At 61.6% G+C, this 114,293-nt stretch carries 100 protein-coding genes (2 of these 100 running past the window's edge); 48 read left to right on the forward strand and 52 right to left on the reverse strand.

Going from position 1 to position 114,293, the window contains the following annotated elements; genetic code table 11:
- The 13 genes in view from tagF to tssA are tightly spaced (at most 48 nt apart) and all read right to left on the reverse strand, a layout consistent with a single transcriptional unit that may run on beyond the window.
- Positions 1 to 542, reverse strand: partial view of a type VI secretion system-associated protein TagF gene (gene tagF, locus AC3CB8_RS11775; RefSeq protein ID WP_023783686.1) — the 5' portion only. Its footprint begins 1 nt before the window's first position; the window shows 542 of its 543 coding nt (coding positions 1-542); its start codon is at positions 540 to 542; only part of the stop codon is in view: it crosses the left edge, with 2 bases visible at positions 1 to 2.
- Positions 524 to 4,060, reverse strand: coding sequence for a type VI secretion system membrane subunit TssM (gene tssM / locus AC3CB8_RS11780; protein ID WP_352565874.1), 3,537 nt, complete (start codon positions 4,058 to 4,060; stop codon positions 524 to 526). The genes tagF and tssM overlap by 19 nt, the downstream gene beginning before the upstream one ends.
- Before the next feature lies 1 nt (position 4,061).
- Positions 4,062 to 5,384 carry a type IVB secretion system protein IcmH/DotU gene (icmH, locus tag AC3CB8_RS11785; protein WP_023783685.1) on the reverse strand — a complete coding sequence of 441 codons (1,323 nt, stop codon included), beginning with the start codon at positions 5,382 to 5,384 and terminating at the stop codon, positions 4,062 to 4,064.
- 4 nt (positions 5,385 to 5,388) lie between these two features.
- Positions 5,389 to 6,723 carry a type VI secretion system baseplate subunit TssK gene (tssK, locus tag AC3CB8_RS11790; RefSeq protein ID WP_023772867.1) on the reverse strand — a complete coding sequence of 445 codons (1,335 nt, stop codon included), beginning with the start codon at positions 6,721 to 6,723 and terminating at the stop codon, positions 5,389 to 5,391.
- Between the two features lie 40 nt (positions 6,724 to 6,763).
- On the reverse strand, positions 6,764 to 7,216 hold the full coding sequence (gene tssJ / locus AC3CB8_RS11795; protein WP_023772868.1) for a type VI secretion system lipoprotein TssJ: 453 nt from the start codon (positions 7,214 to 7,216) through the stop codon (positions 6,764 to 6,766).
- Between the two features lie 3 nt (positions 7,217 to 7,219).
- Positions 7,220 to 8,689 (reverse strand): type VI secretion system-associated FHA domain protein TagH, encoded by a 1,470-nt coding sequence (tagH, locus tag AC3CB8_RS11800; protein ID WP_023772869.1) that lies wholly within the window; start codon positions 8,687 to 8,689, stop codon positions 7,220 to 7,222.
- Complete coding sequence (gene tssG / locus AC3CB8_RS11805) at positions 8,686 to 9,789, reverse strand: type VI secretion system baseplate subunit TssG (RefSeq protein WP_023772870.1); 1,104 nt, start codon at positions 9,787 to 9,789, stop codon at positions 8,686 to 8,688. The genes tagH and tssG overlap by 4 nt, the downstream gene beginning before the upstream one ends.
- Positions 9,753 to 11,627: a type VI secretion system baseplate subunit TssF gene (gene tssF / locus AC3CB8_RS11810; RefSeq protein WP_352727035.1), complete on the reverse strand. Its 1,875-nt coding sequence runs from the start codon at positions 11,625 to 11,627 to the stop codon at positions 9,753 to 9,755. Before tssF ends, tssG begins: the two co-directional genes overlap by 37 nt.
- A gap of 1 nt (position 11,628) precedes the next feature.
- Complete coding sequence (tssE, locus tag AC3CB8_RS11815) at positions 11,629 to 12,384, reverse strand: type VI secretion system baseplate subunit TssE (protein WP_023772872.1); 756 nt, start codon at positions 12,382 to 12,384, stop codon at positions 11,629 to 11,631.
- Positions 12,371 to 12,826 carry an Hcp family type VI secretion system effector gene (locus AC3CB8_RS11820; RefSeq protein WP_023767750.1) on the reverse strand — a complete coding sequence of 152 codons (456 nt, stop codon included), beginning with the start codon at positions 12,824 to 12,826 and terminating at the stop codon, positions 12,371 to 12,373. The genes tssE and AC3CB8_RS11820 overlap by 14 nt, the downstream gene beginning before the upstream one ends.
- A gap of 48 nt (positions 12,827 to 12,874) precedes the next feature.
- Positions 12,875 to 14,380: a type VI secretion system contractile sheath large subunit gene (gene tssC, locus AC3CB8_RS11825; RefSeq protein WP_023772873.1), complete on the reverse strand. Its 1,506-nt coding sequence runs from the start codon at positions 14,378 to 14,380 to the stop codon at positions 12,875 to 12,877.
- A gap of 3 nt (positions 14,381 to 14,383) precedes the next feature.
- A complete protein-coding gene (gene tssB, locus AC3CB8_RS11830; protein WP_023772874.1) occupies positions 14,384 to 14,923 on the reverse strand; it encodes a type VI secretion system contractile sheath small subunit in 540 nt (179 codons plus the stop codon).
- A gap of 6 nt (positions 14,924 to 14,929) precedes the next feature.
- Entirely contained in the window at positions 14,930 to 16,102 is a 1,173-nt protein-coding gene (gene tssA / locus AC3CB8_RS11835; RefSeq protein ID WP_352565869.1) for a type VI secretion system protein TssA, read from the reverse strand.
- A 332-nt stretch (positions 16,103 to 16,434) separates the two neighbouring features.
- Between tssA and tssH the strand changes: the two genes are divergently transcribed.
- Positions 16,435 to 19,275 (forward strand): type VI secretion system ATPase TssH, encoded by a 2,841-nt coding sequence (gene tssH / locus AC3CB8_RS11840; protein WP_352565867.1) that lies wholly within the window; start codon positions 16,435 to 16,437, stop codon positions 19,273 to 19,275.
- Positions 19,276 to 19,489: 214 nt separating this feature from the next.
- On the opposite strand, the gene AC3CB8_RS11845 is transcribed toward tssH, so the two are convergent.
- The 3 genes from AC3CB8_RS11845 to AC3CB8_RS11855 all read right to left on the reverse strand — a co-directional run bounded on the left by AC3CB8_RS11845 (position 19,490) and on the right by AC3CB8_RS11855 (position 23,755).
- Positions 19,490 to 20,509, reverse strand: coding sequence for an NAD-dependent epimerase (locus AC3CB8_RS11845; RefSeq protein ID WP_352594987.1), 1,020 nt, complete (start codon positions 20,507 to 20,509; stop codon positions 19,490 to 19,492).
- 107 nt (positions 20,510 to 20,616) lie between these two features.
- A complete protein-coding gene (locus AC3CB8_RS11850; RefSeq protein ID WP_031240605.1) occupies positions 20,617 to 22,008 on the reverse strand; it encodes an HlyD family type I secretion periplasmic adaptor subunit in 1,392 nt (463 codons plus the stop codon).
- Positions 22,001 to 23,755 (reverse strand): type I secretion system permease/ATPase, encoded by a 1,755-nt coding sequence (locus tag AC3CB8_RS11855; protein ID WP_352562820.1) that lies wholly within the window; start codon positions 23,753 to 23,755, stop codon positions 22,001 to 22,003. Before AC3CB8_RS11855 ends, AC3CB8_RS11850 begins: the two co-directional genes overlap by 8 nt.
- Before the next feature lie 405 nt (positions 23,756 to 24,160).
- Between AC3CB8_RS11855 and AC3CB8_RS11860 the strand changes: the two genes are divergently transcribed.
- The 7 genes from AC3CB8_RS11860 to AC3CB8_RS11890 all read left to right on the forward strand — a co-directional run bounded on the left by AC3CB8_RS11860 (position 24,161) and on the right by AC3CB8_RS11890 (position 35,698).
- A complete protein-coding gene (locus tag AC3CB8_RS11860; protein ID WP_352562821.1) occupies positions 24,161 to 25,870 on the forward strand; it encodes a calcium-binding protein in 1,710 nt (569 codons plus the stop codon).
- A gap of 725 nt (positions 25,871 to 26,595) precedes the next feature.
- Complete coding sequence (locus tag AC3CB8_RS11865; RefSeq protein ID WP_023782498.1) at positions 26,596 to 27,807, forward strand: glycosyltransferase; 1,212 nt, start codon at positions 26,596 to 26,598, stop codon at positions 27,805 to 27,807.
- Positions 27,804 to 29,066 (forward strand): O-antigen ligase family protein, encoded by a 1,263-nt coding sequence (locus AC3CB8_RS11870; protein WP_352562822.1) that lies wholly within the window; start codon positions 27,804 to 27,806, stop codon positions 29,064 to 29,066. The genes AC3CB8_RS11865 and AC3CB8_RS11870 overlap by 4 nt, the downstream gene beginning before the upstream one ends.
- Positions 29,066 to 31,057, forward strand: a complete 1,992-nt coding sequence (gene asnB, locus AC3CB8_RS11875) for an asparagine synthase (glutamine-hydrolyzing) (RefSeq protein WP_023794773.1) — start codon at positions 29,066 to 29,068, stop codon at positions 31,055 to 31,057. The genes AC3CB8_RS11870 and asnB (AC3CB8_RS11875) overlap by 1 nt, the downstream gene beginning before the upstream one ends.
- Positions 31,058 to 31,193: 136 nt before the next feature.
- Complete coding sequence (locus AC3CB8_RS11880) at positions 31,194 to 33,293, forward strand: GumC family protein (protein WP_352615758.1); 2,100 nt, start codon at positions 31,194 to 31,196, stop codon at positions 33,291 to 33,293.
- Positions 33,294 to 33,327: 34 nt separating this feature from the next.
- Positions 33,328 to 34,635: a lipopolysaccharide biosynthesis protein gene (locus AC3CB8_RS11885; protein WP_023794771.1), complete on the forward strand. Its 1,308-nt coding sequence runs from the start codon at positions 33,328 to 33,330 to the stop codon at positions 34,633 to 34,635.
- Between the two features lies 1 nt (position 34,636).
- A complete protein-coding gene (locus AC3CB8_RS11890; RefSeq protein ID WP_023771457.1) occupies positions 34,637 to 35,698 on the forward strand; it encodes a glycosyltransferase family 2 protein in 1,062 nt (353 codons plus the stop codon).
- Between the two features lie 153 nt (positions 35,699 to 35,851).
- On the opposite strand, the gene AC3CB8_RS11895 is transcribed toward AC3CB8_RS11890, so the two are convergent.
- Entirely contained in the window at positions 35,852 to 36,553 is a 702-nt protein-coding gene (locus tag AC3CB8_RS11895) for a helix-turn-helix transcriptional regulator (RefSeq protein WP_352594989.1), read from the reverse strand.
- 183 nt (positions 36,554 to 36,736) lie between these two features.
- Between AC3CB8_RS11895 and AC3CB8_RS11900 the strand changes: the two genes are divergently transcribed.
- Positions 36,737 to 38,476: a PAS domain S-box protein gene (locus AC3CB8_RS11900; protein ID WP_023771455.1), complete on the forward strand. Its 1,740-nt coding sequence runs from the start codon at positions 36,737 to 36,739 to the stop codon at positions 38,474 to 38,476.
- Between the two features lies 1 nt (position 38,477).
- Here the strand turns inward: AC3CB8_RS11900 and AC3CB8_RS11905 are convergent, their stop codons facing one another.
- Positions 38,478 to 39,149: a LuxR C-terminal-related transcriptional regulator gene (locus AC3CB8_RS11905; RefSeq protein WP_023771454.1), complete on the reverse strand. Its 672-nt coding sequence runs from the start codon at positions 39,147 to 39,149 to the stop codon at positions 38,478 to 38,480.
- A gap of 420 nt (positions 39,150 to 39,569) precedes the next feature.
- On the opposite strand from AC3CB8_RS11905, the gene AC3CB8_RS11910 reads away from it, so the two are divergent.
- From AC3CB8_RS11910 to AC3CB8_RS11940, 7 genes are all read left to right on the forward strand, one after another.
- The gene (locus AC3CB8_RS11910) at positions 39,570 to 40,292 is read left to right on the forward strand and encodes a nucleotidyltransferase family protein (protein ID WP_023771453.1); all 723 of its coding nucleotides are present in this window, start codon (positions 39,570 to 39,572) and stop codon (positions 40,290 to 40,292) included.
- A 33-nt stretch (positions 40,293 to 40,325) separates the two neighbouring features.
- Positions 40,326 to 41,462 (forward strand): DegT/DnrJ/EryC1/StrS family aminotransferase, encoded by a 1,137-nt coding sequence (locus AC3CB8_RS11915; RefSeq protein ID WP_023782492.1) that lies wholly within the window; start codon positions 40,326 to 40,328, stop codon positions 41,460 to 41,462.
- Complete coding sequence (locus AC3CB8_RS11920; protein WP_023771451.1) at positions 41,459 to 42,133, forward strand: sugar transferase; 675 nt, start codon at positions 41,459 to 41,461, stop codon at positions 42,131 to 42,133. The genes AC3CB8_RS11915 and AC3CB8_RS11920 overlap by 4 nt, the downstream gene beginning before the upstream one ends.
- A 64-nt stretch (positions 42,134 to 42,197) precedes the next feature.
- The gene (locus tag AC3CB8_RS11925; protein WP_488377310.1) at positions 42,198 to 43,202 is read left to right on the forward strand and encodes an SDR family NAD(P)-dependent oxidoreductase; all 1,005 of its coding nucleotides are present in this window, start codon (positions 42,198 to 42,200) and stop codon (positions 43,200 to 43,202) included.
- The gene (locus AC3CB8_RS11930; RefSeq protein WP_023794769.1) at positions 43,199 to 44,461 is read left to right on the forward strand and encodes a hypothetical protein; all 1,263 of its coding nucleotides are present in this window, start codon (positions 43,199 to 43,201) and stop codon (positions 44,459 to 44,461) included. Before AC3CB8_RS11925 ends, AC3CB8_RS11930 begins: the two co-directional genes overlap by 4 nt.
- Entirely contained in the window at positions 44,448 to 45,707 is a 1,260-nt protein-coding gene (locus tag AC3CB8_RS11935) for a polysaccharide biosynthesis/export family protein (protein ID WP_023782489.1), read from the forward strand. Before AC3CB8_RS11930 ends, AC3CB8_RS11935 begins: the two co-directional genes overlap by 14 nt.
- A 60-nt stretch (positions 45,708 to 45,767) precedes the next feature.
- Positions 45,768 to 46,460 carry a N5-glutamine methyltransferase family protein gene (locus AC3CB8_RS11940; RefSeq protein ID WP_023771447.1) on the forward strand — a complete coding sequence of 231 codons (693 nt, stop codon included), beginning with the start codon at positions 45,768 to 45,770 and terminating at the stop codon, positions 46,458 to 46,460.
- Positions 46,461 to 46,534: 74 nt separating this feature from the next.
- On the opposite strand, the gene AC3CB8_RS11945 is transcribed toward AC3CB8_RS11940, so the two are convergent.
- From AC3CB8_RS11945 to AC3CB8_RS11975, 7 genes are all read right to left on the reverse strand, one after another.
- Positions 46,535 to 46,810: an acyl carrier protein gene (locus AC3CB8_RS11945; protein WP_015316399.1), complete on the reverse strand. Its 276-nt coding sequence runs from the start codon at positions 46,808 to 46,810 to the stop codon at positions 46,535 to 46,537.
- A gap of 52 nt (positions 46,811 to 46,862) precedes the next feature.
- Positions 46,863 to 48,416 (reverse strand): class I adenylate-forming enzyme family protein, encoded by a 1,554-nt coding sequence (locus AC3CB8_RS11950; RefSeq protein WP_023782488.1) that lies wholly within the window; start codon positions 48,414 to 48,416, stop codon positions 46,863 to 46,865.
- Positions 48,413 to 50,434, reverse strand: a complete 2,022-nt coding sequence (gene asnB, locus AC3CB8_RS11955; RefSeq protein ID WP_352562829.1) for an asparagine synthase (glutamine-hydrolyzing) — start codon at positions 50,432 to 50,434, stop codon at positions 48,413 to 48,415. The genes AC3CB8_RS11950 and asnB (AC3CB8_RS11955) overlap by 4 nt, the downstream gene beginning before the upstream one ends.
- A gap of 3 nt (positions 50,435 to 50,437) precedes the next feature.
- Positions 50,438 to 51,421 (reverse strand): NAD(+) synthase, encoded by a 984-nt coding sequence (nadE, locus tag AC3CB8_RS11960; protein WP_023771444.1) that lies wholly within the window; start codon positions 51,419 to 51,421, stop codon positions 50,438 to 50,440.
- The gene (locus AC3CB8_RS11965; protein WP_352562830.1) at positions 51,418 to 54,147 is read right to left on the reverse strand and encodes an AMP-binding protein; all 2,730 of its coding nucleotides are present in this window, start codon (positions 54,145 to 54,147) and stop codon (positions 51,418 to 51,420) included. The genes nadE and AC3CB8_RS11965 overlap by 4 nt, the downstream gene beginning before the upstream one ends.
- Positions 54,148 to 54,519: 372 nt before the next feature.
- The gene (locus AC3CB8_RS11970; RefSeq protein ID WP_023771442.1) at positions 54,520 to 54,663 is read right to left on the reverse strand and encodes a hypothetical protein; all 144 of its coding nucleotides are present in this window, start codon (positions 54,661 to 54,663) and stop codon (positions 54,520 to 54,522) included.
- 246 nt (positions 54,664 to 54,909) lie between these two features.
- Positions 54,910 to 58,116 (reverse strand): GAF domain-containing protein, encoded by a 3,207-nt coding sequence (locus AC3CB8_RS11975; RefSeq protein ID WP_435053095.1) that lies wholly within the window; start codon positions 58,114 to 58,116, stop codon positions 54,910 to 54,912.
- A 369-nt stretch (positions 58,117 to 58,485) separates the two neighbouring features.
- Between AC3CB8_RS11975 and AC3CB8_RS11980 the strand changes: the two genes are divergently transcribed.
- Together AC3CB8_RS11980 and AC3CB8_RS11985 are read left to right on the forward strand one after the other, a co-directional pair.
- Positions 58,486 to 58,728 carry a hypothetical protein gene (locus AC3CB8_RS11980; RefSeq protein ID WP_023771440.1) on the forward strand — a complete coding sequence of 81 codons (243 nt, stop codon included), beginning with the start codon at positions 58,486 to 58,488 and terminating at the stop codon, positions 58,726 to 58,728.
- Positions 58,729 to 58,833: 105 nt separating this feature from the next.
- Complete coding sequence (locus AC3CB8_RS11985; RefSeq protein ID WP_023771439.1) at positions 58,834 to 59,118, forward strand: DUF6894 family protein; 285 nt, start codon at positions 58,834 to 58,836, stop codon at positions 59,116 to 59,118.
- 16 nt (positions 59,119 to 59,134) lie between these two features.
- Here AC3CB8_RS11985 and xth read toward each other — a convergent pair whose 3' ends face one another.
- On the reverse strand, positions 59,135 to 59,920 hold the full coding sequence (gene xth, locus AC3CB8_RS11990) for an exodeoxyribonuclease III (protein WP_031247779.1): 786 nt from the start codon (positions 59,918 to 59,920) through the stop codon (positions 59,135 to 59,137).
- A gap of 333 nt (positions 59,921 to 60,253) precedes the next feature.
- Here xth and AC3CB8_RS11995 point away from each other — a divergent pair, with 333 nt between their 5' ends.
- The 4 genes from AC3CB8_RS11995 to AC3CB8_RS12010 all read left to right on the forward strand — a co-directional run bounded on the left by AC3CB8_RS11995 (position 60,254) and on the right by AC3CB8_RS12010 (position 63,740).
- The gene (locus AC3CB8_RS11995) at positions 60,254 to 61,180 is read left to right on the forward strand and encodes an NAD(P)/FAD-dependent oxidoreductase (protein ID WP_023771437.1); all 927 of its coding nucleotides are present in this window, start codon (positions 60,254 to 60,256) and stop codon (positions 61,178 to 61,180) included.
- Positions 61,181 to 61,325: 145 nt separating this feature from the next.
- On the forward strand, positions 61,326 to 62,315 hold the full coding sequence (locus tag AC3CB8_RS12000) for an alpha/beta fold hydrolase (protein WP_245273855.1): 990 nt from the start codon (positions 61,326 to 61,328) through the stop codon (positions 62,313 to 62,315).
- 41 nt (positions 62,316 to 62,356) lie between these two features.
- Positions 62,357 to 62,878: a DUF1003 domain-containing protein gene (locus AC3CB8_RS12005; RefSeq protein WP_023782483.1), complete on the forward strand. Its 522-nt coding sequence runs from the start codon at positions 62,357 to 62,359 to the stop codon at positions 62,876 to 62,878.
- Positions 62,879 to 63,188: 310 nt separating this feature from the next.
- The gene (locus tag AC3CB8_RS12010; protein WP_352562831.1) at positions 63,189 to 63,740 is read left to right on the forward strand and encodes a response regulator; all 552 of its coding nucleotides are present in this window, start codon (positions 63,189 to 63,191) and stop codon (positions 63,738 to 63,740) included.
- Between the two features lie 260 nt (positions 63,741 to 64,000).
- Here the strand turns inward: AC3CB8_RS12010 and AC3CB8_RS12015 are convergent, their stop codons facing one another.
- From AC3CB8_RS12015 to AC3CB8_RS12030, 4 genes are all read right to left on the reverse strand, one after another.
- The gene (locus AC3CB8_RS12015; protein ID WP_488377311.1) at positions 64,001 to 64,225 is read right to left on the reverse strand and encodes a hypothetical protein; all 225 of its coding nucleotides are present in this window, start codon (positions 64,223 to 64,225) and stop codon (positions 64,001 to 64,003) included.
- Between the two features lie 117 nt (positions 64,226 to 64,342).
- A complete protein-coding gene (locus tag AC3CB8_RS12020; protein ID WP_023771431.1) occupies positions 64,343 to 64,936 on the reverse strand; it encodes a sigma factor-like helix-turn-helix DNA-binding protein in 594 nt (197 codons plus the stop codon).
- A gap of 377 nt (positions 64,937 to 65,313) precedes the next feature.
- A complete protein-coding gene (locus AC3CB8_RS12025) occupies positions 65,314 to 65,550 on the reverse strand; it encodes a DUF6894 family protein (protein ID WP_023771430.1) in 237 nt (78 codons plus the stop codon).
- Positions 65,551 to 65,569: 19 nt separating this feature from the next.
- The gene (locus AC3CB8_RS12030; protein WP_023771429.1) at positions 65,570 to 66,304 is read right to left on the reverse strand and encodes a Crp/Fnr family transcriptional regulator; all 735 of its coding nucleotides are present in this window, start codon (positions 66,302 to 66,304) and stop codon (positions 65,570 to 65,572) included.
- Between the two features lie 225 nt (positions 66,305 to 66,529).
- Here AC3CB8_RS12030 and AC3CB8_RS12035 point away from each other — a divergent pair, with 225 nt between their 5' ends.
- Both AC3CB8_RS12035 and AC3CB8_RS12040 read left to right on the forward strand, forming a co-directional pair.
- On the forward strand, positions 66,530 to 66,793 hold the full coding sequence (locus AC3CB8_RS12035; RefSeq protein ID WP_023771428.1) for a hypothetical protein: 264 nt from the start codon (positions 66,530 to 66,532) through the stop codon (positions 66,791 to 66,793).
- 245 nt (positions 66,794 to 67,038) lie between these two features.
- A complete protein-coding gene (locus AC3CB8_RS12040) occupies positions 67,039 to 70,374 on the forward strand; it encodes a DEAD/DEAH box helicase (protein WP_352562833.1) in 3,336 nt (1,111 codons plus the stop codon).
- A 279-nt stretch (positions 70,375 to 70,653) separates the two neighbouring features.
- Here the strand turns inward: AC3CB8_RS12040 and cyoD are convergent, their stop codons facing one another.
- The 5 genes from cyoD to AC3CB8_RS12065 all read right to left on the reverse strand — a co-directional run bounded on the left by cyoD (position 70,654) and on the right by AC3CB8_RS12065 (position 75,823).
- Entirely contained in the window at positions 70,654 to 71,070 is a 417-nt protein-coding gene (cyoD, locus tag AC3CB8_RS12045; RefSeq protein WP_023771425.1) for a cytochrome o ubiquinol oxidase subunit IV, read from the reverse strand.
- A complete protein-coding gene (locus tag AC3CB8_RS12050; RefSeq protein ID WP_023771424.1) occupies positions 71,067 to 71,753 on the reverse strand; it encodes a cytochrome (ubi)quinol oxidase subunit III in 687 nt (228 codons plus the stop codon). Before AC3CB8_RS12050 ends, cyoD begins: the two co-directional genes overlap by 4 nt.
- Positions 71,750 to 73,753: a cytochrome o ubiquinol oxidase subunit I gene (gene cyoB / locus AC3CB8_RS12055; protein WP_352563022.1), complete on the reverse strand. Its 2,004-nt coding sequence runs from the start codon at positions 73,751 to 73,753 to the stop codon at positions 71,750 to 71,752. Before cyoB ends, AC3CB8_RS12050 begins: the two co-directional genes overlap by 4 nt.
- 2 nt (positions 73,754 to 73,755) lie before the next feature.
- Positions 73,756 to 74,703, reverse strand: coding sequence for a ubiquinol oxidase subunit II (cyoA, locus tag AC3CB8_RS12060; protein WP_352615736.1), 948 nt, complete (start codon positions 74,701 to 74,703; stop codon positions 73,756 to 73,758).
- A 250-nt stretch (positions 74,704 to 74,953) separates the two neighbouring features.
- The gene (locus tag AC3CB8_RS12065; protein WP_023782478.1) at positions 74,954 to 75,823 is read right to left on the reverse strand and encodes an MBL fold metallo-hydrolase; all 870 of its coding nucleotides are present in this window, start codon (positions 75,821 to 75,823) and stop codon (positions 74,954 to 74,956) included.
- Positions 75,824 to 76,132: 309 nt separating this feature from the next.
- Here AC3CB8_RS12065 and AC3CB8_RS12070 point away from each other — a divergent pair, with 309 nt between their 5' ends.
- Positions 76,133 to 77,302 (forward strand): glycoside hydrolase family 26 protein, encoded by a 1,170-nt coding sequence (locus AC3CB8_RS12070; RefSeq protein WP_023771420.1) that lies wholly within the window; start codon positions 76,133 to 76,135, stop codon positions 77,300 to 77,302.
- Positions 77,303 to 77,357: 55 nt separating this feature from the next.
- Here the strand turns inward: AC3CB8_RS12070 and AC3CB8_RS12075 are convergent, their stop codons facing one another.
- Genes AC3CB8_RS12075 through AC3CB8_RS12085 form a run of 3 tightly spaced genes read right to left on the reverse strand, consistent with a single transcriptional unit; the run spans position 77,358 to position 80,250 of the window.
- Positions 77,358 to 77,879, reverse strand: coding sequence for a ferritin-like domain-containing protein (locus tag AC3CB8_RS12075; RefSeq protein WP_352562835.1), 522 nt, complete (start codon positions 77,877 to 77,879; stop codon positions 77,358 to 77,360).
- Positions 77,880 to 77,911: 32 nt separating this feature from the next.
- Positions 77,912 to 79,075, reverse strand: a complete 1,164-nt coding sequence (glf, locus tag AC3CB8_RS12080; protein ID WP_023771418.1) for a UDP-galactopyranose mutase — start codon at positions 79,073 to 79,075, stop codon at positions 77,912 to 77,914.
- A 2-nt stretch (positions 79,076 to 79,077) separates the two neighbouring features.
- Positions 79,078 to 80,250 carry a glycosyltransferase gene (locus tag AC3CB8_RS12085; RefSeq protein ID WP_023782475.1) on the reverse strand — a complete coding sequence of 391 codons (1,173 nt, stop codon included), beginning with the start codon at positions 80,248 to 80,250 and terminating at the stop codon, positions 79,078 to 79,080.
- Positions 80,251 to 80,609: 359 nt separating this feature from the next.
- Here AC3CB8_RS12085 and AC3CB8_RS12090 point away from each other — a divergent pair, with 359 nt between their 5' ends.
- Both AC3CB8_RS12090 and AC3CB8_RS12095 read left to right on the forward strand, forming a co-directional pair.
- Complete coding sequence (locus AC3CB8_RS12090; RefSeq protein ID WP_023771416.1) at positions 80,610 to 81,527, forward strand: glycoside hydrolase family protein; 918 nt, start codon at positions 80,610 to 80,612, stop codon at positions 81,525 to 81,527.
- 171 nt (positions 81,528 to 81,698) lie between these two features.
- On the forward strand, positions 81,699 to 82,544 hold the full coding sequence (locus AC3CB8_RS12095; protein ID WP_023771415.1) for a manganese catalase family protein: 846 nt from the start codon (positions 81,699 to 81,701) through the stop codon (positions 82,542 to 82,544).
- 64 nt (positions 82,545 to 82,608) lie between these two features.
- On the opposite strand, the gene AC3CB8_RS12100 is transcribed toward AC3CB8_RS12095, so the two are convergent.
- Positions 82,609 to 84,246 (reverse strand): M20/M25/M40 family metallo-hydrolase, encoded by a 1,638-nt coding sequence (locus AC3CB8_RS12100; RefSeq protein ID WP_352562836.1) that lies wholly within the window; start codon positions 84,244 to 84,246, stop codon positions 82,609 to 82,611.
- A gap of 331 nt (positions 84,247 to 84,577) precedes the next feature.
- Between AC3CB8_RS12100 and AC3CB8_RS12105 the strand changes: the two genes are divergently transcribed.
- Genes AC3CB8_RS12105 through AC3CB8_RS12115 form a run of 3 tightly spaced genes read left to right on the forward strand, consistent with a single transcriptional unit; the run spans position 84,578 to position 86,414 of the window.
- Positions 84,578 to 85,189: a hypothetical protein gene (locus AC3CB8_RS12105; RefSeq protein ID WP_352595000.1), complete on the forward strand. Its 612-nt coding sequence runs from the start codon at positions 84,578 to 84,580 to the stop codon at positions 85,187 to 85,189.
- A complete protein-coding gene (locus AC3CB8_RS12110; RefSeq protein ID WP_015316434.1) occupies positions 85,186 to 85,578 on the forward strand; it encodes a phage holin family protein in 393 nt (130 codons plus the stop codon). The genes AC3CB8_RS12105 and AC3CB8_RS12110 overlap by 4 nt, the downstream gene beginning before the upstream one ends.
- The gene (locus tag AC3CB8_RS12115; protein WP_352562838.1) at positions 85,575 to 86,414 is read left to right on the forward strand and encodes a hypothetical protein; all 840 of its coding nucleotides are present in this window, start codon (positions 85,575 to 85,577) and stop codon (positions 86,412 to 86,414) included. Before AC3CB8_RS12110 ends, AC3CB8_RS12115 begins: the two co-directional genes overlap by 4 nt.
- Positions 86,415 to 86,495: 81 nt before the next feature.
- On the opposite strand, the gene AC3CB8_RS12120 is transcribed toward AC3CB8_RS12115, so the two are convergent.
- The 4 genes from AC3CB8_RS12120 to AC3CB8_RS12135 all read right to left on the reverse strand — a co-directional run bounded on the left by AC3CB8_RS12120 (position 86,496) and on the right by AC3CB8_RS12135 (position 89,930).
- On the reverse strand, positions 86,496 to 86,972 hold the full coding sequence (locus AC3CB8_RS12120) for a GNAT family N-acetyltransferase (RefSeq protein WP_352562839.1): 477 nt from the start codon (positions 86,970 to 86,972) through the stop codon (positions 86,496 to 86,498).
- Positions 86,973 to 87,000: 28 nt separating this feature from the next.
- Positions 87,001 to 87,555, reverse strand: coding sequence for a LysE family translocator (locus AC3CB8_RS12125; protein ID WP_245273854.1), 555 nt, complete (start codon positions 87,553 to 87,555; stop codon positions 87,001 to 87,003).
- A 429-nt stretch (positions 87,556 to 87,984) separates the two neighbouring features.
- Positions 87,985 to 88,839 (reverse strand): alpha/beta fold hydrolase, encoded by an 855-nt coding sequence (locus AC3CB8_RS12130; RefSeq protein ID WP_023771408.1) that lies wholly within the window; start codon positions 88,837 to 88,839, stop codon positions 87,985 to 87,987.
- Complete coding sequence (locus tag AC3CB8_RS12135; RefSeq protein ID WP_023782469.1) at positions 88,839 to 89,930, reverse strand: flavodoxin family protein; 1,092 nt, start codon at positions 89,928 to 89,930, stop codon at positions 88,839 to 88,841. The genes AC3CB8_RS12130 and AC3CB8_RS12135 overlap by 1 nt, the downstream gene beginning before the upstream one ends.
- A gap of 264 nt (positions 89,931 to 90,194) precedes the next feature.
- Between AC3CB8_RS12135 and AC3CB8_RS12140 the strand changes: the two genes are divergently transcribed.
- From AC3CB8_RS12140 to AC3CB8_RS12160, 5 genes are all read left to right on the forward strand, one after another.
- Positions 90,195 to 90,359, forward strand: a complete 165-nt coding sequence (locus AC3CB8_RS12140; protein WP_023771406.1) for a hypothetical protein — start codon at positions 90,195 to 90,197, stop codon at positions 90,357 to 90,359.
- Between the two features lie 171 nt (positions 90,360 to 90,530).
- Complete coding sequence (locus AC3CB8_RS12145) at positions 90,531 to 91,280, forward strand: Crp/Fnr family transcriptional regulator (protein WP_023771405.1); 750 nt, start codon at positions 90,531 to 90,533, stop codon at positions 91,278 to 91,280.
- Between the two features lie 362 nt (positions 91,281 to 91,642).
- Positions 91,643 to 92,074 (forward strand): DUF2231 domain-containing protein, encoded by a 432-nt coding sequence (locus AC3CB8_RS12150; RefSeq protein WP_023771404.1) that lies wholly within the window; start codon positions 91,643 to 91,645, stop codon positions 92,072 to 92,074.
- Complete coding sequence (locus AC3CB8_RS12155; protein WP_352562840.1) at positions 92,071 to 93,417, forward strand: PQQ-dependent sugar dehydrogenase; 1,347 nt, start codon at positions 92,071 to 92,073, stop codon at positions 93,415 to 93,417. Before AC3CB8_RS12150 ends, AC3CB8_RS12155 begins: the two co-directional genes overlap by 4 nt.
- 169 nt (positions 93,418 to 93,586) lie before the next feature.
- The gene (locus AC3CB8_RS12160; protein WP_023782466.1) at positions 93,587 to 93,850 is read left to right on the forward strand and encodes a DUF6894 family protein; all 264 of its coding nucleotides are present in this window, start codon (positions 93,587 to 93,589) and stop codon (positions 93,848 to 93,850) included.
- 236 nt (positions 93,851 to 94,086) lie between these two features.
- On the opposite strand, the gene AC3CB8_RS12165 is transcribed toward AC3CB8_RS12160, so the two are convergent.
- Positions 94,087 to 94,806, reverse strand: coding sequence for a Crp/Fnr family transcriptional regulator (locus AC3CB8_RS12165; RefSeq protein WP_023771400.1), 720 nt, complete (start codon positions 94,804 to 94,806; stop codon positions 94,087 to 94,089).
- 200 nt (positions 94,807 to 95,006) lie between these two features.
- Here AC3CB8_RS12165 and AC3CB8_RS12170 point away from each other — a divergent pair, with 200 nt between their 5' ends.
- A complete protein-coding gene (locus AC3CB8_RS12170) occupies positions 95,007 to 95,222 on the forward strand; it encodes a DUF6894 family protein (protein WP_435052983.1) in 216 nt (71 codons plus the stop codon).
- A gap of 31 nt (positions 95,223 to 95,253) precedes the next feature.
- On the opposite strand, the gene AC3CB8_RS12175 is transcribed toward AC3CB8_RS12170, so the two are convergent.
- From AC3CB8_RS12175 to AC3CB8_RS12185, 3 genes are all read right to left on the reverse strand, one after another.
- The gene (locus tag AC3CB8_RS12175) at positions 95,254 to 95,511 is read right to left on the reverse strand and encodes a hypothetical protein (RefSeq protein WP_023771399.1); all 258 of its coding nucleotides are present in this window, start codon (positions 95,509 to 95,511) and stop codon (positions 95,254 to 95,256) included.
- 244 nt (positions 95,512 to 95,755) lie between these two features.
- Positions 95,756 to 96,172: an HD domain-containing protein gene (locus AC3CB8_RS12180; protein WP_023771398.1), complete on the reverse strand. Its 417-nt coding sequence runs from the start codon at positions 96,170 to 96,172 to the stop codon at positions 95,756 to 95,758.
- Between the two features lie 48 nt (positions 96,173 to 96,220).
- Complete coding sequence (locus tag AC3CB8_RS12185) at positions 96,221 to 96,745, reverse strand: GFA family protein (protein WP_352562841.1); 525 nt, start codon at positions 96,743 to 96,745, stop codon at positions 96,221 to 96,223.
- A gap of 306 nt (positions 96,746 to 97,051) precedes the next feature.
- On the opposite strand from AC3CB8_RS12185, the gene AC3CB8_RS12190 reads away from it, so the two are divergent.
- The 3 genes from AC3CB8_RS12190 (at position 97,052) to AC3CB8_RS12200 (ending at position 99,814) form a co-directional block, all read left to right on the forward strand.
- Positions 97,052 to 98,035 (forward strand): ABC transporter substrate-binding protein, encoded by a 984-nt coding sequence (locus tag AC3CB8_RS12190; protein ID WP_352562842.1) that lies wholly within the window; start codon positions 97,052 to 97,054, stop codon positions 98,033 to 98,035.
- Between the two features lie 94 nt (positions 98,036 to 98,129).
- Positions 98,130 to 98,933, forward strand: a complete 804-nt coding sequence (locus tag AC3CB8_RS12195) for an ABC transporter permease (protein WP_023771395.1) — start codon at positions 98,130 to 98,132, stop codon at positions 98,931 to 98,933.
- Between the two features lie 122 nt (positions 98,934 to 99,055).
- Positions 99,056 to 99,814, forward strand: coding sequence for an ABC transporter ATP-binding protein (locus AC3CB8_RS12200; RefSeq protein WP_023771394.1), 759 nt, complete (start codon positions 99,056 to 99,058; stop codon positions 99,812 to 99,814).
- An 89-nt stretch (positions 99,815 to 99,903) separates the two neighbouring features.
- Here AC3CB8_RS12200 and AC3CB8_RS12205 read toward each other — a convergent pair whose 3' ends face one another.
- Entirely contained in the window at positions 99,904 to 101,523 is a 1,620-nt protein-coding gene (locus tag AC3CB8_RS12205; protein ID WP_352726338.1) for a GMC family oxidoreductase, read from the reverse strand.
- Between the two features lie 382 nt (positions 101,524 to 101,905).
- On the opposite strand from AC3CB8_RS12205, the gene AC3CB8_RS12210 reads away from it, so the two are divergent.
- From AC3CB8_RS12210 to AC3CB8_RS12230, 5 genes are read left to right on the forward strand one after another with little or no spacing between them, the layout of a single operon-like run.
- Positions 101,906 to 103,180 carry a flavin-containing monooxygenase gene (locus AC3CB8_RS12210; protein ID WP_352563023.1) on the forward strand — a complete coding sequence of 425 codons (1,275 nt, stop codon included), beginning with the start codon at positions 101,906 to 101,908 and terminating at the stop codon, positions 103,178 to 103,180.
- Between the two features lie 44 nt (positions 103,181 to 103,224).
- Positions 103,225 to 103,641 carry a RidA family protein gene (locus tag AC3CB8_RS12215; protein ID WP_023782460.1) on the forward strand — a complete coding sequence of 139 codons (417 nt, stop codon included), beginning with the start codon at positions 103,225 to 103,227 and terminating at the stop codon, positions 103,639 to 103,641.
- A 5-nt stretch (positions 103,642 to 103,646) separates the two neighbouring features.
- A complete protein-coding gene (locus AC3CB8_RS12220; RefSeq protein ID WP_023771390.1) occupies positions 103,647 to 104,321 on the forward strand; it encodes a DUF1028 domain-containing protein in 675 nt (224 codons plus the stop codon).
- Positions 104,322 to 104,341: 20 nt separating this feature from the next.
- Entirely contained in the window at positions 104,342 to 105,832 is a 1,491-nt protein-coding gene (locus tag AC3CB8_RS12225) for an aldehyde dehydrogenase (protein WP_352562845.1), read from the forward strand.
- Positions 105,833 to 105,881: 49 nt separating this feature from the next.
- Complete coding sequence (locus AC3CB8_RS12230) at positions 105,882 to 106,817, forward strand: LysR family transcriptional regulator (protein WP_015316459.1); 936 nt, start codon at positions 105,882 to 105,884, stop codon at positions 106,815 to 106,817.
- A 15-nt stretch (positions 106,818 to 106,832) separates the two neighbouring features.
- Here the strand turns inward: AC3CB8_RS12230 and argE are convergent, their stop codons facing one another.
- A complete protein-coding gene (gene argE / locus AC3CB8_RS12235) occupies positions 106,833 to 107,990 on the reverse strand; it encodes an acetylornithine deacetylase (RefSeq protein WP_352563024.1) in 1,158 nt (385 codons plus the stop codon).
- Between the two features lie 224 nt (positions 107,991 to 108,214).
- Between argE and AC3CB8_RS12240 the strand changes: the two genes are divergently transcribed.
- From AC3CB8_RS12240 to AC3CB8_RS12250, 3 genes are all read left to right on the forward strand, one after another.
- Positions 108,215 to 110,284 (forward strand): oxidoreductase, encoded by a 2,070-nt coding sequence (locus AC3CB8_RS12240; RefSeq protein WP_352562846.1) that lies wholly within the window; start codon positions 108,215 to 108,217, stop codon positions 110,282 to 110,284.
- 234 nt (positions 110,285 to 110,518) lie between these two features.
- Complete coding sequence (locus AC3CB8_RS12245; protein WP_352547412.1) at positions 110,519 to 111,127, forward strand: cysteine hydrolase family protein; 609 nt, start codon at positions 110,519 to 110,521, stop codon at positions 111,125 to 111,127.
- An 80-nt stretch (positions 111,128 to 111,207) separates the two neighbouring features.
- Complete coding sequence (locus AC3CB8_RS12250) at positions 111,208 to 112,470, forward strand: DUF763 domain-containing protein (protein WP_352562847.1); 1,263 nt, start codon at positions 111,208 to 111,210, stop codon at positions 112,468 to 112,470.
- A gap of 11 nt (positions 112,471 to 112,481) precedes the next feature.
- Here AC3CB8_RS12250 and AC3CB8_RS12255 read toward each other — a convergent pair whose 3' ends face one another.
- Positions 112,482 to 112,682 (reverse strand): KTSC domain-containing protein, encoded by a 201-nt coding sequence (locus AC3CB8_RS12255; protein WP_023771384.1) that lies wholly within the window; start codon positions 112,680 to 112,682, stop codon positions 112,482 to 112,484.
- A 71-nt stretch (positions 112,683 to 112,753) separates the two neighbouring features.
- Positions 112,754 to 113,191, reverse strand: coding sequence for a GFA family protein (locus AC3CB8_RS12260; RefSeq protein WP_352562848.1), 438 nt, complete (start codon positions 113,189 to 113,191; stop codon positions 112,754 to 112,756).
- Between the two features lie 162 nt (positions 113,192 to 113,353).
- On the opposite strand from AC3CB8_RS12260, the gene AC3CB8_RS12265 reads away from it, so the two are divergent.
- Positions 113,354 to 113,965: an alpha-ketoglutarate-dependent dioxygenase AlkB gene (locus tag AC3CB8_RS12265; protein ID WP_352562849.1), complete on the forward strand. Its 612-nt coding sequence runs from the start codon at positions 113,354 to 113,356 to the stop codon at positions 113,963 to 113,965.
- 161 nt (positions 113,966 to 114,126) lie between these two features.
- Here the strand turns inward: AC3CB8_RS12265 and AC3CB8_RS12270 are convergent, their stop codons facing one another.
- Positions 114,127 to 114,293: the final stretch of a DUF1236 domain-containing protein gene (locus AC3CB8_RS12270; protein WP_435302934.1), read on the reverse strand. Its footprint extends 808 nt past the window's final position; 167 of the gene's 975 nt are visible here — the last part of the coding sequence; its start codon lies off the right edge, out of view — the gene reads right to left on this strand; its stop codon occupies positions 114,127 to 114,129.

Below are 114,293 nucleotides of genomic sequence, written 5' to 3' on the forward strand. Positions count from 1 at the left end.
CAGCTGGTCTCCCAACTGGCAGCGAGGATCTGCTCCAGAGTCATTTGCGGCGACTGCGGATCGATGTCGAAAATGTCCGAACGGGCCGTCCAAATCACCATGCCGCTGATGACCTCTTCACCCGGCTCGACAGGCGGCGCCGGCAGTCCGGCCAGCGCGACATCCAGCTCGTCGGGCGTCAGCTCGCCGTTTTGAGCTGCGATGGCCGCTTCTTCGATCTGGGAAAACCACGCCTCGGCGTCAGCGAGCTGAATTGGAGCTTCGACCAGCTGCGCGACGACGCTCAAAGGGAATTTCCTGCCGACCCTGTCGGCGCTTTTCACAATGATGCCCGCCGATGAGCCGAAGGAGGCCGGGCCAGCCAGAAAGCGCAGCGCGGTTGTGCTTGGCCAAATTTCCGAGCCAAACAGCGGGACGAGATGCTGCGCCAGCCAGCGGTCCCAGACGCGAACAAAGTCGCCCGACAGCCGCCGCGTCACGAAATCGCCGGTGGCGGGCATTTTGCCGTAGAAGCCGGGCAAGGTCATATCTGCGGCGGACATGAGAATTTCTTGAACATCTGCAAATTGTAGGGGTTCTCGACGCTGGCGGCCTTGAGTTCGAAATCGGCCCACATTCCCTTCGTGCCTAGGCGCAGGCTGTAGACATCGGAGAGCGACGTGCCGGCGAAACGGCCGTTGCGCAGCATTCTCAGCCACGCCCAGCTGCCGGTCTCGTTGAGCATTATTTCGGGCGAACCGTCGATCGGCTGGAAGGCGAGCGAAATGACCCCGGTGCCGTCCTTGCCCGGCCACGTCATCGGTTGCGGCCGCGTCGCGTTGTTGAAATAGACGAGGCTCTGGCCATCGAGATTGAGCGTCACGCGCGTGACGTTGGGCGACAGGTCCTTCGGTTCGAGCGTGAAGCTCATCACCGGTCCGGTGCCACCAGGAAAGAGATCGTCGCGGATATGCCTGGCCTGCTCGAACGCCGCCAGCGCCGAAGGATCGAGGCCGAAATCGGCGCGCCATTTCCACGGCTGGCTGGTGGTGTCGACATAGTTGATCAGGTGGTCGTTGATGAAACCGTCGATCAGTCCGGCCGGTCCGAACAAACGGGCGAAATCACGCACATTGACGTCCACCGCGCTGTCGGGGCTGAACGGATAGCGGTCGTTCAGCGCCGCCTGGCAGAAAGGCAATATGTCCGCCCGCCAGATGGCGTTGAGTTCCGAAGTGACCGCCTTTTGCGTCAAATTGCTGGTATCCCCGGCAATGCCGCCGAGCCAGGCGTTGATCGGGTCGGGCAGGATCTGTGCTTGCCTGGCGACCGCACCCGTCAGCTCGGCAAGGCCGCCCTGCTTCTTGATGGCATCCTGCGGATTGGGGTTGGCGGTGACCGTCTGCAGCACATTCGACAGCGCGGTCAGCGCGACAACGGCGGCATCCAGCGCCGGTGGCTGGCCGTCGACCTCGGCAATGGTGCTCTTCAGCGGTTTGAAATGTTCGGCCACCAGATTGCCGGTCAGGTCCACCTCGCCGGCTGACCCGGCCCGGGGCAGCAGTTTCGCACCTGATGTCGCCAGCTTGCCGAGCTTGCCAAGCTTGCCGAGCAGTTTCGAGGCGCCCTTGGCCGCAGCCTTGTTGTCGGCGGGGGCGTCGTCGGAGCGCGTCAGTTCGGTCTCCTGGACGACCGCGGTCAGCAGCCGCTTCAGCGCTGAATCGGCGCTCGAGAGATCCTTCAGATTTTCACTGGCGACATTGAGGTCGGTCAATGGCGCGAGCCGCATGTCGCGCAGGAAGCTGTCCCATTGCGCGATGTAGTCGTCATAGTAGAGCTTCAGGATATCCTCGGACAGCGCCGAGACCGAGGTCTCGGAATTCTCCGAGCAGCCGCCGGCGAAAACCGCACGATCGAGCGCCGCCTGGGCGGCGACATCGTCGATTCGGTCGAGAATGGCGTCGTGGAAGCCGGCATAGGTGAAGGCTCCGGCAATCCCGACGCGAAGCGTTTTGTCGGAACGCCGCGCAAACACCTTGCCCCCATTGGGGCCGGCGAAATTGGCCGGGATCCACTCCTTGAGCCCGGACACAGCCGGATCGGCCAGCAACTGCTTGTAGGCACGCGCCGGCAACGAGATCGTGCACACCGTTTTCAGCGCTTCGGCGACCAGCGCCTGGTCGGGTGCGACATAGCTTTCGTCGACCGCCATGCGGCGGATGGCGGCAAGCTGATGCTCTTCGGCATCGGCGGTTGGAAATGGTGCCGCGGCCGCGAATTCCGGCAGGCTGTTCACCCACCAATTCTCAGCGAAATCGGGGTCCATCTGCGATAGCCCCGTCATCATGCGGTAGGTCTTCAACGCGCCGAGCATGAAATCCGGATCGCGGATCTGCCGCCACATGGTCGCCTCGAGCAGCGCGACCATGCGTGGCTCGAGCACGTTGCGCAGGGCGTGGTCGTAAGTGTCGGTCTGAGCCCGCACCAGTTCCGCCGAGGCCGATGGCCCCAGCAGATCCTGGGGTGCGCCCGGCGGTGCCGTCCGGGCGCTTGCGACCGCGTCCATCGCTTCGAGCGCTCCGTCGATGGCGGGCTGCTGCACCGATGCCGGGCTTGCTGCAGTTGCGGTCAGCGGCGTTTGCAGTGCCTCGAACTGGCTTGCCTGGGCCGTGATCGCGTTGCGGTTGTCGAAATAGGACCAGGTGAACAGCCCTCCGGCCAGCAAGGCCGCCGCGGCACATGCGGCCGCCGCCCCGCGCCACATCCAGGCGCGACGGCGTTGCGCCAGCGGGTCGAACGTGCCGAGGCCGGCTTCCCTGAATATGACGTCGGTGAGCAGGTTCTTCAGGAAGAAGCTGCGTTTCTCGACCCTCGGCGCGGGGAGGGCCCGCCGTGGCGGCAGGCCGAAGGACGATGACAGCGCCGCGGTCAGCCGATCGATGGGCGCGCCTTCCTGCGTTGCCGATGTGAAATAGAGGCCGCGCAGCCAGGCGGCCTCTTCATACCGGCTTTCGCCGAACATCGTCTCGACCAGCACCTGGATCGGTTCGGACAGGCTGGAGAGCTGAGCGGGAAACCGGAAGATCTCGGCGCGGGCGGCCAGCTTGTCTTCGTCTTCCAGGCGCGGCACCAGCCGCCGCTCGAGTTCCGTCGCCAGCGTTGAAATTTCGCGTTCGATGGTCTTGGCATCGATACGCGCATCCAGCGCGAAGGTCGTTCCCCAGACCTGTTCGCGCGAGGCGGTGGACAGGCCGCCGAAGAAAGCCTCGAAACCCCTGATCAGGTCGGCCTTGGTCAGCATCAAATAGACCGGAAGGCGGATTTCGAGCCGGTCGTTGAGTTCGGCCAGCCGGCGGCGGATCTTGCGGCCGTGTGCCTTGATGGCTTCGTCGCCCTCCGAAAGTACGTCGATCGAAAGCGCGACGATCACGCCGTTGAGCGCGCGGCGGCCGCGATGCTTCTTCAGAAGGTCGAGGAAGCCCAGCCATTCCGCCGCGTCGACATCGGGCTGGCTCTCCTGCTGGACATAGCGGCCGGCGGTGTCGATCAGAACCGCGTTCTCGGAAAAGAACCAGTCGCAGTTGCGCGTGCCGCCGACCCCTTGCAGATCGTCGGTGAGGTCGATCGGAAAATTCAGTCCGGACTGCCGCAAGGCCGTGGTCTTGCCGGTGGCCGGCGGCCCGACGATCACGTACCACGGCATCTCGCGCAGGAACTTGCGTCCGCCGAGCTTGCGCCGCTTCAGTTCGGCCATCACCTCGGCGAATTTGGCACCCACGGCGGCGACGTTCTCTTCGCCGGGGCTGAGCGCCTTTTCCGCCACGGGTGCTGCGATCTCGGCGACGAACATGCGGTTGGCGCGGATCGCCCGGCGCTGGGCGACGATCAGCCAGACCAGCCAGAAGATGACCAGCAGCGCGATGATGACGATGCGCACATTTTCGGAAGCGAAGGGTTCGTATGGACCGACCCTGACGATCGGACCGAACACCCAGATGACCAGGGAAAGCAGCGTGATGCCGATCAGCGTCCACAGCCAGCGCGACGTCAGGACCGCCCAGAGGAAGCGCAGGATGAACATCTCACAGCCTCTTTTCGACGAGCACCTCGACGCGGCGGTTCAAGGCTCGCCCCTCGCGCGTGCTGTCGCTGGCAACCGGGTCCGTGGCGGCGCGGCCCTCGGAATGAACGCGGTCCTGCGGCACCCCGTTTTGGACCAGCATGTCGGCGATCGTCTGGGCACGCGCCTCCGACAGGCGCTGGTTGGTCGACAGCGGATTGGTCTTTTGCAAGGGTACGCCGTCCGTATGACCGATCACCGTGATGTTTCCGATCAACTCCTGATTGGTGAGGATCACCTTGGCGATCGAACCGATCAGCGGCTCGAAGCCCTCGCTCAGTTGCGGCCGCGACGACTGGAACAGTTCGGGGTTGGAGGCCTGGATGATCAGCTTGGCCAGCGAAACGCTCTCGGTGCCGCTGAGGGCGGATTTGAGGTCGGCAGGCGCTCCGGCCTGGAATTCCGGCAACAGGGCAAAATCCACTTTCTCCGGCGGCGGGGCGTCGATCTTGGGCGAGGTCCGGGTGATGCTCCCCCGTTCAGGCGGCGGCAATGCGCGCACAAGGGCTGATAGTTCGACCGCCTGGCTGCTCAGTCCCATCGACAGCCCGATATGGATGGCCGTGGCGACGACCGCCGCGCCGACCGCCATGACCCAGATCGGTACGATGAAGCGTTGCGGCTCGTCGGATGCGATCACGCCCTTCCAGTTTGGCGACAGCGGCGCGCCTTCGGCGTCGGCGTCGCGCAGAAAGCGTGCCGCCGCCACGCGAACCGCATTGAGCGAGCGGTCGCCTGAGCGGCCGGGCACGCGATATTTGCCGCGAAAGCCGAGCGCCATGCAATTATACTGCAGCTCCAGCAATTCGCGGTCACGGTTGGGGTGGCGCTCGAGTTCGTCGAGACGCGTGAAGAACTGCGTGCCGGCATCGACGTCGCCGCGCAGCATGACCACGAGCGGCTGCCTCGGCCAGGCGCTGGCGCCGCCCCATGGCGTGTTCAAAGCGAGATCGTCGAGCAACGCCGCCACCACCCAGGCCGCCTGGTCGGCCCGCTCCAGCGAGGACCCCGCCGCCATTGCCATGTCGCGTGCCCGAACCAGTTCTTCGAGCAATCGGGTGCGCAACGCCTCCGGGTTCTCCGGCGCCAGCGCACTTTCAAGCTCGGGCGCGAATTCGAGCAAGGGCGCGAATGCGTTGACGAGCGCGTTCGGGTGGGTTCGAGACCGCTTGACCGCCGCGCCCGGCAATAGCGGCGCCATCGGCCGCGGCATCGGCGCGCCGGTCAGCCTTATGCGGGTGCGTTCGCGATCCTCCGACAGTCCGAAAGGATCATCGCGGCTCATCATCTCACCTGTTCACCGAATAGCAGTCCACCTGCGGTTCGCTCGGCAACACGCCCGAAACGCCGATGACGAAGCCGGGGGCATCGAGCAGCGACGCCCAGTGCTCGCTTTTCTGGTCCAGCTCAAGGCATAGCCGATCGCCGTCGTAAGGGATCTCGCGCGGCTGGGAATGAAGCGGTTTCAGCGGAATGCCGGGCAAACGCGATTTCCACAGCCCCTCGAACTGGTCGGCCGAGCCGACAGTCGCCTGGTTGACGAATATCTTTCGCAGCGCGTCTTCCGACAGCTCCGAACCAACCCGGATGACGATGCGGCTGGCGACCAGCAGCTTCGGGTTGTCGATGCGAATTTTCCAGACATTGGTCGAATGCCGCATGACCGGCAGCGCCCGTGATTTCGGCTCGATGTAGCGCAGGCTGAGGATGAGCGAGCGCAGCGCATCCGCCAGCGCCATGTAGGCTGGGCCTGGGGCCATGTGATCATACGCGGGCAACTCACCCAGCCGCCGCGCGCTTGAGCCATAGGTCGCCATCGAACCGGCTAGCCCGGCAAGTTCCAGGTAGAGCTCGGCCGGATGGAAGACGTCCTGCGCCAGCATGTGGACTAGCCGCGGCCGTGCGGCATTGGCGAGGTTGAGCATCAGCAGGTCTTCGACGCTGCGCCCCGGTCCGCCCATCACCATCTTGCCATGCGCCTCGGCGATCTGGTCTAGTCCCGTGACGACTTCCTGCAGCAATTGCCGATACCAGGCGACCGCGCCTGTCACCAGCGTCGGCGGCAGGAAGGTCTCGTCCAGCGAGACGCCGCCATCGGCTCGAACCCCCTTCAGGTCGGCGATCGGCAAGGCGGTGTAGCCGCCAACCGATTTGCCGGGTGCCAGCAGCAGCGCCTGCGGACGGGCGATTTCGATTTCTTCAGGATCCGAACCGCCCTGGACGGCGTCGCGCACCGAAACGATCCGCCCATGGTAGCGCGCGCCCGAGGCGGCGGCGTGTGCGGGATCGAAACCGATACCGCCGGGCGGCTCGAGCGGCAAAGCGACCAGCACCGATCCGGCGCCTGTGTCCGGAGTGACCGGCAACGGTCGCGGTGCGTCCATCATCTCTGGAATGGCGAAGGGTGTCCCATCCGGGAAGATGCCGCGAGCCGACAGGATGGCGACCTGGCCGGCATCGAGCAACGCCTGGTCCAGCGTCAGTTGTTGAAAGCCGAACGTATGCAACTGTCCGGCTTGCAACGCGCCGCGCACCGTCGCCTCGAAAAAGCGATCCTGCTGCTGGAAATGCTGGGTCCGCAGGAAAAGCCCTTCGGACCACAGCACCCTATTTGCATCGCTCATGCCGCTACTCTCCGCATCGAGCTTCCCCTTGCCCTGGCCGCTAGGCGGAAATACCGCCGCTGCCAAGTGTGACATTGATCGTGAATTTTGATCCCGACGACACCGACTTGGTCGTGCGCCAGTTTCTGCCGGTCGGCTCACGGATCAGCGCAACGAAGCCCAGCGCCGCCGCGTCCGGTTCGACGGTGATGGTCTTGGACGCCGATTTCCCCGGCCCGACGGCGATCTGGTCGGATCCGATGAGATCGCCTGCCAGCGCCGAGCCGGCATCGCCCTGCAGGGCAAAGTAGTCGGCGGAATTGAATTTGCCGGTGCTGCGGAGCCGCATGACGAGAACTGTCACCGGCCGGTCGCCGCCGCCTGGTCCCGGGTTCATGCCGGCCCCGCCGGACACGTTGACGGTGATCACCGAAGGTTTCGGCGGACCGCTCTGGCAAGCCGCAAGCAGTCCAGTCGCGCCAAGGGTAACAACGAATTGACGTCGATCGATCATGTCTCACTCCTCCTCATATGCATCCCGAAAATCAGCGCCGATTTCGCCAAGGAAGCTTTTCTCGGCGCTCTCGGCGATTTCACGATGGCGTTTCTGGTAAAGCTCCCACAGCTTGGCGCTGCGCCCGCCCGCAAGCAGGTTGCCGAGCGCCGAATTCGACTTCAGCTCCTGCTCGATCGCCGCCGGCTCAAAACGGTCGACCATACGTCGCAAAGCGGCCTGCACGCCGCGCCAGGCGCGCACGTGGTGTTGCGCGAGATCGCGAACCGCGTCGGCGATTGCCGCTTCGCCGGCGAGAAATCCGGGGCTGCGCTCGGCGATAAGCGTGACGATGGCGTCGTCGACTGTCGGCAGGAACTTGAGCGGATTGACTTCGGATGCCCCGACCATGGTCTGGGCGACGCGGGCGTTGCCCTTTTCCTCGGCCCGCTTGCGAAGAAGCTGCATCAGGCCTTCCATCATCAGCCGGTATTCGCGGCCGAACTTCTCCATTTCCGTCACGCTGTCGCGTCCGGGGAAATCGGCTTCCTCGACACCCATGCCGCGCAGAAATGCGGAGCGAAGCGCCGTGTCCCCCAGTTGCGCCGCTGCCGGCAGGCGGGCAGGTTTTGCGGCAGCGCCCGTCCGCGCTGGGGCGTCTGCTGCCTGCACAGGCAGATCCCAGGGATTGGCGGATTGCGGCCGTGAGGCGATGCGCTCACGCTGTCCGTTCGAGCCGACGCCGTTTGCCGAACTTGGAGCGGCCGCTGGTCCGAAACCAAAGTCATCATTGAATTCGAACGGCTTTCCGGCGGCGGCTTCAGTTGGGCGGTTAAGAGAAGGCACCGGATCGATGCTGAACGGATCCGCGAAGCTTGCCGCACTGCCGGTTTCGGGATGAGGATCAACGCCCGTCGACCCAGGCGTCGAAACCGGATCGAGGCTGAACGGGTCATCGAAAGCAGGCGAGCTGCGCTGACTGGAAGCGGCACGCTCGAATGCGCCAGCAACCGGCTGCTCGAACGGGTTGGGCAGATCGGCCGGTCGTGGCCGTCGCGGCTCTTCCTCGACCTTGGCGGAAAAGAAGTCGTCACCGCCGATGCTTATGGGCCCCCGCGATGCCTGCGGCAGGCGTTCGGGAACCGGCTGGCTGGCTGCTGCCGGTGCCTGGGCGGTTGGCGTCTGCAGGTCGACATGGACGACATAGTCGCCAAGCCTCAACCGCATGCCGCTTTGAAGGCGCGTCGACTGACCGGCACCGAGCGGGCTGTCGGAGTCGTTTATGTACAGTCCGCTGCTCGACGTGTCGGTGACGAAATAGCCGTCTCGCCCGCCCGTGATCCTGCAATGGGCGCGGGAAACGAACATGTCGGGATCGTTGATCTGCCAGCCTGCGTCGGCGCTGCGGCCGATCACCAGTTCGCCTTCGTCCAGCCGGGTCTGCCGTACCGCCTGGGTGCGTGGCCCTTGCTCCAGCGTCAGCAGCAGGCTCATGCCGCGACCCCCGCCATTTCCGGCCGCCATCCGACAATTGTCCGCAGCCGCAGATCGTCAGCATCGCCCCTTTCGGCGGGGCGCGCAAGCCAGGCGGTCCGGCCGAGCTGGACCGCGCCGATACGCGGCGGCGGCACGGCTTCGCGCGCCAGCACGATGCGCAGGTCGACATCGAGCGTCTCCCCGACCATGTCGCGAACGGCCTGCTTGAACAGTTTGTGGCGCGAGCCTCCCGGCAGGAACGCCTTGAACTCGTCGAAGCCGAGAGGGCCGACGCGCAGTTCGATCCTGCTTTGGCGGTTGAAAACGCGCGGGCCGATCGTCGCTCCCCGGCCAAGCCCCGCATAGGCTTTCGCGAGGCGCGTCTGCAGCCCGGTCGGAATGGTTATCCAGGCGGCGATGAATTCCTTGATTTGAACCGGCACCCTGAAGGCTTCCGCCAGGAACAACGTCAGCCGTTCCGGACCATCGATCTGACTGGCGAGCGAAGCGGCTTGCCGAAGCTTGACGGTGTCGAGATCAGGGTTCTGGGTTCCGGGAAGCCCGATCCCCGCCATCGCTTCAAGCATGGCGCGAACGCGGCCGCCGACCGCGCGCTCGACCTGGACCGCCGGATGCGCATCCGCCCAGGCGCGGTAGTAGAGGGCGATCATGCGGTGCTGAAGGATGTTGACGAAGTCCACGAAGGTCGTGTCGCTGGTCTGCTGTGAATCGGCGCCGCCGAACCAGCGCTGCGACAGGCGGTCGAGCACCCAGCGCGTCAGATGCAGCGGCATTGGGCCCTCAGGTCCCAACAGACCGAGATTTGCAACCGTGACCCGGGCCGGTGCCTTGTCGCTGGCCTCGCGAAATTGCACCAGGTCCCGCGCGGAAAAGGCCAACCGCACATGCTGGCCGAGCCTTGCCGGCTCGCGGTCGGGGCGTCCGGAATGGCCGAACAGGCCGCTCCGCTGCTCGAGACGGCGCAGCAGTTCAAAAAAGTCGAATCCTTCAGACAGACCTTCGGCCCGGTCCGGGCCGGCCTTGTCTAGATCAGGCGTCTTGTCTAGATCAGGCGTCTTGTCTAGATCAGGTAGCGATTGCCGGGCGTCATCGGCCATGGCACATCCTCCTGCTTCTGCAGCAGCCGCGTGCGGGTTCGCACGAAGCCGTTTATTCCGGCATGACGGGCAAACAGCCGCGCCAGCAAGGCCGACAGCAGCAAGGTGCTTTGCCCGGCCAGCACCGACTGATCGACATGCAGCGTCACTTCAGTGCCACGTCCGAAGCACATCGGCCCGTCGATCTGCAGTCGCTCGATGACCGACCGCGAGTCGATGCGCACGATCGAATGCACGTTGCGGGCAAGGCTTGGATCGCCCCGATCGGCATAAAGATCGAGCAGCGCATGCAGCGGATCAACGCCCCGGCCATCCTTGGCAAGGCTCAAGAAATTGAGCGCCAGCTGCGCCACCAGTCGCCAGGCAAGATCGTCGGCTCGGGATTCACCATCGGCTCCGGCGGGCAGTGCCGCGGGGATGGCCGGCTGCGGTGGACGCAACGCGCCGAGCAGTCGGACGGATTCGACCGGATCACCGGCCTCCAGCGTCAAGGTCGGATTGTCGTCGAGGATCGGCAGGTCGCGGTTGGTGCAAAGCGCCATGATGTCGAGACGCTTCAACGGCCGGTTCGCGGGGTTTCCAAGCGGCCGCGATACGGCCAGGAAAACGTCGTCCCCGGTGTATGATGTGCGGGTCAGGCCGTCACGCCGTTCATCCTCCGTTGCCCGGCGTGGGCGCCGCTCCGTCGAATATACCCAGCCACTGCCGCGGTTCTGCCCGAGGCTGAACAGCTCCGGTATCTCGGCGTCGCTGCCTTCATTGTCGGCATCCTCGACGCGCAGGACCCGATAGATCTCAAAGTCGCGCGCCCGCGTGCGGTCGGCGTGCAGCACCTGCCGCGTCTTGCGCTGATCGAGCTCGACGACGTTGCACTCACGCTCGAACAGATTGATGATCGGCGTCGCGAAAAGCTCGAAATCCGCCGGCGTCAGGTCGGCGAGTTCAGGCACCCGGCGGCGGAACAGGAAGATGATCTCCAGTCCGGCCTCGCATTTGCGCACCACCTGTTGCAGTCCCATGACCCGCGCATAGTGAAAGCGCTCCGGCATGATGAAGTATTCGCGCAGCAGGCGGTAACCTTCGAATGTCGGGCGGGTGCGCGGCATCAAGGCCTCCTCGTCGCTAATGCCGACCATTTCGGGTGCCGGCAAGGGCGACAGCCGGTTGGTCTTGCCTTCCGGTCGTGCGCCAATGGCCACGCAAGAGCCGAAAATGGCGTCGAACAGAAGTGGCGCCTTGGTGCGTCCAGCAAAATAGAGGTCGAGCCGGTCGAGCGCCAATTCGTCGAGTTTGCCTTTTCCGGTCCGCGTCAGCGCGAGGCGCAGCGCCGCCTCGCCGGCGATGCCGTCGATCGGTCCGATGCCGGCCGCCGCCAGCGCGCTGCGATCCTGAAAATAGCTGACCGAAGTGATCGCTATCGGCCATAAGGTCATGTCCTGTGCGGTCGAGAACGTGCAGCGCGTTGACAGGCCGGGTTGCAGGCTGGAGACCAGCCGCGTGTTGCGCTTGACGACGTGGCCGGTCGGCATGGTCTGCACCTGCTGTCCGGGTTTCAGCACCGCCATTGCCGTTGCCGGCGCCGGCGTGACGAGATCGGGATAGAGGACATCGAGCACGCTGCGCGAAAATCGCGAGCGCTCGGCGTCGACCTTTAGTCGGGTACGCGCGGCGAGGAAGGCGACACCGTCCAGCAGCCGTTCGACATAAGGATCCGGGCAGGGCACCGTATCGAGGGAGAGGTTGCGCGCCACCGCCGGATGCATGTCGGCGAATTCCGCCGCAAGGCCGCGGATATGGGTCAGTTCCTCCTCGTAATATTCGACGAAGACCCGGTCCATCTCAGGCGTCCCTAATTTCGGTCCGCGCCAAGCCGTTGTCGAGATTGATCGTGGTGCGCAGGCGCATGCGTTCCGGTGTGGGCGTCATGATCAGCACGGCGTCTATCTCGATCTTCAGGCCCACGGTCTTGTCGCCCAGGGTGACGCTAACTTTCGTCGCGCTTTCCTTGAGCCGGGGCTCGAAGGTGGCGAGCACCGAGCGGATTTCGCGCGCCAGCACGTCACGGTCGAAGTCGCGGGACGACCTACCCGAGAAGGAAGGCACGCCGTAATTGACCACGCTTCGACGCACCTCCGGAAAATCGGCGAGCGACGGCGGATTGTCCGCCATCTGCTCGTTTTCCAGGTCGGAAAGCAGCGGCGTGGCCTCGAAGCGCTCGGTGTTGAACAGCGCCTCGATGTCGCGCCGCACTGCTTCCCGGAGCACGCGGGCCGACACCACCACGCCACGGCTTTCGATCTCGACGCGGTGCTGGGTCTGGAAGGCCAGGCGATGCAGACGCCGTTTCTGATCGGGCGTCAGCTCCGCATCGGCATCGATGGTCCGCGCATTGCCGGCGACGAGGGTTTCGAGACGGTCCGCGCCAAGTTCGTCCAGCAGGACATGGCGCAGCCCCTCTATCTCCGAGGTCAGGCCCGGCAGGTCATTGACGAGACGATCCCAAAGCGACGGCTGGACGGCCTCGCTTTTCGCCCGCAAGCCACCGGCGATCTGTTGCTTGCCCGCGCCGGGCCGCCCAATCTCACTTGCCGACATAGACATCCATTTCGGCTTCATCATTGCCGTCATAGACGAATTTTATCTTTTTGTAGGCGAAGCTGACCTCTTCCTGGATCAGATCGGCCTCGTCCTCGGCCTGCGACATGTCATATTCCATGATCGAGGCGTCGGTGAGCGTGACGACCAGGTAATCCTTGGTCTCGCCATCGATGGTCCGGCGAGCCGAGAACACCACTTCATCCAAGGCCTTGTTCTCGAACAAAGCCTTTTTCAGGTAGGGCGAGGATTTGTCGTAGTGTTTGATGAACTTGATCATGCCCATGGAGACGCGGCCACGGCGTGACAGCGAATTCGGATCATAAGGTGCGACCATCTTGTAGTCGACGCCATGGATTTCGATCTCGTCATCGTGGCCGTCGCGGGTGCTGGGCCCTTTGATGTCGGGAACCTTCAGAAAACCATCAATCTTGACTGGCATTGTCTTTCTCCACCGCTTTCAAACAAAACAAGGTCTGGTTGCTGCAAATCAGGTCTTCACGGACGGCAGTTCCGAGACCAGCCGCAGCGAGGCGTTGATCCCTTCCAATTGGTAATGCGGGCGCAGGTAGAAGCGGGCGTTGTAGTAGCCCGGCCGGCCTTCCACGCTGTCGACCTGGACTTCGGCCGCGGCAAGCGGGCGCTTGGCGCGCGCCTTGTCGTCGGCGAAGGCCGGGTTGGCCAGCACATAGCGGTTGATCCACTCGGTCAGCCAGATCTGCATGTCGGAGCGCTCCTTGAACGAGCCGACCTTGTCGCGCGCAATGGCCTTGAGGTAGTGCGCAAAGCGCGACACCGGGAAGAGATAGGGCAGGTTGGCACTCAGCCTTTCGTTCGACTGCGCGTCGGGGTCGACCAGCCGGCCTGCGCGCGTTTCGTCGTCCTGCAGCGAATGGGCGCCGATGAAGGCCGCCAGATCGGTGTTCTTCCGGTGCAGGATCGGCATCAGGCCGAGCTTAGCCAGTTCGGCCTCGCGGCGATCGTCGATGGCGACTTCGGTCGGGCATTTCATCGCGATCGAGCCATCATCGGTCGGGAAGCTGTGGACCGGCAAATTGAGCACGGTGCCACCATTCTCGACGCCGCGGATCTGCGTGCCCCAGCCGAACAGCTTGTGGCTGCGGTTGATGTTGACGCCCATCGGAAAGGCGGCATTCATCCAGACATATTTGTTGTGATCGCCCTCCACCTCTTCCTCGAAAGTGAAGCCCTTCACCGGAACGGTGTCGGTGCCATAGGGCAGCCGCGCCAGGACGCGCGGCATGGTCAGACCGATATAGCGGGCGTCCTCGCTCTCGCGCAGCGACTGCCACGAGGCATAGGCCGGGTTGGAGACGATCTGCTGCAGGTCTTGCGGGTTGGGCAATTCCTGCCAGCTGTCCATGCGGAACAGGCGCGGCGAGGCCGCTGCGATAAACGGCGTGTGCGCTGAGGCGCAGATGCCGGAGATGTTGCGCAGCAGACCGACATCGCGCGGGTGGTTGGAGAATTCGTAGGCGCCGATCACACAGCCGATCGGCTCGCCGCCCAGCATCGAATACTCATCCGTATAGACTTTCTTGAAGATCGGGCTCTGGTCCCACATCTGGCCTTCATAGTCTTCGAGCGTGTCGGCCAGCTGCTCCTTGGAGATGTTCATCACCCGGATCTTCAGCTTCTGATCCGTCTCGGTGTTGTTGACGAGGTACCAGAGGCCGCGCCATGTGCCTTCCATCTCACGCACTTCCGGCGCGTGCAGGATCTCGTTGACCTGCGTCGTCAGCATCTTGTCGATGCCCGCGATCAGCGACTTGATTGACTTGATCGCATTGGATGAGATGCTCGTGGTATCGGAACGCGATTGCGCCGCGAGCGCGAGATTTCGCACGAGTTGCTGCAGCTTCTCGCTGTCGTCCTTCTTGACCTTGAAGTCCTTCTCGAGGAGCCCGCTGAATTCGTCGAGGTTAATGGCTTCGGCCTCGGCGGCGACGGCGGCGGTCTTTTGCTGTTCGGCCATGGTTTACTCCCCTGCCTTGTCGTCGTCGGCCAGTGCCTGGCTGGCGATTTTGCCAAGCAGCGGCTCGTTGTTCAGAAGCTGCGCGATGCGTTTTTCGGCGTCGACGCGGCCGTCCATGAAGCCAAGCAGTTCCTCGAGCTGGCGGCGCATCTTGAGGATCTCGGCCAGTTGCGGCACCTGCTCGGCAACCCTGTCGGGCGCGAAATCGCCCATCTTGGTGAAGGTCAGATCGAGCGCCAGTTCCTCGTCGCGCTCCTGGCCTTCGGCTTGCGGCAGCGTGTTCTTCACCCGGGCTTTGACCCGCGGCCCGAGCGCCTCCATGAATTTGGGGAAGCGGTTGGCGTCGGTCTCGACGAAGGATCGGTCCAGCACCGATTTTGACGCTTCCTTGGTTTGCGAAGCGCCGGAAAGGTCGGCCATCACGGCCATGACAAACGGCAATTCGATCGTCGTCGGGCTACCGTAGGTTTCCACGTCGTAGGCGATCTGCACCCGCGGCGCGCGATTTCGTTCGATGACCTTCGCTTTGCTTTCGGCTGGCATGTGCTGTTACCTTTCATCTTTCTGAGCCGCCTTCTTGACATCGGGAACGCCGGCAAGGAGCCGGAATTCCTTCAGCCCAGACGGGGCGAGATCTTCCATCAGTTCAACGAAATCCATATGCACCATGCGGCGCACGCGCCGCGCCAGATGCGGTATAGGGCTCGACGGTTCGGTGCGGTCATAGAAGGCGACGACCAGGTCGAGGCACTTCACCACGTCGTCGCGCGAGGAGATCCGGTCGGGAAGCCCTGTGCTCGAGTCCGTGTAGCTTGCCGCACTTGCCATAGTCTCGGCTCCATGACCGTTTCGAGCAGGCGTTGCTGGTTCTGCCGGAATGGGCGGCTTGGCCGCGCCATTCGCCACCGCACCCGCTGCCGAATTCCGTTCGAGGGTCGTCAGCAGACGCTGCAGAAACCGCTTTAAGTCCGGAACCGGAGCGCCGCCGCCTTCGAGGCGGGCGTTGAGGGCGGTTTCGACCGCGTCAAGGGCCGCGATCGCCGCCCGGGCGTCGGCGACGAGCGAGATCATCTCCTCACCGGCCTGGTCAATCTGTGCAGCACATCCGGCGCGTACCCGGTTCAACAATTGTCCGTGCGCACTGACCAGCGCGGCCTTTTCCGCCGTGTTTAAGCCCGAGGCGGCTTCCTGGAGCATGACACGGTCGTCGAGCGCGCTTTGTTCCAGGTCGCGTCCGCTGATCGACCCGATCGAGCGTGGCGTAAAGAAAATCATCTGGCGCAGGTTCGCTAACAACCCGTCCTGGCCATTCTGCAGGTCGAGCAGCGCGTTGATGCGGCGCAAGGCGGCATCGCGGGGCGAAGCGTTTGGCCGCAGTGCCGGATGCATGGTTTCCCAATGCTGATCGAAGGTCTGGGCGATGAGCGTCAGACCCTGCGCGAGTCCGGCCAGGCCGCCTTCATTGGCTAGCGCACGTGTGACGATGACGAGCAGTCGCAGGTCCCGGCCATGCGCGCGTAAGTCCGCCGCCTTAGCCAGCACCGCGGACCAGTCGACCGGAATCGTGCTTTGCGACGTGGGCTTGTTGTTGCCGTCGTGGACGACCTTGACCTCGGGCTCGGTCAGGCGCTCTAGCTCATGAAAAGCCGGGTCGTTGCGCAAATCCTCCCCTGACGGATTTTCACCGTCGATAGGATTCAGCCAGAGTGCGAGATCAATCACCCTTACCCCCAGCAAGCGGCCCTGAGATCGCCATGTGACGCTACGTTATCACACGGTCTCACTCTATCACAATTGAGCACCTGGCTCAAAACTAACGGAAGGTGAACCCGAACGTTCTTCTCCGCCTGCACCCATGGCGCGGTTGCCGGACCCGCAATGTGAAATGCGTCGCATAGCCCGGGTGGCAATCCGGGGTTTGTTGCACCGGTATGCAAGACTTTTGTAACCGGGAGGTGCCGCCGGCACATATCCAAGCGCCTTATCCGTCACACGCTTTGTCAAGTGGCGCCTTATATGGCAGGGTATGGCCGCAGATCTTGAGAGCAGGTTCGATGGAACAGCGCCGGTCATCGCAGAGCTTCAAGCGCAAGGAACTGGTCGGCAAGCTGGATTCTCTCTGTCAGCGAGCCTTCAAGGCGGCAGCCGATGCGGCCAAGCTGCGCGGCAATCCCTATGTTGAGCTCGTTCATTTCATCGAACAGCTGGTGCTGTCCGAACGCTCGGACGTGCAGATGATAATCGCCGACGCCGGGGTGGATGCCAGCCGCATAACGGCCGACCTGACCCGCGCAGTCGACAAGCTGCCCTATGGCGCGACATCGATCGAGGAATTCTCAGACCATATCTTTCATGCCATTCAGGAAGGTTGGAACCTCGCGACGCTGGAATTCAGCGTCGAGGAGGTGCGCAGCGCTCATGTCCTGCTTGCCTGCCTGAAGACGCCAGTGCTGGAAGGCCTGGTGTCCAAGATCAGCGCCGAGTTTGACAAGATCGATGCCGATGGCGTGATTTCCCGCTTCGCCGACGTCACCGAAGGTTCGCTTGAATCCGGTGCCCCGCCGGCCGCTCCCGCCACTGAGACGCCGATGAAGCGCGGTCCGGGCCGGGATTCCGCGCTGGCCAAATACGCCACCGACCTGACCCAACGCGCCCGCGACGGCAAGATCGATCCGGTCGTCGGCCGCGATCCGGAGATCCGGCAAATCGTCGATATCCTGATGCGACGCCGGCAGAACAACCCGATCCTGACCGGTGAGGCCGGGGTTGGCAAGACCGCGGTCGTCGAGGGCTTTGCCTTGCGTATTGCAGCGGACGACGTGCCGCCCACACTGCAAGGCGTCAGTGTGCGCATGCTCGATGTCGGATTGATGCAGGCGGGTGCAAGCGTGAAGGGCGAGTTCGAAAAGCGGCTGAAGGCCGTCATCGATGAGGTACAGTCTTCCGAAACCCCGGTCATCCTGTTCATCGATGAGGCCCACACCTTGATCGGCGCAGGCGGCGCTGCTGGAACCGGCGACGCGGCCAATCTCTTGAAGCCTGCGCTGGCGCGCGGCGAACTGCGTACGATCGCCGCAACGACCTGGGCCGAATACAAGCAGCACATCGAGAAAGACCCAGCCCTGACCCGCCGTTTCCAGGTGGTCAAGATCGACGAGCCTTCGGAGGCGGTGGCCGTTCTCATGTTGCGCGGCGTCGCCGGCGTTCTGGAGCAGCACCACAAGGTGCAGATACTGGATGAGGCGGTCGAGGCGGCGGTCGGCTTGTCGCATCGCTACATCCCGGCGCGCCAACTGCCCGACAAGGCGGTGAGCCTTCTCGACACCGCTTGCGCCCGTGTCGCCATTTCGCAGCACGCCACGCCGGCCGAGGTCGAGGACATCATGCGCCGCCGTCAGGCGCTGGAGGTCGAGCGCGGCATCATCGGCCGCGAGGCCGCGATCGGCATTGAGGTGACCGATCGGCAGGCGCGCGTCGAGACCGGGCTTGCCGAAAGCGCGGTCACTCTGGCCGCGGCGCAGCAACGTTGGGATCGTGAAAAGGCACTGGTTGCCGAGATCCTCGAATTGCGCGACAGGCTGCGCGGCGAGGGCGTGCCGCTCGATGCGGCGACGGCCGCGGAGGCCGATACCGAAACGGCAGCGGCGGACGCAGAAAAGACCAAGGTACCCAAGGCCGAGCCACCCAAGGCCGAGCCACCCAAGACTGAGCCACCCAAGACTGAGCCCAAGCCCGAAACCACGAAGACCAAGGCGGCCAAAGCCAAGGTCGAGGTGCCAGTGGTTGCCGGTCCTGCGCCGTCGGATCCGGCGGCCGACCTGGCGCGTCTGCGCGAACTCATGCCTGAGCTTGCCGCCGCTCAGGGCGAGACACCGCTGATCCTGCCGTCCGTCGATCGTAATGCGGTGGCGGCCGTGGTCCAGGACTGGACTGGTATCCCGACGGGACGGATGCTGTCCAGCCAGACCGAAAAGGCGCTCAAGCTCGCCACCACGCTTTCGGAGCGGGTCGTCGGCCAGGATCACGCCATGGAGATGATCGCCAAACGCGTGCAGACCAGCCGCGCCGGGCTCGGCGCGCCGGAAAAGCCGGTCGGCGTCTTCCTGCTCTGCGGCCCCTCGGGCGTCGGCAAGACCGAGACCGCGCTGGCACTGGCCGAGACGCTCTATGGCGGCGAGCAGAACCTGATCTCGATCAACATGTCCGAGTTCCAGGAGGCGCATACCGTCTCGACGCTCAAAGGCGCGCCGCCCGGCTATGTCGGTTACGGCAAGGGCGGCATCCTGACCGAGGCCGTGCGCAGAAAACCCTATTCGGTGATCCTTCTCGACGAGGTCGAGAAGGCGCATCCCGACGTGCACGAAATCTTCTTCCAGGTTTTCGACAAGGGGATGATGGATGACAGCGAGGGCCGGCGGATCGATTTCAAGAACACGCTGATCCTGCTCACCTCGAATGTCGGCTCCGAAGTCATCATGGATCGGACAAGGAATGGCACACTACGGGCCGGGCTTGACGACCTCGACATCGCCTTGCGCGGTCCGCTGTTGAAAGTCTTCCCTGCAGCCTTCCTCGGCCGGGTGGTGACCATTCCTTATTACCCGCTCTCGGATTCGATGATCGAATCGATCACCCGTCACCAGTTCGCCAAGATCGCTCGCCGGCTGCGGGCAACCAACGATGCGGAATTGGTGATCGGCGATGGTGTCATGGATTTGGTCAAGGCCCGTTGCACCGAGATCGAATCCGGCGGGCGGATGATCGATGCCATCCTGACAAACACGCTGCTGCCGGAATTGAGCCGCAACGTGCTGAACCGCTCGCTCGATGGCGAAAAAATGACAAAGGTAACCGTCGGCGCCTCCAAGGAGGGCTTCACCTATTCCTTCGAGTAAGGAATGTTGATGACGATTTGTTTCGGCTTCTTCGTGCGTAGGCAAGCTGAGCCGACTAGCCCGTGAGCGGCCGGTGGCGGTGAATTCGTATGACGCAATCGGTTAGAAGAATGACGGTATCCTTACCTGCCACGACACCTGATCCGCGCGTGGCTTTGGTTACGCTCCGCTCTCAAATCGTCGGCCGCGGCCCGGACCGAGCAGCCCCGACTCGTCAGCTGTAGAAATCCTGGTACCACTCGACGAACCGCCCTACCCCCTCGGTGACGGAGGTGCGGGGGCGATAGCCGACGGCCGCCTGCAGCGCCGAAGTGTCGGCGAAGGTGTCGGGCACGTCGCCGGCCTGCAGCGGCAGCAGCTCGATCACGGCCTTGCGACCGAGCGCGTTTTCCAGTGCCTCGACATAGGCGGTCAGCTTCACCGGATTGTTGTTGCCGATGTTGAAGATGCGCCAGGGCGCGCTGCTGGTCGCCGGATCCGGACGGCCGGAATCCCAGGCCGGGTTGGCCGCAGCGGGGCTGTCGCTGGCACGGATCACGCCCTCGGCGATGTCCTCGACATAGGTGAAGTCGCGCGTGTGGTTGCCGTTGTTGAACAGCTTGATCGGCTCACCGGCCAGGATGCTCCTGGTGAACAGGAACAGCGCCATGTCAGGGCGTCCCCAGGGGCCGTACACGGTGAAGAAGCGCAGCCCCGTGGTCGGCAGGCCGAACAGGTGGCTGTAGCTGTGCGCCATCAGTTCGTTGGCGCGCTTGGTGGCGGCGTAGAACTGCAGCGGATGGTCGGCCGGCCGATGCTCGGAAAACGGCATGTCGGTGTTGGCGCCGTAGACGCTCGAGGTGCTGGCATAGGTCAGGTGCCCGACACGGCTGCCGCGGCAGGCCTCGAGCATGTTGGTATAGGCGATAATGTTGCTCTCGACATAGGCGCGCGGGTTTTCCAGGCTGTAGCGCACACCGGCCTGGGCGGCGAGATGGATCACCCGGTCGAAGGCATGGTCGGTAAAGCAGCCGTCGACCACGCCCCTGTCGGCGAGATCGCCGTGGATGAAATGATAGCCGGCATTGGTCTTGCGGCTCGCCTCGTCCAGGAGCCGCAGCCGCGCCCGCTTGATTTGCGGGTCGTAGTAATCGTTGATGCTGTCGATGCCGACAACCTCGTCACCGCGCTCCAGGAGCCGCCTGGCGACATGATAGCCTATGAAGCCGGCAGCGCCGGTGACCAATACCTTCATCAGAAGGCATTATAGGTTGCGCTGTGAAGCCGGCATCCTGCGGACGCATGATATGTCCAGCCCATGGCTCTCGGGCTGGACCGCCGGCATGCGAATTCCAGGCCTGCTTAGCGGAAAGCCCTGGAAATCTGGTCCGTGAGAGGTTTCAGCATGTACGACCAGACATTGCGTTCATCCGTGCGGATGTGGACTTCCGCGGGCATGCCCGGTCTGAGTTGCCTGGCTTCCTTCAAGCACTCCGACTGACTGTCGACCTTGATACGGGCCGAAAAGTACGAAAGCTGGCGTTGCGGATCTTTGATCAGGTCCGCCGAGATGTACTTGACGGAGCCGTTGCAAACAGGGGTAGTCCCAGCATCGAAAGCTGGAAACCGGATAGAAACGCTCTGTCCCGGGTTGACGTCGTCTATGCGGGAAGGAGGGATCAACGCGTCCACGACAAGGTTGTCGGCCTCGGGAATGATCGTCATCAGCAGTTCGCCCGGGGCGACCACGCCGCCGACAGTGTGAACGGAGGACTGCTGAACTGTGCCGGATTGCGGAGCGCGGATCTCGGTTTTGGTCAGTTCGTCTCGCGCTACGATCCTGCGTTCGTTGAGTTCGGTGCGCTTGGCTTCAGTCTCGCGCAGTTCACCGGTCACATCGCTTCGGCGTTGCTCGTCGAGCTGCAGGATCTGCAACTCGATCTCGCTGATCTTGGCCTGTGCCTCTGCTACCGCGGCTGCCAGTCGCCCCGACTCGCCCTTGGCTCGCGTCGCATCCAGCCTGACGTTGCTAATCCTCTCTTTGGACACCAGTTTCTTCGAATAGAGGGCATCGACATCCGTAAGGTCAGTGCTCAGCAGCGCCACTGATTCATCGGCTGCGACCTGCTGGGCCTTCAGGCCATCGATCTGACGCTCGAGTTGCTTTGTTTGGCTCGACAGGAGCGCCTTCTGCCCGGCCAATGCCGAGGCACGGGTTTCGAACAGCGCGCGCTCGCCGCTGACAAGGGCAGCCAGCTCCGGCTTTCGCATCCCGGCCTCAAGGCCGGCTGGAAGCTGCATTTCACGCAAACCGCCGCGTTCGGCCTCCAGTCGCGCAAGCCGCACCGTGGTGCGGTCAAGATCTTCGCTGATGATCTGCAGATTGGCCCGTGGAAGCGTGCCGTCCAACCGGACCAATATGTCACCGGCCCGAACGTGGTCGCCGTCTTGCGCAAAGATGCCCCCGATCGTGCCGCCGGTCTGGTGTTGGACCTTCTTGATGTTGCTTTCGACCACCACCGTGGCGGGCGCGATCACGGCGCCAGCTATCTTGGTCAAGCCAAGCCATGCTCCGCCGCCGACCACCAGCAGGCCGGTCACAACGAGCCCCAGCGTCATGCTTGGCCAAAGGGTCCCTGGCGCGGGGATGCTGCCTGGCGCCTTGGGCAAGTCGGTTTCGACAGGCTGGTCTCGAGTTCCGAACCGGGCAAGTGTCGGCATGAACGCAAGTACGCGGGGCAAGACGTCACGCATGTCCGGTCACTCCCGAGTGGATCGGCGCGATCGAAGATGGACGTTGCGCGGCAGGCGAGGGCGGCCGCCGCATGCCGGCAAGCACTTCCTCGCGCGAGCCGAAGGTGCGCAGCCTGCCATCCGCCAGGACCATGACCTGATCGATGTTGGTGAGGGCAGACGGCCTATGTGCAACAACGATCACGATACCCCCACGCTTCCGGACAGCCATGATGGCTCCGGCCAGGGCGGCGTCACCTTCAACGTCGAGATTTGAGTTTGGCTCGTCCAGCACGACCAGGAACGGGTTGCCGTAGAGCGCCCGGGCAAGGCCGATAAGCTGCCTCTGCCCTGCCGACAGCGCTCTTCCTCCCTCGCCGATGCGCGTCTGGAAGCCTGCCGGCAGATGCATGATCATCGAGTGGACGCCCGCGGCTTTCGCCGCGGCCAGCACGCCCTGGGGGTCGCTCTTGCCGCCAAATCTCGAAATATTGTCCGCCACCGTCCCGTCGAACAGTTCAACATCCTGCGGCAGATAGCCAATGTGGGCGCCGAGCCGTTGCGCGTCCCATTGGTCGAGAGAGGCCCCGTCCAGCCGTACCGTGCCGTGCAGAGGGCTCCAAACTCCCACCAGCGCGCGCACCAATGTGGTCTTTCCCGAGCCGCTTGGGCCGATAACCGCCATTCCCGCGCCGCTCGAAAGCTGGAAGCTTACATCGATGAGCGTCGGTCTTGGTATACCCGGAGGCGCTACCGCCAAATTATCGACCGCCAGGCGCGCCTCTGGCGGCGGCAACTTCATGGATTCGATCGGACTCTCGAACGCACGGAGCGCCGCTTTCAACTGGGAGTAGCTCTGCCGGGTGGAAAGGAAACCCCGCCAGTTCGCGATCGCCGCATCGACCGGAGCTAGCGCGCGACCCAGCAATATCGACGACGCGATGATCACGCCAGGAGATGCTTCGCCTCCGATGACGAGATACGCGCCGAGCCCTAGCACCGAAGATTGCAGCACCATCCTAAGCGCCTTCGACAGCGAGCTGATTCCGCCCACGATGTCGGAGAGCCGCTCCTGATAGGAGAGATAAGCATGAGTGACTTCCCCCCAGCGCCCCGCCAGCCGTTCTGAGAGGCCCATCGCGTGGACCACCTCGGCGTTCCGACGGCCGGAATCAGCAAGCGCGCGCTGTGTCAGGATTGCTTCAGACGCCAGCGCCGCAGGGCGGCGGCTGATGATCTCAGCCACGATGGTCAGCACGACGACGGCAACGGAACCGAGGGTCGCAAGCACGCCGAGCGACGGATGCAACATGTAGATAATGAGCAGATAAAACGGGATCCACGGCGCGTCGAAAAGAACGGTCGGCCCCGTTCCTGAAAGGAATCCGCGCAACTGATCGAGGTCCCGCAACGGAAGTACCCGGTCCGCATCTCGACCGGCCCTGAGCGGAAGAAGCAACGAAATCGCGAACGCTCTCTGCTGCAAACCGCAGTAGAATCGACTGGCGATTCGGACCAGCAGACGAAGCCGCACGAAATCGAGCAGACCGTAGGCCGCGTAGAGGCCTAGCATTCCGATGGTAAACCCGACCAAGGTCGGAACGCTTTGCGACGGCAGGACGCGATCATAGACCTGTAGCATGTAAACGGATCCGGTCAACGCAAGGATGTTTATCATTGCGGAAAAGAGTCCGATGCCAGCTATTCCAGGCAGACAGTCCAGTATTGCGGGGCGTAGCGGTGAGGCGCTTTGTGCTTCTTTATTCATAGCTTATTGCTATGACGCGACGTTGTCGCGTGTCTTGCTTTGTTCATCCGATGGGGTAACCTTCTCTGATTCCACCATATCACATGCGCCCCCCGACATGATGGCTAGCTAACATAGGGCGAACTTTATGCAAAATGAAGCGAAATCGTGGCCGGGAGTCGCGGTGGGGAGAGGGGTGCCTGTGAAAACAGTGGAGAACTGTGCAGGCGGCCGCCAGTGGAAAACGCACAAATCTTGCTGCAAGTCACTGACTTTACAGTGAATTGCATCTACCCGCCAATGTGGCCATCTCCACAGCGATCAACAACTTCGTTCAAAGATGTTGGTATGTGATTTTCATCTAACGTAGCTTTCGGTCTAACCCCCCATCCAGGGCGGGGTGTTGCCAAACAAGAAGGAAAACGCATGGCGACTCTCCATTATGCATCAGGCGGTTCAGCTGCCGAAGTTGCGGGCGCCGGATTTAACCTGGCGGACGTTCAGTATCTTTCCCAAGTCAATGAGCTGCCCAGCGGAATGAAGGGGCTTGTCTATCTAAGCGCTCATGACGGGGTGACCTCTTCGTTCATCGAAAAAGTCACGCCCTTCCTCAACAATTCAAAAGTGTTTGGATTTTTCCTGATGGACGAGCCGGACCCTACCGGCAGATGGGGCACCTACGCCAGTGCGGCAAATCTGAAGGCTGAATCCGACTGGATCCACTCCCATTTTCCGGGCGCCAAGACCTTCATCACCATGATGAATATGGGGTCGTCCACCAATCCCGACTTTTCCAACACCTATAACCCCGCCAACACCGGGATCGATTATTATGGACTGGACCCATACCCGGTTCGTACGGGGATAAGCAGCGTCGACTACAACATGATCGACAGAGCCGTGGCCGCGGCCGTGAAATCAGGCATTCCGGCTGACAAGATCGTTCCTGTATATCAGACATTTGGCGGCGGCGGTTGGCAGACGGACACCGGCGGCAAGCACGTCATGCCGACGTCGACTCAAATGCAAACGATGATCGATCACTGGGCAAAGCTGGTTCCGTCCCCAGCCTTCGACTATGCGTATGCCTGGGGTTCGCAGAATGGCGACACCGCCCTGGAGAACTCCCCTGAGTTGCAGGCCGTTTTTCGTCAGCACAACGTCGCCAGCCCTAGTCCTTCGACACCGCCTCCGAGTTCCGAGCCGACAACGCCTACGCCCACCACGCCCAGTGTCCCGGATCCCACGCAGTCGACCCATCACATCTTCCATGGCGGCCCTGGCGCGGATGTATTTCATTCGACCAGCGGGAACGACGTTTACTATGTCAACAATGCACATGATAAGGTGATGGAGGCATCAGGCGGCGGCTTCGACAAAGTGGTTGCCTCGGTCAGCTACGCATTGTCAGCTGGTTCGCATGCCGAGCAACTCTCGACCGACAAGACGGGCGGCACACATGCGATCAACTTGACGGGCAACGAGTTCGACCAGGCGATCAATGGCAATTACGGCGCCAACAAGATCGATGGTCGAGGCGGCGCCGATACAATGAAAGGCTATGGCGGCAACGACACCTATTTTGTCGATAACGTGCATGACAAGGTGGTGGAGCAGCTAGGCAACGGCAAGGACGCGGTGTTCGCTTCGGTGAGTTATGCTCTCTCGGCGGGCTCATCCGTCGAGAAACTTGCGACCACGCAGGCTTCGGGAACGGGGCAAATCAACCTGACTGGCAACGAGTTTGGCCAAACGATCCAAGGAAATGCCGGCGCCAACAAGATCAATGGCGGGGGTGGTTCCGATACGCTGACGGGCTTTGGCGGTAAGGACGTCTTCGTGTTCAACACCGCGCTTGGCTCTGGAAATGTCGACAAGATAACCGACTTCAAGGTTTCCCAGGACAAAATCCAACTTGATCACAGCGTATTCACCGGACTTCAGCAGGGCGCCCTTTCGGCCGCGAACTTCCACATCGGCAAAGGTGCGCATGATGGAAGCGACCACGTCATCTATAACAGTTCGACCGGGGCGCTCTCTTTCGACAGTGACGGAATCGGCGGCCATGCTCAGACGCAGTTTGCGACGGTTGCTCCGCATCTCTCCCTTGGCGCGAGCTCCTTTTTCGTGGTTTGACGCACGCAATTGTGGTTCCGGCAGGAGCTGAGCGCTCCTGCCGGTTCGGCTTCTCCGTCCGGCGTCTATTCAGCACAGGTCGCATCTGTTTTCCGCCGAGGTGAGCGCGCACGCCGCTTTTTGGCTGGATTTTGGCTGGAAACGGCCGCCGTCCGAGACATCGGCGGGAACATTCTGCCTTGATCGTGGTTTGGTGCCATCGCGCAGGGGATGGATGACGTGCCAAGCTACGAAGTCGAGGAGATTTTTGCCGGCCAAGTCGTGGTGACCCACAAGGTAGTCGCACCAACTCCGTTTCGAGCAGCCAAGCTCGCGACAAACCGGGAAATCACGCTTCGTGCTTCCGAGGTCCGCTGGATCCGGGTATTCGAGCAAGACGGCCGCCGCCGAGCCTATGAATATACGTTCTCGGATCGACCTCAACCCGCCCCAATGAGCAGTCTTGATAGTCCGATCACCCGTTCGCGATGAATGCGCATTCGCGCGGCTAATCCCATAGCGCACGGCGTCTCGATCCAAACAGTACAGCCCGCGGTCTGATCCTTGCGCCGTTAGCGCGCAAGCGCGATCCTAGTTGCGTCATTCGAACGGACGAGGACAACGGCCAGCCCTGCCCGTAGCCTGAATTGCTGGTGTAAATCGCAACGAAATCGGGCCATGGGAAACGATCCAAGTTCGAGCCGTTTATGGGAGCCGAAGGCCCGCTGGGTTTCGGGAGCGGCAGTATGAACCCGCACCTGGTTTGCATCGGCGGCGAGGATCACGCCCTGAGGATCTCGTTTCTGATGGAACTCCGCGAGCGGGGTTTTCGGGTCACCGCGGTCTCGACGGGCGATGAAGCTCTGTTTTTACGGCATGGCATTCCGCACCGCCGCTACGAGTTCAATCGCTTTGCCAATGGCAGCGGCAAAGCCGGGACCATCAGAACATTGCGAAGGTTGGTGCGGGAACTTCGCCCCGACATCGTTCAAAGCTTCGATACGAAACCCAATTTGCTGACCCCGCTGGCGGTGCGGGGAGAAGTCCCGGTCGTGCGCACGATCAACGGCTTGGGCTGGACCTTCTCATCGCTGGAGGCGCGAGCCTTGGCTATGCGGCCCGCCTTCTGCGGTCTGCAATGGATTGCTTCCTTCTGGACCGCTGCCACGGTCTTCCAAAACCGCGACGATCAAGCCTTTTTCGAGCGGTATCGGCTGATCCCACGCGGCAGCGGACGCCTAATTCAGGGGTCTGGCATCGACGTCAATGCATTCGCGGTGGCAAGACGTCTTGCCTCGCCACCAGCGACAATGCGGCGAGAATTCGGACTGGAATCGGCCGAGATCGTCATTTTTGTCGGCCGGCTCACCCGCCTTAAGGGCGTTCCGACCCTTCTTGAGGCGATTCCGCACATTCTCTCCAAAAGACCTCATGCGCGTTTCGTGCTCGTTGGCCCACGGGAATCGGAAGGACCATTCGCCGTCGCAAAATCCGAAATCCAACGATTTGCCTCTCATGTGACCGTGCTGGGCAAACGGCATGATGTCCCCAGTCTGCTTGGCATGGCTGATCTGTTCGCCTTCCCAACGCAATATCGCGAGGGCGTTCCGCGCGTCTTGCTGGAAGCCGGACTGGCTGGATTGCCGATAGTTGCATCGCGAATGCCCGGTTGCAGCGACGTCGTCGAAGATGGATGGAACGGTTATCTGGTCGCGCCGCGCGATGCTCGCGCGCTTGCGGACCGGATAGTCGACATACTGTCGGACCGCACCTTGGGAGCGGCCATGGGGCAGCGCTCCGCCTCGCTTATCAGGGAGCGTTTTGCCCTGCCGGGCATCGTCGACCAGTACTGCGATGTCTATAAGAGCAATCTCAGGGCCAAATCTCGCGGCTTGCTTGCTCCATCGCCTCTGGAGAGCGGCATTGCGAACCGCCGGTTGGACGGGGCGCGGCAATGATGCGCGACGCGTTGCTTGCCGGCGGTGTCATCCTGTCAGCCGCGTCGCAGCTCTCCGTCCCCGGCATGCCATTCGGCTATGGCGAACTGCTCCTGGCGCTTTGGATCATGCTGTCGGCCGGACGAATATTGGTCGGCGGACGCGTCGAAGCGACACCGGCCTTTGCGCAACTCGCGACTTTTTGGCTGCTCCTTTCTCTCGCATTGGGGATCGGCACGATCATCGGCTACTTGACCACCCTGCTCTACCCGACAGGGTTGCTGCACGACACATTGGCCTACGTGCTGTTGGCCAGCATCACTTGCCTGGCCAGTGTTGAGCCCGACGCGGGGCGTCGTCTTCGACGCAGTGGTTGGTGGGCAATCGCATTGGCCGACGCAATATTTGCTATCCAACTCGCCATCGCGTGGGGCTGGCTCCATCAGCCCGGCGTCGATCCCTGGTATTGGGACCGCTTCCGCGGCTGGTCTGAAAACCCGAACCAGCTCGCGCTCTATTGCGCGCTTCTTGGTCCGCTGGCGCTGCACCTTGCAACCACGACTCACAATCGATGGGGTCAGGTCCTTGCGCTCTCAAGCCTTGTGTTCATCTTTTTTGTCGGCCGCCTGACGAGGAGCGACGCTTATCTCTACACCACGATTGTAAGTGGCGTCGCCTTCCTCGGATTGCGGTTGAAGGCGTGGTTGGCATCCGATGGCAATCGAACCAGCCTGCCCAGGCAGATCGCACTTCTGCTGATGGTCGGCGCTGTCCCCCTGGTGATAGCGATGACCCCCTATCTTCTCAGCGAGGAAAGCTTTGCGGCCAATTTTGCCAAGAGCCTCACCAAGGACGGAGGCGGCGAGGCCACGGCTGAGACATTCGAACTTCGGGTTTATCTGTGGGATGAGGCGCTCCAGAAGGGGCTGCAATCGGCATCGCTCGGCCTCGGTCCTGGCCCTCACCTAGAGCGCCCGCCGACCGCCGACATGCAGTTTCTGGAGCGGCCATTCGAAGCGCACAATACAATTCTCGATCTCTATCTACAGGGCGGGCTGGTCGCGGTCATCGCCTTGCTGTGGATCGTTGGATCGGCGGCCATGTCCGCCTGGCGTGCCCGCTACGACGCGCTTTTGGTGCTCGTGGCGTCCGCGGCCGTGTTCAGCATACCGCACCTCATCATCCGTCATCCGATCGTGTGGTTTGCATTGACTTTCTGCCTCGTCGCGGGAACGCCAAGCGTTTTCCGGCGCGAGCTTGAGCCTTCAGAGGTGATGTGATGTGCGGGATAGCCGGGATACTTCTCGCGTCCAATGCTGCCGATCCCAATTCGCTCGATCAGATAGGGCAAATGATGATGGCGCTTCGTCACCGCGGTCCGGATGGCGAAGGACTCTGGACGGACCGCGAAGCAGGCATCGCCTTGGGCCACAGGCGGCTGGCCATCGTCGATCTGTCGGAAACGGGGCAACAGCCCATGCTGTCCACAAGCGGTCGGTATGCGATCACCTTCAACGGCGAGATATATAATTTCCGTGACCTGCGCCTCGAGCTCGAAGGCGCCGGGCACCATTTCCGCGGCACCAGCGACACCGAAGTCATGTTGTGTGCGATCGAGAGCTGGGGCCTCGAGGCCGCACTCCAGCGCTTTGCTGGCATGTTCGCATTCGCCTTGTGGGACCTGAAGACGAGGACCCTCCATCTCGCGCGGGATCGGTTGGGCAAGAAGCCCCTCTACATCGCTTCAGCCAGGCATGCGCTGGTCTTTGCTTCCGAACTGAAAGCAATCAGCCGCTTTTCAGGCTACTCCCCGGAGATTGACCTGGATGCCGCCACCGCAATGCTTTCCAAGGGGTGGGTCCCGGATCAGAGTTGCATCTGGCGAGGTGTCTTCAAGCTGCCACCCGGCTCGGTCCTGACCCTCACGGCCGCGACTGTGGCGGAGGGGCGCGGGTCCGCTTCCCTTTCGCAGGACGCAAGTCGCTGGTGGTCGCTGGCCGAAGTCGCCAAGAACGGGCGAGAACAACAGATCGCCGGCAGTGACGACGATCTGACCAATCAACTGGATGATCTGCTCCGGCTTGCCGTCCGCGAGCGCATGATCGCCGACGTTCCGTTGGGTGGTTTCCTGTCGGGAGGCGTCGACAGCTCTACCGTTGCAGCCTTGATGCAGGCTCAATCTCCAAATCCCGTGCGCACTTTCACCATCGCCTTCGCGGAGAGCGGCTTTGACGAGGCCCCTTACGCCGCCGAGGTAGCGCGTCATCTGGGCACCGACCACACGGAGCTACACCTTTCGCCCGCCGCCGCGCGTGACGCGATCCCCGAACTGCCAAAGGTGTGGGACGAGCCATTTGCCGACGAATCGCAGATACCAACTCTGCTGGTGGCGCGGCTGGCCCGCCAGCACGTGACCGTGGCACTGTCGGGGGACGGCGGAGACGAGTGCTTTGCAGGCTATGGCCGCCACTTCATGGCGGACCGGCTGAAACGGTACCAAGGACTACCCGCAACCGCACGGAGGTCCCTGGCGGCCGGCGCAGGGATGCTGTCCAGGGCGGCTCGTCACGATTTCATTGGCAACCTGCCACTTCCGTCGCATGTGCGGCATGCGTTGCGCAGCGATCGGCTCACTCGCTTCGCCTGGCTTCTCGCCGCCAAGGATGAAGACGAACTGCACTGGCGGCTGACGGGATCATCGGCCGAAAACCTCACCCGACACGGAACTCCTGCATCCATAGTCTCCGCACCGCGGCTCGACGGGCTGCTGTCTCGCCTTTTGTACGACGACATGTCCGGCTACCTCGCTGGTGACATTCTCGTCAAACTGGATCGAGCCAGCATGGCCAACAGCCTCGAGGCGCGTTGTCCCCTGTTGGACCACCGCGTCGTCGAATTTGCTTGGCGCCTTCGGGCTGACATGAAGGTTCGCAACGGCGGAGGCAAGTGGATCCTTCGAAATGTGCTGCGTCGTTATCTTCCGCAACGGCTGATCGACCGGCCGAAGCAGGGCTTCGACGTGCCGATCGCGGCTTGGCTGCGGGGCCCGTTGCGCAGCTGGGCCACCGATATTCTGTCCGATGTTCGCAACCAGCGCGAAGGCTTGCTGGACAGCACAAGGGTGGACGCCTGCTGGCGCGATCACGTTGCAGGACAGGACCGCTCCCGTGAACTGTGGTCGGTGCTGATGTTTCAGGCCTGGTGCAACGAGGCCAAGCGGCAGGCGTCGGCGTCGAACTCATCCCGTGAACTCGATCTGGCAGGAGTATGAAATGGCGGGTTCCGCAATCAGCCGAATTGAAGTGCCACGAGCCACCCCGGTGGCTGCCCCGGTTCCTGAAAGCAGGGCCCGCGTACGGCCTCCCAGAAGCGCCCCGAATTCAGCAACCCCGTCTCGCCAACTGCTGGTGACATTGGCGAGCAGCAAATGGATCATTCTGCTCTTCGCGGTTGTCGGCGGCATCTTGGCGGCGTTGGCGGGAATAACCCGCCCTATCATGTACGAAGCCAGCAGTCAGCTGATCATAGACGCTCCTGCCAGGGCGGCCCTTCCCGCCAGCCCGGGCTCGGCGCAGGACATGATCGATTCAAGCATTGACGATCACATCACGATGCTGTCGTCGGAGAGCCACCTTCGTCGGGTCGCTGCAGCGCTGCGTCAACCGAGCCCGGCCAGCGCGACCGCACAAACGCAAGCCGGGAAGGGAAGCTCCAGCCATGGGCCTGCGCTCGCCGATCCGCCGACATTGCACTCCTTCGCTGGCGATTTGCTGAAGCGGCTTTGGCCCCGGGATGTTGTATCAACGAATGCGCCGCAAGCGGCAGAGGCCGCCGAAGTGAAAGCGCTGCGCAAAGGGGTAAGGGTTGGACAAGAGCTCCGGTCCCGGGTCATTTCCGTTGGCTTCTCAGACGACGACCCGGCGCGCGCGGCGCTGGTGGCCAATACATTCACCAAGTCCTATGTCGACGACCTCGCGCAGAAAAGTCAGGCGTCGGACATGCAGGAGCTCGACGCCGTCGTCGCCAGTTTGCCCAAACTGCAGAATGAACTGGTGGATGCATCCAATCGGCTCGAGGAGTATCGGCTGAGCCATGGCGCGGTCGATCAAGGCTCGGCTGACAAGGTGGCCGGGGAGAGGGCGGATCTCAGCCAGCAGATATCGATGTCCAAAGCGGATCTGGCGGCGCTGGAGTCCCGGCTCCAGCGTATCCAGGAGCTTCGAAAGCAGGGCGCGGCGGCCGCGACCCTGGCCGAGGCCGCCGGCACGCAGGAGTTGGCCGACCTTTCGGCTCGCGTGGCCGGGGCGCCAGCGGACAAGGATCTGGCCAATGCCTTTTCCGTCGCGGTCGAAAAGGCAATCGCTGATATCGTCGCTGAAGCGGATATCTATCGTGCCCAGGTCGAGGCTCTGGGAAATCGAATGCGTGTGCTCGATGCGGTCGCGGCCGACACGGCCAGCCGGCTCGCAGGTTTGCGGGCACTCGAGCCTCAAGTCAGCCTCCTGACACAACGCTACAACGAACTTCTCGGCCGCCAGCAGGACCTGAAGCGGCGCATCGGAGCTCCGTCCGCCGGAGTCTCGGTTCTTTCCGTTGCATGGCCGCCGACGATTCCGCAGACATTGCCACCGGTTTTTTTGGTTCCACCGGGAATGATTGCGTTTGGCCTCCTTGGCGCCGTTTTGGTCCTCATGCGAAATCGCTTCGATCGCACCTTGCGCGGTGAAACGGAGGCGGAAGCCGTGCTCAGGATACCGTGCGTGGGACTTGTGCCCGAACCGGGCAGGATGCACGCCAAACAGCTGCGCGACCTGGTTCTGGGCCAGCCCAGGTCGGCCTACAGCCGTGCGGTGACGTCGCTGCTGGTCGCGGCCGCGCCAAATCAGGCAAGAGGTCGTGGTCCGCACACGATCCTGCTCACGCCAAGCGTCCGGGCTGACGGAGCGACCGAGCTTGCATGGGGCTTGGCCTTGGCGGCCACCCGTCTGGGCAATCGTGTTCTTCTGGTCGACCTCCAGCGGGCGGGCTCCCAACTTACGGCCGAGTTTCTGCGCCAGTTCAACGGACCCAAGGCTCGTCATTCCTTCGCGGATTACGTCAGCAGTCGTTGTGCCTTGGATGACGCGGTCGCCAGCATTCCCGAAATTGGTATCGATTTGACGACCATGGCACCTGCGGAAGATCTTCTGGCTCTCTTGGCGCGTGTCGACACCGCCAAGTGCAGGGAAGATCTGCACTCGGCGTACAACCTCGTCATCATAAATGGGCCATCGGGGCTGGCTGGGCCAGAAGCCATGTTCCTCAAGAGCTGGGCGGACGCGGTTCTCGTTACGGTTCGCTGGGCAAGAACCTCGCGGCATGTCGCGCGCGGGGTGGTGGAGCAGCTCCTGAGCGACGGAACGCTGTCGGTGCCGGTGGCGAGCGTCCTCACCCGTGTGAACCTCACCCGGTACGGCAGGTATCGGTTTGGCGACAGTGCCGATCTTTTGCGCGAGAGGATCTCATGAATTCGACCGGCATCCGCCGTGAGCAAGGCTCGCCATGATCCGACTTCCTCAAAGCCCGATCGGCAAGGTCCTTCGAGCGGCCGGTGGTGTGTCGGCCATGGCGATTGCCGGTCAGCTCATTCTTGTCGCGACCATTCCGGTGTTGGCCAGGCTCTATTCTCCTGCCGATTTCGGCTTGTTCACGATCTATCTTTCGACCGTGAACATACTGGGAGCGGTCGCGGCACTGCGCTTTGAGGCCTCGCTGTATGGCGTCAAGAGCAATGCGCAGGCATACGTCACGGTTAAGCTCATTCTTTTGGCCGTGTCGGCAACCGGCGTTATTGCCTTGACGGCGGGGATGGTGTTGTCGAGCACCGTTCCGGTCCGAGCTGTTGACCTTGTGTGGCTGGTTCCGATCGGCATGGCAGGCGCAGGTCTTGTGGAGACCATGAATTGCTGGAGTCTGCGTGCCGGCCTGCTACGCGACTTCGCGCTCGGCCGCTTGATCTTGCCTGCGACGATGGCGTTGTTGCAGCTGATGTTCGGCATTGTCCATCTCGGAGGAGAGGCGATGGTGCACGCTCACATTCTTAGCCAGTTCATCTTCATTGGGTTCCTTGGCGTTAGGATTTTCAGTTGGGAGGACGTGTGCGGTGTCGCCCGCGCGCCGTGGCAAACGGTCTTTGAAAAGGCTAGGCGCGAATACAAATTTCCACTGTTCGATATCCCGGCAACCGTCGCAAGTTTCGCCATCAACAACCTTCCGGCGATACTCGTCGGCTCGATGTTCGGGACCGCCTATGCGGGCTATCTGGGCGTCGCGTCGCGGCTCGTCACCGGCCCCGTCACGCTCATAGCGACGCCGCTCAGCAATGTCTTTGTCGCCGAAGCCAATAAGGGCGGCGGCCGCGGGCACCTGCTCGGCCTCGCACGAGGCCTGCTGATCCTTGCCGGCGGGCTCACTTCGCTGCCCATTCTGGCTCTTGGCCTCGCCGCACCGCAGCTCGTCGTGCCCCTCCTGGGACGGCCATGGCTGCCCGCCGCCGAAATCATGACGGCGCTGGCGTTCATGGGCGCGGTGCAAGCTTTGTCGACGCCGCTTCAGGATGTGCCGGCTCTGCTACGACGGCAGGAGGTGCGCCTGGTTGTCGATGCCGTAAGGACGGTGCTCGTGTTTGGTCCGCTTCTAGCCGGCGCCAGGGCTGGCTGGGAACCTCTCACGGTCATCTATCTCATGGCTGCCGGCGGCGCCGGGGGCTTCTTCATCAAGACAGCAGCCTCTCTCTATCTGTTGAAGCGAAGTGTTCAACCGGACGAGTCGTCGCCTCGCGGCCGGTGCATCGCCTTGGAGGAAAGATAACATGACGCAGATCGACAGTCGCGACGCGCTTCCTTCCGCAGCCTTGTCAATAGGGGTCGGACCTTCGCAAGATGAGGGGTCGGCGGAGTTGGTGACACTCCGGCCGTTCATTTCAGTGGCCATCCCGACCTTTCGCAGGCCAGATACCATTCGAAGGACAATCGACAGTATCCTCCAGCAGGATTTTGCGAATTGGGAACTGGTGGTTAGCGACGACGAGGGGCAAGGAGGGCTGTCCTGGAGGATCGTCGACGAATATGCGCGTGCCGACGGTCGCATCCGGATTGTCGAGAACGGCAGGGGGCGAGGCCAAGTCGAGAATACCAACAATGCCATGCTGGCTTGCACCGGCACCTGGATCAAGTTGCTGCATGACGACGACTGGCTCGCGCCCAGCGCGCTCAAGCGATTTGCCGAGGTCTCCAAGGAGCATCCCTCGGCCGCATTCATGACCTGTGCAGCCAATATCGTGGAAGACGGCAGGATCATGCTCCGCTCGACGCCATCGGAGCAAAACCGCGTTTCAGTCTATTCGAGCCAGCAATGCCTCAGGGATCTTTACCTTGTCCGGACGACGAGGAGCCTCGGCATCATTCCCTCGACACTGTTGATCAACAGCAAGGTTCTTCAGGCTGGATGCCGAATGCGTGCACACAAATCGATCCCCGCCGGCGTTGACCAACTGTTCTTCGTGGACTTGGCCGGTCACGGAGACATGGTTGCGATCAATGAGGGTCTGATTTTTTACGACGCGACGAACCATCCGAGCATCACCACATCGAAGAGCTACACGGAAGTGGACGAAGTTACGCTTGCCGTTAAGCAGCTTAATTGGCAGCTGCTCGAAAACAGAAGGAATCTTCCTGACCCCGAGAGCCTCTTGCGAGCATTGCGGGTTGCACGCGTACCCGCCAGATTTCATCACCAGTCCTTGCCCGTGACTATCCGCGACACGCTGCAAATTCTTCGCCCATCAGTGATGAAGATCGCAAGCCAGTACCTCGTGGAATACCTGTTCAGGATCCGCCCGGTACTAGGGCCTTGGTATACCCGAAGACAGTGATGGAGCTGGCCTGTTGGGCACCGTTCGCGCATCCTTCAAGGCCGCGCACGGGACGCGGCACGCGCCGAACCGATTTATGGAATACGGATTCACGGCAGCCGCCCCTGCGGTGGCCGCAAGGCTGGACACGATCATCCCCGAATGTTCAGGGAACTAGGGCAACACCGAGACGCGTGCGAGAAGCGTGACCAATTCTGCCTGACGCCTGGTTTCAGTTTTGGCGAACAGTGATGCGAGCTGGGTTCGGATGGTCGTCCGGCTGAGCGCACAGCTTTCAGCGATTTCCAACGGGGTGTAGCCCTTTGCCAACCGCACAGCGAGATGTGTCTCGGCTCCGGTCAAACCGAACATTCGCTGCAGGGTTTGAGGGTTGGGCGCCGATTTCGTCTCGCGGTCCAACAGGGCGACGACGATCGTGTTGTCGGCTGCGAAGAGGCCGCGCTCGTTGATGACAACGGGACGATCTCCGCTGCTGCGGACCACAATCCATGCAAACGATCCGGGATTGAGGTGGCACGGCACGTTCGCGATCAGGCTTCTGAGCGCTCCCGAAAGGCCGTCCGCGTTGTTCACCTGACTGCCGTACCCGCTGAGAATGACGCGCGCGGTGGCGTTCCACTTCAGGACTTTCTTGGTTTCGCTCAGCACGAGACATCCGTAGCCAAGGCGATCAAGCATACCCGGGAAAGAATGCAGCGGCGGCTGGTCACCCTCGGTGCCGGCAGCAGGCCTTTCAACTTGCCGGTCCGGGCTTTGGGCATGGCGCAAGGGAGACGGCCTGCTGCCAGGCCCCATGGCTGCCATCGCACGTTGCGCTTGGAAAACAGTACTTGTCGGCCGTTCGACCAGGTTCATTGTCGTCACCACTTTCCGGTTTGCTGCCTGATAGGCGCCAGCGCATGGGCTAAGTGTTGGAACTTTCTTCTGATGATTCTGATAGACTGACATTTTGGCGCGCGAAAGCGAGCAGCAGCACTAGGTCCGATAACCAAAGGCTCTAAGCCGCATTGGCTAAGCCAAAAGTTGTAGGTAATCAGGATGAGATTGCGGATAGGCGGTCCCGTACTGTCGGACAGGCTACGACAACATCTGGTTTCGTCGGCCGTCCTGCTGGCTACCCTTTCGCTCGAGATGAAGTCGTTGCTGACAGGTGGCGGCAGTGCGGCCTTTCTGGAATGTGTCCCGGCGATTGTCATCATCGCCTTCCTGGAGGACCGCTGGCCTGCGATGGCTGCCACGTTTGCCATGGTGGCTGTCGGCTTGGCAGTTCGCCTTGGGGCGAACGGTCAGTTGGTCGGGGATGATCTTTCCGGGGCCATTCTCCTCGCCCTGTCCGGCGGGATGATCGCCTTTCTTTTCCACCGTTCAAGGCAGGAGTTGAGGGGCGCGCTCGATGTCGCCGAGAACAGGCTTGCTGCCATCGAGACGACCGAAGCGCGATATCGCAGGGCTTTCGAGCGGGCCGCCTTGGGGTTTGCGACCGCAAATGACCGTGGTGAGCTGCTGCAGGTCAACATGTGTATGTGCAGTATGTCCGGCTACGCACAGGAAGAGCTCGTCGGCCAGCATATCGAAACACTCGTTCATCCTGACGAACGCGATCTGTTCGCCAGGCTTGGACGTGGTCTAAGCGCCGAGGCGCCGTCGTTTGGCTTGGAAATGCGTTTGAGAAAGAAGGATGGCACTGTTTTCTGGGCTCGCGTGACCCTCTCCTGGTCCGGTCCGGAGAAACAACTGCCGATGGGCATATTTGTCGTCTTCGAGGATATCACTGAACGCAGGGCTGCAAGCGAAGCCCTCTTGGGCCAAAAGGAATGGCTGGACCTTGCGCTGCTCGCCGGAAGGCTTGGCACATGGCGCGTGGACTACAAGGAGAGAATTGTCTCCGGTTCAGATCAATTTTGGGAAATTCTTGGTTTGCCGCCAGCCGCTTCCCGTCCCCTGGACGAGCTGTCGGCGATCGTTCATACGGCGGACTGGCCAAAACTCGGGGTCCCTTCAGAATCGATCGCGGCAACCGCCAACTACGACGCCGAGGTTCGGGTTCGGCGGTCGGACGGACAGTTCCGCTGGATTGCCTTGCGCGGCCGTGAGGATATCCGCGATCGCTATCATCAGCGGTTCGGGATCGCGGCTGACCTTACCGAGCGGCGGCAGACGACACTGTTGCGGGTCGCGGTGAGAAGACAGGAGCGGCTTATACTTGAACAGCGGCACCGGCTCAGTAACTTGTTTGCCGTGATCACGGCTGTCGTGAAAATGATCCCTGCTTCAGACCAGGATATTTCCAAGTACAGAGGAGACCTTTTAGAGCGAATTCGGGCGCTCGAATCCACGCACCTGCTGTTGATCAACAATGCAGAGTTATCATCTTCGATCCGCGATATTGTCGCACATGCGCTTCGCCCCTACGCCGAGGCACACAGAGCAACGATCACAGGGCCCCACGTCAGAATCGTCGGGGGCGCCGCGGAAAGTTTCGCGATGATCGTCCACGAACTCACGACAAATTCGGTCAAGCACGGGGTGCTCGGGAACTCCCGAGGCCAGGTGGAGGTAAGGTGGGGCGTTGCACCCGAGAGCTCGGACGGCGACATCGTGTTCGACTGGATCGAACGAGGCGGCCGAGATGCCAAGCCTGTTCTGCGGAAAGGTTTTGGGTCGATCGTCCTTGGCGCTGATGGAACGCCCTTGGTCGGTCATTCTTCCAAACTGGAAATGTCGGCTGGCGGATTGCGATACCAGCTACGCCTATCCCAGAGCGAGATTCAGCCTTAACTCAGATCGTTCCAAGCCAAGTCCTCATCAAAACGGCGACCTCGGTGCGGTTTCGGACTCCCAGTTCGCGCAAGATAGCGGCGGCATGGATCTTCGTTGTGGCCTCGGCGATGTCGAGATCGCGGGCGATCTCCTTGTTCGAGTAACCTTCGGCCATAAGCTTGAGCACCTCCTTTTGCCTTGACGTGAGCCTTCCCAGTGAACCTGGGTTGGCCAAGGCCTGGTGTGAAGCCTCCACGGGAGGTCGGTGCGTCTGAGGCGCGGCTGCGCCAGAGCTTCGCGACAGGAGGGCTGGTACATAGATGCGACCTGACAAGATTTCTTTGACGGCCAGCACCACCTCCTCATCCGGCTGCGATTTTACGATGTAGCCGTGGAGGCCAACCGAAAGGGCCAACAAAATTTCCGATCGTGAATCGTTTCCTGACACAATCGCAAACCTGCTTTTGGGATAGGCGGCGAGAACATCGCCGAGCACTTCCTGGCTGAGCAGCCCGGGCATGTTCAGGTCCAGGATCGCAAGATCAATTGTTTCATGTTCGGCCAGGAGCCCAACCACGGCATCAAAACAGGTCGCCTCGATTATTTCGGCGCCAGGGATTCCGGCCGTCAGCGCCATACGCAAGCCACGTCGATAAAGGCCATGATCATCGGCTATGACGATCTTGTACATAAACATCCCCACGCACTAACAACCCGCACTACCTGGCCGAGTCTTGCAGGAGCGCCAGTATGTCCAGAAAGGTGGACTCTGACGTCCTACAACCCCGTCCTGCTGATTACCGTAGGCTAATATAGCTCGGTCTTAGGAAAATGTTTACCTTCAATCGCAATTCAAGTGGGACCTTGGTCTGTTGTGCGTCTCGACCACTCCCGTCAGATCCGCCGGAAATGTTTCGTCCCTACGGTTCAGGGATCAGAGAAATTCGCCCGTGCCATTCAAACGCACGACGACAATATCCCGGTTGGCTCCCTAATCTCTCGCAGGTTCGGACAACTGAAACCCTGCTGGCATGAGGCGGTTCGCCTCTTGGCTCCGGATGCGGTTTCAGCCGTCAAGGCCAACTCTGGCCATGTGCGTAGGGAGGATCGAATGAAAGCGGTAATTCAATGCGGTGGCATGGGAACGCGCCTTCGGCCATTTACATCGGTTTTGCCCAAGCCGCTGATGCCAATTGGCGCGCGGCCGGTCCTCGAGTTGCTGTTGAAATGGCTGCGGCGTAGCGGAATCGAAGACGTCTACGTCACCACCGGCTATCTCGGGCACCTGATCCGGAGCGTGTGCGGCGACGGCTCGCAGTGGAATCTGAGGATCCGCTACACGCAGGAAATGGAACCGCTCGGAACGATCGGGCCGCTTTCCTTGATCAGAGACGAATTGAATGAGCCCTTTATCGTCCTGAACGGCGATGTGCTGACCGACCTGAGCATCAGCCGGTTTACCGCGGCGCACCGCCTGCACAAGGACTCCGTCACGATAGCGACTTCGCTGCGGCTTACCAAGATGGATTTCGGCGTCATCGACGAGGTTGACAACACCGTCCAGGTCTTCCGCGAGAAGCCTGCACTGTCGCACTTGGTAAGCATGGGCATCTACTGCATGAACCCGGACGTCCTCGACTTCATCCCATCCGGTATACCGTTTGGGTTCGATGACCTCATGCTGCAGATGCTTCAGGCTGGACGCGTCGTGCATGTCTACAAACACGAAGGTCTTTGGCTCGACATCGGACGCGTCGAGGACTTCCAGAACGCGCAGACAGTTTCTTGGGAAGAGCGGTCGGCGTCCATCGAAGTCGCCGCCGCGGCAGCGTAACGGCCAGGCGCGAGGATCATCGAGGAGGTGACGATGCTCTTGGTAAGTTCCCCGGTCCTGGGAGTGCCAGAAAAAGCGGCTTTGGCGAAAGTGATCGACAGCTGTTGGCTGACGATGGGTGAACGGGTCCGGGCCTTCGAAGAGGCGTTTGCCTTGATGCACGAGGCAGAGGACTGCGTAGCGGTTAGTTCCTGCACCGCGGCCCTTCATCTTATCCTTCACGGATTGGGGATCGGTCCGGGGGACGAGGTCCTGGTTCCTTCGCTGACCTTCGTGGCTACCGCGAACGCAGTGCTCTATGTCGGCGCCACTCCTGTCTTTGTCGACATAGAGTCGGCAGACGTCCCTCTGATGTCGCTCAAAGAAGCAGAAGCACGTTGCAGCCCTCGCACCAGGGCCGTGATCCTGGTCCATTTCGCCGGCTATCTCGCCGACAAGGAGGCCTGGCAAGCATTCGCCAGCGCACGCGGGCTCTCGATCATCGAGGATGCGGCACATGCTCCCGGCCTAAAAGCGGTTGGCACCTTTGGAGCGGGCGCCGCCTTCAGCTTCTATGGCAACAAGAACATGACGACGGCGGAGGGTGGGGCCGTAATTGCCCGGGATCCCCAACTGCTGGACAGGATTCGCCAGGCTCGCGCGCACGGCATGACCACCGGAACACGCCAGCGACTAAACAGCCGCACCGCCCATTACGATGTGACCATGCTCGGCTTCAACTACCGAATGGACGAAATGCGGGCCGCGATCGGTTTGGTTCAGCTCCAGAACCTACAGGAGTGGAATGAGATACGGCGCATTCTTGTCGTGTTGTACCGGCGCCTCATCGCGTTGCGTTGTCCGGCAATCACAATACCGTTCGAAGAACCGCGAGCCTCGGCTTACCACATCATGCCGATCCTCTTGCCGCGCTACGTCAACAGGCAGCATGTCGTCGATGAACTGCGGGCGCAGGACATACAAACCACGGTCCATTACCCGCCCGTTCATCAGATGACCCTCTACCGTGAGCTTTACCCGGGTACCCATCTGCCGCGCACCGAGGATTTCGCGGAACGAGAGTTGACCATTCCGCTGCATCCTCAGATTACCGCGCCCGCGGTTGAAGCCGTGGTGGACGTGCTGGCGACCGCGCTCAACAGCGGCATCCACGCGGGAACCGCCGCATGAACGCGTTTGATCTATCCATCCACCCGCCCGTCGTGTCAGGCGTGAGCCATGGTTTTGGCAGACGCGCGATGGATGTAGTGGCCGCATCCTTGGCCGCGATGGTTTTCGCGCCGCTGATGTTGCTGATCGCATTTGGGCTATTTCTCGAGGGCGGACGCCCCGTGCTTTTCCGGCAGCCTCGCCTCGGTGCAGGGGGCCGCATGTTTCATATCTATAAATTCCGCAAATTCGAGGTTCTGTGTGATCCTCAGGGCCCTGCGTTGACCAGCATAGGCGACCGTCGGCTGACGAAGATCGGGCGCATTTTGGCCAGCACCAAACTGGATGAGTTGCCGCAACTCTGGAATGTGCTCAGAGGCGACATGGCCATCGTCGGGCCACGACCGGAAAGCCTCGCCTTTGCTGACTGCTTCCATGGCGGCTTCGAGGCGGTCCTAAGATATAAACCCGGCTTGGTCGGCCCGACGCAAGTTCTTTTCCGTCACGAAGCCTCTCTCTACCCTGCCTCAGGAGACCTGTCGTCCTTCTACAGGGAAGCGCTGTTTCCGATCAAAGCCAAGTTCGATCTTTCCTATTATCCCCGACGAACCATCGCTTCGGATGTTGTGTGGATGATCCTCGGCTTTCTGGCGGTAATCGGCTGGATGCCTGTCGGGCTGCTCAGGCGTTGAAGGCTGTTTCTGTTTGCGCGCTCGGCAACCGGAGCGCTTCAGGTGAAAGAAGGAACACCTGGTTATGAGTTACAATGGCAAGAGAGTTCTGGTCACTGGCGCGGATGGATTCATAGGATCGCATCTGACCGAGGCACTCGTCCGCAACGGTGCCGAGGTGACCGCATTGGCCCTCTATAATTCGTTCGACAGCCATGGGTGGCTGGATGATCTGCCAGACGACATCCGGGGTCATTTGAAACTCGTTCGAGGCGATGTACGCGACGGTGCATTCCTGAACCGCATCGTGCGCGGCCAAGCCGTCGTGTTTCATCTCGCTGCGCTTATCGCGATCCCGTACTCATACGCGGCCGCCCAGTCCTATGTGGAAACCAATATCATGGGGACGCTGAATGTCCTTGAAGCGGCCCGCCAGTGGGAGACGGAACGGATCATTCACACTTCGACAAGTGAGGTTTACGGCACGGCGCTCAGCATGCCGATCAGCGAGTCCCATCCTCTTCAGGGGCAATCGCCATATTCGGCGTCCAAGATCGGCGCCGACATGATGGCGCAGTCCTATGCCAAATCCTTCGACCTGCCCGTCGTGATCCTCCGGCCGTTCAATACATTCGGGCCGCGGCAAAGCGAACGAGCCATAATACCGACAATCATCCGGCAGGCGCTCGATCCAAAATGTGTTTCGATCATGGTGGGAGATACCAGCCCGGTCCGCGACCTGACCTTCGTCGAGGACACAGCGGCTGCCTTCCTGAGGGCGGGTTCAGCCACACTCGAATTCGGCCATGCCTACAATGCTGGAAGCCAGCGTGCCGTGACCATATCGGACGTGCTCGATCTCGTGCTCGAGCTGAGCGACTGTAAGAAGCCCGTCCACCGCGACGAGAGTCGATTGCGGCCGCAAAACTCCGAGGTTCGCGCTCTGCTGGCCGATTTATCACGGCTCGAACGTGAAACCGGATGGACTGCGCAAACGAGTTTGCGCCACGGCTTGGCCAGAACCATCGATTGGTGGCGGGCGCGCCTCGGCGAAGGTCGGGTACGCCGCGAAATGAGCTACATGACATGAGGTTTTACCCGTTTCCATTGGCGCTGCTCCTGATCGCCTTTGCTGTCCTGCTGCGGGCGGCCGACAGCCAAGGAAACAGCATGTCCACGACGTTCGTCGCCCCAATGCCGATGGATCTCCCAGATTATCTGCGTCCCGCGACAGACCCGGCATTCGGCACGAATTTCATGCGTATCACCAAACCAGGCGCACTTGGGGGAGGTGTCGTGTGTGGGACGAAATATTGCAGCCATCGCTATTCGAGCGCTCAAGCCTGGAATGCGGACCAGAGCCTGCTCGTGCTGGCCAATGGCTGCAACGGGCTGTGCTTCCTCGACGGCAAGACATATGCTCCGCTATTCCACCGCGACAAAGGCGGTGAATGCGAATGGCATCCTCGAGACGCAGACGTGATGATCTGCGTGGAGGATCGAAAGATCTCGATATGGGCGCCAAGGACAGACCACGAAGACGTTGTCTTCGTCACGGCTCAATACCACGATCTGCAATTCGGGCCGTCGAAGGGCAATCCAAGCCGTGACGGCAAACGTATAGCCGTCCGCGCTGTCCGCGACGATGGAAAAGCGGTGGTGTTCGCCTTCGATCTCGCGGATCGATTCAAATTCCCGGACATCGATCTCGCTCAGGTTCCTGGAACCACCAGCTCCTGCACTATCTCCCCGCTCGGCACGAACATCCTTTGCTTTCAAAACCTAGCAGATGGCACGGAGCAGAGGGCCATTCTTAGTGTCGATGGCACCTTGCGACAGAGGTGGACGGACCATCACCGCCCCGGCCACGGAGACCTTACGCTCGATGACGACGGCAGCGAGGTCTATGTTGGCATCAGCAAATCCAGCCCCGACAAGTATCACGTAATCAAGCGAAGACTGTCCGATGGGAAGGTGACCTCCCTGACCGGATACGGCGAAGCAGAGCATGCATCGTCGCGTGCTCTGAAGCGGCCCGGCTGGGTCTTCCTGACCTATGGCGGCAACCCTGAGGAGATATCGGCCAACCCAGGCTGGGCACCATATGCACGGGAAGTCATCGCCTTGCGCATCGACGGCAGCGGCGAAGTTCGGCGCATCGTGCAGACACGCAACGCGCCCTCCGACTACTGGAGCGAAACGCACGCGTCACCTTCGCCGGACGGCACACAGGTGATCTGGTCCAGCAATTGGGGCGTGGCCGGTGGACCGGTTTACGACTTCGTCACCCGCGTCGACTGGCCCGAAAACCAGAATAAGAAGGAGATTGTCGCGAATGGTCAACCTTAGCCGATTCTTCCTTGCGACACTTGCGATGCTTTGCGCCCTGCCGATGGCTGCGGCAGCCGATGCGACGATCTATCGAATTTCGCCCGGAGACACCATCGAGATCGCAATCACCTCGCTTCCCGAGCGGACGCAACGTGCGGTGGTGCAGATGGACGGCACCATCGTTCTCGCCGAGGCGGGCACGGTGCCTGTCGCCGGCCTGACACCGTCCGAACTTCAGACGCGCTTGCAGGCGATCCTGCCGACCAAGATCTACCACATACGCATGCCGGACGGCCGTGAGCAGGTGGCGGTCGTCAGACCCGGCGACGTGACGGCGATCGTCGCTGAATACCGTCCAATCTACGTGACTGGCGAAGTGCTCGCTCCTGGGCAGCAAGCCTTTCGTCCGCTCATGACGGTTCGGCAGGCGATAGCCGTCGCCGGCGGCTTCAGCCTCTTGCGCGCACGGGCGAACCAGGCTGGGCCGGACCCAACGGACTTGCAGCGCGATTATGAGACGATCTGGGGAGAATACATCAAGGACTATTTCCACAGTGCGCGCATACGTGCCGAACTTCAAAAACAGCCCGATTTCGACATGAAGGCCCCCCAGGGCTTTCCGCTCTCTTCTTCCCTTGCAACCGAAATTGCGCAGGCGGAGGCAGAAGGGCTGAAGCTCTCGCTGGACAATTTCGAGCAGGAGCAGAGCTTTCTGGAGAAGGGCGCCAAGGATGCAGCGACCCAGGTCCAGGCGTTGCTCCAGCGCGAGCAGGACGAAGCCGATGGAGTCAAGGCCGATGAAGAGGATTTGGCGCAGGTGACCAAGCTCTTCAAGGCTGGCAACCTGACCAACAACCGGCTCGCCGATGTCCGGCGCGCGGTGCTTCTGTCCTCGAGCCGTGCGCTTGAAACATCGGTCGAACTCATGAGGGCTCGGCGCCAGCAGGATGATCTTGCAAGGCAGATCGAGCGCAATGACAACCAGAGGCGTGCCGGTTTGTTGAACGAGTTGCGGGATACACACGCGCGCCTGGCCGACATCACTGCAAGGCTGCACGCGGTCAGCCAGAAATTGCAGCCGCAGGGAGCATCCGCGTTGCCGCAGCCGATCGGCGGCGAAACCGTGCGGGCCCAGGTGACGATCATCCGCTCCGTCGATGCGCAATGGCGCAAGCAGCCGGCCGACCTGGATACCGCGGTGGCGCCGGGTGATACGATCGAGGTCAAGTTTAGCAGCGCGCTCGAAAGCGCGGCGGTGCAATAAACAATCCCTGCCGGCGCCGCCGGCAGCGGCAATATCTTCGATGTCGTTGCGAGAACGGTCGTGAGCGAAGAGATCAGCGTCGCCGGCGCTTACAACAAAGGCAGCATTATCTTCATGGGAATGGAGATCCTGGTTGCGCCCGGTGCGCTGGTGCCGCGGCCGGAAACAGAGCTGCTCGGCTCCATTGCAGTAGATGTTCTGCGCGCAATGGACCTGCCGGCGCCGCGTGTGGTCGATATGTGCTGCGGCGCCGGCAACCTGGCCTGCGCGATCGCTAGCCATATCCCATCCGCGCGAGTTTGGGCCTGCGACCTTACCGACGGCTGTATCGACGCGGCGCGGCGAAATGTCGTTCATCATGGCCTGACCGACCGGATTTCAGTGCATCAGGGTGATTTGTTCGAAGGGGTGTCCAGACTGGAGCTCGACGGCACGCTTCATGCCATCGTCTGCAATCCGCCCTACATTTCGGAGAAGCGCCTCGAGGGTGACCGCCGCCATCTGGTTGTGCTCGAGCCGCGAGAGGCATTCGCGGCCGGTCCCTATGGGCTCAGCATTCATATGCGGGTCGTCAAGGACGCGCTGCGCTACCTCCGACCAGGCGGCGTCCTGCTGTTCGAGGTGGGGCTTGGTCAGGACCGCCAAGTCATAAGTCTTCTGGAGCGCAGCAAGGGCTACGCGCAGATACGCACTTTCGCCAACCATGCCGGTGAAGTGCGGGTGGTCCTGGCAGAGGCCAGGCGGCAGGCATGATTGCATTCGGCCGTTACCGGGCCGACCTTCCAGATCATTGCTTGTTGCGCCAGATCATTTCTTCTTGCGCCAGATCATTTCTTCTTGCGAACGATGAACCGCGCGATTCCTTGAATTGAATCGAGGTTTTCCGGCAGGAGTTCACTGTCTTCCACCGTGATGCCGAAAGTCTCTTCGATGAACCCGATCACCTCGAGCACTCCGGTCGAGTCGACGATCCCCTGATCGAGCAATGATGCGGTGAGGGATAGCGCCTTGACGTCCGCGATGTAGAAATTCGAGGCCAGGAAGCTGCGGATCTGGTTGATATGGATGTCGTCGCTTTCCGCGGCCGATATCATGGAATCCATCTAATCCATCCTCCATTGCAAAGGCGACTTGCGATCGCGCATCTGAAACAATCTACGACAGGGCCGCTTTCTTGAGTTTTCCGGTATCGGTCATCGGCAGGCTGGGCACGATTACGATGGTCTTTGGCACCATGAAATTCTCCAGCCGTTTCCGGCACTCCATCAGGAGCTGCCTTTCGCCGACAATTCTTCCCTGCTCGATGACCACGAATGCCTTGACCGCTTGTCCGAGGAGGTCGTCGGGGACGCCGATGACCGCGGCTTCTTTCACGCCAGGGACGTCCATCAGCACGCTTTCCACCTCTTTGGGAGCGACCTTTTCGCCTCGTGATTTTATGATCTCGTCACCACGGCCGACGAAGTACAAATAGCCTTCCGCATCCATCCGGCAGTAGTCGCCCGTGTAGAGGACCTGCTCGCCCGGCAGCGGCCCCGGCTTCAGCTTCCTTGCAGTTGCCTCGGGCTTGCCCCAATAGCCTTTCATCACCGTTGCGCCGCGAACTACCAGTTGGCCAACGACGCCCGGACCGACCCGCCTGCCACCCTCGTCGACGATCCACACTTCTGTATTGGGAATGGCAATGCCTACGCTCAGGGGCTTTCGCCCGAGATCGTCGGGCGGCAGATAGCTGCAGCGTTTGCATTCGGTGAGACCGTACATGGAATAGATGCGTGCGCCCGAAAACAGCTCCCTGAGCATGGCAATCTGCTTGAGCGGCAGGGCGGCCGCCGTATTGGTGACATACCGAATGCTCGAGAAATCGGTGCTCTTCAGCGATCTGAGCTCCGCAAGCGCCGCGAAGATTGTGGGCACGCCGGGAAAACCTGTGATCTGCTCGTCCTTGATGACCTGAAGGATCTGCGCCGGAAAAGCGAAGGAGCGTTCGAGGACGAGCCGTGCGCCGGTGCGAAAGGCCATGATCATCTGATAGAGCCCGTAGTCGAAGGCGAGGGGCAGGACATTCAGGATCACCTCATCTTCACGCAGCTCCAGATAAGAGGCAATCGATGTGCACGCGGCAGTCATGTTGCCGTGCGTCAACATGACCCCCTTGGGTTCGCCGGTGGATCCGGAGGTGTAGACGATGGCGGCGAGATCGATGTCGATCGATTTACGCGGCGGCGCAACAGAAGGTCTTTCGACGATCGTGTCCCACCGCACGGCGTGCGGCAATCGGTTGAACTCGGCCTCGTCGATCGGCCCAGAAACAATCACCGCCCGCAGCGAGTGACAGTCGCGCGACGGTTGGCAGAATATCGAGTGCAGATGGCTGTCCGTGATCAGCGCCGTTGGCAGGCAATCGTTGAGCAGGTAATGAAGCTTCTCGCTTTTCGTAAGCGGGTTGACGATGCAGACCACGGCGCTCGCCTTGAGCACCGCCCAGAAGCTGACGACGGTTTCGACCGTGTTGTCGGCGAAGATCATGACGCGGTCACCACGCTCGACGCCCGCCGCAGCCAGGAAATGCGCGATCCTGTCGGAGCGCTCATCGATCTCCGCGTAGGTGACGCGTTGCTTGCCGGCCACCAACGCGATCTTGCCGCCAAGCCGGCCGGCGGAATGGATGAGGTAGTCCTGCAGAAGTGGTATGGCGCCGTGGATCATGCCAGGACCCTTTCCCGCCGCTCGTGATCGACGTCGATCCTGAGCTTGGCTTTGTCCGCTCCGCCCGGGCGGCTTGCGATGAACTGCTGATGCAGAATCTGGGTCGACAGCACGCCGACCAGTGCCATGTTGTCGGAGTTGGAGAGATCGCCGTCGCCGGCCCTGGACCGGCACTTGCCGAGCAGGATAGCCACCGATTTCGGATCGAAGACATTTGCCGCGCGCAATGCCGTGTCCGACAGTGCCTCGCGAATGTAATCTGGTGCATCATGGCCAACGAAGCTAAGCGCGTTTGGCGCCCTGTAGGGCTGCTTCGTGCGGGCAACGACCTGCGGTGGTACGATCGGCTGTGCCGCTCGCTTGAGCACGTGCTTTTCATCGAGGACACGCAGCTTGTATGCGTCAGGAAGCGAATTCGCGAGCGCCACGACATCGTCGTCGAGATAGGGGAAGCGCCCCTCGACCGAGTGTGCCATCAGCATCCTGTCGCCCTGCGAGGAGAGCAGGTAGCCCGACATCAGCGTTCGGATTTCGAGATATTGGTCCTGGGCAAGGAAGCTCCATCGCGAAAATTCGGCGGGGAGGGGGGTGAGCAGTTCGGAGACCGCATTGCGGTGCTGCGAGGCGCCGCGCATGTCGGGGCAGAATAGGCGCTTAATGGCGCTCGTGGTGCGCCAGCGCGTGTCGTGTGCAAAGCCGGGCATGTCGCAGGCATGAAGATCGCGTCCGAAGAACTGTCGCGCCATGGCCTGTTGGTGCACCGGTGAGCGCGACAGATAGGGGTAGAGTCGCTCGAGCAGTCGCGCACGCCGGCTCGAAGCAGGTTGGCGCCCCCAGAAGCGGCGAACCTTGCCTTCGCGGAAAAGGTCGTAGCCGGCGAACATCTCGTCGGCGCCTTCCCCTGTCAGCACAACCTTGATGCCGCGCTCGCGGACCAACTTGGACAGGAGGAAGAGCGGTGCCGGGGCCGTCCTCAGGATTGGCCGCTCGGCGTGGTAGACGACCTCGGGAAAAACCGCTGCAATGTCGCGGCGGGAAATCACCACCTCGTGGTGCTCGCTCGCAGTCGCGGCGGCGACCAGGCGCTGGAAATAGGTCTCGTCGTATTCGGCGTCGGCAAAACGCAAGGAGAATGTCTGGAAGCGCTCCCCCGCGAAACGTCTCCCAAGCGCCGCGACAAGTGAGCTGTCGAGCCCACCGGACAAATAGCAGCCCACCGGCACGTCGGCCTGCACCATCCGCAGCGCCGTCGCGGCTTCGAGCGCACCGCGGACCGCCTCGACGGCATCGTCGCACGAGCCGGTGAACCACTCAGGGTCCGAACCGGAAATCCGCGGATAATGCGGCTCCCAGAAGGCCGTCTCCCGCGCCACGCCACCCTCATAGAGCCGGATATGTCCAGGCTGCAGTTCCTTGACGCCTTCGAAGACGCTCTGGGGCGGGATTACCGTCCAGAATGTGAACGTCTGATCGATCCCTGCCGGATCAAAGGCGCGAGGTATCGCTGTTTCCGCGGCGAAAATGGCTTTGACTTCGCTTGCAAAGAAGACGCGGCCGGCGTGCTCGCAATAATACAGCGGGCAGATCCCGTAGCGGTCACGCGACAGCATCAGTCGGCCGGCAGCAGAGTCCCATATCGCGACTGCCCACTGACCATTCATCCGCTCAAAGGCGGCCTGGCCCCAGGCCTGGTAAGCATGGAGCACGACTTCCGTGTCGCTACGCGTACGGAAGCGGTGACCAAGCGCGATCAACTTGTCGCGCAATTCGACGTAGTTGAAGATTTCGCCGTTGAAGACGATCCATGTCAGGCCGCTGACGTCGGCGAGTGGCTGCTGGCCGTGCAGCAGGTCGACGACGGACAGGCGGGCATGCGCCAAACCCGCGCGTCGGTCGCGGTACAGCCCCCGCTCGTCGGGTCCGCGGTGCGCGAGCGCGCCTACCATATGCAACAGCGCTTCCCGCGAAGGAGGTGGGGCAGTGGCGCTCAGCGCGACAATTCCGGCGATCCCGCACATCCGTCAGTCCACCGTCATTGGCACCGAAGGCAAAGGCAGGGCGTGCAGATAGCGTGCCGCTCGACGCTTGGCTTCGATATCCTTGAAGACCTTCTGGACCTCATCTGGTGACAGCCCGGCAACATCCGCGACATCATCGGCGCAGATGCCATGGTTCACGCCGTAGAGGCATAGGTCCGTCTGATGATAGGGCAGGGCGAAATAGAACTCCTCCTGGCTCTGCGCCATGGAGAAGGTGTCGGTCGTCGGCGGCCTGCGCCGGATCTCCCCGTCCACACCGAGATATTCCGCCAGTTGATAGACCTGCGTCTTGTAGAGATGGACGATGGGCATCAGGTCAGCGATTCCGTCGCCTTGCTTGACGAAAAAACCCTGATCATATTCGAGCCGGTTAGGCGTGCCCGCCACCGCATAGCCGAGACGGTCCGCGTGATAGTACTCAGTCATCTTGCGAATGCGCTGCTTGTAATTGGTCGCGGCCACTATCTGCAGATAGGCCGCTCCTGACAGGCGCACGGTATCGATCTTCCCCTCGGGATCCTGAACGGTGAGACGGGTGATATTGAGGCCTTTGCTCTCCAGCACCGAGGTCAGCACCAGCTTGCATTTCCACCCTTCGCCGTAGTCCGGAACAACGGTGCGAATGGCCTCCATCTGCCGGCTGTAGGCACCGATGGCGTCGAGCGCCGGCGCAATGTCCTCGGCGATGGTGTCGATGCCCAGCTGACCGGCGATAACGCGCCCCAGCCTCAGCGAGTCCCCGGACGAGTCACGTTCCGGCATGAAGATCCCGAACACTTTGTCCTTGCCGAAGGCAGCCACGCACAAGGATGCGACCACCGAACTGTCGATGCCGCCTGAGAGCCCGACCACCACTCCGCGCCGGCGAAGCGTGACCAATACCTGCTCGCGCACGGATGCTACGATGCGGTCGACCTCCGCGGCCGCATCCAGTGCCAGAACATCCTTGCCGAACCGCGAAGTCACGCGAAGCTGCCTTTCATGGTCGAAGACTCGGCCGGCGAATAAGTGCGAGCGACCGCCTCCTCGATCAGCGGACGATTGACTCCGATGTGAGGCTCGACGACCAGATCAATGTGGTTGCCAGCAATCGGGATGACCTGCAGGTCCGCGAACACCCGATCCCACCCGATGGCAAGAGGCATTCCCGGTCGCGCGCAACGGAACAGTGTTCCGGTGATCGGGAGCACCGTTCTCGGCTGCTCCAACCAACGGAAGAAGGCCTGCGCACGCAAGACTTCCTGCAATTCCAGCTTGATGCGAAAGCTGGTTGCGTTGAATTGTCCCCGGGAAAAGTGGTCGATGGCGTGGGCAAGACGAGCTTCCTGGCCGACCTTGACCGTGAGCTTCGCCAAAACACGGCAAGCCATTCTATAGGGTGACATGCGGTTGGACCGGACCCGACGCAAGGTGCGGGTGATTGTCTCCCAGGGACGGCTCCGCTCGCCAGCCAGGCTGGTGTCGAGGATGCCGACAAACTTCACGGACCTTCCCTCTTTCAGCAGGCGCACGGCAACTTCGAACGCGACGGCTCCGCCGAGGGAGTGGCCGAGAAGCCTTACATGCCCCGACGGCTGGATGCGGCTGATCTGTTCAAGCGCGGCGTCCACCATGGCGGCAAGATCGTTCTGGCCGCTGAGAATGGTCGCGAGGCTGGGATATCTTATCGGCCGGACCGTCGCGACTTCGCCCATGGCTGAGGCGAAGGCTGCAAGACTAGGCCCATAGCCCACGGAGCCCGGAAACAGAAAGAGAAAAGGCCGATCATGCTCCAGCACATGGCCGGGCGCATTGCCGCCTTGTGCGGACGCGACCGCGTTGACCATCGCCTCGGCGCTCATCCCGACGGTAAATGCCTCAAGATCCAGTTCCTGGCCGATTTCGTTCTCGATCTCCATGACGCAGTGGAGCAGCTTCAGCGAGTCCCCTCCCGCTTCATCCCATCGCCCGACGGCTGCCCGCGTGTTGAGGACCCTGGTCCAGGCATTCTGTACTGCTTGATGGGCTTTGAGATCGCTGCCTGAAATCGGTGGATCGGCAACTTGGGTAGGCTTCTTGGCCAGAAGATCCATTTTCCCGAGTTTCGCCACATCTATTTTTCCGCCCGCCAGGCGCGGAATATCCTCTACCCTGTGGAGCCGAAGCGGGCGCAGTGGCGGCGGTAGCGTCTTTGCAAGCAGCTGGCGAAGGTCGTCGGCGAAGGCCGGACCGGCGGAATTCCTGGGGATCGCGAAAGCGACCAGTTCGTTGGCCTCGGTCACGATCGTCACCGCATCCTCGACCGACGAGGCGGAGCGCAGGATCCTTTCGACTTCGGCCGGCTCGATGCGCCGACCGTTGATCTTTATCTGCCGCCCCTTGCGGCCGACGATCCTCAGCAGGCCCCGATTGTCCAATTGGACGAGATCGCCGGTAGCGAATATCCGTTGACGTGGATCATCGGGATCCGCCTCGGCAGGAATGACGGTGCCGTTTTCCCAGTGGCCGAGCAAGACGTAGGGGCTCTTGATGACGAGTTCCCCGCTTCCACCCCGCGGTACGCTGTCACCGTCCTCGTTGACGATCGCAAACGCTATTCCTGGCAAGAGCCGGCCGACCGGCACGGACGTTTGGTGCTTTGGTTGAACGCGAGGCAGAAACCATTGTGACCCGGTCGTCTCGGTTGACGAGTAGCCGATCTGTACGAGGCAATGAGCAGGAATCGCCTTTCGCAAAAGGGCAATGTCGGTCCAAAGCACTTTCTCGCCGCCGACGCGGACCACCCTGAGCGATCCGAACGCATCGGCGGGAGCATTGGCCATGAGGGCGCGAAGCAGCGCGGGCACGAGGTAAGTAAGCGTCGCGCCAACCTGCTGCATTCGCTCGCGAACCGCACGCAGACCGATCGCTTCCACGTCGACCATATGCAAAGTGGCGCCGCACAGGACCGAAGTCAGGATTTCTCGACATCCGGCTATGGTGGCGGGCCCTGTCAAGGGGAGGAAGACATCGTCGGAATTGATGTGACACGCATCGGCATATTGATGCACCCGCCAGAGCAGGCTGCGCTGGCTGTTGACTATGCCCTTCGGAGATCCGGTGCTGCCAGACGTGTAAAGAACCATCGCCGGTGCATCGACGGATACGGCAGGCAATTGCGTTGACGACAGCCGCTCCGTCGACGCGGGGCTGACAGTCACATCGATCCACCGGATGTCCTCGGGTAAACCCGCATGCCGGTTTCCAACGCCAAGAATGGCGCGGAGCCGCGCGACGCCCACGATCTCGTTGACACGGGCGATTGGGTCCCGGGCGTTGAGCGGGACCGAAATCCTTCCCGCCGCCATGCTCGCCAGGACAGCAACGATGTACCAGACGGAGTTTGGTTGATAAATTCCGATCGGCTGCCCTTCGGGAACGACGGCAGCGATCCGGCGGGACAGGACTTCGACGGCAGTTGCAAGCTCGAAGTACGACAGTTGGTTCACGCCGTCATGCACGGCGGCTTTTTCGGAATATTGGGCCGCGACTTTCTTCAGCTGATCGGCAATCCCGACATCCGCAAATGTCGGACCCAACTTTTGATGAAGGCGCAGCGCCGGGCCACCTTGATCCAGGGCGGAGGCCGGGACGTCTATCCATCTGCGGGAGGGCCGAGAATCCTGATGATGGTCCTGATCCGCTGCTGGTGCATTCAAATACGCCGGGAGCATGGCTTGCCTGAGTTTGCGGTTGATACCCGGTTATGAGCTTGCGAGAGGGGGAATTCATCGATCATTCTGATGATGAACAGGGCACGGAAAGAGATTAGGCGTCGGCTTCCCTTGCCACGGGCGCGTATTGCGAAGCGAATGAACAGAGAGCATGGTTGGAACCAATCCGCTGTTGAACTGTTGTTTCCCCAGCGTGGAGATGTCCCCTCAACTCCTAGCCGATAGCCCGCTGCACTCCCCGAGGCAGCGGGCTTTCTTGTTTTCACTTGGAAATCGCGGCCTCTCGCGAACAAGCCTGTCAGGCGAGACCAGCCGTGCTGTAAATAGGCTTTTCAGGATTTAGCGTCTTCCCGGGAGACTTGGAGGCTCCCGTCAGGCGCTGTCCTTGTATGACTTCGCCGCCTCATCGATCTTGCGCCAATCGTTGCCGTGGCGACGTACCAGCTCTCTTGCCTGAGCGGGCGACAGGTCGTGCGTTTCGACGACATGCCGGACCTCCGCGTCCTCGCCTTTCAAGGGACGTGTACGACGCCTCTTGGTCGGTTGATCCCCCATCTCTCCATCTCGCCTTGACACGATCGATTCCTCCGGTGTCGCGAACAAGCTGCGAGTGGGGAAAAGGTTTCACTGATGGGTGCATGAAGCCCCGATAGCGTCCGCGGTACGGCAGTTGTCTTGGCGAATGCGCCAATTCCGCCAAGCGCGGCGTTCCGTAAAGCAATTGAAGCGGAGAGGGATAGGTGTGCCTCGGGCCGTGAGCGTTCACTTGCGATCCAGCACTTTACGGATCTTTTCCGCCAATTCGTCAATCGTGTAGGGCTTGGTCAAAAGCTCCGTTCCAAAATCAAGCGTGCCGTTGTGAACAATCGCGTTTCGCGTGTAGCCGGTGGTGTAGAGCACTTTTAGCAACGGGTGCATGCTCTTGACATGATCGACCAGTTCCCGCCCTGACATCTCCGGCATGACCACGTCAGTGAACAGAAGCGACGGCACTTGCCCGCTTGCGACGGCCGCCAGCGCGTCTCGCGGCCCTTGCATTTCCAACACGGAATAGCCCAGTTCCCGCAGCGCCTCCGCAGCCATCAGCCGGACGCGATCTTCATCCTCGACAACCATGATGATCTCGTCCTCACTGCCGGGGTGCTCGCCCGCCACGGACTCGGCCTGGCTGTCGACCACGTCCCCGTGCGAGCGCGGCAGGTAGATTTTCAAAGTGGTTCCGATACCTTGCTCGGAATAGATCTTGACGCTGCCGCCGGACTGGCGAACAAATCCATAAACCTGGCTGAGCCCCAGCCCGGTGCCTTTGCCAACCCCCTTTGTGGTGAAGAACGGATCGAAGGCTCTGGCCAATACGTCGGCAGTCATTCCGGTTCCGGTGTCCGTGACAGCTATCATCACATACTGGCCGGAGGGTATTGCGTTTTCTCTCGCATACCGGTCGTCGACATGGGCATTGGATGTCTCGATGGTCAGCCTTCCGCCAGCGGGCATGGCATCCCGCGCGTTGACGCAAAGGTTGAGCAAGGCGCTTTCCAGCTGCCCTGCGTCGACTTCCACATGCCATAGTCCCGCGGCGAGCACGGTCTCGATTTGGATGGGCTCCCCAAGCGTCCGGCTCAGCAATTCACTCATATCCGAGACGAGGCGATTGGGATTCAGGCGCTTGGGCGCCAGGGGTTGCTGGCGGGAGAAGGCAAGCAGCCGCTTGGTAAGTTCCGCAGCACGTTGGGCTCCATCTATCGCGCCGGTCACGAACTGGTGGACGTTGGTATCGCCGTTTCTGAGCTTGCGCTGCACAAGGTTCAGGCCGCCGATGATGACAGCCAGCATATTGTTGAAGTCGTGCGCGATGCCACCGGTCAGCTGTCCGACAGCTTCCATCTTCTGGGCCTGCCGCAGGTGCTCTTCTGCTCTGGTGCGTTCGGCGACTTCGTCCATGACACGTTGTTCAAGGGTGCCATTGAGCGTCTGCAGCGCCTTGAATAGTCGAGAATTGTCGATTGCCGTCGCGGCATGCCCCGCAAGCCCCAGCAAGGCCTTCTCTTGCTGTTCGGCGAAGACGCCGATCTCTGCATGACCAAAGAAGAGGCCGCCCAGGACCTCGCCCGAACGCGAGACAACCGGTACCGCAAGATAGGAACGTACTGGCAGATGGCCCTCCGGCATTCCCTTGCGGGGCCAGTTCTTGCCGTAGCGCGGGTCGGCGAGGATGTCGTCGGAGCGAATCACGCTTGTCCCGCGGAAAGTGGGGTCGAACACCGCCGTGTTGCGAGGCATTGGAAAATTTTCGAACGCGGAGCGAGGTGCGCCCGACAGGGCGTAGAGCATGTAGCTGTCGCCCTTGTCGTCGATTACATTGTAGAAGAAAGCTCCGAATTGTGCGCCCGACAGCGCTACGCCGGCGTCAGTTACCGTCTGAACAATCCGCTCCACGTCGAGCTCGGCCGCTACCGCGGCAGCGGTGACGTTCATCATCTGAAGCTGATGCTCCACCCGCTTTCGCGCGGTGATATCCATGACGGTACCGATGAAGCGGACCGCGCGCCCTGACTGGAAAAGCGACTCGCCCGCTGCCGCAATCCAGCGTTCCTTGCCGTCGTGCAAGCCGACCGTCCGATATTCGATGTCGTAGCGGGAAGTCGTGCCCGGCGCGAGCGCCTGGCGTACGGCCTCGTCGGCGCGGGCCCGGTCTTCTGGATGAATACCCGCCAGGAACGCGCTTTCATATGTTACCTCCGCATCTGGCGGGAGGCCGAAAAGGGCTTTGCACCGGTCATCCCACCGCAGAGCCTTGGTGACGGGATCGTAGTCCCAGGTCCCGATAGCGGCTGCGTCCGTGGCAAGCCGGAGGCGCTCCTCACTGGCCCGGGCCGCCTGTTCCGAGCGAACGCGCTCGATGTGAGCCCAGGACCGCTCCGTCACCTCCGTCAGCAAGGACAGTTCGCGCTGTGACCAGACGCGGGGCTGCTTGTCGTGAATGGCCATCAGGGCGGTCAGACGGCCCTGTTTTACCAAGGGCATGCAGATGGTTGCCGTTATGCCGATGTTCTGAAAGGTCTTTGCCTCCTCGGGCGCAATTTCCTCGAGGTTGTTGTTGATGATGAGCGGCCGATTGGCGCTGAGATTGGTGACCGCCAGGCGGCCAAAATCGGCAAGACTGTAATACCCTCTGATGCTGGGCGAGCCGGGTGCGCTCCAATCGCCACGGATGGTGAAATGGTCCTGGTCCTGCTCCATGTCGGCGTAGGCGCAAATCGAGACGCCAAGATGTTCGCCCAACAGACGAGTGGTGATCGCCATGACGGCGTCGGCGTCGGCCGCGAGCGCAATCTCCCTTCCAAGACGGTCGAGAAAAGCCAGGCGTTCGGCGTTCTCACGCAGCGCTCGCTCAGCGCGAAGCCGCTCTATGGCGGTACGCGTCCGATCCGCCACTTCCGAAATAAGCGCCACCTCCTCCTTGGCCCAGCGTCTGGGCGCGGAGTGGTTCAGGTACAGCAGCGCCACCAAACCGCCATGCTCGGTAACCGGCATGTTGATGACGGATTGGGCGCTGATGGCTTTGAGAGCCTCTGCATGATCCCTTGTTCGCGGGTCTGTCTCGGCATTTTCGAAGACAACGGTGTCGCCCCGCTTCAAGTCCTCGATATACGAGCCGTAGTTCCTGAAATTCAGGGTCCCAGCCAGGCTTTTGATGCCTGGCGCGTTCCAGTCCCTCTCGATCGTGATGGTTTCTTTCTCAAGATCGATCGTGCCGTATCCGGCTCGGCTGACATCGAAATGTCTCCCTACCAGTTCCGCGGCTGCGTGGGCCAATTCGGCAGGATCAGTAATCTCGCGAATCCGGTCGCCCAGCGCCGCCAACAGCTCGAAGCGTTGCAGTTCAGATTGACGATCGCCTGCAGTGACCCCCATATCGCCCCCGTTTTGCCCGGACTGGATAATGCGATTGACGGCCAAGAGTTCCATTGCGGGCAGGACGCTTCTTTGACGGGCAGGTCGGCGGTTCGCGCGAACACCTTGGGTGATACACGACGAGACGCGGCTTGAACGGCGAGAAACATCCACGATGTTCCTTGGTCGTGTTTAGCTTTAGAAACCTCTACAGTGCCGCGGTTCGACGGTCGTGCGGGTTCCGTTGGGCGCTCCGGCGGACCATGGACGCGTAGCGCTAGCCGCGTCGCTATACGCAATTGGATCTTTGTGCGCGAACTTGCCTCGGTCCATCATAGGTTAGCGACACGTCGTGCGCTGTGCCGCATAAGCGAGAGGTCAGCGGGCACGTAACGCTCCGCTGCTTGGGAGACCATCGCACTCTCGCTCGTTTGGAGACGCTTGATGCTTGACCGACCCATTCGCACGGATACCCTCTACCCGAATGACCTGGACACGCTTCGCGCGGTCTTCGACGCGATGTGCCAGGAGTTTGCCATTTTGCCGGACACCGCGGCGGCTCACTCCATCGCGAGAGAGCTGATCAGGCTTTTCCAGACCGGGATCACGGAATCGGCCATGCTGATGATTGCCGTGCGCGCGCGTTGGCAGGACGACTGGCAAAAGGAAGCCAGCAACGCTGCCTGACCGGTGCAGGCGCGCACAACCGGTGCATCCTTTTCGAAACGGTGGCGTTGACCGTCACCCTGCCAGCAATGGCCGATCCGTTATCACCACCGACAGGAGGGATCGATGCCGAAATTTCGTTTCGAGTTTATCGAGGGCATGTCCCAGCCTGCAATCTTCGCCGACATGGCTGATCGGGATGAGGCTATCAAAGAGGCGAAGCGCGCAGCCAAGGAGGCCATGCTTGACGGAATTATCGATGGCGCGGACCCGACCAGTTGGGTGACGAAAGTCTACGACGAGGCGGGTTATCTCGTCGTCACACTTGGATTCCAGGATCTGGTCGCCGCCCCCGAGGATTCGCAGCGATTAAAAGAGGCGGACGAACCTGGCGTCATGCGGTCCGGCTGAAGCCCGATTTCTCAGTTCACCGGGGCCAGTCGAGTTCGATCCAGGCCGGCGCGTGATCGCTTGGCTTGTCCCATCCTCGTACGGACTCATCCACGCCCGCGCCGCCCAGCCTGTCCGTGAGCGAGGGGCTCACGAGAAGATGGTCCATGCGGAGGCCGGAGCTGCGGTCGTAACCGCCCCGGTAGGAAAAATTCCAGTAGGTATAGACGCCTCTCTCGGGACGGATCAGCCTGACGGCGTCGGTCCAGCCATCGGCAAGCAGGTCGGCGTAAGCCTGTCGGCTCTCCGGGAAATAGACGGCGTCGCCCAGCCATCGTGCCGGAACCGCGGCGTCGATCGGCGCCGGCACCACGTTGTAGTCGCCGCAAAGCAGGCTGGCGGGCGCGTCCTTGATCAGGAGCCGTCCGTAGTCGATCAGCCGCTCGAACCAGCGGAGCTTATAGTCGAACTTCGGACCAGGCGCCGGGTTGCCGTTGGGCAGGTATAGGCAACCAACAACGAGACCGTCGATCTCCGCCTCGATGTAACGGCTATGCGTGTCATCGGCGTCACCGGGCAACCCGCGCCGACGCTCGTGCGGCTGCTTGCCTCGAGCGAGAATGGCTACGCCGTTGTACGACTTCTGTCCGTGCCATATCGCCCCGTAGCCGGCGTTGCTGATGGCATCGGCAGGAAACTTTTCGTCCGATGTCTTCAATTCCTGGAGACAAACGATGTCGTAGTGCGTCTCACCTAGCCATTTGAGCAGAACCGGCAATCGACCGTTGACGCCGTTTACGTTAAAGGTAGCGACCCGGATCATCTGAAGCCTTGAGGCATCTATTCATAAAATGGCGCTCCCCGTTTGAGCGAGTTCGGCAGTGCCTTTTGTCGGCTGCCTCAGCTCTTCACTCATATCATTTATCGCCTGCCAGCCGCCCGACGTCGTTCGAGGATGAGTCTTCGGTTGTGTTTCGCAGGTGCTCACCTTGTCCGTTAGGATTAACCGCGAAGCGGCAAGAAGGTTTCGACCCCGAGTAGGAAGCGGTGTGACAACGAGATCGAAGCTCTCTGGTTGCGGCTGATGCCGGCGGGCTAATGCGGTCCCTCGGCGTGTCGTGCTGGAACATCGAACGAACCAGATAGTTCGCCGCTGATGGAGCAAACCTTCGATGAAAGCCATGCCGGCCACCCGCTCGCCGACGCCGAAGATGTGCTGATCGTCGGTGGCGGGCCAGCGGGGCTGACAGCGGCCCAGTATCTCGCCCGCTTTCGCCATCGCGTGCTGGTGGTCGATGCCGGCCATCCCCGTGCCGCTCTGATCCCGAAAAGCCATAACTGTCCGGGCTTTCCCGAAGGGATAAGTGGCCCTGACCTTCTCGATCGGCTTCGACGTCACGCGAGCTTGTACGGAGCAACCTTGATACGGGGGCAGGTGTTTTCGCTGGCCGCTGGCGAGGGAGGCTTTGATGCTGAGACCTCGATCGGCGCAATCCGCGCGCGTAAGGTCTTCCTGTCGACCGGGATTGTCGACACGACACCCGAATTGCCTCGCTTGGCGGAGGCGATTGCGGCAGGTGTCGTTCGGCTTTGTCCGGTGTGCGACGGGTATGAGGTGATCGACCGGAAGATAGCGGTCGTGGGGCAGGGTGACAGAGCCTTGCACGAGGCCATTTTCCTCAGTCGATTCACACCGCATGTAACGATGCTGGGCACCCACGCATCGGACTTTCCAACCAGCACGCGTCGCGCGGCCGGCGAAAGAGGGATAGCCATCCGTCACACTCTCGACAGGCTCAGCCCGGCTGCTGACGGTTGTGCGGCGATTTTGCAAGATGGAGCGACCTGCCGCTTCGATGCAGTCTACGCGGCCCTGGGATGCAAGGTGAGCTCGCAACTCGCCCTGGCCGTCGGCGCGAGATGTTGCGCGGAGGGCTACATCACGGTCGATGAGCACCAGCAGACTTCCGTCGACGGCATGTACGCCATCGGTGACGTTGTGAAAGCGCTAAATCAGATAGCGGTCGCGTTTGGACAAGCTGCCATCGCCGCATCCCATGCCCATAGAGAGCTTACCGCCTAGGCTGTTTGAGCCGGCTACAAAGCAACGTCGTTGTCCAGCGGAACAAGCCGCCACTCCGAAGGTTTGGCACGGAGGGCACCGGGCAGGACAGTTGCTGGCAGGCATTGGCATGGCGTTCGACAGGGATGGACCGAAGCTATCGACCGTGCTGTTCGTCGCCGCATTGTCGGCACTTGCCGGGTACAATCACGCCCGCGCCAAACGTGCGCTTGCTGGCCGGGCGCACGGCCATGTCATGGAGGTTGACGGTCTTCGCCTGCATTTTATCGAAGCCGGCACCGGCATGCCGCTCATTCTGCTGCATGGAAACGGATCCATGGCGCAGGATTTCAAGTCGAGCGGCATCTTCGATCAGGCGGCAAAAACCTACCGGGTACTCGCATTTGATCGGCCGGGCTTCGGGCGAAGCACGCGGTCGCGCGGCCGGCGGTGGTCTGCCCGCGACCAAGCCGATCTCATACATGCCGCCGCCGGCAGGCTGGGTATCGAGAACTACATCGTGCTTGGACATTCGTGGGGCGCTTGGGTAGCCCTCGAATTGGCGCGCAGGCATTCTCCTTGGGTTGCCGGCGTCGTGCTGGTCTCCGGCTATTACTATCCGCCGCCGCGGCTTGATCTTGCGCTGGCCGCCCTCCCGGCTCTGCCAGTCGTCGGCACCGCTTTTCGCCACACCTTGCTGCCGTTGCTTGTGAGGCTTGCCTGGCCTTGGACGATGCAGAAGATCTTCCACCCAGCGGATGTCGCTGTCGACTTCGCCGTTCTCGCAAAAGATGTCGCCAGCCGCCCTTCCCAACTGCGGGCGGTGTGTTTGGAATCCGCATCGATGCTGACGGCGGCCCTGCTGACGAAGGCCAGCTACACGGACATTGCCGTCCCGACCGGGATCCTGGCAGGTTCTGGAGACCGGCTGTTCGACGCCGAGGGGGAGGCACGACGCCTGCATGCGGAGGTCGGTGGGTCCCTCCTCGATGTCGTTGAGGGCGCTGGCCATATGGTTCATCAGAGCGCCCCTGAGGCGGTGATCGCCATGGTGGACGCGATTGCAGGACGGCACTCCTCGTCTAAAGAGACCAGCGGCTATGAGCCGGCTAGTTCAGGCGGTGCAGCCTCGCCGGACGTCCCAGGCGGGCGATGAGCAACGCTCGTAACATTGGCCGCCAAACCGGGCTTTCAAGTATGAACGATCAGCATCCCGCCGACATGCAGTCGGTCCTTCAGCAGAACATACAGGCTCTCGTCGACCACAGGCGACAACAGGAGGAGCACCAAGGCGTTCAGGTGCGAATTGCCGGCGCCGTTTCGCGCTTCGCGGGAAGCATGCCCTTTGTCTATTTGCATCTCGCAATTCTGGTCGCCTGGATCCTTGCGAACCTTGGCCTGATACCGGCCGTCCCGGCTTGGGACCCAACTTTTGTGATCCTGGCCATGGTGGCCTCTGTCGAGGCGATCTTCCTGTCCACTTTCGTACTGATCAACCAAAACAGAATGGCCGAACACAGCGAGCGCAGAGCGGAGCTGGATCTGCAGATCAGCCTTCTCAACGAACACGAAACCACGCGGCTCATCGAAATGGTGGCTGCTTTGACGGCACGCCTCAATGTCTCGACACCGGCCGATGAGGAGTTGCCGCAACTGGCCGAGAATGTCGATCCCCGGCAGGTGATGACGGAAATCCAGCAAGCGTCTGGAGATCAGTAGAAACCTTGAGCAAAAACGAAAATGACCGCATTGGAGGCGGGCTGCCGCAGAGGCTAATCCAATAAGAGCCTACATCCGGAGGAACATTCGCTGCACTTCAAGGTTCGGTCGCGGGCCTACAATCCTCCCCTGTCTTGGCCTTCGAGGCTGTCGAAGCAGCTTCAGCCCGTCTCGGCTTTCCGAGGCGGGCTTCTCATGACTCCGCCGCGAGGTCGCGGCGGGACTCAGCCGACAACAGGCCGATGCGTGTCATATGGAACCAAGTTGACGCCGAGATCGTAGTGGCGGTGGCGACTTGGGGATATCCCGGATGAGCGATGGCGTTGTTCTGATCGTCGAAGACGAGACGATGATACTGCTCGACCTCGAGTCAGCTTTGGAGGAGGCTGGCTTCCAGGTCGTCGGCGTTCGAAATGCTGCCGAGGCGCTGGCCGCCTTCGACCGCGATCCCACCAGGTTCAAGGCCGTGCTCACCGACATCCGTTTGGGGCCGGGACAATCCGGGTGGGAGATCGCCCGGCATTTGCGTAGGTCCAACTCGACCATCCCAGTTGTCTATATGAGCGGCGACAGCGCGGTACACTGGGGAGCGGAAGGAGTGCCCAACAGCATCATCATCACCAAGCCCTTCTTTCTGCCGCAAATCATAACCGCCGTTTCGCAGCTTTTAAACGCACAGCAACCCCAGAAACTCACATCTAGCGCTGATGAGCTTTTTCTCCCTCCACGAAAACCCATGGAACATTCAGTCCCGACCGGCGTTAGGGCGTGCCGGGGAATCCTTATTGTAGGTTTCTTGCAGCGCATGGGCGGGATAAAATGCATAGGGATGCCTATACCCCATCGGAACTTGCCATATTGAGCCGTGTCCTTGCACGCAGCAATCTCAAGAACGAGACTGAAGCCGAGAGAGAACGGCGCGCCTCGCGCATTCTTGCTTACTACCAGGCCGGGATCACGGACGAGAACGAGCTTGAACAGTTATCCCGGCAGCCGCTGGGAAGATGACGACTGATCTTCCGTGTTGGGAGGTTTCTGAGAAGCTGCGGTTTCATGGCCTTTCGGGGAATAAACTTCGCCGCTATCGGATACCTGTGGGATTTGTCCCAAGCAAGCATGCACTTATTCGTCGAGCTTTCGGTCGAGGTCGTCGAGCAACGACCGATGCTGGCGTGGCACGTCCGTGTCAGTCGGTAGGTCCAGCAACTGGCGAAGCTGGCGACGGCTGGCGTCCGATGCAATCCACTGACGAATGAGACGGGCTATGGCCTTCTGTTGCGCCTTGCCGATTTCTTCCATGTTGGGAACCCGAGCTTGTCCGAGGTCGAACTCGGCGGATCCCCTCATGGTTCCCTGTCATGCATAACAAACCTGCGGTTGAGCTTGGGCTACTTTAGGGCAAGCGATGCGTGGCTGCCTGACAGGCATCGCGAATTTTTGCTTTGAACACTGCCGCGCTCACCATCAATTCGATTTTTCAGGCGTGGCTTCCGTCGGGACACCCGACAGGACAGCCATTCTTGTCCTTGCATTCTGTATCCGACCCTTGATGGTGGCTGTGTCGCAATCGCAGATGTCGGCGGCGTCTTCGTAGGATAGTCCGAGCATGCAAACCAGAACGATGGCCTGCCGCTCCGGATCCGCCAGGAGGTCAATGGCACGCGCTATCCTTGGGCCGGTTTCCATCTGTTCCTGTGTGTCGGTGGCAAAAGGCTCCGACAAGCAACTCGCCGGTCCTCGAGGCTGGGGGGCTGCGCCTTCAAGCCTGGCCAAGGAAGCCCTGCGCATGGTGGCGAAGATCCAGGGCTTTACCCGGCTTCCGTCAAGACCATCGAGATCTGCAATGCCTTTGACCAGTGTTTCTCGGACAAGATTGTCAGCTTCGTCGATGCTGCCGCAAAGCGAACGTGCGAATGCCCGCAATGCGGGAACAAGGTCGACTAGGTTCGTCTGTTCGCCAGAACTTGGTAAGGACGAGCCTCCTGGGTAGGTAATGGGCTGTGTCTGCTCCGCAAGCGCCGGATCGGACGCGGTGAGCTTGCGACGGTGTTCAGCCATCACACCGATCCTCCAGGGACATGGGACCTCTTTCGTGTCGGTCTGATCTGGTGGGGTGAAGGGTCCAAGAAGCGACAATTGTCATGTTTTGCTCCAGGCTGACACTCGGACCCGTCGTCTGCAGGGTCCTGCGTGCGAGCAAGGATGCATTGTCCCCGGCACGCACAGACCCAATTAATCCGGTCGCCGACTAGGCGCACTTACATAGATTAAAGCGCCCGCCACTTGCACCGATTGATCTACTCCATGACCGAGCACCGAGTGATCCTATGGCCCGGGGCTTTCGAGATACGTCTTCTGGCTCAATGCCGTCCGATGGGCATGTTGAAGCTGGTTGGGTGGGGCTGATCCAGTACTGGCGCGAAAATCGGCCGGATTCATCTCATCAATTTGATCTGAAGCGAGAGGCTCAGCCGCAGAACTTTGTCCCCATTTTCATCACGCACCTCGACAAACAATTTCTGCCCGTCAACGCCTTTCAGTGCGTCTCTCGTGAGGTCAATGAGGCCTTCGAATCCGACTCGGCGCACCTCTTCTAGGCCAGCGCATTCGACACCTATCTCATCCTGCAAGACCAAATCGCGATCGCCGGTGTCAAAGAAAAATCGTGCCATGGGAGAGCTTCCGTCACCACTAATCTGCCGGGTTCTTTTGATGCAGGTAAGTCGTGTCGAAATCCCCTGCGTGAGTGAGGCCGGGCCAGTCGATTGCATGCATTCTCGACCCCGTGGTGGCGATTAGGCCTTCACGTCGTAGTTCCTGAAGCATTCGGTTGACGTGGACCGTCGACAAACCCAATGCATCGCCAAGTGCGGCTTGGGTTATGGGAATATCAGCAATGTGATCCTGAATGCGTCCCACCGCCCGCAAGCGAAATATGAGTTCGCACAAAATGTGAGCCATGCGGGTGTAAGCCTCACGTCTTCCAACGTTGGTGACCCACTCCCTGTACATCGCGGCGTCGATCAGCGTCGACCGCCAGAAAGCGGTGGCGATGCGAGGGTGCTGGTCACAAATGCTGCGTAGAACGTCGTGTCGCATGAAGCCCACTCGGGCCGGCGTCAGGGTCGAGAAATTACAGTCCATGACCGACAGATGCAGCCCGTGCAGATCGGGGATGTCTCCGCCCACGAAGAAAGACGTGATCTGTCGCTTTCCTTCGCTTGTGTATTTGGTGGAGCCGATCAAACCATCCAGGACGACAAACGAGTAAACAGGATGGTCACCCTCACGCACCAGGTCGTGGTTGGCCGAAAAATCTTTCTCCTGAATGGGTATGCTTTTCAAAACCGCGATTTCAGCTTCTCGAATGTCCGAGATGGTCTGAAGCTTGCGGATAAGTATATCCGAGGATGAAGAGGGGGACAAAATGGCTACCTAGCTGATTTTGCCCACCGAACTTTTATCCCAGCTAAAAGTTCCGGATGGCGGTGAAATCCGAGTAAGCAGGCCTGGTTTGCCAAAGACGCGATCAAAACCGCGGTCTATGGAGCAAACGCACCCACGGCTTTGTACGTTTTCATACCTAACGCCGCTCCGCCGGAACGTAGGGCAGGCATTCGCGGTTACCTCGGACTCTTCGGGGAGTTCGCTATGGATGAGCCTAAGGCAGCTTTCATTGATCGCCTGATCAAGGAGACCAGCATCAGCGAAAAAGACGCCCGCGAACTGGTAGCGCTCCTAGGGCTCAATTGGCCGTCCTTGGTCCGGGAAGCGAAGCTCCTGAAGCCACACACCCACGGTACTTCTTATGTGAGCCCGGACGGCAGCGGCGTCTCTGACTTCCATACAGGTTCCAGCCAGGTCTCCGAGCAAGGCGGCCATTCTAGCCCGCTGGTCGGCAAGGCTGACACGTAGCGCCCGCGCTATTACGAGTTCGTTCAAGCCATAGGGGAGATCTGGAGCATGGCCGGGTAAACGGCCATCGTCCGCGGCGGCACCGCTGCCAACAGAAGCGGCTCATCGAGAGCCGCATCGTTGGTGCGTTGCTCCATAGGAACGCAAGACCGCACGCGCTGCCACTGCCCGCAACACTTTAATCCGCGCCTCAGGAACGGGGTGGTCCCACTGACGTTCTCCGACGGTGGCAAGGTGAGACCTCAGTGAACAGACCCATTTCGCGGACGGAAATCATCGAAGAAGTCGATCACTCGTCGAATGACGGGGACCTCGCGAGAGAAGTCTTGCCTTCCGCCGCAATCGCGGCGGCGCTGGCCGACTCGCTGGAGAGCGGTCCAAACAAGCATATTGTCCATATAGCCGCCTCGGAACGCGGTGCCGAAGAGACCGCTGCGGCTTTGCGTCGGTTTCTGCCGAACGTGGACGTCATCTTGCTGCCGTCCTGGGATTGCCTGCCTTACGACAGGGTATGGCCGACACGCGCCAATATGGGGCGGAGGCTTAGCGCTCTGCGTGAGATCGCAAGCGAGCCCAAACGTCCGCGCATCGTGGTTGTGTCGATCGAGACCACTCTCCAGCGGGTGCCTCCTGCGCCAGTCATTGCTGGCGGTTTCACAACTCTGGAACTCGGACAAAGGTTCGACCCGGATGGTTTCCGAACGAGAGCCGAGTCGATTGGATACGGTGTCGACGAAAGAGTCGACGAACCGGGCGAGATAGCTTTTCGGGGCGACCTCATGGACATATTCCCCGCTGGCGCCGATCATCCGGTTCGCGTCGTCATCGGTCCAGATAGCTGCATCCGGGAACTCAAGATCTATGACCCCATCAGCCAGCTTAGCGAACAGTCGCGAGAGTCGGTCACGGTTGGGCCGGCATCCGAGCTGATTTTCGCAACTGGGGATCATCCCGAGTTGGCAGCCATGCGCGCGACGTCGATGGAAGAACGCCTCGTCGCGTTGTACGGCAGCATGCCGTCGGTCTTCGATGTGGCATCCAGCGCCTGTGTCTCCATCGCGGAAGGTCTCGAAGGCGCGCCGCTCGACCGCTTCCTGGACCTGATCGAAGATGCTCGTGGTGCGAGGCAGGAGGTTGCCGCGGCCGCCAAACCCTTGCCGGAACAGTTTTACCTATCGCGTCAAGAATGGGACTTCGCAGTCCGTAATCGCCACGGAACGAGTCTCGCCGTTTCTGCCGCGCGAGTTCCCAAATTCTTCCAGCGCGCGCGATCCGGGCATCAGTTCGCCGAATTTGTGGAAAGGCAGACAAGGTCGGGTGTCACCGTGGCATTCGCGGGCGAGGCCTCCGCACTGCAGCGAGCCGATCGTCTGCTCGATCGGAAGCTTGGTCGGCGAATGAGGGAGGTGGCTGACTGGCCGCGGATCCGTTCGGCCCCAAGGGGCTCTCTTCTCAGGGTCGAGATCGTTCTCGACGAAGGCTTTGTCGACGAGCAATCAGGCATCGCGGTGGTGGCCGCGGCCGACCTGTTTGGCCACGCCTTGAAAGCAAATGGCGGTGCGGCCACCAGCATACTCGAACCCGAGTTGCGCATTGGCGACGTCGTCGTCCATGAGGACCATGGCCTGGCCATGCTGGTGGCGGTCGAACAGGTCGAGTTGGCCGGTCAGCAGCAGGATGTCGTCAGGCTGGAATATCGGGACGGAGCTTCCTTGCTGGTTCCGGTCGATGAGTTTGGGCGGATATGGCGCTACGGCTCGGAACCCGGTGCGGTGCCGCTCGATCGCTTGAACAGCGATGGGTGGCTCAACCGACGCAAGGCTGCGCTGCGCGATATCGACAGGCTGGCCAAACGCTTGAGGGACCTTGCCAATGCAAGGTCCAGCCAGCCTGCCGCCATCATAAAACCCTCTCGCGCCGACCTTGCCCGGTTCGCGGCGCGGTTTCCCTATACGGAGACGCCCGACCAGGCTGCCGCCATCCGCGACGTGCTTGACGACCTGTCGTCGGGGAGAACAATGAATCGCCTTGTCTGCGGCGACGTCGGCTTCGGCAAGACAGAGGTGGCCCTGCGGGCCTGCGCCGCCGCGGCCCTCCGCGGGAAGCAGGTGGCGGTGATAGCGCCGACGACGGTGTTGGCACGCCAACACTATGAGACGTTCAGCCGAAGATTCGCGGGAACCGGCCTCGAGGTCGCCCACCTCTCGAGAATGGTCGGAGCGGCGGAGGCGAGAGCGGTGAAGGAGCGGCTGCGGAGCGGTCAGGTCGCGGTGATTGTGGGTACCCAGGCCCTGGCGGCCAAGAGCGTCAGCTTCGCCAATCTCGGACTGCTGGTGATCGACGAGGAGCACCGGTTCGGTGTCAAGCTGAAGCAGGCGTTGCGAAACATGGCGCCCCGCCTTCATACGCTGACCATGAGCGCCACGCCGATACCGCGGACGCTGCAATCGGCAATGTCGGGCATCCAGGAGGTCAGCGTACTCAACTCTCCGCCGGCCAAAAGACGTCCCGTTCGTACCATTCTGGCGCCCTTCGATCCAGCTTCGGCAAGAGCCGCCCTTTTGCGCGAATTTCGCCGGGGCGGACAGAGCTTCCTGGTGGTTCCGCGCGTTGAAGACATCGATCCGGTTCGCCTGCAGCTAAACAGAATGGTGCCGGAACTCGCGGTCAAGACTGCTCATGGCGAAATGAAAGGGAGACAACTGGACGAGATCATGGTCGGGTTCGCTGACGGTGACGGCGACGTCCTGTTGAGCACTGACATCATCGAGAGCGGCCTCGACGTGCCGCGGGCCAACACCATACTGATCTGGCGAGCGGACAGGTTCGGTCTGGCACAGCTGCACCAGCTTCGCGGCCGGGTGGGAAGGGGAGCGGTGCAGGCTATTGCCCTTCTTCTGACCGAACCTGGCGTCGAACTGGCCGAAGGCACAAGAGCCCGACTGTCGACCATGATTGCGCTCGATCGGCTTGGCTCCGGCCTTGCGATCAGCCAAAGGGACCTCGACCTGCGCGGGGCAGGAGACCTTTTCGGCGAAGATCAAGCCGGGCACATGAAGCTGATCGGAGCAGGCCTTTACCAACATTTTCTGCAGCGGGCGGTTTCGCTGGCTGCGGGAGGAGCCGATACCGACAAGCAGCTTGCCGACATTAACGGCGCCGGAAACGGGGCCTTTCCCGATAGTTACGTCAACGAGCCGACGGTGCGCGTCAGCCTCTATGCGAGGCTGTCTCGTATGGCTGCCGAGACGGACCTCGATGCATTCGGCGAAGAGCTTGAGGACCGCTTTGGAGACATGCCCAGCGAAGTGGCGGATTTACTGGAACTGACCAGGTTGCGCATAGCCGCGGCGGACCTGGGCATCAGCAAAGTCGATGTGGGACCAGAAGGGATCGCGATCACCTTCCGCAAGAAACCGGTGGCATCAAAATGGCGCTTTAAAAACGCACAGGGCTTCGAGTTCCGCAACGGTCGGCTTATTTTCAGGCCCTCGATCCAGTCTCGCGGCTCAGGTATCGATGCCGTCCGCTCGGTGCTCGCTGCCTTGCGTGCGGGCCGGTCGGCCCGGCGCCGCCCATGATGGGTTCGCTCGGATCACCGGTTCCAGATCGTGGGGAAAGTTCGGCGCTTCGATGGGCAGTTCGTCAGCCGGCGTTCTTTCCCTTTGAGTCACGGCCGGAAGCATTTCAGCGACCTCAATGAGGATATCCTTGACGAAGTGATTGATCTGGGCGCCCATCTACCGCGAGCCTGTTGTCTCCGATGGCGTCCGAACTTGCTGCCCGAACCAAAGTTCCGCCTGAAACGCGTGACGAGGCGAATGAAAGTCCGCTAACACCGTGCCCGGCGCGCGCTTCGCTCAAGGCATCACTCCGGCTTGATGGGCCGTCATGGCAGCCATGTTCTGATCCAGATGGGCCATGATCCAGACTGAGCCCAGAACCACCAGCGCCACGATCAGCACGCCGAAGGCCAGGGCCAGAACGTTATTGGTGTTGTCCCGTCCGGTCGTCAGGTGGAGAAAGAAGACAAGATGCACGCCCATCTGCGCGACAGCGAGCACCACCAGGGCCGAAATCACCGCCGGCTGGTAGATCAGGTTGGTCTGAGCCGCCAGGAACGAAGCAATCGTCAGCAGGATGGCCAAGCCGAAGCCGAGCAGGTAGCCAGAGAGGCCCCCCGCCATTTCGTGCTCGGTTATGCGTTCCTCGCCCGGCGCTGAATCGCGGCGGTCTGGCGTCTCGCCGGTCCCGCTCCCGCCCCCGATCTCGGTCATGGCGATGCTCCCAACAGATAAACCAGCGTGAAGATGGCAACCCAGATGATGTCGAGCGCGTGCCAGAAGAGCCCGAAGCAGTGGAGCCGCCGCAAAATATCGGGTCGAAAACCCTTGACCCACAGCTGCGCCATCATGGTGCCTAGCCAGAGCAGGCCGAGTGCGACGTGGGTCCCGTGGCAACCAACGAGTGCGAAAAAGGCTGAAAGAAATGCACTTCGAGACGGGCCTGCCTGCTCGCCGGCCATCGCCGCGAACTCCTGCACCTCCAGGAGCAGGAAGGCTGCCCCGAGCAGGCCCGTAATCAGCAGCCAGAACTGGGTGGCAGCCATCGATCTGCGGTGGCTCGCGAGCGTTGCCAAGCCGCCGGTGAAGCTCGAACTGAGCAGAAGGCCCGTTTGCACCGCAACGCGCGTGGGTTCGAACAGATCCTTGCCGGTCGGCCCGCCGGCGGTTGCCTTGGCGAGCACGGCATAAGCGGCGAAGAAAGCCGAGAACATGATGATGTCGGACAGCAGAAAGATCCAGAACCCGTAGGCAACGGTGACGAACTTCGACGCTGGACCGCCCTGTCCGTGGCCCGTCGCGGATCTTGCACCATGGCTGCCGGTGCGATTGAGCCGGTATGGGTCGCGTGTCTGGCGGTCGGCGCTGATGTCGCTGGTGAAGGCGTGATCGCTCATACCGGACGCTCCCAACTGCGCAGGAAGGCAAGCTGCGCGGCTCGGCCGTTTCGGTCTATTCGCGCGACCTCATCGGCGGGAATCTCGTAGTCGCCATGATCGCGCCAGGCGAAGACGACGAAGGTGGCGTAGGCGCCGATGAAGCCGACGATCGCCAGCCACCAGATGTGCCAGATCAGCGCGAAGCCGATCAGCGTGCTGAAAAAAGCAGTGACGAAGCCTGTCGGGCTGTTGCGCGGCATCTCGATAGGCTCGTACGCGGCCTCCGTCTCCGCGCTCTGCTCCTCGATCCCCCGTTGCTTGATGCTCCAGTAGGGTTCTTCGTTCTCGACGTGTGGCAGCCGCGCAAAGTTGAAGGCGGGCGGAGGGGAGGATGTCGACCATTCCAGCGAACGGCCGTCCCACGGGTCGCCGGTCTCGTCGCGAAGCCTGTCGCGATGCCGGATCGAAACCACCAGCTGCATGATCTGCAGTGCGGCGCCGATGATCATCACCAGCACGCCGAACGCGGCCACCACCAGCCACGGCGCCCAGAGATCCATGTCGATGTGCTGAAGGCGCCGCGTCATGCCAAGCAGGCCGACGATATAGAGTGGCACGAAGACCAGCATGTAGCCGACCAAGGTGACCCAAAATGCCGCCTTCCCCCAACCTTCGTGCAACCGGAAGCCGAATGCCTTGGGGAACCAGTAGGTGAAGCCGGCGAAGGCGCCGAACAGCACGCCCGAGATGATGACGTTGTGGAAATGTGCCACGAGGAAAAGCGAGTTGTGCAGCACGAAGTCGGCGGGCGGGACGGCAAGCAGGACGCCGGTCATGCCGCCGACGGTGAAGGTGGTGACGAAAGCCAGCGCCCAAAGCATGGGCGTGTCGAAACGAACGCGCCCGCCATACATGGTGAAGAGCCAATTGTAGATTTTTACGCCGGTGCCGACGGCGATGACCGAGGTGGCGATCCCAAACGCGGCATTGACGTCGGCACCGGCGCCCATGGTGAAGAAATGGTGCAGCCAGACCATGAACGAGACGATGCAGATGAACATCGTCGCCGCGACCATCGAACGATATCCGAACAGCGGTTTTGACGAGAAGGTCGAGAAGATCTCGGAAAAAATCCCGAAGGCTGGAAGCACCAGGATGTAAACCTCGGGATGGCCCCAGGCCCAGATCAGGTTGACGAACATCATCTGATTTCCGCCGGCTTCGTTGGTGAAGAAATGGAAGCCGAGATAGCGGTCCAGCGTCAGCATCGCGAGCGTGGCGGTGAGGATCGGGAAGGCCGCGACGATGAGCAGGTTGGAGGCCAGCGATGTCCAGCAGAACATCGGCATGCGCAGATACCCCATTCCCGGCGCACGCATCTTAAGGATGGTCGTCACCAGGTTCACCCCGGTCAGCAGAGTACCGACGCCGGAGATCTGGATCGACCACAGATAGTAGTCGACACCGACGCCCGGCGAGTAGGTGGTTTCCGACAAGGGCGCATAGGGCAACCAGCCGGTGCGCGCGAACTCGCCGATGACAAGCGAGATGTTGACCAGCAGGGCTCCGGTGGCCGTCAACCAGAAGCTGACTGAGTTGAGCGTCGGAAAGGCGACATCGCGGACGCCAAGCTGCAGCGGCACGACGAAATTCATCAGGCCGATGATGAAAGGCATTGCCGCGAAGAAGATCATGATCGTGCCGTGCGCCGAAAAGATCTGGTCGTAATGCTCGGGCGGAAGATAGCCTGGACCGTGGATGGCCAGCACCTGTTGCGTGCGCATCATGATGGCATCGACGAAGCCACGCAAAAGCATGAGCATCGCGAGCACGATGTACATCACGCCGATGCGTTTGTGGTCGACCGAAGTTATCCACTCGCTCCACAGATAGGGCCAATATCCCTTGAGACTTATCCAGCAGAGCACCGCTGCCGCGGCGAGGAACACCGCGAAGGCCGCACCGAGGGGGATAGGTTGGTCGAACGGAATCGCCGACCAATCCAGCTTGCCGAGCATTGTCATTCTTCCCCTTCTGCCTGCTGGTGGTGCGCCATGGCCGCCGCTCGTAACGCCTTCGGACTGACCTGTGGCTCGCCGCTACCGGTACTTTCAGCGGGGCCGGGGCCGGGCGGCAGCGTCTGCTGGACAACCGCTTCGAACAGCCCGGGCTGCACATGGCCGAACGAAGCCGGTGGCAGGTTTGTGCTTTGCCGGGCGAGTTCGCGGTACCCGTCGGCGTTGAGCACGCCGCCGCCGCCACGCAACGATGACGCCCAGCGGGTGAACGCATCGGCCGAAACCGCGATCACGCTGAAGTTCATGTCCGAGAAGCCGTCGCCGCTGAAATGCGCCGACTGACCGAAATAGCTGCCCTCGCGGTCGGCTTGCAGATGCAACTCGGTCTGCATGCCGTTCATGACATAGACCATGCTGCCAAGCTGAGGCACGAAGAACGTGTTCATCACGCTGGCCGAGGTCAGCTTGAAATGCACGGGAACGCCGGCCGGGATGACCAGCTGGTTGACCGCTCCAATTCCCTGCTCGGGATAGAGGAACAGCCATTTCCAATCGAGCGCCACCACTTGGATGTCGAGCGGTGGCTGCGCCGAGGCGATCGGTTTGCGCGGATCGAGGTGATAGGAACCGTAGTAGATCAGTCCGCCAAGGAAGAGGATGGTGAGCGTCGGGATCGACCAGACGATCAACTCGATCCGACCTGAATAGGTGAATTCCGGGTCGTAACGGGCACTGCTGTTGGAGGCGCGGAATTTCCAAGCGAAGGCCAGCAGTGCGATCAGCGTCGGAATGACGATCACCAGCATCACCGCCAGCGAGTTCAAAAGGATCGTGCGATTGCCCGCGCCAATTGGCCCTTGCGGGTCGAGCACGCCTCCCGCGCAGCCGGGCAAGAATGCGGCTGCGGGTATCCAGAGCAGCAAGTGCGCCGGCTTGAAGGTGGGTGGCAAAAACAGCTGCTGCGCCACGCATCTCGGGGAGGACGCGTCGTGAGGGCACGCGTTCTTCGCGTTTTCCATCTAAGTCTTCCCTGACGCAGAATTCGAGATACGCCCGGTGTCGCCTGCCGCCCAACGAACGCCCTAACTGGCGCCTGTGACGTTTGTTCCGCCGCCGCCCGTCTTGGGCAGCCGAGCGGCAAAGCTGGCCCGTTTTTGACAGATCTTGAGAACCGCGGCAGAGCGCTGCGCTCGAACAGGCTCAGCTATTTGGAACCGTCGCCGGCTCGCGCACGAATTTCATTTTCGGCGGCACGGCAAACTCCGTGAACCGATCAGCCAGGCTGTCAAGAGCTTGACGCATACCCACGCCAGCCGCCGCCGCCCCATGTCCACTGATGATCATCTGGGGCTTCAGCGCGGCCAAGCGCTTCACAGATCTTTCCGCCGCATCCCAGTCCGGCGTGAAATAGCGTGGCGGACCGTGCATCTCGAGATCCTGAACGGCGACCTCATAGACCGACTCCTGCCCTGTGGTGATGAAGGCGTCCCCTACGATCAGCGAGCGGTCCTCCTCGCGCCAGAGCGAGATATGCCCCGGGGCGTGTCCTGGTGTGTGCAGCCATTGCCATCCGGGCATTCCGGGGATCGATCCGTCGCTCGGCAACGGTTCCAGGCGGTTGCCAAGATCGATCGGCCCGCGTGGGAAGAGCGGCGAAAGCAGCGCCATCAGTCCACCTCCAACCCAGGGGTCCGGCGGCGGATAGGATGTGGTCCCGTCCAAATAGGGGCGCTCGAGCGGGTGTGCGAAGACAGGCACGTCCCACGTATTCGCGAGGTCCAGAACCGTTCCCACATGGTCGAAATGGCCGTGCGTCAAGATGATCGCAGCCGGCCGCGCGTCAGTCCCGAAGCGCTTTTCCGCCACAGCAAGGATGCTGCTCCGGGACGTCGGCAAACCGGTATCGATCAGCACCCATTTCCGGTCTCCGCTGCCCGGTGCGCCGAACAACACGACATTGACGATTGCAAACCGCAAATAGCCAAGATCCGGTGCAATGCTCCAAGCACCGTCGCCACGATCCTCGCGCCTGGCATGGTCGATATCTGAAAGTCGAATTTGAACGGTCATATGATCCCGTGCCTCTGTTGTTTGCCGAGCAGCCGGTCGAGTTAAGCCACGCCGGTGCTACATTGCCCCGAACTTGGCTCAAGCCTCCTTGTTCCTGACGTCGCCAATCGCCACCCAGCTCCCAGGCGGTCGACCACCGGAACAAAGGCTCGGCCCGTCGGTTCGGCACTACCCGGTCAGGCAGGACGAAGGATCTGCTGAGCTGAGCAAAGGGATGCGGCTTGCCCGGTCGGATCCGGCGTTTCGCCAAAGGCAATTCGCGGTCCGAACAGGGCGGCCGAGTTTGAAACTGCCCAAAGGAGACTCCGAATGGACGAAGTGGGACTCACGGACGGGCACGAAGTGGGTGAGCCGGCTCCGGGAGCTTCGCGCTTCGCCAGTTTTTTCATGGCGGGCTTTGAGTGCTCCTCGCACCGGCGCAAGGACGGCGTCCGCCTCGACCTTATTCGTGCGACCTCGCACAATTTGCATGCCCTCGGCGACTACCGGGCCTGCGCCGACCTCGGCCTGCGCACCATTCGCGATGGGCTACGCTGGCACCTGATCGAAACCGCTCCCGGAACCTATGACTGGTCAAGTTGGATGCCTATGGTCGAGGCAGCCCGATCGGCAGGTGTCCAGGTCATCTGGGATATCTTCCACTATGGATCCCCGGACCATGTCGATCAGGGGTCCATCCATTTCATCGATGCCTATGCCTCGTTCGCGGCGGAAGCCGTGAGGGTGCACCGCTCGATCACCGGCACATCGCCTCTGTTGTGTCCGATCAACGAAATCTCCTTCTTCGCCTGGGCCGTCGAGGTCGGCTATTTCCCGCGCGTAGGGCTGAACAAGCGGGGATGGTTCAAGCGGCATCTCGTCAAGGCTGCCATCGCCGGTGTTCGTGCAATGCGCGAGGTCGATCCGGCATGCAGATTTGTCTGGGCCGAGCCGCTCATCCACATCGCGCCTCGCGACCGGACCCGCGGCGAACGGCGCCGCGCCGAAAACGCCCGACTGGGACAGTTCGAGGCCTACGACATGTTGCTGGGCCGCGTCGAACCCGAGTTGGGCGGCAGCGAGGATGTTGTCGATGCCGTGGGCCTGAACTTCTATCCGCACAATCAATGGTACATAAATGGGCCGACCATTCCGATGGGACACCACGAGTACCGTGCTCTGTCGGAAATGCTGATCGAGGTCGCTCATCGATATGGCAAGCCGATGTTCATCGCCGAAACCGGCTCGGAGGGATCGGGCGGGGCTGCTTGGCTCCACTATGTCTGCGACGAGGTGCGTGCGGCGATGAGCCTCGACGCGCCGATCGAGGGTATTTGCCTGTATCCGATAACCGCTTACCCTGGGTGGGATAATTCCCGACATGCGGAGGTGGGGTTGTTTTCGGTCATCCAGGCGGATGGTACGCGACGCCTCCGCCAGCCCGTCGCCGACGAACTGGTTCGGCAGCAAGGTCTGTTCGCACCGAACCGGACGCGCTGAAGGAGCGGCCGGCAACAAGGTGAGCGGGTTGTGGATGCCGTCCCGCGCCGTTGGATCAGCTTTTTGCGGTCTCCCCCGCGTCGCGCAACCTGGCGTACCGCAGGGTCACGTCGCTCAGATTTTCCTTCAGCCAATCGGCCATGGCTTCCTCTTCGCTCAGATTCTGTCTGAGGGCCGTTTCTGCATGCTGGAAGCCGCCGGCATCGGCGAGCACCAGGAGCGAATTGTAGGCAGCGATCTCGTAGTTCTCGAAGGCGAAATTCGCCAAGCTGTTCTTGATGATCTCGTCGCCTGCCATCGAATGTCCCATGGCCGCCATGCTGCCAACCATCGATAGGGCCGTGTCCTTGAGCGTGGAGTGCTCTTCATCGAGGCCCTCCAGGACCGCCTCGATCCGGGTGATCTGGCCCTCGGTCTCCTGAATGTGCCGGCGCAAGCGATCAACCACCACAGGATAATTCTCGATACGCTCGACCTGTGGTTTCATGATCGACAGCGCTTGGTTCTCCATGGCATGGGCGTTGCGCAAGCCAACAATAAAGATCGAACGGCTCTCCGTGGTGAAGTTTGTATCCATCACAATTCTCCTTCTGATTTGCCGGCGCCAATTCAGCTCCCATGTGCGGGAGAACTCACCGCCAGTCCGCCTAGGGGCGTCCTTCCGGTGCCCGCCCATTCCGGCAGACTTTTCTGGATGCGAGCGAAAGTAGCCAGGGCCTGTCCGACCACCTGGTCCATGTTGTAGTAGCGGTATGTTGCCAGGCGGCCGACAAACCACACGTCGGGACAGGTTGCGGAGAGCGCTTCATAGCGCTTGTAGAGCGCTTCGTTTTCGGCTCGCGGCACCGGGTAGTACGGGTCCCCGATATCCGTCGGATATTCGTAAGTCAGGCTGGTCCGCGCGTTCTGCTGGCCGGTCAAATGTTTGTACTCCGTGATGCGGGTGTAATCTTGCGTCTGCGGATAATTGACGACCGCAACCGGCTGAAACTGCTCGCGGTCCAGGGTGACGTGCTCGAAACGCAGCGAGCGATAGGGAAGATGCCCAAGCTGCCACCCGAAATATTCGTCGATTGGACCGGTATAGATCATCCGCCTGAACGGGATCTTCTCACGGATTTCGCGGAAATCGGTCTGCAGCATGATCTTGATGTTCGGATGGTCGAGCATGCGTTCAAACATCCTGGTGTATCCGCCGGCCGGCATTTTCTGGAAGCTATCGCTGAAATAGCGGTCGTCACGGTTGGTCCTGGTCGGCACTCGTGCCGTCACCGATTTGCTCAGTTGACTGGGATCCACGCCCCATTGCTTCCGAGTGTAGCCACGGAAGAATTTTTCGTAGAGCTCGCGGCCCACCGTGCTGACAACGACATCCTCGGCCGTGCGAACGTCCTCTACCGTCTCGCGTCGCGACGCAAAGAATTCCTCCAACTGGGCCGAGGTCAGGTCCAGCCCATAAAGGCTGTTGATCGTGTCGAGATTAATCGGGATGGGAACGAGTTTCCCGTCCACCGCCGCCAACACCCTGTGCTCGTATGACCGCCACTCGGTGAACCGCGACAGGTAGTCCACGATCGCCTGGCTGTTGGTGTGGAAGATATGCGGACCGTAGCGGTGGATCAGGATGCCGGCTTCATTATAGCAATCATACGCATTGCCCCCCACGTGGCCGCGACGATCGACCAGCAGGACGCTTTCGTGACGCTGCGAGGCTATCCTTTCGGCAAGCACGCTGCCGGCAAAACCCGCCCCGACGACCAGCCAGTCGAACATGGCTAAGCGCTCCTGCGAAGAGGGACGATTTTCTTGCGTTCATGGGCGCGCTCGATGTGAGCTGCCATGGCATTCCATGTTCGCTCCCAGGAGGTATCCGCAAGGTAGGCGTCGACTTGTCGCCGGAGCATCTGGCGCGGTCGCGAAAGAGCCGAGCGGAGCTTGGTTTCCAGATCGTCGCTGTCGGCGATTTCCACCAGTCCGGCAGCGCCGTAGCTGCGCACCACGTCGACTATCGCCGTCGAGACCACCGGCAGCCCGGCCGCGAGGAACTCCGGCGTCTTGGTCGGGCTGATGAAGCGGGTCGCTTCATTGAGGGCGAACGGCATCCAGCCGGCATCCCAGTGGCGCAGGTAGTCGGGCAGATCGCGGTAGGCTTTCCCGCCCAGCCAGTGAAGATTCTCGGCTTGCGGCAGGCTTGTAGGATCGATCTTGACCACCGGGCCAAGCATGACGAAATGCACGTCCGGCATGATCTCCGCCGCCTGGGCCACGAGGTCGACGTCCAGCCGCTCGTCGATGACGCCGAAATAGCCGACCCTCGGGTGAGGAATGCCGGCCTGATCGGCTGGGTCCTTTCCCGGCTTCCTGGCCTTGTGAAAGTGGTTCACATCGATGCTGCTCGGAAAGGGATAGATCGCGTGATGCAGGTGGCGCTTGGTCTCGAACAGGCTCAGGCCGCCGGTGAAAACAAGATCGGCGCGGTTCAGAAGCGCCTTCTCCATCTGCCTCAGTTCGGGCGGCGCATTCTTGAACGCCGAGAGTTCGTCCATGCAATCATAGACGCATATGTCCGGCTGGAGGTACTCCGTGAAACGAAGAGCCATTGGCGTGTAATACCATGCGATCAGCCGGCTGTGCGGCACAGAAGCGATTGTCTGCTGAACAAATCTCCGCTGCGCGGCGTCTGCTTTCGCGGCCGACGTGCCGACCGGGAGCACTGGTGTCGCAATCAGAATGTTTGGCGAGGCCTCGCTCGTCCGCAATAGCGGCTGCGCCAGTTCTTCGAAAACAGGTTCTTCAAAGTAGACAACTCTCTGCTGCATGGATGCGAGAGTGAGGATATGCTGCGGGCGTTGATGAACGAAATTCCACCTTAAATGGGAGAAGCAAACCAGTAGATTTTGCCTGTCAGCTTGTTTACTGACCATTACCCTGCCAAAGGCTGCTTCCATTGAGATATTCCTTTTATAGACGGTCGTTTATGTTGCGACTAACATTTGTTAATCGTGGATGAGGGGACAACTAGACTTCAGTTTCAGCTCCTAACTTTCGGGTAGGTGAGTTGTTCCAAGGTGAAACGAGAGCTCGGTCGCCGCTTCGGATTGGACGAATGCAAAGCGCCGGCCGCGCGGAGGCAGACTGGCTGTCTCAAATGGCGGGTCATCGAACTGCCCCCGACGAGGTTTGCTGGTGGAGAACCGCCTTTGCCGTATTTGCGTTGCACTTGCTGGCTATAAAATATCCCGGACATCAACTTGATTCGCCCGCGGCATTGGGCGCGTCCGGGGCAAGGGCAAATTCCGGGGCTAAGATGAAGATCGATTTCGACACCAACGTGTTTCCGCTGTTCCATCCGCAAAGCGTGGATGACCTCAAGGACCCATGCCCCGTCTTCGATGGCAGGCTGTGGCATGTCTTCGGTTCTAGCGGGACGGTGACGACCGAGACGTGGAGAATCCTGCACGCGACGGCGCCCGACCTCTATGGGCCTTGGATCGAGCACGAGGCGATCGAGCTTCCCATCAACGGGACGGGGGTCGCGGCTCCGGGCGTCATCCACGAAAGTGGCGTCTTCCATATGTTCATCCAGACCGAGTTCATGAAATCCGGTGGCCGCTGCGAGCATGCGGTTTCCAACGACGGCTTCCATTGGGTGGTTCTCAGCCCGGCCATTCTCGCCATCCCCGACACGGAGGAGGATGGCATTTACGATCCGCACCCGGCGGTCATTGGGGGCAAGCGCTATCTCGTTTACTCTGCCATGCCGAAATTCAACAGAGTGCCGCAGCCCGACATCTATCTCGCTCGCAGCCAGTCCGATTCGTGGTTCGGTCCGTGGAAGCGGATCGGCAAGATCCTCGATCACGCTGATGTCCCTCATCACAATACGAGAGAGGATCCCGACTATGAATGGGGCATAGAAGGTGCCCAACTGGTCGAGTTGCCGGATGGCCGAGTGCTCCTGAACGCCACTTGTTTTCTTCCAAATGGCCTTCGTGGGAATCGTCAGCGCGTGTTTTTCGCCATCGCTGACGAGGTTGCCGGACCTTACGTGTCGATAGGGCCGGTGCTCGAGCCAGGCCAGCCGGGCGAGAACGGTCATTCAACGGTGATGATCGAAGGCAGCCAGCTTTCACTGTTTTACCAAAGCCGGGTTGCCGCGACCGACCACCGGTGGCGCTACGGCTTGGCCCGATGTGACGTGGCTCTGTTTTCCAAGGTTGCATGATCCCTGCCTGCCGGCCGGCACGACCGTGTTCGACCGGTCGTCTTCGTCGTGCAATTGAGTTTCCGCTGACCCTAGACGATCCGCTGCCAGTTCTTCCCAAATTAAACGCCTGCTCGGGCGGAACAATGCTTCCGGGCTGAGGTTCGGCTGACTTCAAACGGAGAGTCAGCCATGTATTACACCGACAAGAAATTGCAGTTCCCGGTTCAAGTCGAGACGCCGAACCCAATCTTTGCTCGCGCCTTACAGCAGGCCATAGGCGGAGTGGAAGGCGAAATTCGTGTCGCCTTGCAGTATTTCTTTCAAGCCTGGGGGTGCCGTGGACCGGCCAAGTACCGCGACCTGCTGTTGAACACAGCCACCGAGGAGCTCGCCCATATCGAGATGCTGGCGACCGCGGTCGCGCTCAATCTCGAAGGGGCACCGCTTTCACTGCAGGAGGACGTTTCATCCGATGCGGTCGGAGGCTCTGTCCTTAACGGGATGAATTTCCGCCATATCTTGTCGACTGGGCTCGCCGCCCTGCCGGAAAACTCCAACGGTGTTCCCTTCAATGCTTCGCATGTTTATGCCAGCGGCAATCTTGCCGCCGATATGGTCGCCAACGTCACCGCGGAAGGAAGCGGGCGCGTGCTTGCGACCCGCCTCTACAACATGACCAACGATGCCGGAATGAAGGACATGCTGTCATTCCTCATCGCGCGCGACACCATGCATCAGCAGCAGTGGCTGGCGGCGATCGAGGACATGGGCGGCCTGACCGCGTCTCTGCCGGTGCCCAATTCCTTCCCGCGGGAGAAAGAGCATCAAGACGTATCCTATGCGTTCATCAACTGTTTCGTCGAAGGTGTCGCACCGGCGCAGGGACGCTGGAGCGAAGGCCCGTCGATGGACGGCAAGGGCGAGTTCTCCCTGTTGCCCGGTGCACCGATGGGCGAGGAGCCAATGCTCTCGCCGCCACGGCCAAGCTCTGGTGCGCAGAGTGAGCAGATGTTCGACAGGAAGGCAGCCGAATAGTCATCGTCACAGGCAGAAGGCGGCGGCCAAATGCGGCCGCATCCGCTTGTGCCGTTCGTGCCTGTCAGGACGCGTCGGGCCGAAGGAGCATGGCGCAGACATCGCGAATGAGCTGCGGCAGGACGTCGAACGCATAGCCGACATGCAATCGCTCCAGCGGCGTGTGATAATCGCGTCCCCACGGACCGATGTTGATCGTCGGCATGTTGGCCAGGGCTCGCGTGAGAGGCCAGCGCACGCTGTCTTTCCAGGCTGGCGTGTTGCGGGCGACGACGTCGAGGGAGGATTCGGCCGCTTCGCCAAAGAAGCTCATGTCCGAAATCCCGGCGAAATAGTCCGCGCACGTGACCACGCTGCCATGGCGAGCCCCTGCCTCGTCCGCCACCTCGACGGCAGCGGCTCGCAGCCTAGCGGCTGCCGGCTGCGCGGAAAGGTTCGTCGGCAGATAGGGTATCGATCCGAAGCCCGTCACGATGGCTGGCCCGGCCAAGCGGCTGAGTTCCCAAGCCTGCTCGGTTATCAATCGGCACTTCTCGGGCAGGGGCTGTTCGCCGGCGGCGATCGAAGCAGAAACAGCTTCGAGCCGCAGCCGCTCCGGTTCTTCGAGACGCGCCAGCAGAGTCTCATACCGATGGACGGGGATAGATTGCACCACCTCAAGCAGACCTGTTTCGTGCTGAGCAGAGACGCGGCGCCGGAGCTCCTGCAAAAGACGCGAGGCCGCTTCGGCGCATAGGCTGTCGAACCGGTCGAGCACCTCATTGGGCGCTCGGCGATAACTCAGCACATTGAAGGTGGCATGGGCGGTCCGCGGTGTCGTGACATCATATCCGGTCTTTCCGTCCCGAATCCCGAGCAGGCTGGGCGGGGTGCCGGGTCCGGTGCCGCACATGTCGGTGAGCTCGGGCGCCCATTCGATCCGCGTGGCGATTGCCGCGGCGATAGCGCCGGCATTGAGGCCATTCAAGGGAAAGCCGCTATGTGTGGGAACACCAACCACGCAGGCGGCTGGAAGCAGCTTGCCGACGGTTCCCAGAGCGATGACGCGACCCTTGCTGCCGTCGCCATCATCCGCGATCGCATCGAGATTGATCACCGCGAGCAAATCGAGGTCGCGCTCTTTACAGAGTCCAGGCAGCATTTGTGCCGCCTTGCGGGCGCCGGCGGAATTGTTCTCCTCGTCCGGCACGGCGATGAAAAGCAGATTTCCAGCCGGCTTTGCGCTTTCGGCAAATTCGGCGCATACGGCCAGCCCCGCTGCAAGGCCCGCCTTCATGTCGAGAAGGCCACGTCCGGCAAGGAATTCGCCGCCCGCGAAATCATGGTGCGCCAGGATGGCGGCTGGAGCGTTCGCGGCGACGAGGGAACCGTGCAACGCCTTTGTCAGCGCGTCGGGCCGAGTGGCCAGAGGCTCCAACTGTCCGTAATCGCTTGTCCCGACGGTGTCGTAGTGACCGGTCAAGAGCACGGTCGGGCGACCAGTGCCGCGCAGGAGCATCGCCACGCAGTGACGGCCGTCCTGAGGTCCGACCTCGATCGTCCAGACCTCCGCGTTCTGAAATGCCGTCTCCTTTCGGAGTTCCGCAGCCAACCAAGGGCCGAAGGCAGCCTCGCCGTCCGTGCCGGTGACGCTCTTCTGCTCGGTCAAACCGACTGCCCAGCGCCGCGCGCGACTGGATAGTGTCTCGATAGGATGGGTCATTGCCGTCCTGCCATTCGGGTGGGAACGGTGGACCCTATCCTGGTCCAGCGATTTCTCTCAAGCGCACTTCGGCGGTGGCTCAGTGGAATGGACTTGGAAGCAACTCTCGACCGAGGCAGCTCGTCTCGATGACGGACTGGCGGCGCTCCCGACCGGTTCTTCCTGCATTGCTCTTGGATCGCAAAAAGCTCTTCGCCGACGGAACATCGCAGGTTCTATGAAGTTGGGCTGCCAAGGAGGAACGTGCCCATGAACGGTGTCATCTATCTTATCGGCCTCGTCGTTGTCGTGCTCGCGATCCTCTCCTTCCTCGGTTTTCACTAGGTGACCCATGCAACGCAATGACGGCCAGGGCCGTAAACCCACTGATTTCGACAAGGCGACAAGCGACGTTTCCGACAGGCTCGGCCGGGAAAAACAGCGCGCGAGCGAGTTGCTTCACGATGCTCGCGACGGACTGGCCCGCAAGGCTGGCGACTACGCGACGGAAGCCACGCAGGTTATTTCGGACAAGGCGGAGGAGACGCAGCGCGACATCGGATCGAGCTTGGCGGCGTTGGGCGGCGCGCTGCGCGCTGCCAGCGAGCATCTGGCCAACAATGATGAAAGGACCGCGTCGAAATTTGCCCTGGACGCCGCCGGCGGGCTGGAGCGGCTTTCCTCCTCGTTGGAAGAAAAGCCGTTTGGCCAGGTGCTTGAGGATGTGCAGTCCTTCGGCCGGCAAAACCCCGGTGTCCTGCTTGCCGGGTCCGTATTGGCCGGATTGGCGCTGGGTCGATTCATCAAGGCTTCCCCACCGAGAAGCCCCGAAGCATCTCGAAGTGCCTCGGGTGATGTTAACTCGCAGACCGGCGAAGCTGCCGGCTGGTCAGCCGACGGTGTGCAAGGATTCAGCGGCGGCGTTGACGATCTGGCCACGCCGTATGGGGAGCAAGACAGATGAACACTCAAGACAATCCCAGCCTCGCGACCCTGGTGACCGACTTGGCCCAAAACGTCACCACGCTGGTGCAAACCGAAGCCAGGCTTCTGCGGGCGGAGCTCTCTGAAAAGTTTACCAAGACGGGAGCTGGCGCCGCCGAGGTGCTGGGCGGGGCCATCTGCCTGCTCGCGGCTCTGCTCGTGCTGCTTCAGGCCCTGGTCATCGCATTGACGCGGGCAGGGCTGGGGGCCGGGTGGTCCTCCCTGTTGGTCGGCGTTGTGGTGGCAATTCTTGGCGTCATTCTGCTGCGCACCGGCATGGCAAGCATGGCGCCTTCCGAACTTACTCCCGACCGAACCCAAGAACAGCTCAGGCGCGACGCGACTGTGATCAAGGAACAAGTGAGATGACCGAGAAATCCGCAGCCGAACTCGAACGCGAGGCGGAGGCCGCGCGCGCCAGGGTGGTGGAGACCGCCGAATCCATTCGTGGCAAGATGTCCCCGGGACAATTGCTGGATGAATTCACCGGCATCTTCTCCGGAGGAGAGAGTTCGGCAATGCTCAACAATCTGAGAACGCAGGTCAGGGACAATCCCTTGCCCGTGACCATGGTGGGCGCAGGTCTGGCTTGGCTGATGCTGGGCAGCGGTCCGTCGAACGGCAGTCGTCGCCCGGCCGGCTATACGGCGCCTACTCCGCCCAGCGGGCGTGACGAGGCGGAGGGCGGCGGCTTGGGCAGCACGCTCTCCGGAACCGCTGAATCGCTCTCGTCAGCTGCAAGTAGCGTGGGCGCGGCCATAACGGGCGCAGCGAGCGGCGCCGCCGAAGGATTGACGAGCAACGCCGCCAGCGCGGGATCGACGGCTGGCGACATGGCTGCAAAAGCCAGTCGCTCGGCACAGGAGCTGTTGAACGATCAGCCCCTCGCGGTCGCGGCGGTCGGTCTCGCCATCGGCGCCGCGATAGGCGCCATGTTGCCCCATACCGCGGTGGAGGATGAGCAACTGGGGGCCTATGGCGAGAAGCTTCGCAACACCTCGGAGACCATGCTCGAGCAAGGCCTCGATCAGGCCAAGCAGGTTGCCGCGGACGCCTATGAGACGATCAAGCAGGAAGCTGGACGGCAGGACACACAAGCAGGCACGGTGGCCGACCAGATTGGTGAAATCGTCAAGTCCGCGGCCGACACGACGGAGCAGTCCGTACGGGAACGGGTCTCTCTCCCATCGGAACAAAAATCCTAGCCGAGGATGCTGGAGCCGCCGTCATCCTCATGCGACTGGCGGCGGCGCAGGCAGCTCGCGAAAGGGATGTCGCTCTAGTCTTCAGAGCTCTTTTCGCAGGAAGATGCGCGCGGTGCCCGGAATGCCAAATTCAACCCTGCCAAATTCCTCGTATCCGTGGCGAACATAGAAGCCGGGTGCCTGGAAGCTGCTGGTCTCGACCACGGCGCGCGCGCAGCCACGCTTTCTTGCCTCTGTTTCCACGGCTGACAGAAGCCGGCTGCCATACGACTTTCCTCGAACATCCTCAGTCACGAAAAACATGTCCAGGAACAACAGTCCAAGCTCAGTCCTGCCCCACAGACCCCCAACGACCTTTCCCGAGGCGTCGCGCACCATGGCGCCGATCGGCATTCGATCCGCGACGCCGGACTTGGCCACATTGTAGCGATAGAGAGCAGCGCCCGCTTCTGCCTTGGCATCCCCGCCGGTTTCAACCAACTCGATCAGGAGATCCGGCTTCCGTGCTGCGCCGCTCGCTGAACATGCCCAGTCTGAAACCTGCTTCGATCTTGTCATCGTTGGATCTGCGAAGGAGACTTTCGCTTCACTTGCCGGCCCCGCCGCCCACGGCCATTCGAATGCCAAGGCCGACAATGAAGCAGCCCGCTATCCGTTGTTGCCAAAGTCTCACGCGGGGTCGACGCATGACCCATTCGCCGAGCACACCAGAAGCAACCGCATAGGTTCCCAGGACCAAGACGCCAGTCAATTTCTGGGTCGCGCCGAGCATCAGCATCTGGAACCAGACAGAGCCACGGTTCGGATCGACGAACTGAGGCAGGAACGCGATCATGAAGGTCATGGGCCACGGATTGATGAGGTTGGCAATCATACCTTCCCGCATCGCTGCGAGCGGACCGACGCGCTTGACGCAATCGACATCCAGATCGCTTTTCGTGCCCGAGAGCAAACTTATGCCCAACCAGACCAGATAGGCTGCCCCAGCCCAACGAAGCGCGTCGAATGCCAATGGCGATGCACGCAGGAGCGAGGAGACACCCAAGGCGATCAGCGGCAGTTGCACCGTGCCTGCGCCCAATGTCATTCCCACGACCGTGAACAACGCCACGCCACGGCCTTGCCCGATGCCACGTGCCATGACCAGCATGCTGTCGGGGCCGGGTGGCATCTGCAACAGGATCACGGTGCCGAGAAAGGCGAACCACAGATTGGGATCGATCTTACACCTCCCTGCCCAAGCCTATTTGGCGCGTTCAATGCCGGCCCCCTGTCCCGGCAAGCGGCGACATTTTGCCTTGGCGCGATCACTCCTGGGGCCGTCTAGCCGGCCTTGTCGAACCGCATGGAGCCCCCCTCGGTCACAAAATGTTCTCAATATACCTGCTCGCTGAGAACTCCGTCGCAACGCGATATTTCCGGCCCGGAGCTTCCGATATTCTCCTCGGCGTCACAATTTTCCAAAGGGAGATTTGTTCCCGGGGAACGAAGGCTGCGTGTCATCCGGCAGCACGTGGCCCGACCATTGTGCTGCCCGTCCCATCTTCGCCAGATCAAAACCAGTGGGCCGTCAAGCAAGGAAGTCCAGGATGGCCTTCGCCAACAGGTCCGGTGCTTCTTCGGCGACATGGTGACCGCTGTCGATGCCTTGGCCTTGCAGGTGCCGGGCCCACGGGCGCCAGATCGCCAGCACATCACCATAGAGCCGTTCAAGATCGTCGCGCAGCGACCACAGGACAAGCGTTGGACATTCGACCCGTAGCCCTTGGGCGCGATCCTCCGCATCGTGCCGCCGATCGATCGTTAGGGCGGCCCGGTAGTCCTCGAGCATCCCATGCACGACGTGCGGACTGTTGATCGCCGTCTGGTAGTCCTCGAAGTTTTCTTTGCCCATCGCTTCGGCCGATCCGCCATACCACGCCTGCGGATCGACATTGATGGCGCGCTCGGGCTTGTCTGGCTGGGCAAAGAAGAACCAATGCCACCACTCTGTCGCAAAGCGGCTGTCGCAACGCTCCAGATGCTCGAGGACCGGGATGCCATCGATTTCGACAAGGTGCGATATACTGGCGGGATGATCCATCGCCATCCTGAATGCGGTAAGGGCGCCACGGTCATGCCCGGCGACGGCGAAACGATCAAAACCAAGCCTGTGCATCAGAGCGACGCAAATGCCGGCCTTTGCCCGCTTTGAAGATCCCGCGCTTTCCCAGCCATCGGCCGGGACGGATGATTGCCCAAAACCCGGCAGGTCCGGGCAAATGACGGTGTGACGTCTTGCCAGTATCGGCGCGACGCGATGCCATGTGGTGTGGGTTCGCGGGTGCCCATGCAGGAGCAACACTGGCGGGCCAGCCCCACCATGGCGCACGCGCAACATCGCATCCGCAAGCTTGACGATCTCCAGGGCAAAGCCGTCAAACATCATTTTTGCCGAGGGTCGGTCAGCGACTGTCCAGCGGCGACGAAAGTGCCCTCCTTCCGAGCAACCGCCGCGGCCAGAAGCGTACGCGCCGCGTTTCGGACTTCCTCCTGCAGGTCCTTGTCATCGTCGAGGTCGTCGTGGCTGGTCGCGTACGGCTTCCAATAACCGGTGTAACGGTCGAGTTCGGCCTTCGGCCCCGCCGGGACCATTTCGATCGATTTCAGCCAATCCGATAAAGAGCGCCGGACGTTTTCGGCTCCCTCGGTATCGCCATGCACGATTACCGAAAAGAGCCGGCCGGCAAGGTGCCGGGGATAGTCCCATCCCTCGAGTTCCAGCGCCTTCGCCTCCCGCGCCTCCTTGCCGTGCGTGGAACTAGGATCGGGATTGCCGCCATCGGCGCATACCAGACGGTCCATCATCAGCTTCAGCGGCGAGGTGGCCTGATACCAGTGGACAGGCGTTATGATCATCACCGCATGGGCAGCAACCCACATCGGATAGATCTCGTTCATCCAGTCCTGCGTCTGGCCGAGCGAATGATTTGGATAGCAGGAACAGGGCCAGTGACAAAGCGCGGCAGCAGTGGAGAAGCAGGCCTTGCAGGGGTAGATTTTGCGGCCGTATTCGGCGGCCAGCCGGGACAAATCCAGGATCTCGATTTCCGCGCCGCCGGTGTTGAAAATCTTCCGGGCGATTTCGACCAAACGATAGGATTTGGACATCTCGCCGGGGCAGGTGTGCTCGCTGCGCGGCGATCCGTTCACGATCAGGACGCGGCGTCGTTTGCCCCGCTCATTCATGCGCTTTGCGCGCTCGATTGCTTGTCTGGCCTTGAACCAATCGACCGCCAGATCGTAATCGGGATCGGCAAAGCCACGTCCCGCCTTTCGGGTCCGCGGGCTCTTTCTGGAATCCCTGTAGGCCTGCCAGGCTACCTCCGTTATTCGTTCGATGTCGGCGGCCAGGGGCTCGAACGCCGGATCGTTGAACTGTTCGCCATAGCGACGCTTGAAAGCCTCTTCGTCGAGGCGGGGGCTGGGCATGCCCTTGCGCGGTTCTGGCGCGCCGCTCTTCAGCCAATCGAACATGGGGTCTCACCTCTGCGTGGAAAGCCATCCAAGCTCAAACGCAGCAAACAGGCGCGGCGTTCCGAACGCGCGATAGCCATGATCTGCAAGGATTTTTTGGCGAACAAACGAGGCGCGCTGAAATCACCCGAACCGGCGTGTTGCGAATTGATTCGCCAAGTTCGGTACGAAGGCGTACACAAAGAGGTCGTCAGCAGCACGATACGGGCGTTGACGCTTGGGAGCGACCATCGCACTCCTGCCCCAGCGTGAGGCTAGGATGTCATGGCGAAAGACCCCGAGCGCCCCGGTCTAGCGGCCGAAGCCGTGCGTACACTTGCCCGAGAATCGGGCGCTACGGAACAGCAGATACGAGACATAGTGTTGCTGGTGGGGTTCGACCGCTCCTCGATCCTCAGGGAAGCTCGTCTTCTCGCCAAGGATGGATAGCCGACAAAACCTACGGTTTGTCCACAGCAGCTACTGTCGGTTTCATACCGACGCGGCCGCCTGCCTAGTGCTGGCCGGGTGGGACGGTTTATGTTTTGCCACCGTCCGCTCGTTCGAGGGGCGCGGCCGGCCGAGAGATCCCAGCGCTCTTGCCCAAGTGGAGAGCGTCTCGTGGATCACAAGATTCTGCAGGCCAAGAGCGAGTTGTTGCGCCGAATGAGCGCGGCCGATTTCGAGCGGCTGCGGCCTCATCTCGAAAGTGTTTTTCTGGAATTGCGCTCGCCGTTGGAGATCGAAGGCAAAAAGATCGAAGCTGTCTATTTCCTGGAGAGTGGCATCGCATCGGTCGTCGCCAAGACTTCGGGAACGGCGGAATCAGAGGTGGGAATAATCGGCTTCGAAGGCATGACCGGTTCGGCGCTGATCATGGGCGACGACCTGGCAAGCTTCGATTGTTACATCCAGTCGACGAGCGAAGCGATACGGATGAGCGCCTCGCCGTTTGTCGAAGCCTTGGAAGAGAGCCCGACCTTGCGGCCGTTCCTGTTGCGCTACGTCCAGTATCTCCACGTCCAGACGAGCTACACGGCATCGATCAACGCACGACACAGCCTGGAGGTCCGGCTGGCGAGATGGCTTCTGATGTGCAGTGACCGGACCGTCGGCGACAGGATTATGATAACCCACGAATTCCTTTCCGTCATGCTGGGCGTCAGGCGCCCCGGAGTTACCGTGGGGCTTCAGACAATAGAAAGCCATGGCTACATCCGTGCCCGCCGCGGCGAAATTACCATCCGGGATCGGAAAGGTCTCGTGGCGCTGGCACGAGAATCTTACGGCCCTCCCGAACTGCAATACCGTCGGCTGGTCGGGGACCTCGGTTCAAAGAACCCTTCGAGGCAGGACCGTCCGCCCACCTGACCGCCATCATGTCGGCATTGCATGGCGGGTATTGCATGCATTGCGGGAGTGGCCGACGCGACAATGCCAGTGACGGCACATTGCCTAAGCCCGCATCGGCCACTGCGGCATGATTTGGGGATGCCGCCTGGTCAATCTAGTCCTCTGCCAATGACTGACAATAAAGGGCCAAGGTTTGGTAAGAAACGTACGAATTTAATCTCGCGCTGACGATGCCGGCGCGCTTCGCGCCATTCACCGCCGACGGCGATCGCCCTTGGTCAGGGCAATCACAAGTCCTTGAACGCAAACTGTTCCCGGAACATCTCAACTCCAGGTTTGTTTGAAGCCCAGATGCCATCCGGAGCAGGGCGAGAAGGTCCATGGTCAATTCGCGATCGATACCGGTGGTCGTCGGCCGCCCCATCCATCGGACACCGATGGCGGTCGCCAATGCTTGTTTCATCGGTGCGCTGCTGACTGACCTCACCTATTGGCGAACCGCGGAGATGATGTGGGCCGATTTTTCCGCATGGCTGCTGTTCGCCGGCCTCGTGATGGGCGCTCTTGCGGTGCTTGCGGCGCTTTTCGATCTCTTCACCCGTCGAATTCTCCGTACGCACGGAGCCTATCTGCTCGGCAGCCTGGTGGTGCTTGTGCTGTCGTTCTTCAACGCGCTGGTGCACAGCCGCGACGCGTGGACGTCGGTCGTGCCGGCAGGACTCATCCTCTCCGCGGCGGCCGTGATCGTCTTGGTTCTCGTGCGGTTGCTGGGATGGAGCACCGGCCGCACTCGCGTGGAGGTGGTCGAATGAACGCCCTGCAGGTTTCGAACACTCACGTCCGGCGTGCCCTTGGGTTCGGTCTGTTGTGCGGATCGCTTTTGGCATTGCCAGCCTGCAGCAACGACGACCCAGACCCGAGCGGCCAGGTCGGCCCAAGTCCGACACTGCCTGAACCAACGCAATATCTTGTCCCGCCCATGCATGTCGCTTCGGTCGTCGGCTGGAAACAGGACGAGAAACCAACGGTCGCGAAGGGTTTGCAGATCCAGGCATTCGCCAAGGGATTGAAGCATCCACGCTCGCTCTACACCTTGCCGAATGGTGACGTTCTCGTGGTCGAGTCCGTGGCGCCGCCCGGCGCCGCGATCAAGCGTCCGAAGGACCTGATCATGGGCTGGATCGAGTCCATGGCGACGTCGGGCGGCGGTACGGAGGGAAGCAACCGTATCACGCTGTTGCGTGATACGAATGGCGACGGCGTGCCCGACGTGCAGGATGTATTCCTCGATCATCTCAATTCGCCCTTCGGCGTGGCCCTGGTCGGCAACGATCTCTACGTCGCCAACACGGATGCGATCGTGCGTTATCCCTACACATCCGGCGATACCAAGATCACCGCGCCAGGCACCCTGCTGACGCCTCTGCCCGGCGGCCCGATCGATCATCATTGGACCAAGTCTCTCGTCGCCAGTCCGGACGGATCGCTGCTTTATGTCGGTGTCGGCTCCAACAGCAACATCACCGAGAACGGCATCCAGGCGGAAAAGGATCGCGCCGCGATCTGGGAGGTCGACAGGGCGACAGGCCGTTCGCGCATTTTCGCAAGCGGGCTGCGCAATCCCAACGGTTTGAGTTGGGAGCCGCTGAGCGGAGCGCTGTGGGCCGTCATCAACGAGCGCGACGAACTCGGCCCCAATCTGGTTCCCGACTACATGACTTCGGTCAAGGACGGCGCGTTTTATGGCTGGCCCTACAGCTACTATGGCCAGCATGTCGATCCGCGGGTGATGCCGCAGCGGCCGGACCTGGTCGCCAAGGCGATCGCTCCGGACTATGCACTGAGCTCCCATGTCGCGCCCCTGGGCCTGGCATTTTACACCGGCACGAATCTGCCCGAATCCTATCGCAATGGCGCCTTTGTCGGCGAACATGGCAGCTGGAACCGTAAGCGCTTCAACGGCTATAAGGTCGTTTTCATACCGTTCAATGGAGGTCATCCCAACGGCAAGCCTCAGGACGTCATCACCGGTTTCCTGGACAGTGACAACAAGGCACATGGGCGACCCGTGGGCGTTGCTGTCGACAAGGCGGGCGCGCTGTTGATTGCGGACGATGTCGGAAACACGGTCTGGCGCGTGACCGCATCTCGGTAGCTATCGGATTGTATACGCAGGAAGCCGGTACGTGACACCCTGGCCAGTTGATCCTCACGCTGTTACCGGCGGCGTAACCTCTACTGAAGATTCAAAGTATGCGTTAACCGGCACGCGCGATACGGCTAGGTCGAGGGGAACAAAGGTCGCGCCGCCTTGTTCGGCAATGATGGCGCGCTATTATTTTGATCTAGTCGACAATGGAACCTCCTTCCCGGACACTGAAGGAACCGAGCTTCCGAGCTTGGAGGCAGCTGAGGATGAGGCGGCAAAGGCGTTGCTCGAAATAGTAAAGGACCAGATGCCTGACGGCAATTTCCGAGAAGTTGGCTTGCATGTCCGAGCTGGTGCTAGCAAACCCCTCGTTACGGTAAAGGTGACGTTCGAACTGGTGCGCAACGGATCTGATAGCGATGGACCCGTGGGAACCTGACCACTTCCTCAATGAAAGTGCGCGCCTATATCAACGGAGGGCGGCGGCACAGATTGCCGATCTTCGCTCGGATATTGAAGACATGCGGCGCGCGTATCGATGAAGCGCGCAAGCTGCTGGACCGGCTTGCCGCCAAATCAGGCGCTATCCACCCGTAGGGAAGGACAAGGCCCGCTCGTAACCCGGGCCGCTTGAGTTGGTGGAGCAATCCGCCTCGTAACTGAGTTTAAGGCTGCTCATCTCGGTTCGTTGTTGATGCTCAGATAGGTAGGATCGAACTCGGCAAGCCTGGCAAGCTGGTCCCAGTCCAGAATGGTGACCATATGGTTCGTCCAGTTAACTACCTTGATCTTTTTCAAGCCGCCGATCACCCGGTTCATGTGCACGACCGACAACCCAAGCACGTCGGCCATTTCAGTCTGTGACAGCGGTAGGTGGAAGCTCATTCCGTTGGTGCGTTTCACCGCCTGCAGGCGTACGAACAGTTCGCAGATGAGATGGGCCAGATGCGAGGTCCTAGAGCGGCGGCCCATTGCCACGATCCATTCGCGATGTATGGCGCCATCGACCAGCGTATCGAGCCACAACAGCCGGGTCAGATGAGGGGCCTGTTCCGTAATAGCTTTCAGCTTGTTGTGATCCGCGTACATCACCCGGCAAGGCGACAGCGCGATGATGCCGTGATCCATGGTCTTGAGCAAAAAGGCGTGGAGATCGACGAAGTCGCCGGGCACCTGCAAGGACGTGAACTGCCGACCGCCGCCCTCGAGCACCTTGTAGCGTGCCGCCAGGCCATCCAGCAGCATGGTGCTATAGGTTGGCCGGGACCCCGCTTTGACCACATCTTGCCCCTTTTCGAACTCGCGTCCGAAAACAACCGTTTCGGCCAACAAGACCTTCTCGACGTCCGACAAAGTGTCGTGTTGGCCGAGTTGCAGATAGAGAGACTCTAACATCATAGCCTCGAGGCGATCGGGGTTGAAACGCCGATCGCCAGATGTCCTGGACGCAAGGATAGCAGCCGGACCTTAGGCCTTCGGAAGATGGCGGACCCTATCATCGGCAGCCTGCGCGTATTCTGGCGCAAGCGCCGGAGCGGGAACCACCAGTGTCGCCAGGTATTAGCACGCTAGAGGTGTCCAAGGCTGCCCCGAAAATGAAACGGTGTCATTTCTATCTCTATAACGGTGACGGCCTCGTACCCGACGACGATGGCCAGCCGTTTGAATCGCGAGAACAGGCGAGGGCGGAAGCCATTCGCATTTCGCAGGAAGTCGCTCGCGATGAACTGCCGGATCGCGAGCTGGTCAAGATACCGGCAAGGTGCGCAATGAGGCGGGCGCCCAGGTGTTCGAGGCATCGCTTTTTCTGACCGCCGGTGCAGCGCGTGACCTTGATGCGGGTCAGCGTGGGAGCCGCTGTGGAATTTGGACCACATTTTCCGATCCGGGCAGTTCAAAGGCCATGGCCAATCGACGCAAGGAAGCCATTTCCACGATCAACTCTTCGATCGAACGATCCGGCAACCCCGTCTTCACTTTCTGCCTTACCCTTGCTGTGAGTTCATGAACGCGGACAGGCGCGAAAAGCGCGCTGTCGTCCAGCAATCTGCTGATTTCGATCACCACATCTGCGTCAATGTCTTTCGGCAATTCCCGCATGGGCGTCACCTTGGAAGCGATCCGAAGGCGGCCAGTCATTGCGCACCAGAAGGCATGCCGGACGCGGATCGGTCGTCAATTCATAAAACCACCCATCCAGCGTGTCACGAAAAAACGTTGGTACGAAAATTACCAAACGAGTTGGTTTCCGTAACCCATGCATCTTAGCATCGCGCGACTACAGGGCATCGACCAGTGGCGCCTGTCGGATGCGATGACGCGATTGCCGCCAGCATTCCGGCATTCACTTGCTGAACTCGTCGTCAAGAATGCGCAATGCTTCTTCATACTTGGCCGTGGATGCTCCGATCTGCCGTGATTGCCAGATATTGTCGGTGAGATCCGCCCGTTTTACCGGCAGCGCCAATGGGTTCGATGCGGCCCGGCGTACGAATGCGAAATAGTCCTCGCCTTCTCTGCGTGTCATGGCATCGACCGCAGCGGCGATCGTCGGTCCAAAGCCCGCCTCCTCGAGCTTGGCCCGGCTCCAGCCTTCGCTTTTTTCCAGGACGTCGTGCAGATAGGCGACAACTTTCTCGTCTATCGTTTCGACGGCGTCTACCACTCGACGGCAATGGTCGATATAGGGTCCTCCTGTCTTGTCGTGCTGCGATGCATGCGCCTGCTCCGCAATCTTGGCCGCCCGATAAAAAATACTCATCGCATCCATCTCCACCCTTTCGGCCAGCGATCCGCGTTGCCTTCAGAGCTACCAGCGTTCCTCGGTTTCGCGGCGCGGCAAGTCCACGCCGCAGCAGACCCAGCCAAGCCGCTGCCCTGATCCGTAATTGTAGCGAGGCTCCAACCGCGCTGGGTCGTCGAATGTGCCGACATGCAGCGCGATTTCCCCGGGCGAGACGTCATAGGCAAGGGTGAGCGGCGATCCGCAGGCAGGACAGAACCCCCTTTGGGCGATCGGTGAAGATCGGCGATAGGCGGGAGTGGCGTCGATCCAGGTCAGGTCTGGCGAAGGCACCCACGCCAGGACCGCGAATGCACTTCCGGTCGCGCGCCGGCACATATCGCAATGGCAATAGTGCACTCTCGGTTCGCTTGTGACGTTGAAGCGAATCCGGCCGCAAAGACATCCGCCGTTCAGTTCCACCTTGGCTCCAGTCCGATGGGCCTGCGTTTCGGCAGGCTCTCCAATCCCGTGCGGGCAGCTTCGTTCATCTGGCGAAAACGTCGGCCGCCCTCGTCGGTTCCTGTGCCCCGCAGGAGCGAGTTCGCGCACGAGGCGCTTGTCTTTTCCACCGCCGTGCCATCGAGGCTGCTTCTGTCGGCGACCCTGCGGAAAATGGGCCAGCCAGGGTCCAGAGCCAGTCCGCCGATCGGCTATCAAGCCGCTTCGGTTTCGACGAAGCAATGGGCAGAAAAAGACTTCTTTTTGCGATCCGGCCCGGATGCTCTGTTGCGAACCTTAGAACACGCAAGGCTCGCTGGGAGGCGACGCCCAAACAAGAGCGGCTGCCGAAACGCAACCGGCATAGGCCGCGAGAATGAGGCCGATGCCGGCAACAGCCATAGGGGAACCACGACAATGAAGACATTTCGAAACTGCCTGATGGGCGCGGTCGGCGCAGGCCTGCTGGGCCTGGGACTTGCAGCTCCCGCCAATGCGGGCGCCATCCGTCTCGGCATGACGACCTGGGTAGGTTACGGGCCGCTGTTTCTTGCCCGCGACCTCGGTTACTTCAAGGAGGCCGGCGTCGACGTCGACCTGAAGGTCATAGAAGAATCAGCGCTTTACATGGCTGCGGTCGCCGGCGGCGATCTCGATGGCGCCGCCGCCACCGTCGACGAGCTGATGAAGTACCGCTCGGACGATCTCTGCTTCAAATACGTTCTTGCGCTCGACGACAGCCACGGCGGTGATGGCGTCGTCACGCAGCCCGAGATCAAGTCGCTCAAGGATTTGAAGGGCCAGCAGGTGGCCTTGAACGAGGGCTCCGTTTCCGAATTCTGGTTCAACGTGCTCCTGAAAAAGGAAGGCATGACCGAGGACGACGTTACCATTACCAACATGACCGCCGACGACGCGGCGACCGCCTTCATCGCCGGCCAGGTTCCCGCCGCCGTGACGTGGGAGCCGCACCTTACCGAAGTCCGTAAGGGCGGCAAGGGAAAGGTGTTGATCGATTCCACGACCACCCCTGGCTTAATCGTGGATGTGATCGCCCTCAAATGCGATCTGATCGAAAAGCATCCCGAGGACGTAAAGGCCCTCGTCAAGGGCTATTACAAAGCGATTGAATACATCAAGACCAATCCGGAAAAGGCCTATGAGATCATGGCCAAGGGCATTGGCGGCTATCTCGAAAAGCCCGAGGATTTCGCCGCCGGCGCCAAGGGCGTGCGCTATTACGATCGTGATCGCAACCTGGAATTCTTCGGCACGCCGGAAAAGAGCGAGGCGTCCGAGCTGGTGAATTTCGCGCAGGACATCTGGGGCAAGGCCGGCAAGCTCAAGATGACGATCGACGCGAAAACCATCCTCGACACCGATTTCATCAGGGAACAGTGAGCCTCCGGGATAGCCGGGGTCGGTCCGCATGGCCGAACCCGGTTTCCCAAAAGGCCAGAGCTTCGCGCTTCAGAAAATCAACGGAGGCCATGCCATGGCACAGAGGCGGACGGCGTGGACACGCCTGACGACCCCATTCGCCAACATTCCCGCCAGCACGGCAACGACACTCGCGCTGGCGATGTGGGTGGTCGTGATCGGCGGCTGGGCGCTGCTGTCCTATGGCCGCGTGGTGCCGAACATGTTCCTGCCGACGCCGGGAACCGTGCTGCAGACGACCTATCGCATGTCCCTGGACGGCAGCCTTTTCTACCACACTTTGACCAGCGCCAAGGTCGTGATCCTGGGCTTCATCGTCTCCTCGCTGATCTCGGTGCCGCTGGGGCTGTGGATGGGGACCTACCGGGTGGTGCAGGCGCCGCTGGAGCCCTTGGTCAACTTCATCCGCTACCTGCCTGTGACCTCCTTCGTGCCCCTGTTCATCCTTTGGATCGGCATCGGTATCGAACAGCGCATAGCGGTCATCTTCTTCGGCACCTTCTTCCAGCAGCTCGTGATGATTTCCGACTGTGCGCGCAGCGTCTCCAGGGACCTAGTCAACGCCTCCTACACTCTGGGCACCAAGCGCAGCGAAGCGGTTTGGCACGTCATTTTCCCGGCCGCGCTTCCAGCCATCCTCGACACGCTTCGCGTCACCATGGGCTGGGCCTGGACCTATCTGGTCGTGGCCGAACTCGTCGCCGCGTCGAGCGGCCTCGGCTATATCAGCCTGAAGGCGATGCGAGGCTTCCAGGTCGATGTGATCTTCATGGCAATCGCCGCGATCGGGCTTCTGGGCCTTATCACCGATACGGCGTTCCGTGTTATCAGGGCCAGGGTCGCGCCATGGGCATCCTGATTTTGAACGCAAGCTCGCAAACCGCAGTCGGATCAAGGGTAGCAATGAGCGAGACCATCAAGGCGAACGATCTGGCCGGCACGGCCGCGACGACCGGCGATCCGCGCTCGACCGGCACGACGATGGCCGTTGAGGACGTGACATTGCGTTACGGCGACGCCAACGGCGTGCTGGCGTTGGACGATGTGTCGCTGAAGGTGGCCAAGAACGAATTCTGCGTCATCGTCGGCCCTTCGGGATGCGGCAAATCGAGCCTGCTCTACCTTGCGGCCGGCCTCAATGACGCGACTTCGGGCAGCATCAAGGTCGATGGCAGGGAAGTGATCGAACCGGGCCCCGACAGAGGCATGGTGTTCCAGAGCTACACTTTGTTCCCCTGGCTCACCGTGCGCGCCAACATCGAGTATGGACCCAAGCGCAAGGGCCTGCCGGCGGGGCGGCGCAAGCAGATCGTCGACCAGTATCTCGACGAAGTCGGCCTCGCGCCCTTTGCCGACCACTACCCCGCCCAGCTTTCCGGCGGCATGAAGCAGCGTGTGGCGATCGCGCGCGCCCTTGCCAACGATCCGGCCGTTCTGTTGATGGACGAACCCTTCGGCGCCCTCGACAGTCAGACGCGCGGCACCATGCAAAAACTGCTGTTGCGCGTCTGGGAGCGGCAGCAAAAGACGGTGCTGTTCGTTACTCACGATATAGACGAGGCACTGGTCCTGGGCGATCGCGTCCTGGTGATGACGGCCCGGCCCGGCAAGATCAAGGCCGAGATCAAGGTCGACATCCCAAGGCCGCGTTCGATGGATGTGATCCTCGAACCCGAGTTCATCGCTCTCAAGCGCCGCATCCTCGGCCTCTTGCATGACGAGATCGATGAGGATCTTTGAGAGCAATCTCGAGGAAACACAAACGGTCGTAGGCAGCTCGGCGTTGCCAATGCTGAACTCCCTACGATGTTGAAAGGCTGGGCGGATCGTTATCTTTCGCCGCGACGCGCCGAGCCCAGGATCATCTCCGAGCACTTCTGTCCGATCATCATGCTTGGCGCGTTCGTGTTGCCGCCGATCAGCTTCGGCATGACTGACGCATCGGCGACCCGGAGCCCGTCCATGCCTCGCACTTTCAGCGTCGCCGGATCAACGACCGCCATCGCGTCCGTCCCCATCTTGCAGGTTCCGACAGGGTGGTAGACGGTCAGCGCTTCGGCGCGCAGATAGGCTAGGATCTCGTCGTCGCTACCGACATCCTTGCCCGGAAGCATTTCCTTGCCACGCACCGCATCGAACTCGGATGCGGCGAGGATATTGCGCGCGATCTTGATGCCTTCGACAAGCACCATGGCGTCGTCCTCGTTCGCGAAGAAGCGGTGATCGATGAGAACGTCGCGGCGAGAACTGTCCTGTGACAATCTGATCTCGCCCACGCTTTTCGGCCTGAGAACGCAGGTGTGAATGGCGTAGCCGTGGCCATATTCGATGAGCCTGCCGCGATGGCTGCGATAGCCCGGCACGAACTGGAACTGAATGTCGGGCAGGCCGTTCGCATGCCGAGTCTTCGCAAAGCCGCCGGCCTCGACATAGTTGGTCGTGAGGATTCCCTTTCGGCGCGCGAAATACTGGAAAGGCGCTGCCGCGATGCGGGGCAGGTTGGCAAACGATAGGCCGAGCGTCCTGGTGCTCCTGGAGCGCACGGTGATCATGCCGTCGACATGGTCCTGCAGGTTCTTCCCGACACCGGGCAGATCGAGAATCGGCGTGATGCCGATCTGCCGCAGCTCGTCGGCGGGGCCGATGCCGGATGCCATCAGGATCTTGGGCGAGTTGATGGCCCCGGCACAGAGCACGATCTCGCGGCTGGCCGCGAGTATTTTTTGCTCGCCGTCGTGACGCACCCGCAGGCCGGTGGCGCGCCCTTCGGCAATGACAAGGTCGACCACCTCGCATGCACTGAGCAGCGTCAGGTTCCCGCGATGGAGCACCGGACGCATGAAGGCGGTGAAGCTGCTGAAGCGCTGGCCCCGGTTCTGGGTGACGTTGTAGATCCCGACGCCGAACTGGCTCTCTGCATTGAAGTCTTCGTTGGCGGGCAGGCCGGCACGTTCGCCGGCCAGGACGAACATGGCGGAAAGCACGTTCGGATCGCGCGGATTGTCGACCATGAGCTCGCCGTCCGCGCCGTGATAGCGCGGGTCCTGGGCGATCAGGTTGCGCTCCAGCTTCCTGAACACTGGTAGCACGTCGTTGTAAGCCCAGCCGGCGCAGCCGAGCCCGGCCCACTCGTCATAGTCCTGCGCCGCGCCGCGAATATAGACCATCGAGTTGATCGAACTCGATCCGCCCAGCGCCTTGCCCCGGTTGACCGGAATGCTGCGGTTGTTGAGATGGGGTTGCGGCACGCCGACGAAACAATAGTCGTAGTTCGGGTTGCCATAGAGCGACAGAATGCCCGCCGGAATCCTTACCCGCGGGCTGTTGTCGCTGCCGCCTGCCTCTACCAGGCACACCCTGACCGCCGGATCGGCGCTCAGCCGATTGGCCACCACGCACCCGGCCGAACCCGCGCCGACGACAATATAGTCATAGCTCTCAGTCTTCATGCCAGCCCCTCGAGAATGCCGGCTCGTGGCATTGCCGAACGGGCCGCTGCGAGGCTGCTCCTGTTCCGCAACGATTCCGTGCCGACACGTGCCCGGCTTCGCCGCCAGCTCATTCGGCGCTGCGGATCCGGCCGCTGAAACTGTAGATGCGACCACCGGCATGAGAAATTCGGAAATGGTTACGCGTGACTTCGGAGATTCGTTATGGGCGCCCACCGGCACGTGCTGCTACTTGTGAGCGCCAATAGGGAGGCGACCGGATGGCGCACGGCTTGTCCGGAACACGGAGAAATGGATCTCCCGGGGCTGCGTTTGCCGGCCGCCGGAAATCGGTTTCATCACGTGCGGCGGGAGCTGTCGGATGGTCAGAAAAGGACTGGGCATGTCGGTTGAGACGATAGACACGCTTGTCGTTGGTGGCGGCCAGGCTGGGGTGGCCATGAGCGAGCACCTGAGCAAATGCGGGGTGCCGCATCTCGTTCTCGAACGCGGTCGCATCGCCGAGCGCTGGCGCTCGCAGCGGTGGGACTCCCTGGTTGCCAATGGCCCGGCCTGGCACGACCGCTTTCCGGGCATGGAATTTCCTGTGACAGGCCCCGATGGCTTCCCCTCCAAGGAAGAGGTCGCCGACTATTTTGTCGCTTACGCAAAGCAGATCAATGCGCCGGTCCGCTGCGGCGTCGAGGTCAGGTCCGTGCAAAGAAATGTCGGCCGGCCCGGATTCCGAGTCGAGACGTCCGATGGCATGATCGAGGCCAACAGCGTTGTCGCGGCGACTGGCCCTTTCCAGGTCCCGGTCATCCCGCCCGTCGTTCCTGCCGATGCCGGCATCCTGCAAATCCACTCCAGCGCCTACCGCAATCCCGCGCAGTTGCCGAAAGGCGCGGTGCTGGTGGTCGGCGCGGGCTCCTCGGGCGTCCAGATTGCGGACGAACTCCAGCGTGCTGGCAAACGCGTCCATCTCTCGGTCGGCGCGCACGACCGCCCGCCGCGCGCCTATCGCGGCCGCGACTTCTGTTGGTGGCTGGGCGTTCTCGGCAAATGGGACCTCGAAACTCCCGGACCCGGCACGGAGCATGTCACGATCGCGGTGAGCGGCGCGCGGGGCGGAGAAACGATCGATTTTCGCCGTCTGGCGGGGCAGGGGCTTACGCTCGTCGGCATGACGAGGGCGTACCAGGACGGTGCCATGACCTTCGCGCCCGATCTTGCCAAAAACATCGCCCGCGGTGATGCCAATCTGATGGCATTGCTGGACGAGGCCGACGCCTATGTCGCGCGCAACGGTCTCGACCTTCCCGAAGAACCCGCTGCCCGCCGGATCGGCCCTGACCCGGACTGCGTGACCAATCCGATCCTCGAGCTCGATCTGGCCGAAGCCGGGATAAGTTCGATCATCTGGGCGACAGGCTTTACCGCCGATTACAGCTGGCTCAAGGTCGATGCCTTTGACGAGCAGGGCCGGCCAAGGCACCAGCGCGGCGTCTCGACCGAGCCGGGGATCTATTTCCTGGGACTGCCCTGGCAGTCACGCAGGGGATCGAGCTTCATCTGGGGCGTGTGGCACGATGCCAAGCACGTGGCCGACCGTATTTCGACGCAGCGCAAATATCTCGCTTATCACGCCGCCGCTAAGCGCGAAACCGTGGACGCCTGACCGCCGCCGACGGCTGCCGCGAGCCCGACCTGATGGAGATCAAGATGAAGCATACCCGAATTCGTACCTTCAATACGAAGGACACCTATCCCGAGCAGAAGCTCGACAACGATCTGTGTCAGGCGGTCGTCACACGGGGTGGCCGGACGATCTATCTGCGCGGGCAGTGCCCGCAGGATCTCGATACCGCCACGAATATCGCCAGCCACGATCCGGTCGAGCAGACGCACAAGGTGATGCAGAACATCAAGCAGCTCATTGAGGAATGCGGCGGCACCATGGAGCATCTGGTGAAGGTGGTGATTTACCTGACTGATGTGCGCCATCGCGAAGCCGTCTACCGGACGATGGGCGAATACATCAAGGGCGTCTATCCGGTTTCGACCGGCCTTGTCGTGTCGGCCCTGGCGCGGCCGGAATGGCTGGTCGAAATCGACGGCACGGCCGTAATTCCGGACTGAGCGCCATGACCTTCTCCATCGTCGCACGGTGCCGGCGCACCGGTATGTTCGGGGTGGCGATATCCTCATCATCTCCCGCGGTCGCGGCCCGCTGCGCCTATGCACAGGCAGGCGTCGGCGCCGTTGCCAGCCAGAATGTCACGGACCCGACGCTCGGGCCACGGGCGCTGGAACTGATGGCGCGAGGCGCCTCCGCCGCCGAAGCCGTCGCGATCCTGAAGCGTACGGCCGCTTTCAGCGAATACCGGCAGGTCCTGGCGGTCGACAAGGCGGGCGGCAGCGCGATCCATTCGGGACCGAAAGCGCTTGGCATCTGGAGCGAGGCACGCGGCGAGGACGTCGCCTGCGGCGGCAACCTGCTTGCCAGCGATAGGGTTCCGCAAGCCATGGTGGACGCCTTTCTCGCCTCCGAAGGCGATCTCGGCGACCGGCTGATCGTCACCATGCGAGCCGCACTCGAGGCCGGCGGCGAGGCGGGGCCTGTCCGCTCCGCCGGCATGAAACTGGTACGCGATGTGTCATGGCCCGTCGCCGACCTGCGTTGCGACTGGACCGAAGGGTGTCCGATCGAGCATCTGGCAATGCTGTGGGACATCTACAAGCCCCAGCTCGATGCTTATGTCACGCGCGCCCTCAACCCGTCGGGTGCGCCAAGCTACGGCGTTCCCGGTGATGAGTAGTTCGACAATCTGGAGCCGGCATGCACGAACTCAGTCATAAGGATTGGATCGGCAAAGCCTCGGCTATCCGTTTTCGCGACAGGGCGTTCATCGACGGCAAGGCATTGCCCGCGTGTTCCGGCACGACATTCACCAGCATCAATCCTGCCACGGGAGCAACGCTCGCCGAGGTGGCTTCCTGCGGCGAAGAGGACATCGACCTTGCCGTCGCCGCGGCACGTCGCAGTTTTGAGGCCGGCGTCTGGTCGAGAGCGAGCCCTCGGCATCGCAAGCAGGTGCTGCTGCGGCTGGCGGAATTGCTGCGTGAGAACCTGCAGGAGCTCGCGCTGCTGGAATCTCTTGATATGGGCAAACTGGTCAAGGACGCAGCGACCGTCGACGTGCCGGGGTCGGCGGCGATCTTCCAGTGGTACGGCGAAGCGATAGACAAGGTCTATGACGAGGTGGCGCCGACGGCCCGAGGTGACCTTGCTTTGGTACGGCGGGAGCCGCTTGGGGTCGTGGGCGCCGTCGTGTCGTGGAACTTTCCGCTCGACATGGCGACCTGGAAATGCGCGCCCGCGCTGGCTGCCGGCAATTCGGTGGTGCTCAAACCCGCCGAGCAGTCGCCTTTCTCGGCGCTCAGGCTGGCCGAGCTTGGCATGGAAGCAGGCCTGCCCGCCGGCGTGCTCAATGTGGTGCCCGGCCTCGGCGAGACGGCCGGACAGGCGCTTGGCCGCCATATGGACGTGGATTGCCTTGCCTTCACCGGATCGACCGCTGTCGGCAAGATGTTTCTGCAATATTCCGGCCAGTCGAACATGAAGCAGGTCTGGCTGGAGACCGGTGGCAAGAGCCCCAATCTGGTGTTCGCCGATTGCGGTGATCTGGACGCGGCAGCTGACATGGCCGCCTTCAGCATCTTCTTCAACCAGGGACAGGTATGCTCGGCCAACTCCCGGCTTCTGGTGGAGCGCGGCATCAAGGATGCGCTGCTCGAGAAACTGGCGCAGCGCGCGACGGCGACCCAGCCCGGCGATCCGCTCGACCCTGCATCCAGGATGGGTGCGATGGTGGACGCGCGCCACGCCGCGACCGTCATGCGTTTCGTCGATGGCGGCAAGAAGTCGGCACGGCTGGTGACTGGCGGCGACCGGGTTACCGTCGGCGGGCGCGGCAGTTTTGTGCAGCCCACGATCTTCGACGACGTCTCGCCCGACGACCCGCTTGCGCGCGACGAGATATTCGGTCCGGTCCTGTCCGTGATCGCCTTCGACACCGAAGACGAGGCACTTCGCATCGCCAACGACAGCGTCTACGGCCTGGCCGCATCGCTGTGGACCGACAGCCTGTCGCGGGCGCATCGTCTGGCGGAAAGGCTGCGCGCGGGCACGGTTTCCGTGAACACCGTCGATGCGCTGAGCCCGATGACTCCCTTCGGCGGTTTCAAGCAGTCCGGCTTCGGGCGCGACCTGTCGCTGCACGCACTCGACAAGTACACCGCGCTGAAGACTACCTGGATCAAATATTGAGAAGCGGCCGCGACTTGATCGCCGGCTGCAAACCGGCAACATAGCCACCATGCCGCTTCGCTTCACGCTGAGACAACTCGAATATTTCGTCGCCGTTGGCGAAGCGGGTTCGATCGCCAAGGCGGCCGAGCAGGTGAATGTCTCGCCGCCGTCGATCTCGGCGTCGATCGCTCAGCTCGAAGCCGAGTTCGGCGTGCAGCTTTTCGTGCGCAAGCATTCGCATGCGCTGGCGCTGACGGCGGGCGGGCGCCTCTTCCTCAAGGAAGCCGCGCGTCTGCTCAACGACGCGGACGCGCTGCACGACATTGCCGGGGATATCGCCGAAAAGGTACGCGGACCACTGGCGATCGGCTGCCTACTCACTTTCGCTCAGATCGTGTTGCCGGCGCTGCGCAAGAAATTCGAGGACGCCTATCCCGATGTGCGGGTCAGGCAATTCGAGCGCAACCAGGGGCAACTGTTCGAGATGCTCCAACGTGGCGAGATAGACGCCGCGCTGACCTACGATCTGGAGCTGTCGCAAGACATGACTTTCGAGCCGCTGATGCAGTTGCCGGCCTATGTCATGCTGCCGGCCGCGCATCGGCTGGCGGCGAAGGCAGGTATCACGCCCGAGGAGCTGGTCGATGAGCCGATGGTGCTGCTTGACCTGCCCTACAGCAGGGAATATTTCCTGTCGGCTTTCCAGCCTAGGGGCCTGCGGCCCAAGATCGTCGAGCGCACCGGCGACATCGCCGTGATGCGCTCGATGGTCGCCAACGGCTTCGGCTACGGCATCGCCAATATGCGGCCGCTCAACACCATGTCGCCGGACGGCAAATTACTGGTCTTTGTGCCATTGTTGGGCGACCTCAGGCCGCTGACCATAGGAATTGCGCTGCCGAACGCCGAGCATCGCACGCTGACGGTGCAGGCCTTCATCGACCACTGTCGCCGCTTCGTCGTCGAGCAGGGCGTCTTCGGTACCGAGCGCATCGTGAAGTGAGGCCTGCCATGCGGCTCACGGCCAGCCGTCCGTGAGCCGTTCCAGCAATCTGTCCAGCATCGCGTCGCAACGCCGCAGCTGTTCGACGCTGACAAATTCGTCGGGCTTGTGTCCCTGCGCCATGGAGCCCGGCCCGCAAACGACTGCGGGCGTGCCGAGATCGCGGCTGAACAATCCGCCCTCCGTGCCGAACGCGACTTTCATCGTGTCGTTGGCACCGGTCAGCGACTTGACGAAAGCCACCGCCTCCGATGCGGCCGGCGTGTCGAGGCCCGGATAGGTGTTGGTGATTTCGATGTCGATTGCTGCCTCTGCCGCGATCGAAGCGGCGTCCTCGGCAATGCGCACCGCCGCGGCGCGCAGCCTGTCGAGAATGCTGGCGGCGTCGTCGGCGGCAATGTTGCGGATCTCGAAATCGACGTGGCAGAGGTTGGGCACTATGTTGAGCGCGACGCCGGCATTGATCTTGCCGACATGAACCGTCGTGTAGGGAATGTCGTAGTCGCCGTCGCGGGCGCCGTCGCGGGCCAGCCGTTCCTGTTCGTCACGCAAGGCGCGCACGAAATCGCACCCGAGGTGGATTGCATTGAGCGCCAGCGGGGCGAGCGCCGAATGGCCTTCGCGTCCCCTGCAGACGGCGCGAGCGGCAAGCTTGCCCTTGTGCCCGGTCGCCACCTGCATGTTGGTCGGCTCCCCGACGATGCACAGCAGCGGGCGCTGCGGCGCCGCACTCAGCATTTCGATCAGGTCGCGCACGCCCAGGCAGCCGACTTCCTCGTCACATGAGAGCGCCAGATGCAACGGCGTGCGAAGCGCCATCCTGGAGGCCTTGATGCAGGTCGCGAGCGCAGAGGCCACAAAACCCTTCATATCCGCCACGCCGCGCCCATAAAGCTTGCCGTCGCGCTCGGTCATTTCGAATGGAGGCAGCGTCCAGTCTTGGCCGTCCACGGGAACCACGTCGGTGTGGCCGGACAGCATGACACCGGGTCTGCCTGCCGGGCCAATGGTGGCAAAGAGATTGGCCTTGTGCCTGTCGGCGCTGTGGACGATCTGGCAGGCAACGCCGCTTGCTTCGAGCAAGTCGGCCGTATAACCGATCAGGTCGAGGTTCGAGTCGCGGCTCACCGTGGGGAATGCGATCAGCCGTTCGAGAATTCTGATGCTGTCCATTTTCTGTCTCTCGGTCGGGTTCTGGCTGTCTAGCATCATGCCGCCGATGCTCTGAAGTCGCATTTCGCTCAGCCCCGGTTCAACGCAGACTAATTCGCGCCGGCGCGCGCGATTAGGCGCGTCCTAATCGGCACAGAAGAAATCCGTAGTTTTCCCGCGCCGGCTCCAACTTATGAGTAGTCTCGGCAGCACCGGCGGTGCCGAGCCGGCAGGGAGGAAGCTACATGCGCGACCCACGCTACGACATCCTGTTCGAGCCGATGAAGATAGGTCCGGTGACGGCCAAGAACCGCTTCTATCAGGTTCCGCACTGCAATGGCGGTGGCTATCGCGATCCATCGGCGGCGGCAGAGATGCGCCGCATCAAGTCGGAAGGCGGCTGGGGCGTCATCTTCACCGAGCAGACGGAGATGCACCATACCTCCGAGATCACGCCTTTCATCGAACTGCGGCTATGGGACGACGCCGACATTCCGGCCTTGGCCAAGATGGCCGAGGCCATGCACGAGCACGGGGCGCTGGCCGGCATCCAGCTCGCCTATTCCGGCATCAACGGCCCCAACCTCTACACCAAGGAGGTGCCGCGCGGGCCATCGGCCCTGCCGATCCGCACCTTCACCAACGATCCGGTGCAGGCGCGCGCCATGGACAGAGAGGACATACGCGACCTGCGCCGCTGGCACCGCAATGCCTTCAAACGCGCCAAGCAGGCGGGTTTCGACCTTGTCTGCCTCTATGGCGCGCACGGCTTCGGCATCATCCAGCATTTCCTGTCGACGGCCACCAACCAGCGCGGCGACGAATATGGCGGCTCGCTGGAAAACCGTTCGCGGTTGATGCGCGAGCTGATCGAGGAAGGGCGCGACGCGATCGGCGACACGTGCGGCCTGACGCTCAGGCTGTCGCTGGACGAGATGATCGGTGAACTCGGCTTCGCCAATTCGGAAGTCCGCGACATGATCGAGATGCATGCCGAACTGCCCGATCTTTGGGATCTCGCGCACGGCGTCTGGGAGGATTGCTCGGGTCCGTCACGCTTCAAGGACGAGGCGGCTCAGGAAAGCCTGGTATCGGGCATCAAGAAGCTGACCTCGAAGCCGGTCGTCGGCGTCGGCCGCTTCACCTCGCCCGACGTGATGGTCAGGATGATCAGGTCGGGCACGCTCGACTTCATCGGCTGCGCGCGCCCGTCGATCGCCGATCCCTTCCTGCCGAGAAAGGTCGAGGAGGGGCGTATCGAGGACATCCGCGAATGCATTGGCTGCAACATCTGCATCACCGGCGACATGACCATGTCGATCTCGCGCTGCACGCAGAACCCGACCTTCATGGAGGAATGGCGCAAAGGCTGGCATCCTGAGCGCATGCAGGCGAAAGGCGACAGCGACAGCGTGCTGATCGTCGGCGCCGGGCCTGCCGGACTGGAGGCCGCGCGTGCGCTAGGCATGCGCGGCTATAAAGTTGCCATCGCGGAAGCGGGCACCGAGCTTGGCGGGCGCGTGGCGCGCGAAAGCAAACTTCCAGGCCTGTCGGCCTGGGGCAGGGTGCGCGACTATCGGCAGTATCAGCTCAGCCAGATGCCCGATGTCGACATCTATTTCGAAAGCCGGCTGTCGGCCGGTGACATCCTCTCGTTCGGCTTCCAGAACGTCGCCATTGCCACCGGATCGACCTGGCGCCGCGACGGCGTCGCGCGTGCCCATGTCGTGCCGATGCCGATCGACGCCGCGATGCCGGTCTACTCACCCGACGATCTGATGGCCGGCAAGGTTCCGGCTGGCAAGGTCGTGCTGTTCGACGACGACCACTATTACATGGGCGGCGTTCTCGCCGAGCTGATGGCGCGTCAGGGAACGAAGGTGACCCTGGTGACGCCGTCGGCCTATGTCTCGGACTGGACACGCAACACGCTGGAGCAAGGAGCCATTCACCGCCGCCTGGTGGAACTCGGCGTCGATATCGTGCTCAACAGGACCGTCACGAGTGTCGCTTCAGGTGGCGTCGTGACGGCCTGCGTCTACACGGGCGCGAAACAGGATCTGGCGGCCGATGCCGCCGTCCTGGTCACGTCACGCAATCAGGACGACGCCGTTTGGCGCGAGCTCAATGCACGGGAAAACGAGTGGGCCGACAGCGGCATCCGTTCGATCAAGGTCATCGGCGACGCCGAAGCACCGGGGCCGATCGCCTGGGCAACCTATGCTGGCCACCGCTTCGCCCGAGAGCTGGACGAACCTGACATCGGCGACGCATTGCCGTTTCGGCGGGAAGTCGCCGCACTGGCGGCGGAATAGAACGCCGGAAAGCTGCAGATCAGATCGCCCGCCCTTCCTGGTCGAGAAATGCAGATGCCGGGTTCGGCCCGCAGGCCGACCTTGGCGCTCGTCCCGGGCGCGGTCCTTGATTGTGGATGACGAGGCGGTCTGGCCTTCGTCCAGCTCGACAGGAACGAGTTCTCGCATGCGGCGTTGCGTATCCGGATGGCAGTGCCGGAAGTCATGAGAACACCGCCGGTCGGAGATGCGTTGATGTCGATGCCAGGCTTGGCTTATGGCCCATTGGGCGACCGGTGCATGCATGTCTGCGTGGATATGCAGAAGCTGTTTGCCGAACCGTCGCCGTGGGCGACGCCCTGGATAACCCGTGTCATGCCTCAAATTGAGAGGCTGGTCGAAAGGCGTGCGGAACAGACGGTCTTCACGCGCTTCCTGCCTGCGCAAAGGCCGGGACAAGGCGCTGGTACATGGAAGCGCTATTATGAACGCTGGGCCTCGATGGCGATCGACAATATCGGACCGGAGATGATCGAATTGTTGCCGGCGTTGGCAGCTTACTGTCCGCCGGCGGCAGTCATCGACAAGCACATCTATTCCCCCTGGTTCGAAGGGCGCCTCAGGGCCTTTCTGATGGAACGCGAGATCGACACGCTGGTCGTCACGGGAGGCGAAACCGACGTATGCGTCCTGGCCACCGTTCTCGGGGCTATCGATTTCGGCTATCGCGTGGTGCTCGTCACCGACGCATTGTGCAGTTCTTCCGACGCAACGCATGACGCGCTGCTTACCGTCTATCACCAGCGCTTCGCGCAGCAGGTCGAGACAGTCGAGATGGAAACGGTTCTCTCGAACTGGACTTGACGCCACTGTAGCATCGGCCTTCCCTGCGGGGTCTGTAGTGCTTATCTGTCCCCATCGCGGACACTGGAGCAGGCAAAGACGTGGCGCAACGATCGGGCAGTGCGGATCTCCCTCTTCACGGTGGACGCGTGCCGAAATGGCTGGGCGACCGCATGACGCGTCTCGGTGCCGTCATGTGCGAGGCGATCATCCATCACTATGGCCGCAACGAATTGCTGCGGCGTCTGGCGCATCCGTTCTGGTTCCAGTCCTTCGGCGCGGTCATGGGCATGGATTGGCATTCGTCCGGCATCACCACCAGCGTCGTCGGCGCCTTGAAGCGCGGCCTCACGCCGTTGTCCGGCGAACTCGGCATCCACGTCTGCGGCGGCCGTGGCGCGCATTCGCGCAAAACCCCCCACGAGCTTGCCGCCATCGGTGAGCGTATCGGCTTCGACGGAGCCCGCCTTGCGACCGCCAGCCGGCTTGTCGCCAAGGTGGACAGCGCCGCCGTTCAGGACGGCTTCGACCTCTATCTGCATGGCTTCATCGTTACCGACGACGGCAACTGGGTGGTGGTGCAGCAAGGCATGAACGGCGACAGCAAGGTGGCGCGCCGCTATCATTGGCTGTCCGAAGGTTTGACGAGTTTCGTCGACCAGCCGCATGCCGCCATAGAAGGCGCCAACCAGGGCGAGATCGTCAACCTGACCGACCGCCGCGCCGAAGCCTCGCGCCAGGGACAGCTTGACCTGCTCCAGGATCTTGGGCCGGACCGCATCCTTCGGGAGTTCGCCGCGCTGGAGCCCGGTACTGCACCGGCTCCGGTGCAGCCCCTGCTGCCGCATCTGGTCATGCCGGCTCATCATGACGTTCGCGAAAGCGACGTCGTGATGCATCGCCTTCACGGCAACATGGCCGCTGCCGCCGAGCGAGGTCCAGCTGATTTTGCCGAGCTTCTCCTGGTTCCGGGCGTAGGCGCCCGCACCGTGCGGGCACTCGCCCTCGTTGCCGAAGTGGTGCATGGCGCGCCGTGCCGGTTTTCGGATCCGGGTCGTTTTTCGCTGGCGCATGGTGGCAAGGACAGGCATCCGTTCCCTGTACCGCTCAAGGTTTATGACGAGACGATCGGCGTCCTGAAGTCAGCCGTGCAAAAGGCCAGGCTCGGTCGCGAAGAGGAAATCGGCGCCTTGAGGCGGCTCGACGACCAGTCGCGGCAGGTCGAGCGATACGTCACGGGTCCCAGCCTCAAGGAAATTGTCGCCGGCGAATTCGACCAGTCGCATCTGCTTGGCGGCCGCAGTGTCTTTGGTTGGGAACCGGCGCCGGATGAGGTGAGAGCCGACGAGAACAGGAAGGCGTGACGGGCCGGGTATCACGCCACGCGACGATATCTGTGGTGGTCCTTGATGAATTTATTGAAGAAGCGGCCTTTCGAAGGAGCGCGCATGAACGCGCCATAGGTAGCCGGGGCGACGTCCTCATAGTCATAGCGGTTGCCATGCGGCACGAACCAGACAGAGAGGATCTTGGTCGCGGGATCGTATTGCGTGTTTCGAATGACGGTTGACGGCATGCTGTCACCTGACGGCTCAGCCAAATAAACCTGCCAGGCGTGGTGCGGTTCCGTGCCGCTACCCGACCTCGCTACCGGTCGCGTGGGTTGCCGAACTTCGCGTCGCGTTTCCTTGAATAGCGCTCGATGCGCGGCAGCTTGTCGGCAAAGTCGAGCCAAGGCAGCCTGAGGTCCCAATAGGCATGAGCCTGTGGCCGCAGCCCTTCGGGTTTGTCGAAGAACCCGATCGTCAGATAAAGCTCGTCCGGCAGCCCTTCGTCGCTATAGCCTATCGAACTCCCGCAGTCGGGACAGAAAGTGCGGATAACACCCGGCGTCTTGGAAAAGGCCTTTGGCGCCCCCCTCGAAAGGTTGAACTGGCTCGGCCGATACCCGACCCAGACGGTGAGTGGACTGCCGATGGCCCGTCGGCAATCGTCATCGTGATCGTAGCATATCCAGAAAGGCTCACCGTCCATGGTGGCGGCAATCGCCCCGCAAAAGCAGGCCCCGGTTTCAACGCGCGGCATCCGGCACTCCACGGCTGGAACATATCCGGCGCCTCCGACGGGACCGGCATTCCTAAACTTTCACGCTGCCCCCGCGGTTCCGTTGCTCCGTTTGACGTGTCCAGGGCAGGCGAGCGCGGTTCCCATATTGCCTTGTTGTCCGGCCTTCACCATCTAGGCAAAATGTCGCCGCTCAAATCGAAAACAGCCGGCCGTGTGGCCCAGCATGATCTCTTCGGTGCCGCTCAGGATGGTCTGCCGGAGGGTTTCGCCTACCGGACCGGACTGATCACGCCACAAGACGAAGTCGAACTCGTCCGTCATCTAGAGGCACTGCCCTTCAAGGCCTTCGACTTCCATGGTCATCTGGCGAACCGGCGTGTCGTCGGTTTTGGCCTTCGCTACGATTATGACCGGCGCGAGGTGGTCGAGGCACCGCCGATACCTGATTTTCTATTGCCCTTGCGCGAAAAGGTCGCGGCTTTTGCGCGCCGGCCGGCCGAAACCTTCGCGCAGGTCTTGATCAACGAGTACCGGCCCGGCGCCGGCATCGGTTGGCACCGCGACAAGCCGCACTTCGAGGACGTCGCGGGCGTTTCGCTGCTGGCGCCCTGCGATTTTCGCCTTCGGCGCAAGAATGGGTCTAAATGGGAGCGTCGAACCATCACCGTCGAGCCGAGATCGGCCTATCTCATGACAGGGCCGTCGCGAACGCAATGGGAGCACAGCATCCCGCCGCTTGCCGAGCACCGCTACTCGATCACCTTGCGGACATTGCGGCCTCGCAATCCCTGAGCATGCGCTGAGGTTTGCACCGAAAGCTTTCCGTATTCATCTCGCCATTAGTGCTCAACCCGACCCGCGTGCAGCGGGGCGGGTTGAACGATCTTGTGCTCTAACTCTCTGTTTTTACGCAATTCCGAACGGAAACCGCTACGCACTTTTCCTTGGAATTGCTAGGTCAATACCAGCACGATCTTGTATGTATCCGGATCGACGATGACGATCCGGCCGTCGGCGAGAACGAAATACTCGTACGCCTCGTAGGCTGGGACGAGCTTCACGATGCGAGCCGGCAAGCGATGCAGCCTGACCTTGTGCCGCGGAACTTCGATGCCGACGG

The sequence above is a fragment of the Mesorhizobium sp. P160927 genome (assembly GCF_057766385.1).

Coding starts and splice junctions, on each gene's coding strand:
- AC3CB8_RS11895 (WP_352594989.1), bottom strand. CDS start 36,553: ATGAACCTGGTCGAACGGCCGACAAGTACTGTTTTCCAAGCGCAACGT.
- AC3CB8_RS12005 (WP_023782483.1), top strand. CDS start 62,357: ATGAACGATCAGCATCCCGCCGACATGCAGTCGGTCCTTCAGCAGAAC.
- AC3CB8_RS12110 (WP_015316434.1), top strand. CDS start 85,186: ATGAACACTCAAGACAATCCCAGCCTCGCGACCCTGGTGACCGACTTG.
- AC3CB8_RS12225 (WP_352562845.1), top strand. CDS start 104,342: ATGCACGAACTCAGTCATAAGGATTGGATCGGCAAAGCCTCGGCTATC.
- AC3CB8_RS12120 (WP_352562839.1), bottom strand. CDS start 86,972: ATGACAAGATCGAAGCAGGTTTCAGACTGGGCATGTTCAGCGAGCGGC.
- tagH (WP_023772869.1), bottom strand. CDS start 8,689: ATGAGCCTGCTGCTGACGCTGGAGCAAGGGCCACGCACCCAGGCGGTA.
- xth (WP_031247779.1), bottom strand. CDS start 59,920: ATGATCCGGGTCGCTACCTTTAACGTAAACGGCGTCAACGGTCGATTG.
- AC3CB8_RS12130 (WP_023771408.1), bottom strand. CDS start 88,839: ATGTTTGACGGCTTTGCCCTGGAGATCGTCAAGCTTGCGGATGCGATG.
- AC3CB8_RS11915 (WP_023782492.1), top strand. CDS start 40,326: ATGCTCTTGGTAAGTTCCCCGGTCCTGGGAGTGCCAGAAAAAGCGGCT.
- AC3CB8_RS12210 (WP_352563023.1), top strand. CDS start 101,906: ATGTCGGTTGAGACGATAGACACGCTTGTCGTTGGTGGCGGCCAGGCT.
- argE (WP_352563024.1), bottom strand. CDS start 107,990: ATGGACAGCATCAGAATTCTCGAACGGCTGATCGCATTCCCCACGGTG.
- cyoB (WP_352563022.1), bottom strand. CDS start 73,753: ATGCTCGGCAAGCTGGATTGGTCGGCGATTCCGTTCGACCAACCTATC.
- AC3CB8_RS12105 (WP_352595000.1), top strand. CDS start 84,578: ATGCAACGCAATGACGGCCAGGGCCGTAAACCCACTGATTTCGACAAG.
- AC3CB8_RS12135 (WP_023782469.1), bottom strand. CDS start 89,930: ATGTTCGATTGGCTGAAGAGCGGCGCGCCAGAACCGCGCAAGGGCATG.
- AC3CB8_RS11980 (WP_023771440.1), top strand. CDS start 58,486: ATGCTTGACCGACCCATTCGCACGGATACCCTCTACCCGAATGACCTG.
- AC3CB8_RS12010 (WP_352562831.1), top strand. CDS start 63,189: ATGAGCGATGGCGTTGTTCTGATCGTCGAAGACGAGACGATGATACTG.
- AC3CB8_RS11935 (WP_023782489.1), top strand. CDS start 44,448: ATGGTCAACCTTAGCCGATTCTTCCTTGCGACACTTGCGATGCTTTGC.
- AC3CB8_RS12125 (WP_245273854.1), bottom strand. CDS start 87,555: ATGGCACGTGGCATCGGGCAAGGCCGTGGCGTGGCGTTGTTCACGGTC.
- AC3CB8_RS11850 (WP_031240605.1), bottom strand. CDS start 22,008: ATGCGTGACGTCTTGCCCCGCGTACTTGCGTTCATGCCGACACTTGCC.
- AC3CB8_RS11925 (WP_488377310.1), top strand. CDS start 42,198: ATGAGTTACAATGGCAAGAGAGTTCTGGTCACTGGCGCGGATGGATTC.
- asnB (WP_352562829.1), bottom strand. CDS start 50,434: ATGTGCGGGATCGCCGGAATTGTCGCGCTGAGCGCCACTGCCCCACCT.
- AC3CB8_RS12095 (WP_023771415.1), top strand. CDS start 81,699: ATGTATTACACCGACAAGAAATTGCAGTTCCCGGTTCAAGTCGAGACG.
- AC3CB8_RS12075 (WP_352562835.1), bottom strand. CDS start 77,879: ATGGATACAAACTTCACCACGGAGAGCCGTTCGATCTTTATTGTTGGC.
- AC3CB8_RS12050 (WP_023771424.1), bottom strand. CDS start 71,753: ATGAGCGATCACGCCTTCACCAGCGACATCAGCGCCGACCGCCAGACA.
- AC3CB8_RS12215 (WP_023782460.1), top strand. CDS start 103,225: ATGAAGCATACCCGAATTCGTACCTTCAATACGAAGGACACCTATCCC.
- AC3CB8_RS12150 (WP_023771404.1), top strand. CDS start 91,643: ATGGTCAATTCGCGATCGATACCGGTGGTCGTCGGCCGCCCCATCCAT.
- AC3CB8_RS11950 (WP_023782488.1), bottom strand. CDS start 48,416: ATGATCCACGGCGCCATACCACTTCTGCAGGACTACCTCATCCATTCC.
- tssF (WP_352727035.1), bottom strand. CDS start 11,627: ATGGACCGGGTCTTCGTCGAATATTACGAGGAGGAACTGACCCATATC.
- asnB (WP_023794773.1), top strand. CDS start 29,066: ATGTGCGGGATAGCCGGGATACTTCTCGCGTCCAATGCTGCCGATCCC.
- icmH (WP_023783685.1), bottom strand. CDS start 5,384: ATGAGCCGCGATGATCCTTTCGGACTGTCGGAGGATCGCGAACGCACC.
- AC3CB8_RS12205 (WP_352726338.1), bottom strand. CDS start 101,523: ATGAAGACTGAGAGCTATGACTATATTGTCGTCGGCGCGGGTTCGGCC.
- AC3CB8_RS12220 (WP_023771390.1), top strand. CDS start 103,647: ATGACCTTCTCCATCGTCGCACGGTGCCGGCGCACCGGTATGTTCGGG.
- cyoD (WP_023771425.1), bottom strand. CDS start 71,070: ATGACCGAGATCGGGGGCGGGAGCGGGACCGGCGAGACGCCAGACCGC.
- AC3CB8_RS12245 (WP_352547412.1), top strand. CDS start 110,519: ATGTCGATGCCAGGCTTGGCTTATGGCCCATTGGGCGACCGGTGCATG.
- tssK (WP_023772867.1), bottom strand. CDS start 6,723: ATGAGCGATGCAAATAGGGTGCTGTGGTCCGAAGGGCTTTTCCTGCGG.
- AC3CB8_RS12255 (WP_023771384.1), bottom strand. CDS start 112,682: ATGCCGTCAACCGTCATTCGAAACACGCAATACGATCCCGCGACCAAG.
- AC3CB8_RS12230 (WP_015316459.1), top strand. CDS start 105,882: ATGCCGCTTCGCTTCACGCTGAGACAACTCGAATATTTCGTCGCCGTT.
- AC3CB8_RS12165 (WP_023771400.1), bottom strand. CDS start 94,806: ATGTTAGAGTCTCTCTATCTGCAACTCGGCCAACACGACACTTTGTCG.
- tssE (WP_023772872.1), bottom strand. CDS start 12,384: ATGTCGGCAAGTGAGATTGGGCGGCCCGGCGCGGGCAAGCAACAGATC.
- AC3CB8_RS12090 (WP_023771416.1), top strand. CDS start 80,610: ATGAAGATCGATTTCGACACCAACGTGTTTCCGCTGTTCCATCCGCAA.
- AC3CB8_RS11885 (WP_023794771.1), top strand. CDS start 33,328: ATGATCCGACTTCCTCAAAGCCCGATCGGCAAGGTCCTTCGAGCGGCC.
- AC3CB8_RS11920 (WP_023771451.1), top strand. CDS start 41,459: ATGAACGCGTTTGATCTATCCATCCACCCGCCCGTCGTGTCAGGCGTG.
- AC3CB8_RS11905 (WP_023771454.1), bottom strand. CDS start 39,149: ATGTACAAGATCGTCATAGCCGATGATCATGGCCTTTATCGACGTGGC.
- AC3CB8_RS12035 (WP_023771428.1), top strand. CDS start 66,530: ATGGATGAGCCTAAGGCAGCTTTCATTGATCGCCTGATCAAGGAGACC.
- AC3CB8_RS11930 (WP_023794769.1), top strand. CDS start 43,199: ATGAGGTTTTACCCGTTTCCATTGGCGCTGCTCCTGATCGCCTTTGCT.
- AC3CB8_RS11995 (WP_023771437.1), top strand. CDS start 60,254: ATGGAGCAAACCTTCGATGAAAGCCATGCCGGCCACCCGCTCGCCGAC.
- tssG (WP_023772870.1), bottom strand. CDS start 9,789: ATGGCCGATGACGCCCGGCAATCGCTACCTGATCTAGACAAGACGCCT.
- AC3CB8_RS11855 (WP_352562820.1), bottom strand. CDS start 23,755: ATGAATAAAGAAGCACAAAGCGCCTCACCGCTACGCCCCGCAATACTG.
- AC3CB8_RS11965 (WP_352562830.1), bottom strand. CDS start 54,147: ATGCTCCCGGCGTATTTGAATGCACCAGCAGCGGATCAGGACCATCAT.
- AC3CB8_RS12175 (WP_023771399.1), bottom strand. CDS start 95,511: ATGCGGGAATTGCCGAAAGACATTGACGCAGATGTGGTGATCGAAATC.
- tssB (WP_023772874.1), bottom strand. CDS start 14,923: ATGCCAGCCGAAAGCAAAGCGAAGGTCATCGAACGAAATCGCGCGCCG.
- AC3CB8_RS12160 (WP_023782466.1), top strand. CDS start 93,587: ATGGCGCGCTATTATTTTGATCTAGTCGACAATGGAACCTCCTTCCCG.
- tssJ (WP_023772868.1), bottom strand. CDS start 7,216: ATGATCGATCGACGTCAATTCGTTGTTACCCTTGGCGCGACTGGACTG.
- AC3CB8_RS12155 (WP_352562840.1), top strand. CDS start 92,071: ATGAACGCCCTGCAGGTTTCGAACACTCACGTCCGGCGTGCCCTTGGG.
- glf (WP_023771418.1), bottom strand. CDS start 79,075: ATGTTCGACTGGCTGGTCGTCGGGGCGGGTTTTGCCGGCAGCGTGCTT.
- tssH (WP_352565867.1), top strand. CDS start 16,435: ATGGAACAGCGCCGGTCATCGCAGAGCTTCAAGCGCAAGGAACTGGTC.
- AC3CB8_RS12020 (WP_023771431.1), bottom strand. CDS start 64,936: ATGGCTGAACACCGTCGCAAGCTCACCGCGTCCGATCCGGCGCTTGCG.
- AC3CB8_RS11845 (WP_352594987.1), bottom strand. CDS start 20,509: ATGAAGGTATTGGTCACCGGCGCTGCCGGCTTCATAGGCTATCATGTC.
- AC3CB8_RS12170 (WP_435052983.1), top strand. CDS start 95,007: ATGAAACGGTGTCATTTCTATCTCTATAACGGTGACGGCCTCGTACCC.
- AC3CB8_RS12260 (WP_352562848.1), bottom strand. CDS start 113,191: ATGCCGCGCGTTGAAACCGGGGCCTGCTTTTGCGGGGCGATTGCCGCC.
- AC3CB8_RS12015 (WP_488377311.1), bottom strand. CDS start 64,225: ATGAGGGGATCCGCCGAGTTCGACCTCGGACAAGCTCGGGTTCCCAAC.
- AC3CB8_RS12195 (WP_023771395.1), top strand. CDS start 98,130: ATGGCACAGAGGCGGACGGCGTGGACACGCCTGACGACCCCATTCGCC.
- AC3CB8_RS11900 (WP_023771455.1), top strand. CDS start 36,737: ATGAGATTGCGGATAGGCGGTCCCGTACTGTCGGACAGGCTACGACAA.
- tssM (WP_352565874.1), bottom strand. CDS start 4,060: ATGTTCATCCTGCGCTTCCTCTGGGCGGTCCTGACGTCGCGCTGGCTG.
- AC3CB8_RS11865 (WP_023782498.1), top strand. CDS start 26,596: ATGAACCCGCACCTGGTTTGCATCGGCGGCGAGGATCACGCCCTGAGG.
- AC3CB8_RS12180 (WP_023771398.1), bottom strand. CDS start 96,172: ATGAGTATTTTTTATCGGGCGGCCAAGATTGCGGAGCAGGCGCATGCA.
- AC3CB8_RS11945 (WP_015316399.1), bottom strand. CDS start 46,810: ATGGATTCCATGATATCGGCCGCGGAAAGCGACGACATCCATATCAAC.
- tssC (WP_023772873.1), bottom strand. CDS start 14,380: ATGGCCGAACAGCAAAAGACCGCCGCCGTCGCCGCCGAGGCCGAAGCC.
- AC3CB8_RS11985 (WP_023771439.1), top strand. CDS start 58,834: ATGCCGAAATTTCGTTTCGAGTTTATCGAGGGCATGTCCCAGCCTGCA.
- AC3CB8_RS12265 (WP_352562849.1), top strand. CDS start 113,354: ATGTCGCCGCTCAAATCGAAAACAGCCGGCCGTGTGGCCCAGCATGAT.
- AC3CB8_RS12140 (WP_023771406.1), top strand. CDS start 90,195: ATGGCGAAAGACCCCGAGCGCCCCGGTCTAGCGGCCGAAGCCGTGCGT.
- AC3CB8_RS12070 (WP_023771420.1), top strand. CDS start 76,133: ATGGACGAAGTGGGACTCACGGACGGGCACGAAGTGGGTGAGCCGGCT.
- AC3CB8_RS12115 (WP_352562838.1), top strand. CDS start 85,575: ATGACCGAGAAATCCGCAGCCGAACTCGAACGCGAGGCGGAGGCCGCG.
- AC3CB8_RS11860 (WP_352562821.1), top strand. CDS start 24,161: ATGGCGACTCTCCATTATGCATCAGGCGGTTCAGCTGCCGAAGTTGCG.
- AC3CB8_RS11890 (WP_023771457.1), top strand. CDS start 34,637: ATGACGCAGATCGACAGTCGCGACGCGCTTCCTTCCGCAGCCTTGTCA.
- AC3CB8_RS12065 (WP_023782478.1), bottom strand. CDS start 75,823: ATGACCGTTCAAATTCGACTTTCAGATATCGACCATGCCAGGCGCGAG.
- AC3CB8_RS11820 (WP_023767750.1), bottom strand. CDS start 12,826: ATGCCAGTCAAGATTGATGGTTTTCTGAAGGTTCCCGACATCAAAGGG.
- AC3CB8_RS11910 (WP_023771453.1), top strand. CDS start 39,570: ATGAAAGCGGTAATTCAATGCGGTGGCATGGGAACGCGCCTTCGGCCA.
- AC3CB8_RS12100 (WP_352562836.1), bottom strand. CDS start 84,246: ATGACCCATCCTATCGAGACACTATCCAGTCGCGCGCGGCGCTGGGCA.
- AC3CB8_RS11870 (WP_352562822.1), top strand. CDS start 27,804: ATGATGCGCGACGCGTTGCTTGCCGGCGGTGTCATCCTGTCAGCCGCG.
- AC3CB8_RS12085 (WP_023782475.1), bottom strand. CDS start 80,250: ATGGAAGCAGCCTTTGGCAGGGTAATGGTCAGTAAACAAGCTGACAGG.
- AC3CB8_RS11975 (WP_435053095.1), bottom strand. CDS start 58,116: ATGGAACTCTTGGCCGTCAATCGCATTATCCAGTCCGGGCAAAACGGG.
- AC3CB8_RS12240 (WP_352562846.1), top strand. CDS start 108,215: ATGCGCGACCCACGCTACGACATCCTGTTCGAGCCGATGAAGATAGGT.
- AC3CB8_RS12025 (WP_023771430.1), bottom strand. CDS start 65,550: ATGGCACGATTTTTCTTTGACACCGGCGATCGCGATTTGGTCTTGCAG.
- AC3CB8_RS12190 (WP_352562842.1), top strand. CDS start 97,052: ATGAAGACATTTCGAAACTGCCTGATGGGCGCGGTCGGCGCAGGCCTG.
- AC3CB8_RS12200 (WP_023771394.1), top strand. CDS start 99,056: ATGGCCGTTGAGGACGTGACATTGCGTTACGGCGACGCCAACGGCGTG.